Source organism: Paradesertivirga mongoliensis, from assembly GCF_024436395.1.
In the GTDB taxonomy this organism is placed as follows: domain Bacteria; phylum Bacteroidota; class Bacteroidia; order Sphingobacteriales; family Sphingobacteriaceae; genus Paradesertivirga; species Paradesertivirga mongoliensis.
This window is the reverse complement of the sequence record NZ_JAFMZO010000005.1, coordinates 57,672-173,014: the sequence shown is the minus strand read 5'-3', so window position 1 is coordinate 173,014 and position 115,343 is coordinate 57,672. Positions and strand designations below refer to the sequence as shown.

Annotated in this window: 103 protein-coding genes and 3 tRNA genes (2 of these 106 cut by a window edge); 43 read left to right on the top strand and 63 right to left on the bottom strand. The window is 41.5% G+C overall.

Going from position 1 to position 115,343, the window contains the following annotated elements; translation table 11 throughout:
- From ilvB to atpD, 4 genes are all read right to left on the bottom strand, one after another.
- Positions 1-492, bottom strand: the 5' portion of a protein-coding gene (gene ilvB / locus J3P43_RS18985; protein ID WP_255905450.1) for a biosynthetic-type acetolactate synthase large subunit. Its footprint begins 1,245 nt before the window's first position; only the first 492 of its 1,737 coding nucleotides appear in the window; the start codon lies at positions 490-492; the stop codon falls past the left edge of the window.
- 150 nt (positions 493-642) lie between these two features.
- A complete protein-coding gene (gene ilvD, locus J3P43_RS18980) occupies positions 643-2,343 on the bottom strand; it encodes a dihydroxy-acid dehydratase (RefSeq protein WP_255905448.1) in 1,701 nt (566 codons plus the stop codon).
- 710 nt (positions 2,344-3,053) lie between these two features.
- Positions 3,054-3,302 carry an ATP synthase F1 subunit epsilon gene (gene atpC, locus J3P43_RS18975; RefSeq protein WP_255905446.1) on the bottom strand — a complete coding sequence of 83 codons (249 nt, stop codon included), beginning with the start codon at positions 3,300-3,302 and terminating at the stop codon, positions 3,054-3,056.
- Between the two features lie 86 nt (positions 3,303-3,388).
- Positions 3,389-4,894, bottom strand: coding sequence for a F0F1 ATP synthase subunit beta (gene atpD / locus J3P43_RS18970; RefSeq protein ID WP_255905444.1), 1,506 nt, complete (start codon positions 4,892-4,894; stop codon positions 3,389-3,391).
- Between the two features lie 186 nt (positions 4,895-5,080).
- Between atpD and J3P43_RS18965 the strand changes: the two genes are divergently transcribed.
- From J3P43_RS18965 to obgE, 7 genes are all read left to right on the top strand, one after another.
- Complete coding sequence (locus tag J3P43_RS18965; RefSeq protein ID WP_255905442.1) at positions 5,081-5,401, top strand: hypothetical protein; 321 nt, start codon at positions 5,081-5,083, stop codon at positions 5,399-5,401.
- A gap of 115 nt (positions 5,402-5,516) precedes the next feature.
- Positions 5,517-5,789: a hypothetical protein gene (locus J3P43_RS18960; RefSeq protein WP_255905441.1), complete on the top strand. Its 273-nt coding sequence runs from the start codon at positions 5,517-5,519 to the stop codon at positions 5,787-5,789.
- Positions 5,790-5,949: 160 nt separating this feature from the next.
- On the top strand, positions 5,950-6,873 hold the full coding sequence (locus J3P43_RS18955; protein WP_255905414.1) for an SDR family oxidoreductase: 924 nt from the start codon (positions 5,950-5,952) through the stop codon (positions 6,871-6,873).
- A gap of 47 nt (positions 6,874-6,920) precedes the next feature.
- The gene (gene floA, locus J3P43_RS18950) at positions 6,921-7,904 is read left to right on the top strand and encodes a flotillin-like protein FloA (RefSeq protein WP_255905412.1); all 984 of its coding nucleotides are present in this window, start codon (positions 6,921-6,923) and stop codon (positions 7,902-7,904) included.
- Between the two features lie 123 nt (positions 7,905-8,027).
- A tRNA-Arg gene (locus J3P43_RS18945) sits at positions 8,028-8,101 on the top strand.
- 65 nt (positions 8,102-8,166) lie between these two features.
- Positions 8,167-8,739 (top strand): adenylate kinase, encoded by a 573-nt coding sequence (locus tag J3P43_RS18940; protein WP_255905410.1) that lies wholly within the window; start codon positions 8,167-8,169, stop codon positions 8,737-8,739.
- Between the two features lie 119 nt (positions 8,740-8,858).
- On the top strand, positions 8,859-9,854 hold the full coding sequence (obgE, locus tag J3P43_RS18935; protein ID WP_255905408.1) for a GTPase ObgE: 996 nt from the start codon (positions 8,859-8,861) through the stop codon (positions 9,852-9,854).
- Positions 9,855-10,232: 378 nt separating this feature from the next.
- On the opposite strand, the gene J3P43_RS18930 is transcribed toward obgE, so the two are convergent.
- The 34 genes from J3P43_RS18930 to J3P43_RS18765 form a co-directional block, all read right to left on the bottom strand.
- A complete protein-coding gene (locus tag J3P43_RS18930; RefSeq protein WP_255905406.1) occupies positions 10,233-10,784 on the bottom strand; it encodes a WcaF family extracellular polysaccharide biosynthesis acetyltransferase in 552 nt (183 codons plus the stop codon).
- Positions 10,781-11,344: an exosortase Y gene (gene xrtY, locus J3P43_RS18925; protein ID WP_255905403.1), complete on the bottom strand. Its 564-nt coding sequence runs from the start codon at positions 11,342-11,344 to the stop codon at positions 10,781-10,783. The genes J3P43_RS18930 and xrtY overlap by 4 nt, the downstream gene beginning before the upstream one ends.
- A 33-nt stretch (positions 11,345-11,377) precedes the next feature.
- Positions 11,378-12,229 carry a glycosyltransferase family 2 protein gene (locus J3P43_RS18920; protein WP_255905401.1) on the bottom strand — a complete coding sequence of 284 codons (852 nt, stop codon included), beginning with the start codon at positions 12,227-12,229 and terminating at the stop codon, positions 11,378-11,380.
- Between the two features lie 3 nt (positions 12,230-12,232).
- Positions 12,233-12,856: a class I SAM-dependent methyltransferase gene (locus J3P43_RS18915; protein ID WP_255905399.1), complete on the bottom strand. Its 624-nt coding sequence runs from the start codon at positions 12,854-12,856 to the stop codon at positions 12,233-12,235.
- A 105-nt stretch (positions 12,857-12,961) separates the two neighbouring features.
- A complete protein-coding gene (locus J3P43_RS18910) occupies positions 12,962-14,125 on the bottom strand; it encodes an XrtY-associated glycosyltransferase XYAG1 (protein WP_255905397.1) in 1,164 nt (387 codons plus the stop codon).
- Complete coding sequence (locus tag J3P43_RS18905; RefSeq protein WP_255905395.1) at positions 14,106-15,548, bottom strand: exosortase Y-associated Wzy-like protein; 1,443 nt, start codon at positions 15,546-15,548, stop codon at positions 14,106-14,108. The genes J3P43_RS18910 and J3P43_RS18905 overlap by 20 nt, the downstream gene beginning before the upstream one ends.
- Positions 15,549-15,552: 4 nt before the next feature.
- The gene (locus J3P43_RS18900; protein ID WP_255905393.1) at positions 15,553-16,944 is read right to left on the bottom strand and encodes an exosortase Y-associated Wzy-like protein; all 1,392 of its coding nucleotides are present in this window, start codon (positions 16,942-16,944) and stop codon (positions 15,553-15,555) included.
- Positions 16,945-16,947: 3 nt separating this feature from the next.
- Positions 16,948-18,099, bottom strand: a complete 1,152-nt coding sequence (locus J3P43_RS18895; RefSeq protein WP_255905391.1) for a glycosyltransferase family 4 protein — start codon at positions 18,097-18,099, stop codon at positions 16,948-16,950.
- Positions 18,096-19,178, bottom strand: a complete 1,083-nt coding sequence (locus J3P43_RS18890) for an acyltransferase family protein (RefSeq protein WP_255905389.1) — start codon at positions 19,176-19,178, stop codon at positions 18,096-18,098. The genes J3P43_RS18895 and J3P43_RS18890 overlap by 4 nt, the downstream gene beginning before the upstream one ends.
- 1 nt (position 19,179) lies before the next feature.
- Positions 19,180-20,460 (bottom strand): glycosyltransferase, encoded by a 1,281-nt coding sequence (locus J3P43_RS18885; protein ID WP_255905387.1) that lies wholly within the window; start codon positions 20,458-20,460, stop codon positions 19,180-19,182.
- A complete protein-coding gene (locus tag J3P43_RS18880) occupies positions 20,457-21,695 on the bottom strand; it encodes a glycosyltransferase family protein (protein ID WP_255905385.1) in 1,239 nt (412 codons plus the stop codon). The genes J3P43_RS18885 and J3P43_RS18880 overlap by 4 nt, the downstream gene beginning before the upstream one ends.
- A gap of 20 nt (positions 21,696-21,715) precedes the next feature.
- Entirely contained in the window at positions 21,716-22,711 is a 996-nt protein-coding gene (locus tag J3P43_RS18875; protein ID WP_255905383.1) for a glycosyltransferase, read from the bottom strand.
- Positions 22,712-22,725: 14 nt separating this feature from the next.
- Complete coding sequence (locus J3P43_RS18870; RefSeq protein WP_255905381.1) at positions 22,726-23,730, bottom strand: glycosyltransferase; 1,005 nt, start codon at positions 23,728-23,730, stop codon at positions 22,726-22,728.
- Complete coding sequence (locus J3P43_RS18865) at positions 23,721-24,659, bottom strand: glycosyltransferase family 2 protein (protein WP_255905379.1); 939 nt, start codon at positions 24,657-24,659, stop codon at positions 23,721-23,723. Before J3P43_RS18865 ends, J3P43_RS18870 begins: the two co-directional genes overlap by 10 nt.
- A complete protein-coding gene (locus J3P43_RS18860) occupies positions 24,660-25,406 on the bottom strand; it encodes a class I SAM-dependent methyltransferase (RefSeq protein ID WP_255905377.1) in 747 nt (248 codons plus the stop codon). It lies immediately after the preceding gene.
- Positions 25,407-25,417: 11 nt separating this feature from the next.
- A complete protein-coding gene (locus J3P43_RS18855) occupies positions 25,418-26,383 on the bottom strand; it encodes a hypothetical protein (RefSeq protein WP_255905375.1) in 966 nt (321 codons plus the stop codon).
- Entirely contained in the window at positions 26,383-27,264 is an 882-nt protein-coding gene (locus J3P43_RS18850; protein ID WP_255905373.1) for a putative nucleotide-diphospho-sugar transferase, read from the bottom strand. The genes J3P43_RS18855 and J3P43_RS18850 overlap by 1 nt, the downstream gene beginning before the upstream one ends.
- Entirely contained in the window at positions 27,257-28,030 is a 774-nt protein-coding gene (locus J3P43_RS18845) for an FkbM family methyltransferase (RefSeq protein ID WP_255905371.1), read from the bottom strand. The genes J3P43_RS18850 and J3P43_RS18845 overlap by 8 nt, the downstream gene beginning before the upstream one ends.
- Before the next feature lie 4 nt (positions 28,031-28,034).
- Complete coding sequence (locus J3P43_RS18840; RefSeq protein ID WP_255905369.1) at positions 28,035-28,886, bottom strand: glycosyltransferase; 852 nt, start codon at positions 28,884-28,886, stop codon at positions 28,035-28,037.
- Positions 28,887-28,911: 25 nt separating this feature from the next.
- Positions 28,912-29,679 (bottom strand): glycosyltransferase family 2 protein, encoded by a 768-nt coding sequence (locus J3P43_RS18835; RefSeq protein ID WP_255905367.1) that lies wholly within the window; start codon positions 29,677-29,679, stop codon positions 28,912-28,914.
- Positions 29,679-30,497, bottom strand: a complete 819-nt coding sequence (locus tag J3P43_RS18830; protein WP_255905364.1) for a class I SAM-dependent methyltransferase — start codon at positions 30,495-30,497, stop codon at positions 29,679-29,681. The genes J3P43_RS18835 and J3P43_RS18830 overlap by 1 nt, the downstream gene beginning before the upstream one ends.
- Positions 30,494-31,216: a TylF/MycF/NovP-related O-methyltransferase gene (locus J3P43_RS18825; RefSeq protein ID WP_255905362.1), complete on the bottom strand. Its 723-nt coding sequence runs from the start codon at positions 31,214-31,216 to the stop codon at positions 30,494-30,496. Before J3P43_RS18825 ends, J3P43_RS18830 begins: the two co-directional genes overlap by 4 nt.
- Positions 31,217-31,277: 61 nt before the next feature.
- Positions 31,278-32,273, bottom strand: coding sequence for a glycosyltransferase family 2 protein (locus tag J3P43_RS18820; RefSeq protein ID WP_255905360.1), 996 nt, complete (start codon positions 32,271-32,273; stop codon positions 31,278-31,280).
- 55 nt (positions 32,274-32,328) lie between these two features.
- Positions 32,329-33,378, bottom strand: a complete 1,050-nt coding sequence (locus J3P43_RS18815; protein ID WP_255905358.1) for a glycosyltransferase family 10 domain-containing protein — start codon at positions 33,376-33,378, stop codon at positions 32,329-32,331.
- Complete coding sequence (locus J3P43_RS18810; protein WP_255905356.1) at positions 33,356-34,414, bottom strand: glycosyltransferase family 10 domain-containing protein; 1,059 nt, start codon at positions 34,412-34,414, stop codon at positions 33,356-33,358. The genes J3P43_RS18815 and J3P43_RS18810 overlap by 23 nt, the downstream gene beginning before the upstream one ends.
- A 4-nt stretch (positions 34,415-34,418) precedes the next feature.
- Positions 34,419-35,222, bottom strand: a complete 804-nt coding sequence (locus J3P43_RS18805; RefSeq protein ID WP_255905354.1) for an FkbM family methyltransferase — start codon at positions 35,220-35,222, stop codon at positions 34,419-34,421.
- Positions 35,219-36,031: an FkbM family methyltransferase gene (locus J3P43_RS18800; RefSeq protein ID WP_255905352.1), complete on the bottom strand. Its 813-nt coding sequence runs from the start codon at positions 36,029-36,031 to the stop codon at positions 35,219-35,221. Before J3P43_RS18800 ends, J3P43_RS18805 begins: the two co-directional genes overlap by 4 nt.
- On the bottom strand, positions 36,021-37,292 hold the full coding sequence (locus J3P43_RS18795; protein ID WP_255905350.1) for an ABC transporter ATP-binding protein: 1,272 nt from the start codon (positions 37,290-37,292) through the stop codon (positions 36,021-36,023). The genes J3P43_RS18800 and J3P43_RS18795 overlap by 11 nt, the downstream gene beginning before the upstream one ends.
- 15 nt (positions 37,293-37,307) lie before the next feature.
- A complete protein-coding gene (locus J3P43_RS18790; RefSeq protein ID WP_255905348.1) occupies positions 37,308-38,162 on the bottom strand; it encodes an ABC transporter permease in 855 nt (284 codons plus the stop codon).
- Positions 38,152-39,276, bottom strand: a complete 1,125-nt coding sequence (locus J3P43_RS18785) for a glycosyltransferase family 4 protein (RefSeq protein ID WP_255905346.1) — start codon at positions 39,274-39,276, stop codon at positions 38,152-38,154. Before J3P43_RS18785 ends, J3P43_RS18790 begins: the two co-directional genes overlap by 11 nt.
- Positions 39,269-41,056, bottom strand: coding sequence for an asparagine synthase (glutamine-hydrolyzing) (asnB, locus tag J3P43_RS18780; RefSeq protein ID WP_255905344.1), 1,788 nt, complete (start codon positions 41,054-41,056; stop codon positions 39,269-39,271). The genes J3P43_RS18785 and asnB overlap by 8 nt, the downstream gene beginning before the upstream one ends.
- A 212-nt stretch (positions 41,057-41,268) precedes the next feature.
- On the bottom strand, positions 41,269-41,763 hold the full coding sequence (locus J3P43_RS18775) for a UpxY family transcription antiterminator (RefSeq protein ID WP_255905342.1): 495 nt from the start codon (positions 41,761-41,763) through the stop codon (positions 41,269-41,271).
- Positions 41,764-41,780: 17 nt separating this feature from the next.
- Positions 41,781-44,183: a GumC family protein gene (locus J3P43_RS18770; protein ID WP_255905340.1), complete on the bottom strand. Its 2,403-nt coding sequence runs from the start codon at positions 44,181-44,183 to the stop codon at positions 41,781-41,783.
- 5 nt (positions 44,184-44,188) lie between these two features.
- Positions 44,189-44,977: a polysaccharide biosynthesis/export family protein gene (locus J3P43_RS18765; RefSeq protein WP_255905338.1), complete on the bottom strand. Its 789-nt coding sequence runs from the start codon at positions 44,975-44,977 to the stop codon at positions 44,189-44,191.
- A 117-nt stretch (positions 44,978-45,094) separates the two neighbouring features.
- Between J3P43_RS18765 and J3P43_RS18760 the strand changes: the two genes are divergently transcribed.
- Entirely contained in the window at positions 45,095-45,841 is a 747-nt protein-coding gene (locus J3P43_RS18760; RefSeq protein ID WP_255905336.1) for a glycosyltransferase family 2 protein, read from the top strand.
- 607 nt (positions 45,842-46,448) lie between these two features.
- On the opposite strand, the gene J3P43_RS18755 is transcribed toward J3P43_RS18760, so the two are convergent.
- Positions 46,449-46,664 carry a hypothetical protein gene (locus J3P43_RS18755; protein WP_255905334.1) on the bottom strand — a complete coding sequence of 72 codons (216 nt, stop codon included), beginning with the start codon at positions 46,662-46,664 and terminating at the stop codon, positions 46,449-46,451.
- 1,051 nt (positions 46,665-47,715) lie between these two features.
- Here J3P43_RS18755 and J3P43_RS18750 point away from each other — a divergent pair.
- Both J3P43_RS18750 and J3P43_RS18745 read left to right on the top strand, forming a co-directional pair.
- Positions 47,716-50,091, top strand: a complete 2,376-nt coding sequence (locus J3P43_RS18750; protein ID WP_255905332.1) for a TonB-dependent receptor — start codon at positions 47,716-47,718, stop codon at positions 50,089-50,091.
- On the top strand, positions 50,088-50,939 hold the full coding sequence (locus tag J3P43_RS18745) for a DUF4249 domain-containing protein (protein ID WP_255905330.1): 852 nt from the start codon (positions 50,088-50,090) through the stop codon (positions 50,937-50,939). The genes J3P43_RS18750 and J3P43_RS18745 overlap by 4 nt, the downstream gene beginning before the upstream one ends.
- Before the next feature lie 115 nt (positions 50,940-51,054).
- On the opposite strand, the gene J3P43_RS18740 is transcribed toward J3P43_RS18745, so the two are convergent.
- The 3 genes from J3P43_RS18740 to J3P43_RS18730 form a co-directional block, all read right to left on the bottom strand.
- Positions 51,055-52,296 carry a hypothetical protein gene (locus J3P43_RS18740; protein ID WP_255905328.1) on the bottom strand — a complete coding sequence of 414 codons (1,242 nt, stop codon included), beginning with the start codon at positions 52,294-52,296 and terminating at the stop codon, positions 51,055-51,057.
- A 270-nt stretch (positions 52,297-52,566) separates the two neighbouring features.
- Positions 52,567-53,433, bottom strand: a complete 867-nt coding sequence (locus J3P43_RS18735; protein ID WP_255905326.1) for a cyanophycinase — start codon at positions 53,431-53,433, stop codon at positions 52,567-52,569.
- Between the two features lie 132 nt (positions 53,434-53,565).
- Positions 53,566-53,790: a hypothetical protein gene (locus J3P43_RS18730; protein ID WP_255905324.1), complete on the bottom strand. Its 225-nt coding sequence runs from the start codon at positions 53,788-53,790 to the stop codon at positions 53,566-53,568.
- A 143-nt stretch (positions 53,791-53,933) separates the two neighbouring features.
- On the opposite strand from J3P43_RS18730, the gene gap (J3P43_RS18725) reads away from it, so the two are divergent.
- The 17 genes from gap (J3P43_RS18725) to J3P43_RS18645 all read left to right on the top strand — a co-directional run bounded on the left by gap (J3P43_RS18725) (position 53,934) and on the right by J3P43_RS18645 (position 74,337).
- Entirely contained in the window at positions 53,934-54,929 is a 996-nt protein-coding gene (gap, locus tag J3P43_RS18725) for a type I glyceraldehyde-3-phosphate dehydrogenase (RefSeq protein ID WP_255905322.1), read from the top strand.
- Between the two features lie 357 nt (positions 54,930-55,286).
- On the top strand, positions 55,287-56,477 hold the full coding sequence (locus J3P43_RS18720) for a phosphoglycerate kinase (protein WP_255905320.1): 1,191 nt from the start codon (positions 55,287-55,289) through the stop codon (positions 56,475-56,477).
- A 175-nt stretch (positions 56,478-56,652) separates the two neighbouring features.
- On the top strand, positions 56,653-57,114 hold the full coding sequence (gene mraZ, locus J3P43_RS18715; protein ID WP_255905318.1) for a division/cell wall cluster transcriptional repressor MraZ: 462 nt from the start codon (positions 56,653-56,655) through the stop codon (positions 57,112-57,114).
- Positions 57,107-58,009 (top strand): 16S rRNA (cytosine(1402)-N(4))-methyltransferase RsmH, encoded by a 903-nt coding sequence (gene rsmH / locus J3P43_RS18710; protein ID WP_255905316.1) that lies wholly within the window; start codon positions 57,107-57,109, stop codon positions 58,007-58,009. The genes mraZ and rsmH overlap by 8 nt, the downstream gene beginning before the upstream one ends.
- Positions 58,010-58,065: 56 nt before the next feature.
- Positions 58,066-58,464, top strand: coding sequence for an FtsL-like putative cell division protein (locus J3P43_RS18705; protein WP_255905314.1), 399 nt, complete (start codon positions 58,066-58,068; stop codon positions 58,462-58,464).
- Positions 58,465-58,477: 13 nt separating this feature from the next.
- The gene (locus tag J3P43_RS18700; RefSeq protein ID WP_255905312.1) at positions 58,478-60,577 is read left to right on the top strand and encodes a PASTA domain-containing penicillin-binding protein; all 2,100 of its coding nucleotides are present in this window, start codon (positions 58,478-58,480) and stop codon (positions 60,575-60,577) included.
- Positions 60,577-62,037: a UDP-N-acetylmuramoyl-L-alanyl-D-glutamate--2,6-diaminopimelate ligase gene (locus J3P43_RS18695; protein ID WP_255905525.1), complete on the top strand. Its 1,461-nt coding sequence runs from the start codon at positions 60,577-60,579 to the stop codon at positions 62,035-62,037. The genes J3P43_RS18700 and J3P43_RS18695 overlap by 1 nt, the downstream gene beginning before the upstream one ends.
- Positions 62,037-63,278, top strand: a complete 1,242-nt coding sequence (gene mraY, locus J3P43_RS18690) for a phospho-N-acetylmuramoyl-pentapeptide-transferase (protein WP_255905310.1) — start codon at positions 62,037-62,039, stop codon at positions 63,276-63,278. The genes J3P43_RS18695 and mraY overlap by 1 nt, the downstream gene beginning before the upstream one ends.
- Positions 63,278-64,624, top strand: a complete 1,347-nt coding sequence (gene murD / locus J3P43_RS18685; RefSeq protein WP_255905308.1) for a UDP-N-acetylmuramoyl-L-alanine--D-glutamate ligase — start codon at positions 63,278-63,280, stop codon at positions 64,622-64,624. The genes mraY and murD overlap by 1 nt, the downstream gene beginning before the upstream one ends.
- Before the next feature lie 36 nt (positions 64,625-64,660).
- Complete coding sequence (locus tag J3P43_RS18680) at positions 64,661-65,842, top strand: FtsW/RodA/SpoVE family cell cycle protein (protein ID WP_255905306.1); 1,182 nt, start codon at positions 64,661-64,663, stop codon at positions 65,840-65,842.
- Positions 65,843-65,968: 126 nt separating this feature from the next.
- The gene (gene murG / locus J3P43_RS18675) at positions 65,969-67,087 is read left to right on the top strand and encodes an undecaprenyldiphospho-muramoylpentapeptide beta-N-acetylglucosaminyltransferase (RefSeq protein WP_255905304.1); all 1,119 of its coding nucleotides are present in this window, start codon (positions 65,969-65,971) and stop codon (positions 67,085-67,087) included.
- Between the two features lie 64 nt (positions 67,088-67,151).
- Entirely contained in the window at positions 67,152-68,507 is a 1,356-nt protein-coding gene (gene murC / locus J3P43_RS18670; protein WP_255905302.1) for a UDP-N-acetylmuramate--L-alanine ligase, read from the top strand.
- Positions 68,500-69,375, top strand: a complete 876-nt coding sequence (locus J3P43_RS18665; protein ID WP_255905300.1) for a cell division protein FtsQ/DivIB — start codon at positions 68,500-68,502, stop codon at positions 69,373-69,375. Before murC ends, J3P43_RS18665 begins: the two co-directional genes overlap by 8 nt.
- A gap of 2 nt (positions 69,376-69,377) precedes the next feature.
- Positions 69,378-70,727, top strand: coding sequence for a cell division protein FtsA (gene ftsA / locus J3P43_RS18660; RefSeq protein WP_255905298.1), 1,350 nt, complete (start codon positions 69,378-69,380; stop codon positions 70,725-70,727).
- A 126-nt stretch (positions 70,728-70,853) separates the two neighbouring features.
- Complete coding sequence (gene ftsZ / locus J3P43_RS18655; protein WP_255905296.1) at positions 70,854-72,494, top strand: cell division protein FtsZ; 1,641 nt, start codon at positions 70,854-70,856, stop codon at positions 72,492-72,494.
- A 199-nt stretch (positions 72,495-72,693) separates the two neighbouring features.
- Entirely contained in the window at positions 72,694-73,935 is a 1,242-nt protein-coding gene (locus tag J3P43_RS18650; protein ID WP_255905294.1) for an aminotransferase class I/II-fold pyridoxal phosphate-dependent enzyme, read from the top strand.
- A 213-nt stretch (positions 73,936-74,148) separates the two neighbouring features.
- Positions 74,149-74,337, top strand: a complete 189-nt coding sequence (locus J3P43_RS18645; RefSeq protein WP_255905292.1) for a BF3379 family histone-like protein — start codon at positions 74,149-74,151, stop codon at positions 74,335-74,337.
- A gap of 69 nt (positions 74,338-74,406) precedes the next feature.
- Here the strand turns inward: J3P43_RS18645 and dapA are convergent, their stop codons facing one another.
- From dapA to J3P43_RS18625, 4 genes are all read right to left on the bottom strand, one after another.
- Positions 74,407-75,285 (bottom strand): 4-hydroxy-tetrahydrodipicolinate synthase, encoded by an 879-nt coding sequence (dapA, locus tag J3P43_RS18640; protein ID WP_255905290.1) that lies wholly within the window; start codon positions 75,283-75,285, stop codon positions 74,407-74,409.
- Between the two features lie 121 nt (positions 75,286-75,406).
- Positions 75,407-77,422, bottom strand: a complete 2,016-nt coding sequence (ligA, locus tag J3P43_RS18635; RefSeq protein WP_255905289.1) for an NAD-dependent DNA ligase LigA — start codon at positions 77,420-77,422, stop codon at positions 75,407-75,409.
- A gap of 104 nt (positions 77,423-77,526) precedes the next feature.
- Positions 77,527-78,213: a BAR domain-containing protein gene (locus tag J3P43_RS18630; RefSeq protein ID WP_255905288.1), complete on the bottom strand. Its 687-nt coding sequence runs from the start codon at positions 78,211-78,213 to the stop codon at positions 77,527-77,529.
- A gap of 53 nt (positions 78,214-78,266) precedes the next feature.
- Positions 78,267-78,839: an NUDIX domain-containing protein gene (locus J3P43_RS18625; protein WP_255905287.1), complete on the bottom strand. Its 573-nt coding sequence runs from the start codon at positions 78,837-78,839 to the stop codon at positions 78,267-78,269.
- Between the two features lie 77 nt (positions 78,840-78,916).
- Between J3P43_RS18625 and tyrS the strand changes: the two genes are divergently transcribed.
- Positions 78,917-80,200, top strand: coding sequence for a tyrosine--tRNA ligase (gene tyrS, locus J3P43_RS18620; protein WP_255905286.1), 1,284 nt, complete (start codon positions 78,917-78,919; stop codon positions 80,198-80,200).
- A gap of 1 nt (position 80,201) precedes the next feature.
- Here the strand turns inward: tyrS and J3P43_RS18615 are convergent, their stop codons facing one another.
- From J3P43_RS18615 to J3P43_RS18605, 3 genes are read right to left on the bottom strand one after another with little or no spacing between them, the layout of a single operon-like run.
- Positions 80,202-81,188 (bottom strand): long-chain-fatty-acid--protein ligase, encoded by a 987-nt coding sequence (locus J3P43_RS18615; protein ID WP_255905284.1) that lies wholly within the window; start codon positions 81,186-81,188, stop codon positions 80,202-80,204.
- Between the two features lie 18 nt (positions 81,189-81,206).
- The gene (locus J3P43_RS18610) at positions 81,207-81,569 is read right to left on the bottom strand and encodes a hypothetical protein (protein WP_255905282.1); all 363 of its coding nucleotides are present in this window, start codon (positions 81,567-81,569) and stop codon (positions 81,207-81,209) included.
- A 22-nt stretch (positions 81,570-81,591) separates the two neighbouring features.
- The gene (locus tag J3P43_RS18605; protein WP_255905280.1) at positions 81,592-84,015 is read right to left on the bottom strand and encodes a penicillin acylase family protein; all 2,424 of its coding nucleotides are present in this window, start codon (positions 84,013-84,015) and stop codon (positions 81,592-81,594) included.
- Positions 84,016-84,287: 272 nt separating this feature from the next.
- Between J3P43_RS18605 and J3P43_RS18600 the strand changes: the two genes are divergently transcribed.
- From J3P43_RS18600 to J3P43_RS18590, 3 genes are all read left to right on the top strand, one after another.
- On the top strand, positions 84,288-86,747 hold the full coding sequence (locus J3P43_RS18600; RefSeq protein ID WP_255905278.1) for a glycoside hydrolase family 31 protein: 2,460 nt from the start codon (positions 84,288-84,290) through the stop codon (positions 86,745-86,747).
- Positions 86,747-88,765 carry a 1,4-alpha-glucan branching protein GlgB gene (gene glgB, locus J3P43_RS18595; RefSeq protein ID WP_255905276.1) on the top strand — a complete coding sequence of 673 codons (2,019 nt, stop codon included), beginning with the start codon at positions 86,747-86,749 and terminating at the stop codon, positions 88,763-88,765. The genes J3P43_RS18600 and glgB overlap by 1 nt, the downstream gene beginning before the upstream one ends.
- Positions 88,766-88,884: 119 nt before the next feature.
- The gene (locus J3P43_RS18590) at positions 88,885-89,574 is read left to right on the top strand and encodes a GDSL-type esterase/lipase family protein (protein ID WP_255905274.1); all 690 of its coding nucleotides are present in this window, start codon (positions 88,885-88,887) and stop codon (positions 89,572-89,574) included.
- 50 nt (positions 89,575-89,624) lie between these two features.
- Here the strand turns inward: J3P43_RS18590 and gap (J3P43_RS18585) are convergent, their stop codons facing one another.
- The 3 genes from gap (J3P43_RS18585) to pfkA form a co-directional block, all read right to left on the bottom strand.
- Positions 89,625-90,623, bottom strand: a complete 999-nt coding sequence (gap, locus tag J3P43_RS18585) for a type I glyceraldehyde-3-phosphate dehydrogenase (RefSeq protein ID WP_255905272.1) — start codon at positions 90,621-90,623, stop codon at positions 89,625-89,627.
- 76 nt (positions 90,624-90,699) lie between these two features.
- The gene (locus J3P43_RS18580; protein ID WP_255905270.1) at positions 90,700-91,548 is read right to left on the bottom strand and encodes a hypothetical protein; all 849 of its coding nucleotides are present in this window, start codon (positions 91,546-91,548) and stop codon (positions 90,700-90,702) included.
- A complete protein-coding gene (gene pfkA / locus J3P43_RS18575; RefSeq protein ID WP_255905268.1) occupies positions 91,548-92,531 on the bottom strand; it encodes a 6-phosphofructokinase in 984 nt (327 codons plus the stop codon). The genes J3P43_RS18580 and pfkA overlap by 1 nt, the downstream gene beginning before the upstream one ends.
- Positions 92,532-92,644: 113 nt before the next feature.
- On the opposite strand from pfkA, the gene J3P43_RS18570 reads away from it, so the two are divergent.
- Positions 92,645-93,346: an NUDIX hydrolase gene (locus tag J3P43_RS18570; RefSeq protein WP_255905266.1), complete on the top strand. Its 702-nt coding sequence runs from the start codon at positions 92,645-92,647 to the stop codon at positions 93,344-93,346.
- 104 nt (positions 93,347-93,450) lie between these two features.
- Here the strand turns inward: J3P43_RS18570 and J3P43_RS18565 are convergent, their stop codons facing one another.
- Together J3P43_RS18565 and J3P43_RS18560 are read right to left on the bottom strand one after the other, a co-directional pair.
- Positions 93,451-94,311: an N-acetylglucosamine kinase gene (locus tag J3P43_RS18565; RefSeq protein ID WP_255905264.1), complete on the bottom strand. Its 861-nt coding sequence runs from the start codon at positions 94,309-94,311 to the stop codon at positions 93,451-93,453.
- Positions 94,312-94,425: 114 nt separating this feature from the next.
- Positions 94,426-94,692 carry a hypothetical protein gene (locus J3P43_RS18560; RefSeq protein WP_255905262.1) on the bottom strand — a complete coding sequence of 89 codons (267 nt, stop codon included), beginning with the start codon at positions 94,690-94,692 and terminating at the stop codon, positions 94,426-94,428.
- Positions 94,693-94,860: 168 nt separating this feature from the next.
- Between J3P43_RS18560 and J3P43_RS18555 the strand changes: the two genes are divergently transcribed.
- Positions 94,861-95,097: a hypothetical protein gene (locus J3P43_RS18555; protein ID WP_255905260.1), complete on the top strand. Its 237-nt coding sequence runs from the start codon at positions 94,861-94,863 to the stop codon at positions 95,095-95,097.
- Between the two features lie 258 nt (positions 95,098-95,355).
- Here the strand turns inward: J3P43_RS18555 and J3P43_RS18550 are convergent, their stop codons facing one another.
- Positions 95,356-96,591, bottom strand: coding sequence for an NADP-dependent isocitrate dehydrogenase (locus J3P43_RS18550; protein ID WP_255905258.1), 1,236 nt, complete (start codon positions 96,589-96,591; stop codon positions 95,356-95,358).
- Between the two features lie 139 nt (positions 96,592-96,730).
- On the opposite strand from J3P43_RS18550, the gene J3P43_RS18545 reads away from it, so the two are divergent.
- Positions 96,731-97,189 (top strand): hypothetical protein, encoded by a 459-nt coding sequence (locus J3P43_RS18545; RefSeq protein WP_255905256.1) that lies wholly within the window; start codon positions 96,731-96,733, stop codon positions 97,187-97,189.
- 82 nt (positions 97,190-97,271) lie between these two features.
- Here J3P43_RS18545 and J3P43_RS18540 read toward each other — a convergent pair whose 3' ends face one another.
- A complete protein-coding gene (locus tag J3P43_RS18540) occupies positions 97,272-99,071 on the bottom strand; it encodes a DNA polymerase III subunit gamma/tau (protein ID WP_255905254.1) in 1,800 nt (599 codons plus the stop codon).
- Between the two features lie 379 nt (positions 99,072-99,450).
- Here J3P43_RS18540 and rpsF point away from each other — a divergent pair, with 379 nt between their 5' ends.
- The 4 genes from rpsF (at position 99,451) to mtgA (ending at position 101,343) form a co-directional block, all read left to right on the top strand.
- On the top strand, positions 99,451-99,816 hold the full coding sequence (gene rpsF / locus J3P43_RS18535; RefSeq protein WP_255905252.1) for a 30S ribosomal protein S6: 366 nt from the start codon (positions 99,451-99,453) through the stop codon (positions 99,814-99,816).
- Positions 99,816-100,079: a 30S ribosomal protein S18 gene (gene rpsR / locus J3P43_RS18530; protein WP_255905249.1), complete on the top strand. Its 264-nt coding sequence runs from the start codon at positions 99,816-99,818 to the stop codon at positions 100,077-100,079. Before rpsF ends, rpsR begins: the two co-directional genes overlap by 1 nt.
- A 13-nt stretch (positions 100,080-100,092) precedes the next feature.
- On the top strand, positions 100,093-100,536 hold the full coding sequence (gene rplI / locus J3P43_RS18525; protein WP_255905247.1) for a 50S ribosomal protein L9: 444 nt from the start codon (positions 100,093-100,095) through the stop codon (positions 100,534-100,536).
- A gap of 90 nt (positions 100,537-100,626) precedes the next feature.
- Entirely contained in the window at positions 100,627-101,343 is a 717-nt protein-coding gene (mtgA, locus tag J3P43_RS18520; protein ID WP_255905245.1) for a monofunctional biosynthetic peptidoglycan transglycosylase, read from the top strand.
- Positions 101,344-101,351: 8 nt separating this feature from the next.
- Here the strand turns inward: mtgA and J3P43_RS18515 are convergent, their stop codons facing one another.
- Positions 101,352-101,837, bottom strand: coding sequence for an ABC transporter ATPase (locus J3P43_RS18515; RefSeq protein ID WP_255905243.1), 486 nt, complete (start codon positions 101,835-101,837; stop codon positions 101,352-101,354).
- Positions 101,838-101,940: 103 nt separating this feature from the next.
- Between J3P43_RS18515 and J3P43_RS18510 the strand changes: the two genes are divergently transcribed.
- Entirely contained in the window at positions 101,941-102,351 is a 411-nt protein-coding gene (locus J3P43_RS18510; RefSeq protein WP_255905241.1) for a hypothetical protein, read from the top strand.
- A gap of 172 nt (positions 102,352-102,523) precedes the next feature.
- Here the strand turns inward: J3P43_RS18510 and J3P43_RS18505 are convergent, their stop codons facing one another.
- Both J3P43_RS18505 and J3P43_RS18500 read right to left on the bottom strand, forming a co-directional pair.
- Complete coding sequence (locus J3P43_RS18505) at positions 102,524-103,345, bottom strand: (Fe-S)-binding protein (RefSeq protein ID WP_255905239.1); 822 nt, start codon at positions 103,343-103,345, stop codon at positions 102,524-102,526.
- Between the two features lie 2 nt (positions 103,346-103,347).
- Complete coding sequence (locus tag J3P43_RS18500) at positions 103,348-104,646, bottom strand: 4Fe-4S dicluster domain-containing protein (RefSeq protein ID WP_255905237.1); 1,299 nt, start codon at positions 104,644-104,646, stop codon at positions 103,348-103,350.
- A gap of 152 nt (positions 104,647-104,798) precedes the next feature.
- Here J3P43_RS18500 and J3P43_RS18495 point away from each other — a divergent pair.
- From J3P43_RS18495 to J3P43_RS18485, 3 genes are all read left to right on the top strand, one after another.
- Positions 104,799-104,871: transfer RNA gene (locus J3P43_RS18495), tRNA-Phe, on the top strand.
- 39 nt (positions 104,872-104,910) lie between these two features.
- A tRNA-Val gene (locus tag J3P43_RS18490) sits at positions 104,911-104,985 on the top strand.
- Positions 104,986-105,238: 253 nt separating this feature from the next.
- Positions 105,239-109,516, top strand: coding sequence for a hybrid sensor histidine kinase/response regulator (locus tag J3P43_RS18485; protein ID WP_255905235.1), 4,278 nt, complete (start codon positions 105,239-105,241; stop codon positions 109,514-109,516).
- A gap of 139 nt (positions 109,517-109,655) precedes the next feature.
- Here J3P43_RS18485 and recA read toward each other — a convergent pair whose 3' ends face one another.
- From recA to J3P43_RS18465, 4 genes are all read right to left on the bottom strand, one after another.
- On the bottom strand, positions 109,656-110,675 hold the full coding sequence (gene recA, locus J3P43_RS18480; protein WP_255905233.1) for a recombinase RecA: 1,020 nt from the start codon (positions 110,673-110,675) through the stop codon (positions 109,656-109,658).
- A gap of 80 nt (positions 110,676-110,755) precedes the next feature.
- Complete coding sequence (gene nth, locus J3P43_RS18475; RefSeq protein WP_255905231.1) at positions 110,756-111,511, bottom strand: endonuclease III; 756 nt, start codon at positions 111,509-111,511, stop codon at positions 110,756-110,758.
- Between the two features lie 61 nt (positions 111,512-111,572).
- A complete protein-coding gene (locus tag J3P43_RS18470; RefSeq protein ID WP_255905229.1) occupies positions 111,573-111,767 on the bottom strand; it encodes a hypothetical protein in 195 nt (64 codons plus the stop codon).
- A 93-nt stretch (positions 111,768-111,860) separates the two neighbouring features.
- Positions 111,861-112,448 carry an RNA polymerase sigma factor gene (locus tag J3P43_RS18465; RefSeq protein WP_255905227.1) on the bottom strand — a complete coding sequence of 196 codons (588 nt, stop codon included), beginning with the start codon at positions 112,446-112,448 and terminating at the stop codon, positions 111,861-111,863.
- Between the two features lie 253 nt (positions 112,449-112,701).
- On the opposite strand from J3P43_RS18465, the gene uvrA reads away from it, so the two are divergent.
- Positions 112,702-115,343 carry the 5' portion of an excinuclease ABC subunit UvrA gene (uvrA, locus tag J3P43_RS18460; RefSeq protein WP_255905224.1) on the top strand. It continues 157 nt past the right edge of the window, so only the first 2,642 of its 2,799 coding nucleotides appear in the window; it begins with the start codon at positions 112,702-112,704; the stop codon falls past the right edge of the window.

Genomic DNA, 115,343 nt, shown 5'->3' with positions numbered 1-115,343 from the left:
GATGTAAAACGCTTTAGCCAGCACTTCAGGAATCTCTGTAGCATCGGTTATCTGGTAATTCCATTTAGTTACCGGTGTAGTGATGTTAATCACATCGGTTTCCTGGAAGGCATCTGTACCTAAAAGATGCGCAAATACCTGTCCGGTGATACATACTAAAGGAGTACTGTCAATTTGCGCATCAGCCAGGCCGGTTACCAGATTGGTTGCGCCTGGTCCGCTGGTGGCAAATACTACACCAACCTTGCCAGATGTACGGGCATATCCCTGTCCTGCATGAATTCCTCCTTGTTCGTGACGCACAAGGACGTGGTTTAATTTATCCATGTAATCGTACAATGCATCGTATATCGGCATGATTGCTCCGCCGGGATATCCGAAGATCGTATCCACTCCCTCTGCAATCAATCCTTCCAGCAAAGCAACCGAACCCGTCATTTCTACAGATGCCTTTGGCTCTTGTGCAATTTGTTCCTTTTGTGCTGTATCCATTTGTATAAGATTTGAGATATGAGACGTTAGATATGAGACGATCTCCCACCTAAGCTCATGTCATTTTAATAATTTATTACCGCTATCAGCTATCAGCCATCAGCCATCAGCTTTCACCTTTCAGCTTTCACCTTCCCTTTCACCTTTCCCCTACAAGTCAGTTACACAGCCTTGAGCCGATGTGCCTACACTTTTAGCGTATTTATATAAAATTCCTTTCGAAACTTTCAATTTGGGCTGTACCCATTTCGAGCGGCGCTCTGCAATTTCTTCGTCTGACACTTTCAGATTGATTGTATTAGTGGTTGCATCAAGTTCGATGATGTCATCGTCTTTAACCAAACCGATTAACCCTCCTACGAATGCTTCAGGGGTGATGTGTCCCACTACGAAGCCGTGAGTTCCACCACTAAAGCGACCGTCGGTGATCAACGCAACACTTTTTCCTAAACCTACCCCAATCAGAGCAGATGTAGGTTTAAGCATCTCGGGCATGCCCGGAGCACCTTTCGGACCTACATCCCGTATAACTACAACGTCTCCTTTTTTAACGCGGCCGCTGGTGATGCCTTCTATTAACGCATATTCCCCGTCAAAAACACGTGCAGGTCCAACAAAGCGTTCGCCCTCTTTACCACTGATTTTGGCTACACTTCCTCCCTCTGCGAGGTTTCCATAAAGAATTTGAAGGTGTCCGGTAGCTTTGATCGGGTTTTCCTTAGGGAATATGATTTTTTGAGTTTCGAAGTTTAGTTCAGGAACTGAGGCAAGGTTTTCTGCAAGGGTTTTCCCTGTGCAGGTTAAGCAACTTCCATCAATCCAGCCTTGCTGCAAAAGATATTTCATGACCGCTGGTACACCACCAACTTTGTGAAGGTCTTCCATCATATATCTTCCGCTTGGTTTCATATCGGCCAAAACCGGAATGCGGTCACTGATGCGTTGGATATCGTCTTGTGTTAGCTCAACGTCAACGCTCTTTGCCATTGCAATTAAGTGAAGAACCGCATTAGTAGAACCTCCAAGAACCATGATGGTAACGATAGCATTATCAAATGCCTGTTTCGTCATGATGTCGCTTGGTTTAATATCTCTTTCCAGCAGGATTTTAATAGCTTTTCCTGCAGCAAGACATTCTTTCTTTTTGTCTTCGCTAAGTGCGGGATTTGAAGAGGAGTAAGGTAAACTCATTCCTAGTGCCTCGATTGCTGCAGCCATTGTGTTAGCCGTATAAATTCCACCGCAGGCACCGGCACTCGGACAAGCGTTCTTAATGATTTCTTTAAAGTCGATATCGTTCATCTCGCCAGCCATTCTCTTGCCTAAAGCCTCAAATGCTGATACGATGTTTAAATCTTCTCCTTTATAATGTCCCGGTTCGATGGTTCCGCCGTACACCATAATAGCCGGACGGTTCAATCGTCCCATTGCCATTACAGATCCTGGCATGTTTTTATCGCAACCCGGAAGGGCAATTACCGCATCATAATATTGAGCGCCGCAAACCGCTTCAATTGAATCGGCGATAATATCGCGGCTTACTAATGAATAACGCATTCCCGGGGTTCCGTTGCTCATCCCGTCGCTTACCCCAATGGTATGAAAGATTAGTCCTACCAGATCTTCTTTCCACACACCATCTTTAACCAGTTTGGCTAAATCATTAAGGTGCATGTTACAAGTATTTCCGTCATATCCCATACTCACAATTCCAACCTGGGCCTTTTGCATATCGTCGTCGGTTAAGCCTATTCCGTATAGCATTGCTTGTGCAGCCGGTTGGGTTGGGTCTTGCGTTAGTACCTTACTGTACTTGTTTAATTCAATTTCTTCTGTGATTGATGAATCCATTGTGATATATTTTTCCTGTGTCGTTTAAATTTGGCGACGAAGAATCTTTTTGTTTTTTAGGGTTGCTTAATTCTTTTCTCAAGGTAAGCACTTCCTTTTTAGGCGTCAATAGGGGAGTAGTAAAAATCAAAATTAGAATATTATGTTGAAATATTGTATTAGTCAATATTAAATATTGTATATGTATCGCAATTTGAAACATAAATTTTGCACAAGTATACTAATTCTGTTTTTGGTATTTGGTTCTGATGGCTGGCAGGTATCTAAATTTGCCCAGAATTCTTCCTGAAATCTGAATATCGAGAGAAAAAGTTTTCTTAAAGAGGCGGCTTTAAAGTCTATTGAGAAGATAGTATAGTTGCATTGTTAGGTATTGTTAGTTCCGTCATTCCTGCGCAGGCGGGAATCTTAATGCTGTGCAAATTAAGGCGTGTTAGTATAGCGCATTAGGTCTGCCGATCGAGTCGGAAACGACGGTACATCGATCACCCTAGTGCGTTCGAATGCTATCTGATTGTATGTAGCGACGAAGATTAAACTGTCATCTTAAACCCGGGTGCAGCGGATACCGGCTGGAGTCTGAGGCCTAAGGGCGTATGAGCGGGACTAAAGCTTCCTTCGAAAACACCAGCTACTTTTTCAAAAAACTATACTACAAAAAAAGACCGGCTGAAATTCAACCGGTCTTTAAACTAAAGTATTATTTAATGCTAACCTGCAACGCCCTCTGCAAGTAAAGTAATCTTATTATTAATCACCTCTACTACGCCACCTTTAATCTCAAAGCGCTGCTCTCCTTTTCCACCGGCACGGACAGTCACCCGCCCATCTTCAAGAGTGGAGATGATAGGGGCGTGGTTACTAAGTATCTCAAAAGAACCAGCAGTGCCTGGAACAGTTACCGAGGTAACTTCGCCTTCGTATACTTTTTTATCGGGGGTAAGAATTTCTAATGTCATGGTTTTAGATTTGAGATGTGAGACTTGAGACCCGAGATATTACTCTCCCTGTCTCAAATCTCATATCTAATGTCTCATATCTCTAATTACGCGTTTGCTTCAGCAAGAATTTTCTTGCCTTTTTCAATTGCGTCTTCAATAGTTCCAACAAGGTTGAATGCTGCTTCAGGATATTCATCCACTTCACCATCCATAATCATGTTAAAGCCTTTGATGGTTTCTTTGATATCAACCAATACACCTTTTAATCCGGTGAATTGCTCAGCAACATGGAAAGGCTGTGACAAGAAACGCTGTACACGACGTGCGCGTGATACAACCAGCTTGTCTTCCTCAGAAAGCTCGTCCATACCTAAGATGGCGATAATATCCTGAAGTTCTTTATAACGTTGAAGAGTTTCTTTAACACGCTGAGCGCAATTGTAATGCTCATCGCCTAAAACTGAGGCGCTAAGGATACGTGAAGTAGAATCCAAAGGATCCACCGCTGGGTAAATACCTAGCTCGGCAATTTTACGGGAAAGTACAGTTGTAGCATCTAAGTGGGCGAAAGTTGTCGCCGGTGCAGGGTCAGTTAAATCATCCGCAGGTACGTAAACCGCCTGTACAGATGTGATCGATCCGCGTTTTGTAGATGTGATACGCTCCTGCATCAAACCCATCTCCGTTGCAAGCGTTGGCTGATAACCTACCGCTGAAGGCATACGGCCTAAAAGAGCAGATACTTCAGATCCAGCCTGAGTGAAACGGAAAATGTTATCGATGAAGAAAAGGATATCACGTCCCTGGCCTGTGCCATCACCATCACGGAAGTATTCCGCAATAGTTAATCCTGACAAGGCAACACGTGCACGTGCACCCGGAGGCTCGTTCATTTGTCCGAATACGAAGGTCGCTTTAGAATCTTTTAATTCTTCAGCATCAATTTTATCAAGGTTCCACTCGCCTTTTTCCATTCCGTGCATGAACTCTTCACCATATTTAATGATTCCTGATTCCAGCATCTCACGAAGCAAGTCGTTTCCTTCACGCGTACGCTCACCCACACCTGCAAATACAGATAAACCAGAGTAAGCTTTCGCGATATTGTTAATTAGTTCCTGAATTAATACGGTTTTACCTACACCGGCACCACCGAACAATCCGATTTTACCACCTTTTGCATATGGCTCAAGTAGATCAATTACTTTAATACCAGTGAAAAGTACTTCAGTTTCGGTAGACAGATCCTCAAATCTTGGGGGAGTATTGTGAATTGGTCGTCCGTTAGATTTGTCAAGATCCGCGATCCCGTCAATAGCATCACCAACAACATTAAATACCCGGCCCTTGATGCTATCGCCGACAGGCATTTTAATAGGAGCTGCAGTGTCGACTACTTCCATTCCGCGAACGAGTCCGTCGGTTGAATCCATGGCAATTGCACGTACACGATCCTCTCCAAGATGCTGCTGAACCTCCAGGATAATTACCTGTCCGCTTGGCTTTGTAATTGAAAGGGCATCGTAGATTCTTGGAAGCTTGGCTTCTTCAGCGAAGCTAACGTCAACTACCGGTCCGATGATTTGCGCTATTTTTCCAGTGTTTGGCATATTTTTTTGTTAAAAAAATTAATTAAGCGGGTAAAAACAGGCCGCTTTTTTGGTCTGCAAAAATACGCTTTAAACCGGTATTTCAAATGCCTTGGATAAAAGATTTTTAATATTTTTTTTTATAGTGCTTTTTATGCAAACTGTGAGAGTTTGAGCTTGTTAAAATAGTACATTAAAACATGAATCATGGAAAATTTATCAGTTTTTACAGTGAGCGCTAAGTTTAAACTCTCAACTGTAATCAGCGTAATGTTCTTGATGTTTCTTTCGCTGAATGGAATTGCTCAAAATAACCCTGGCCAGGGTACAGATCGTCCATCGCATGCCGAACAATCTTCTGAATACCTGCAAAGTATTGAAGCAGACCCTAATGGTGTACCTAACAGTTCTGAATGGTACGTCCAGCCCTGGATATGGGCCATTGTTGCAGCGATTCTCGTTTTAGTTATCGGATTGCTTTTTACAACTTACGGAAAACGCGATGTTGACTCTGAGCGCGGCTTATAAGGGGTAAAACCGTTTGATATATTAAGTGTTATATAAGTGTTCAATCAATTTTGGTTGCCCGCAGTAAATCATATACTGTATAATCAGTTTATAAACACATTTAAAAATGAATCTTATGAAAAGTTTAAGTCCATTTAAAAAACTAGCGAATGCGCATGTTTGGTTTGCTGCCTTTGTAGCTACACTTAGTATATTAGCAGGAGTGCCTGCTTTGGCACAAAATACGGTGCCAGAAAAGGTCGACGTTGATATCAACGCCGGTGGCGACGGAGCAGGCGGCGGCGGTGGCTGGTACGCTCAACCCTGGGTTTGGGTAGTAGGTGTGGCTGTATTCATCATCATCATTATCGCTATTACAAGAAGTGGAAATACCAGAAGAGACGTTTAATAAACATCTCTGTTTATAAAAAGAGGCGGAATTATTTCGCCTCTTTTTTTATGCTTTTAACTTTGCCTGATGAATCAACATGGGCATGCCATTCCAAATGATAATAAATATACTAATATACTCATGATGACTCATGGCGATTAAGTCAGGCATATTATAAATGAAGAAGATTTTAGTAACCGGAAGCAATGGCCTGCTGGGCCAAACATTAAGCTCTCTTATTCTTTCAACCGGCAGGGCCCACCTGATTGCCAGTTCCAGAGGGGCAGACCGGTTTAATACTCCCGGCGACTACGTTTATCTTGACCTGGATATCACTGATAAAGAAAAGCTATATAGTTCAATTTCACTCCACAAGCCAGATGTTATAATTAATACGGCGGCGGTAACGAATGTTGATGTTTGTCATCATGAACGAGATCTGTGCTGGCAGCTCAATGTAACGGCAGTTCAGAACCTGGTTTCTATTTGTGAAGATAAGAATATTCATCTGATCCATATATCTACGGATTTCGTTTTCGACGGAAAAGCGGGACCTTATAACGAAGACGCTTTGCCCAACCCGGTAAGCTATTATGGCCAGAGTAAATATGAGGCCGAACAAATCGTCCGGCGTTCGTCGTACGACTGGACAATATTGCGAACCATACTGGTCTATGGTGTAACGCCCAATATGAGCCGCTCAAACATAGTGCTCTGGGCAAAGTCCGCCTTAGAGAAGGGGGAAGACATAAAGGTTGTAAACGATCAATGGCGAATGCCTACCCTGGCCCTGGATCTGGCGGAAGCCTGCCTGCTGGCAGCCGAGCGGAAAGCTACAGGGATTTTTCACATATCGGGTATGGATATGATGTCTGTTTACGACATAGTTCGTGCCGTAGCTGACTTCTGGTCTCTGGATAAAAGTCATATACATCCCATTTCTTCAGAATTGTTAAACCAGGAAGCCAAACGTCCTCAGAAAACAGGCTTTATACTCGACAAAGCCATCCGGCATCTGGGGTATCAGCCACATTCGTTCCGAGAAGGTCTGGAAATAGTCGATAAAGACTTGGACAACCTTAACCGATTTGCTTTTAACTGAAATTAAAGCCTATATTCGTAGCATTAACCTTTATCTGGTCTTTCAATATGGAACCTAATTTTTCCCTGCTTTTAACGGTCATCGGATCAATAATTGCCCTCTTCATCTTCTTTTACATCTTACCCATTAACCTGTGGTTTACCGCCCAGTTATCGGGGGTGAGGGTGAGCTTACTCAACCTTTTCTTAATGCGTTTAAGGAAGGTTTCTCCTTCGCTGGTGGTTAACGCTATGATCACGTCGACTAAAGCGGGATTAAATCTGACTTCTAATGATATTGAAACGCATTATCTGGCCGGCGGGAATGTTAATAATGTGATAAAGGCACTGATTTCAGCTGATAAAGCTAATATTCCCCTTGACTTTAAGTTGGCTACCGCGATTGACCTTGCCGGACGTGATGTGTTTGATGCAGTTCAGCTGTCTGTAAATCCACGTGTGATCAATACTCCGCCGGTGGCTGCCGTCGCTAAAGATGGTATCCAATTGATAGCCAAAGCCAGGGTAACGGTGCGTGCTAATATTAACCAGCTTGTTGGTGGCGCTGGTGAAGAAACAATCCTCGCACGAGTGGGTGAAGGTATCGTAACTACAATCGGCTCGGCCTTAAACCATAAAGAAGTTCTTGAAAACCCTGACCGGATATCGAAGACGGTTTTAGATAAAGGGCTGGATAGCGGTACTGCGTTCGAAATTCTTTCTATTGATATTGCCGATATTGATATCGGTGAAAATATTGGCGCCAAACTGCAAACAGACCAGGCAGAAGCAGATTTAAAAGTAGCTAACGCACGCGCCGAAGAGCGGAGAGCAATGGCTGTGGCTTCTGAGCAGGAGATGCGTTCGAAAGCACAGGAAGCAAGGGCTAAAGTTATTGAGGCAGAGGCACAATTGCCTTTGGCTATGGCTGATGCTTTTCGTTCCGGAAACCTGGGAATCATGGATTATTACAAGATGCAGAACCTTAAATCGGATACCGACATGCGTGATTCTATTGCCAAGCCAGGTCCCGGAAAAGGTAAACAGGGGTAATAATCAGTCGATTATACGCTTTGTGCGTTAAATTTAAAATTTTATTAGAGTTTTGAAAAGAACTTCTATCTTTGCAATCCCGTTCAAAAGCAACGAAATTGAACGGAAGCTCTTTAAAATACTGGACCTGTAGCTTAATTGGATAGAGCACCTGACTACGGATCAGGAGGTTAGGGGTTCGACTCCCTTCAGGTCCACAACTGTTCAAAAGCCTTTTCACCATAATAAGCGAAAAGGCTTTTTAAATTTTAACTGAAATCGGATGTTAAATCTTGTCTTGTTTGGCCCTCCGGGCGCCGGTAAAGGAACTCAATCTCAAAAACTTATCGAAAAGTACAATCTGGTACACCTCTCAACAGGAGATATCTTGAGAAGCGAGATCTCTAACGGAACTCAGCTCGGATTAGAAGCCAAAAAGTTAATGGATCAGGGCGTTCTTGTTCCGGATGAAGTGGTGATTGGCATGATCAGTAATAAGCTCGATGCCAACAAAGATGCTAACGGGTTTATCTTTGATGGTTTCCCCAGAACCGTTGCGCAGGCAGAGGCTCTTGACGAATTATTGAAATCAAAGAATACTGCTATTTCTGGTATGGTTGCCCTCGACGTAGATGATCAGGAGCTCGAAAAAAGATTATTAAATCGTGGTAAAGACTCCGGACGCCCGGACGATGCTAATCCTGAAATAATTCGCAGAAGAATAGAAGAATATAATAACAAAACAGCACCGGTTGCTAACTACTACAAGTCGCAGGGCAAATATGTAGGTATCAATGGTATCGGTAGTATTGATGAGATATTCGAAGGTATTTGCGAAGTAGCAGATAACTACTAAAAAATATTAATGTTCTGGTAGCGGACGGTTAAACATCGATCCGCTATTTTTGTATAATATTAAGTTGCGAATTTAACTTTCGCCTTTCACCTTTTAGCTTTCACCTTTAACCTTTAACAATGTCCCAGGGTTCAAACTTCGTAGATTATGTAAAGATATGCTGCCGTTCTGGTAAAGGCGGCGCCGGCTCTGCGCATTTGCATCGTGATAAACATACCGCAACTGGCGGTCCCGATGGTGGTGATGGGGGAAGGGGTGGACACATCATCTTAAAAGGAAGTACGCACATCTGGACGCTACTTCATCTTAAATACCGCAAACATGTTATTGCCGAGAATGGCGATAATGGTGGAAGTGGTCAAAAAACAGGTAAAAATGGAAAGGATGAGATTCTGGAGGTGCCTCTCGGTACAATAGCCAAAGACGCAGAAACCGGAATAGCACTTTTTGAGATCACTAAAGATGGTGAGACTAAAATCTTAACACCGGGAGGCCGCGGCGGCCTGGGAAACTGGCACTTTAAGACTCCCACACTTCAAACCCCTCGTTTCGCCCAGCCAGGTGAAGAAGGCAGAGAGGAATGGATGGTCCTGGAGCTAAAGGTGTTGGCAGATGTCGGACTGGTTGGCTTCCCTAATGCGGGTAAATCTACGCTGCTATCCGTGGTTTCGGCCGCAAAGCCCGAAATCGCAGATTATGCTTTCACTACTTTGGTGCCTAATCTCGGAATAGTATCCTACCGGGATAACCGTTCGTTCGTCATGGCAGATATTCCGGGAATAATTGAGGGGGCTTCTAAGGGAAAGGGCCTCGGCTTACGTTTCCTGCGCCATATCGAACGTAATTCTGTATTGCTTTTCCTCATCCCGTCTGATACCAGTAGAACAATTAGGGAAGAGTACGCCATTCTGTTAAATGAGCTGGAGCAATATAACCCCGAATTGATGCACAAACCCCGGGTGCTTGCCGTCAGCAAGGCAGACTTGTTAGATGAGGAGCTCACCGAAGAGATTAAGAAAGATATGCCTGATGTGCCTTATGTGTTTATCTCTTCCGTTGCGCAGAAGAATATCCTGGAGTTGAAGGATATGCTGTGGAAGGCGATAAACGGGTAGATTATTATATCAACCCCTCATTCCTGCCAAGCCGAACCTTAATGCTTAGCAATTCAACGTTTTCCTGGTATTACGCTTTACGATTGCCGATCGGTCGGCAATGACGATCCACGTGTTTCGTCATTCCTGCGCAGGCAGGAATCCTAATGCCCTAGCAATCCAATGTTTTCCTGGTATTCAGCTTTACGATTGCCTATCGGTCGGCAATGACGATCCACGTGTTTCGTCATTCCTGCGCAGGCAGGAATCTTAATGCCTAACATTCAACGCTTTCCGGTAAGGTGGTGATTGTCGTTCATTAGCAAAGTCATCCGATGACTTTGCCGCTACATCTCACACCTCCAAATAGGCACATTTGCACATCTCTCCATCTGCACATTACTCTATCACCCTATCTCTCACTTTAACCGCAGGCACTCCCTGGTAAATAGAATAAGGCTCTAAATCTTTCGTGGCAACCGAACCTACCGAAAGCACACTATGCGACTTGCAAATAACACCCGGACAAACCGTTGCCCGCGCGCCTATCCAAACCCCATCTTCCAAAGTAATTCCATCTACCATTAAATCGAATGTGCTCTTTTTAAAGTTATGGTTACCGGTTAGCAACATAGCCTGCTGAGAAACACAAACGTTTTTCCCGATAGTAACAGGAGCAAGATTTTCGATATAGCATTCGGCGAGCCAGGAGTGATCTCCGAGCGTAAGTCGCCATGGGTACTTAATATGAATAAATGGTTTTATCCTAACATCTTTGCCAATTTTAGCTCCGAATAAGCGGAGTATGCCAACCAATATCACGCTAAAAGGAATAATGCCCGATCGGAATATCAATGCGTTTACGAAGTACCATAAAAATACTTTTAGGGAAGATGCGCCCGGAGTCCAGTCTTTGGTATCAAAAGCTTTTTTAAGCTGTGTCTCTTTCATGATACCGCTTGAACTTTTGCGACCTTTCCCGAGTTCAGCCAGAAATACAATACAATCATCAGCACAATATAAAGAACAATGTTAAAAAGATCATGGTGGTCAATAATTGTTTTAAGTTCTGATTGCCTCCAATATAGACCCAGAAAAACAAAGCGTATAACGTTCAGCGTTTGTATCAGTAAGAGTCCCGCAGGCAGAAACCATAACTTACTTTTTATCGGCTTAGGGAATGCAATTACAAAGGCTGTGAAAAAGCTCATTACGCCGTAACCCAGGCAGTCGTAAGCCATTACAAACCCACCCCGGCCCACAACCCGGAACCAGATCTCAGTGGTGAACACCTGTTCTCCCATAGCTCTGATAATCGATGCGCTGGTCTGCATCAAGCCATATCTCAACCATTCTATATAGTTTACGTGTTCGGCTAAAAAGGGAATATAAATATTGCCCGGTGCAACAATGCCGATAAAAGCAAGCTGAAAATAGTATAAGAGCGTAAAGATCCCCAGAAATAGGATGAGGAAGCGATACGTAGTGTTATGCCAGATTCTGCTAATCAAGATGGGTAAATCTACGTGAAAATGTTTTTAAGGTTACCTGCCTTTTTTCAGCAGTTCTTTAATTTTTACATCTACAATCAGCCTGAACCAAAAGCCCTGTAAGAAATGGAAGAGAATGCCGGCTTTGCCATCCAGTATCCCCAGGCGGATGAACATCCTGTAAATAAGGTAAAGGCAAGGCCTCAGCCCCAAGGGCAGTTTCCACCAAATGCTTTTCATCCACGCGATGCGTTCATCAGGGTTACCAAAGAATTTTGGTTTAACGGTTTGAGACCTCAGCTGATTGATCCGCTCCAGCTCTTCCGCTGCTACCAGATCGCTGTAACGATTGTGTTTGGTAATCCAGAAGCTTATCTCGTTTTCTTTAAGGTTTTCTTCCAGTATATGCCCGTCTTTCCAGGTGATAGTTTTGCCTGGCACTACAAAGCGGTGGTCCATGTTCTCGTTCAGGTCGGAATACCCGATCCCCGTTCTGAACATTTTAAGGAGGTATTTAGGATAGAATCCACCGAAGCGGAGCCATTTGCCTTTGAAGTAGTTTTTACGGTTGAAGTAGATGCCATCAATGCCCAGGTAATCCTCGTCCCTGAAATCCTGAAGTTTCATAAGCAGCTCCGGTGTGACAATCTGATCCGAGTCAAGGCCGATGGTCCATGGTGTGTGGATCTGGAAGCTGTTTAACGCAGCATGCCATTGTTTAGGGTGATTTTCGAAAGGATGATAGGCAACCGTGGCGCCAAATTCCTCGCATATGGCGAGGGTTCTGTCTGTACTTCCCGAGTCGAGGACATATACCGGCGCATTCAATGCCTTGATCGACTGAAGCAAGCGGGGTAGGTGTAGTTCTTCGTTATAGGAGAGTATGACAAAGGAATAGGCTGGCATCGATTATATTCTCGCTTTAATGATCATAGACATCCATAGGTACGGCAACCGTCCGCATCCCTTAAAATCGGTTACCCTAAATCCTTTTTCTTCAAGCAATGCCGTTAACGACTGCCTGGACCAGAATTTAATATGGCCACCATCCCACAACGGACCTAAATGCGCATCCATCTTGCCTGTTAATGCCAGTGCAAGATATTTCCAGTAACCGTGATAAGGGGTCGACAAGATCAAATCCCCGCCACCGTTTTTTAATAGGGTTCGCTTAGCAAACTCAATAAATTTTCTTGGGTCGTATAAATGTTCGATTACTTCGGTCGAGATGATGGTGTCAAACGGGATGTTGATAAGTGGTTCAGGAAGATCATCAGATGAAAGATCCTGGATGGCGAAGCGGCCGGGGTTAAGCTGCTTAGCCAATGCAATGCCTTTTTCGGATGCGTCCGTTCCATAGACATTAAAGCCTTTTTGCATTAGTGAATTTGCCAGGGAACCATTTCCGCAACCCAGATCAAGAATGAATTTATTTTTATCCTTGTCGAGCATGGCTACCGTTTTATCGAATATATAAGCGTGTGCATGCGTCGCCTCCGTGTTGTTATATCCGTAATCTTTATATTCAGACATCTTCCTTTATTTTATTAAATGCTTCATGTAGCGTATCTGCGAACTGATTTCCGCTCATGCGTCCCGTCATTCCTGCGCAGGCAGGAATCCTAATCCTGAGCAAAGTCAAATCCTTCCCTGCCCCAAAATTCTCTCATACATTTCAATATACTGCTCCGCCAGGTTCTCATCCGAAAAATCTCTCCTGATCTTATCGGGCGCAGTTTCCCTTATACGCTCCCGCTTTTCAGAATCTTCCCCAGCCGATAAAAGCGACCCCTTCAGATCATCCACATCAAACGTACAAACCCAGCCAAGATCGTGCTGCTCTACATAGTCGCTTAAACCCACATTTTTTGTAATTAAAACCGGCGTGCCGGATGCGAGACTTTCGATAACCACATTCGCAAAATTTTCATCGTACGATGGAAGAACGAGCAAGTCGTGGGCGGCCATAATATCGAATTTTTTTTCTGGAGGTTGATTTCCAATCCAGGAAATCTTCGACCCGATCTTGTAGTCATCAGCGAGTCGCTTCAATTGTTCGATATACGACGATTCCCCTGGTCCGGCTACGGTCAGACTGAAATGGATGTTTATTCCCGACAATGCCTGGAACAAGAGTTCAAGGCCTTTTTTGTGTTCCACTCTGGAAAAGAAAAGGAGTTTTATGAGGTTGTCTTCTGTTTTAGATTGGGATCGGGTAGGAGTTTCGCTGGGTAAGCTGACGAGGTTCGGTATAACTGAAATGCTTTCGGGCTGTAACAGCTGTAGCAGAGCTGTTTTTTCATTCTCGCTGGTAGCATGTAAATGACAGCCTTTAAGCATAGGTTTGCTTAATGCGAAGATTACGCTTTTAAAGGCGTTGTTTCGGTTACCAAACGAGTAACTGCTTAAAGTGCCGCGTGGAGATAAAACAACCGTCGCTTTTTTAATAAGTGCGACCAAACAACTCAACACGGAAACGAGGTTCCACCAGGTATGGATATGGACGATTGTCTGCCGCGATTTACTTTCGGTTAATTTGTTCCAAAGGGCGAGGTATAATGCCGGGCTAAAATGGGTATGATCTTTAGTAAGTCTTTTGTAGTAGGTTATTGGAACATTATCTACCACTACAGATTCTCCAGGTTGAATGTTTAACTCTTCCATTCCGTTGGCAGAGGTGGTTAACACTTCGATAGCTAGATTCCTCGCTGCCAAGACCTCTGAAAGCTTGGATACGGACATGGTTGGGCCGCCGTAGATGAAAGCGGGTTTGTACGACGCATTAATCTGAATAAGTTTCATCTATATTGGAATGAAGCTCATCAACTTTCTTTAACACATTTAAGAGCCTTAAGATGAGGAAGATAATATACATTGTTATATAGCTCCACACTACCGAGTTTATTAGGAATTCGAAGCTAAGCCCTCGCCATAGAATTTGAAATAGGCCCGAATAAACAAGTGCAGTTCCAATTATATAATCCCCAAAAAGCTCTTCAGCTTTAATTGAAATTATCTGGGTAAAGGCCCCAAATATTAAGCATGTTAGGAATATTCCCGCCACGCCTCCTGATAAGTACCCATCCACAATCAGTGCCGGTTTTGCCGATACACTAGAGCCTCTATTGATAACCCCCGCTTGGTAAACCCTTTCCATTACCAATTCTTCAGTGCTTGGCTTGCTTGGCCAAATAGCCCTCGGTATGATTACTTCAAGCGATTGCCATAAAATAGTAAATCCATAAAACTCATTCTTTGATGGTGTATTCTCAATATATCCGGTGAACATTTGTACCTCGCTCAATCGACCGGTTAAAAAACCCCAAGCGGTCGTGGTTGTTTGTTGGCCGTCATCCTCAGCTTGGAGGGCTGCCATTGCGGCCTCTGACGCTTGTTCAACATCTTCTTCTTTTGTCCAGGCCTTCTCTCTGAAAACCTGATTATAAGTAGGAAGCAGGAAAAACAGGACAAGCATGAGAGGAATAAATACTGCCAAGACCAGCTTTTTATAAAAAGGGTATAAGAATATTCCCAGCACAAGCATATTAATAATTACGGGTTCTTTAAATCCTGAACGTAAAGATTGAATGAGGTTGATGATAAACAAAACTCCGCAGATAGCAACGTATTCAATTCTATCAGCCTTGAAAGAGAATACTAACGCTAGGGTCGCACCAATGAAACTCAAGGCAGTAAGCTGAAAATAGAATTGCTTTAAACCTGGAATAAATAAAAACGCATTGGAAGCTATTAGTGCTACCACGGTGAACCGCACCAGAAATGATGGGAGATCAGTAATCACCACCTTGAATTGCTCATTTCTTGTTTTCAAGTATACTAACAATCCGGTTGCATAGGCCGCATGCCCTAGGCAGTAATAGCGTTGGCTTTGTGATATTAGCTCTAATTGTTCGAGGCTTGAAGGGAAATCATTATCATCGAAACTTATCCAGCCCAACGCATCAAGAAGGTTAAATATGGGAGAAACACTCATATATCCTGCAAAGATTACATGAACGAGGAATATGGGACGCATTAGTTGTTCAGCAATAGGCAAGTCCGTTGGTAATTCTTTTATTCTGCCTGAGTAAGTAAGATAGAATATATAAAATGAACCCAACCAGGCAACGAAAAACGATAAGACGGGTAAATAAGCGAAAGCAAGGCTTAAAAGCCACGGTATGTATAATAGTAGATAGCGCTCAATCAACCTAGGGTCTTGCATCTAATCAAACAGATTTTATGATATTTAACATTTTCAATATCCAGAAAATGATAAGCATTGAGAAATAACTCCAAAATACGGAATTGATGATAAATTCAAAGCTAAGCCCTCTCCATAGAATTTGGAATAAGCCGGAGTAAATTAAAGCGGTGCCCAAGGTATACCCGCCAAACAAATCTTCCGCTTTCATTGAAATTAATTGGGCTATCAAGCCATATACCAAAAGAGTGATAAAGACTCCAAGTGTACCACCTGATAGGTATCCATCTACCACTAATGGGGGCTTAGCTGATACATGTGAACCCCTAGAAACGACGCCTGCGTTGTAAACACGTTCCATAACCATTTCCTCTGTAATGGGCTTTGCTGGCCAAAATGCCCTTGGTATTATCACCACCAGAGATTGTTCAATTAAGTCGAACCCATAATAATCTATTGGAAAGGGCGTGGTGTCCACATATTTGATAAACATGTGTATTTCACTTAGCCGGCCTGTTAAGAAACCCCAAACTGCGCTATCTTCCGATTCTGAATTTAAAACTGCATCAATGGCAGCGTCCGATGCTTCCTGAGCACTTTCCTCGCCTCCCCAGGCCTTACTTCGAAAGACTTGATTGTAGGCGGGTAAAATAATGAATAGGGCAATAAGAATTGGGATAAAGGTTAAAAAAATCGTTTTCTTATAAAAAGGGTATAAAAATACACCTAGAACTATGACGCTTATAATAATGGGTTCTTTGTATCCTGATAGAAGTGATTGAGTGAAATTACTTATATATAAAAAAGAACAAAGAACCGTATTTCCTATTTTTTTTAAAGGAATTGCATACGCAAGCGCCAGCGTGCCCGCAATGAAACTTAATGAATTAAACTGAAAATAAAACTGCCTTAATCCGGGAATTACAAGAAATGCAGTAGAAAGAGGTAATGTAATTAGGGCAAACACTAAAAAGAAAGTTGCTTCATCTTTAATTGCAAGTATATTTTTTTTCGGTCGCGGATAATTCATTACTAGTAGAATTCCGCACACAAATGAAGCATGGGCTAAACAATATAGTCGCTGACACTTTGCAACACTTTCCAGTTCCTGTTGATCAACAGCAAAGAAAGGTGGCGGAGACTCGAAATTCACATAACCCAGCACGCCTATAAAATAGAAGATAGAAGTGCAGGACATGTAGCCAGCAAAAATAATGTGAGTGAGAAATATCGGCCTCATTAGTTGCTGGCTAACTTTTAGGTCCTTGGGTAATTCAAGAATCCTTCCGCTTAGGGTTAGATAAAAAATGAGAAATGAACCCGCCCAAGCTATTAAATACGAGAGGGTAGGCCATAAAGCAAGAAAGCTGCTTAATAACCAAGGAACAAGTAGAATGACAAGTTTATTGACCCTCATGAATTATTTCATCATCTCCATCCAAATGGTGTTAGCTACGTCCTGTAAATTCCACTTTTTAATTACCTCCTTGGATTTATTTCCCATTTCTTCCAATTTCTTTTTGTTAGTTAATCTTTTTAGCGTAAATAACAAATTAGATTTATTCCCAGCTTCAAATATACAGCCATTTACGTCGTTTATGATCAGATCTGATGCACTACCTACTTTGTCAGACGCTACTATTGCTTTGCCGCCAGCCATAGCTTCGTTTATTGCCAGACCCCAAGTTTCTGAATCGGAAGGAAGGCAATAAATGTCGCAGCATTGGTAAATTATAGGCATGCTGCGTTGATTTTGAAAATCTAAAAAGTGAATACGGTTTTTTGCTTTGTGTTTAGCACTCGAAATTTTCAACTCCCTTTCTAAATTTCCATTTCCAACGAATAGCAAATGAACATCATCACTCTCTAATTCCACAAAAGCCTCTAGTAAAAGAAATGGATTTTTAACAGCTTCGAACTTGCCGGCAAATAATATCACGATATCACTTTTTTTAATTCCCAACTGCTCTCTCTTTATTTCAGCCTCCTTTGAATAGTCGACTCGAAAGCGGTCATTGTCCACAGCATGTGGTGCAAATATTAGTTGCTCTTCTCTTAGTCCATATTTCTTGAAGTATTCTTTGTTGTTAGTGCCTACATAAAATGCCCTATCAACATGTGAATAGACCCATCTTAAAAAGATATATTTTAATAAACGTTTTAAACCAAAACTTTCGCATAGCAAAGTTGAATCTCCTCTAAACCATATAGGCACTTTGCCTCTAAAATGGCGAATGATCTGTAGATGACTGTGATATGCCCAGCCAAATACCAGTATTGCGTGCGGACTAAATTGAGTGATTCTTTTTATGGCACCTGGATTGCTAATCCCTGAAAAATGATGGGAGCCAGGTTGTGTAGCTGTATTATCTAAAAATTCATAATCATATCCGTCTAGTAGCGGGATATCCCACTGTATCGTTTTATTGAATCCCGGATCATGTTTGGTTATTGCCTTATTACCCCAAGTATAAAATACTTTCAAGTTCAGGTTTGGCTTACATCCCAATAATTTCAATAATGGAGAATAATATTGAATTGGATGTGTAATAACTATTGCTAAGTTTTTCAAGATTTGCTTTTATGATAGAGAAATGGCGCTTCAAGGACATTATAACTTAGCATTGATATTGGAGTTAATATAAGAGCGCTCAATATGAAAGTAAATAAAGGCGCTCTTATATCGTTTACATCAATATAAAACGTTATATGTCTGCTTATGAGATGATGAATCAGGCCGTGCCATAAATAAAAGCTATAGGATACTCGACCGAGCAAACTTATGGGTCTATTCCCAAGGATCAAATACAACCATTTATTTGATAGTACCGATAAGTAGATAATTCCCGCAAAACCAAGCCCCATTAGTGAAAATCCAACCAGTTTGAAAAAGTTGTAGTAATCGACTGACAAAGACAATACAGGTCTGGATAAAAATACTCTTCCAGAGTAAGCGATTATTGTAAACCCCATGAACCACAAGCCTTTAAATCTAGTGATATAGGTCTTGTTTTTTACGATATATGCGGCTACGATACCCCAAAGGAATTCAAAGTATCTTAAAATAATCTGGTCGGCTAAAAGATCGGATTGGCGTTTTAGTATAAAAATGCAAGCTATGGCAACTATCAACATAAAAAGAGACAAGATTGTTAACGTCTTCTCGAATCCGATTTTATTTTGATAAATGAAAAGGAATGGTACTAGGAGATAAAACTGCCATTCGGGGCCTAATGACCATAAAAAGCCTTCAATATTAAACTTGGAAATTGAATTCAAATAAAACACACTAGTTAAGAACTGAGGAACTATTTTGTCAACTGAATTTTCATTCCATCTGAAAAGGATGTAAACTAAAGTTGCAATATAGAAGACCGGAGATAAGCGCTTCCATCTCTTCTTTATGAAATTCCAGTAATCGGGGTGTGAAAAGCTCCTTTTACTGCCATAAAAGTAATACATACAAAAGCCACTGATTACAAAGAACAGGTCTACCCCATTGCCAGCCAGCACTAAGAGGTTGGTGACATTCACTCCCCAGACGACCAGACTAGGATTACCATGAATATTCCAACAATGAATCCATAGCACGCCTAAGGCAGCTATGGCTCGCAGTCCATCTAAAGTTCTGATGCGATTAGTAAGTGCCATGTTAAACTATTTGCTCGAACAATTCGCATTGTTCTCTCGTCATATTTCTCGCGCTATATTTCTCCAGGGCGCCTAAATCTATTTTTTTATAAGTAGGATCATTCTGTACTACATAAATTAAATAGTCTCGGATCTTTCCTAAAGACTCATCTTCCGAGCTTATATCCGCAACATATCCGTTCCTATTATCTTGTATAATTTGATATGCACTACTTGTTGGATTGAAAATACCCAACACTGGCTTGCCAGTTAAAAGGTAAGGATAGATTTTTGACGCGGTGTAACTGGGATCATTAGAACCTGGGATTATTAATGCATCAGCATTTTGAAGAGCTTTTATCATTTCATAGAAAGTAATCCTGTTCGGATCTTCACTTATATATTCTGAAATTCCCAGGTTCTGAGCCACAGGTAAAAATGTAGGATTACCTTGCCCGTGTGGAGCATAACTTGTACCGATAAAATGGAACTTTAATTTCTTAAATAAAAGTGGGTCGCCTTCAAGACATAATTTAAATGCAAGAAATAATAGGCGTACTGCCGGTTGCATATCGTATCCCCCCCGGCCAACATATACCAAATTTATTTTATCATATCCCTTCTCATAGGTATCCTTCAGCTTATGTGAATTCTCAAGTGCGATATCAAAGTCTTTTTCAGAATAGCCAAAAGTAATTGTCTTTACAGGGATTGCTTTTAAATGAGGATACCGGCTCTGTAGGGTACTAATGTAGGTGTTTGAAACACTTATTAGTCCGTCGACTTCTTTCATAGCAATCGGTTCCAAATATTTATTGAGCCTATAGGAAAACCAAAATTTCTTTGGTCTTTGATCTTTAGGTTTAGTTTTATAATAATCAGAGTGCCATGGATCCTGCATATCAATGACATAGGGGACACCAAATTTTTTCTTCCAATATGCTCCAAGAATGCAAATAGGGAATTGGGTGGTTGAAAAATAAATCAAGTCGACTTTCTTTTGACGTAACAACTGGTTTACTTTCCGCAAATAGAACCACATGGAGCGTAAGGCAAGACTACCCAACCCAAATTTCGACGTCCATTTCTTTGAGAAAGCTGAAACGGTGTAAACTTTGATGTCTTTGGGAATACTTTCTAAAAGCATAGGGTCTTTAACCATTTCAGAATATGACTCGTGAACGGCTACAACTTCGGCATCCCAGCCATATTCTTTGAAAAATGGAAGGCTCATTCGAATCCGCTGCATTTCAGCAGCGTTACTCGGAATGAAGTATGGCGAAATAATTAATACTCGCTTCAAGCGGATAAAGTATTTTGAACAACTGCTAGAAATTTTTGACTTTCAGTTTCCCAATTAAGAATATGCTGACCGGCCTTGAAACTTGCGCGTTTCGCTTCATTTAAATCTTCGCGATTGTTTAGGTAATGAGCCAGCGCATTTGCAAGACTTCTTGGAGTGGTTTTTTCATATACTAAGCCACAATCAGGGTAGTCTTTCATAAAGTCTGCTTGAGCCTGTGTGTCACTATATAACACCGCCAAGCCAGACGAAATGTACGTAAAAAGCTTATTGCTCAGAGCGATATTGTTGTTTGTGTTGAAGCCGGTTTCTGACGCCAGGCCAATATCGAATTTGGAAGCATATTGAAACAATTGATCACTTGGAATAGGGCTATGATAACTTATTTGATGAGGTAATATATTGTTGCTCGCAGCCAGGCCGTTAAAGAAGGCTATGTTTTTTTCCCTGGGATTTGCCAATAAATGCAGTTCTATTAAGGGACTGTTTACTAATCCAATTGCTTCGATAATTTCGGCTATTCCTCGATTATGACCTAAAGTTTGCGAAAACCAAAATAACTTTAATGGTTCATTCGCTTTTGAGTCTTTTATAACGATGTTTTCTGGTTTAGGAAAAACATTTAAGACTGTGGAGAAAGATAGATTTGGAAATATTTTTTTGTACTCTTTGGATATAAGCGGGCTTGCAGTAGTCAAATAATCTGCATGGGGAAAATATTTCTCTTCGAGAAAGGTCTTGCATAATACATCGGGGTGTTTGATATCATCGCTATACTCTTTTCTATGGAAGTCTTCCGCATCAAAGCCACATTTAACTTTCAACTTTTTGGCGGCTTTGATAGCGGGAGCTAATCCACCCGGATTATGTCCAATATAAAGTTGGGCTTTTTGTCTGAGCGCCTCTTTATATAAGAGGATAGAACATCTTCCCATGGATAATTCGGCAATTCCAAAGTTGGTCCCGACTTTGTTTAATAATTTTCGTGCAGCCTTGTGGATGAATCTTGTTATAATATAAGCTGTTTTATTGTCCTTCGGTGAACCGCCTACCTGAATGTATTTCCATTTTTTTTGCTGCAACAAATTTTGGTCTGTTTTACTAGCCCATTCATTCCAGTATTGACCAATCACCACTACGTCATAACCATGTTCTGCCAAAGCATCGGCCTCCTTTACCATCCTTGGATTCAAAGATGGTTGGCTGGATGTGATTATAGTAATTTTAGCTTTCATATCTTCTTTCTCGCCGGCAATTATTTATTTATCAGTGAAAGATACCGTCGAGCAATCACTTTGACATCAAAACGCTTTGATGCTTGTTCTCTGCATTTTGCACGGTCGATACCAGAAATGTTTGCAATAGCGGGAATAATATCATTGATGGTAGTTGCTTTAAAACCTGTGAGTCCCTGATCAATAACTTCGTCTACCGAACCTCTTTTGATCGCAATAACAGGAGTGCCACAGGCCATGGCTTCAACCATTACCATTCCAAAGGGTTCATCCCATTCAATAGGGAATAATAGTGCTTTAGCCTTTCCGAGAAATTCATCTTTTTGAAAATCATTCAACGGTCCTAGGTATGTGATTTGCTCATTATCTATGTGTGGCTTAATTTCCCTTTCAAAATAGGGGATATGTTGTTTAGCGATGTTTCCCGCTATCCATAATTTATTGCCAGTTGCTTTAGCCACTTTGATAGCTGTGTGAGGGCCTTTGATCTCTTCAATTCTTCCAAGAAACATAAGTGGGGCATCTGGCTCTACCTGTGATTTGAATGAGTACTTAGAAAAGTCAATAGCATTATAAACTGTCTCCCATTTACCCCATTTGTTGCCGGTTGAAACGCAATAGTTGCTACATCCTGTAAAAGTCAGGTTCTTATGAGGGAGGGCTGTAATATTTTTAATGCCAGAATTTGTGACGTCCCTTCCATAAGTCATAAATTTATGTACGGGTTTATTTAATATTGGAAGTAGGTATAATAAACGTCCAAAGTTATGTATAAGGTCAAAGTGCTTGTGATTTTGAATTAAGTATGACCAAGCTTGAGTAAGTTCGATGAACTTTTGCAATCCGGAACGTTCAAGATTATTGATTCCAAAGTGTTTCACACGAGGAGCCAATGAGTCAGGCCCTGCTAACAGCGTAACGTCGTGACCTAGCCTTGTGTATTCGTCAATAAACATTGCCACTAAGCGCTCATGTCCACCATATAGAGGAGGAGGAACAGGTATGCCTGGATCCATAACCAATAAAATCCTCATAATGCGTTTTCCACCTCCTTATATATCTTTATATACTTTTCAGCACACTTCTCTAACGTTAAATTATCCATTATATACGCTCTGGGAGAAAAGGAGTTTGAATGATACATTTCCAAGAATTTATCAAGTGCTTCAGGGAACATCTCATTGTTGGGAAAAGTGACACCGCATTTTTCATCCCAATAAGGGACTGACGTTACAGGCCCATATTTAGCCCGATGAGGGAAGTAAGCAGGATCTTGCCAGAAGCCTCCCCGATCCCAAGCTAGAATTGGGGTGTCAGTTGCAAGAATTTGCTGATAGGCTAGACCTTGAGTTTCATGCTCGCATAAAAATATTACGGCTTTACATCTGGATAGTTTTTCTTCCAAATCCTGGTGTTTATATTGGCCATACCTAATTGTTTCATGAGTCAGGCCTCTCTTCTCCAGCATTTGTTCAACTGGTGCGATTAGATCGGCAACGAATTTGCTGTGTTCCCAACGTATTTTATCGTATATTAAGAAATCAACGGGCAACTCTGGCTTTTTCAACGCCGGATGCCATTTTTCAGAATCAATACCCACGGGCCAGTAACTCACATTTTCCGGACCATAATATGAATCAAACAGCGATTTCATCCAGGGCCCTGGAACAAGTATCTTTTTAATAGTTGTATATTTTTCTAACAGGTCTAGTTGATCCACAGGATGGGAAAAAATTCCGGCACCAAAAATTATCGGATTTTTCCACTCAAACTTGTCCAGCAATTGTGGTTTTCCAATAATGCAAGCGATTGAATCAGTATGGTTTTTAATATAATCAAAATCATTGAAGCGGTAAGGTATACCTAACTTCCTTAAGCCGTGCATTAGTTCTAATGCGACCATCATAACCCCGCCGGGACGTGGGTTACCTCTTAATAATCGTCGTATTATTTTGCGGGGATACCGATCATATTTAACCCAACGGTCAGGATCCGGTTCTTCATAAAATAAATTTATAGGCTCTATTAATTCCATCCGTATTTTAGGAATCTTCTAACTCTTAAAATTAATTCAGTGGTATTGAATCCCAAAGTTTTATATAGAAATCCCAGTAAGCCTTGTTCGGGAATTCTGAAGGTTGGATTTAGTTTAAAAATCCAGTTTGCGACTTCAGTGGCTTCTTTGATATGATCTTTGGCAATCCAATGAGCTAACATCCATAAGACTGTACATGCGGCGTTTTTGCGTGATTCATTTAATCGACCGGTAAGTTCCAAGTTTGATAGAATCTTTTTAAAAATGTTCAAATGCTGCCAATTGGTTACCTGAGATTTCAAACCTTGATAATTTCTTTGCATTTGGTCATGATGTTGTACCCAATAACCTGCACAACCTTCTACATAGGCTGTTTTAGGCTCAAGTAATCCAACTTCTAGTAAAAACATCCGGTCTTCTCTGTAGGCAAAATCTGGCCTTCTGGGAACTTTTGTGACTAGGTCTCTATGAAATAACATGCCAAGAAAATGACTCCCATACCTATTGCTTAATTGTACTTCTAAGAAGTCATCCCAAAAGCCTGTGTCTGGGCATTTTTCAATGGTTTTTGTACTCTCAGAATAGTTATCAACCCTTGAGTAGATTAATTGTGCGCCATTTTCTTTTGCTTTTAAAAATTGCCTGTCAATAATCCCGGATTCCAGAAAGTCGTCACTATCCAGGAATCGTATGTATTCGCCTTTAGCAATCGCAGTTGCGGCATTAATTGCATACGTTTGGCCTTGGTTATCTTGCCGTAGACTTATTAAGTTCTCTTGAGTTTGAAGCCATTGCCAGGTTTCGTCTGTGCTTCCATCATCAACAACAATTATTTCGATACTGCAACTGTTTTTTCTGCAACTTTCAATAGCTCTGGGGAGCGACCATAATCTATTGTAAGTAGGAATAATTACACTTACATCAATCATCTATCGAAGCAGTTTTTTGAAAAATTTCCTAAGCGACATATATTCCCGAACGAGTGGGTAGTTAAGATACGCTTGAAATATCTGGGCTTCATTCGTTCTCTTGTAGTACATACTTGAACTATAACTTTCATCCGAGAGCAAGTTTCGAGTTATTGTTGCCCAAACATCCTTAGTTAATGATTGATTTTGCTCGCTCACATAGTCAAGTACGTTTAATCTATACCAGATAGCAAGATCACTATTATCTCTGAGCCTTGTTCTCAGGCTGTTCATTAAAAGGTAATGGTCTTTCACGAAAAGGTCGTGCCAAAAAACTCGACTTTGACAATTAATATGTCCATGCCCACCTTGTTCTGGTACCGCGGCAGAAAATATCACCACAGGTGCCGACTTGGTTAACATTTTTATTAATGAAGCAGAACTTTCTGGATTCAAGTGTTCGGCAACTTCAGTACACACTGCCAGATCATAGGGATTGTCAAAAAGAGGATGATGAAGGTCCGGATCATTTAAATCCATCCTGATGAATTCTATATTTTCCAAATCGGCAAAATCTGGATCGGCATATCCATCTATGGCTGTTACTGATATTCCTTGATCTGCAAAAGCTTTGGCGAGATGACCCGGTCCGCATCCGAATTCAATTATTCTCCTTGGTTTATAAACCTCACTTATCACCGACGCCAAAAAGGAATAGTCTGTCGAAAATATTTCATCATTAAAATATTCTTTTTTATAAATGCTCATATAATGGAAGTTTAAATTCTTTCTGATGGTTTCACTTTGCGAACTCCGAATATTCTATGGTAGGAAGATCTAAATGTTTTTTTGGATAAGAGCTTGAAGCGTTCAGGATATTCTAATTTGAGCTTGCATATAAAATCACTCAAAGGGTTTAATCGTCCTGTAAGTTTTAGCTTAAGCCGATACACCTCCCTTTTGTATGGATAGTGTTGGGTATAATACCCCAAAAAATGTACGATTACAGGCGAAACCTTGATAAACGGATACCATTGCTGATGTAAGGGGTGGGGAGGAGGGGGATTTACGAGCCACCTGTTGCCAGTAATAACATCAATATCATATCCTCCAGGACACGACTGAGGATCGCTCATTATTGTTCCATCATCTTTAACCGGTATCATTTTTTTTAGTTGCATGGACAGCGCCATGATAACTTCGTCATTGGGTCTATTTCTTAAGCGAATAAAACCTATTTCATCATATTCTCGCTCCAATTCTCGTGCTTTGATATAAACATCAGTAGCTATCGGCCCCTTTTCTATGTAATAAATGCCTCCGTTAAATTTGGGAATCTGTGAAACATTAAATCTCTTGCAAATTGCTTCAATATTTCCAAACCACTCGCCTTCTTGACAATATGTTCCTACAACAGTTACCGGGTTTCCTTTAAAACGGTCAAAAAGAGCATCAATACGTCCGAATATTAGGCAGTCACTGTCAATAAATAGAGTTTGGCCAGGCGGCGCCAGTTCGTCCAACCATAATTTTGTGGAAAATCCCTCGCCAAACTGATTAGGCTCAATGGTGACGATGTTCAATTTTTTACTGGAAGACGCATTTATTAAATCAGGTCTATCTGTAACTAAAAAGAACTGAATGTCATTCGACTCATTCCAATAAATAAATGAGTGATATAAGTTAACAGCTAACTTTATATATAGGCCTTTTCCAGTAGCTATGGTTAGAACGTTTCTGCTCATTAAATCACACCTAATTTTAAAAAGAATGCGTCACGCCAAAAGTTGTGGCGAACTGGCCCAATGTAATGTCTTGCAATAAGGGTGTTTTTTTTTCTGGGTATTAAGCTAAATTGATCATCTAATAGAATTGCAAATCCGTCTTTATCAAGGGAATGATCTCCGTTAATTTTGTTTAGATAAGCGAAGATCGTTTGCTCAGTAAAGTGGGTCGACTGTACGACCGCGATCTCCAGGAGCTTCTGAAGTTTATCCCGATTTCCCGAATCAAGCGCTTTAAGAAACAGGATGCCGGCGCAATAGAACGGTTCTGTCAAAAGCTCACTCATGTTAGCGGCGTGCACCATGTCCTGATCATAGGCGGCTTGGAAATCAGAAGATAAGGCTAGCTTAACTCCAGGGTTCGAAATTAATTCAGAAATAGTCTGCCACGGATCTTTATGCCATAATACGTCCGTATCACAATACAATATCGGCGTATTAAGGTCGGCAATTTGCAATATTGCTGCTAATTTGAGGCCCATTGGATTTTGATGCGCAAAGCTTGCCAATAACTCATTTCCCTTATTCCGATGGTATTCTGTGCAGCTTTCTGCTATAATTATAGTTAAATGTGAATCCGGGAACCATTTAAGTTTTCTTTTTAGGGTTTCCAGGTCCACACCTTTATCTGTGAAGAGATATACTTTAGGTAGATGCCTGAATTTTTTTGAAATGCTCCATAGCGATTGATTTAACATTGACATTTGCTGAACTCCAGTCAGCATCACCAAATTTAATTCAGGGGTGCTGGTAGTAATTACTTTAGGCTTGTGCAGGGCAATAATGTGCTCGTATAAGACAGGCATCCGAAATGCTAGACTATTTTTAAGACTATTAAACATTTTTCAACCTATTACTTAAAAGCGAGTGCATCCCTTTGAGGTATTGCAAAATGGGGTGAAATACAGTGAGTCTGACGTTTTGGATTAAACTCAATTTAATTATTTTCTTATTAATGCATAGAACTTCCCGCCAATCATTAGTTGATAACTTTAGAATTAAAAAGTTATGTCCTCTAAGCCTTTCAATCACTTGATTTATCCTGGCTTTATCGTTCTCATCTTTATATATAAAGTCGTGGAATTCGACAGGTATTTGTCCGATATGCTTTAATATATCAGCAGGCATATTACCTAGCAGGTCGATTTCAGCCCCTTCGATATCTATTTTTAGAATATCAATTCTATCCTGAATTTTATGGTGATTTTTGAAGGTCGCAAAGGTGATTCCTTCGACTTGAATGTTGTTAGATAGCCCCCATCCTTCAGCTATAGAGGATTGCAAACTGCTAGCTTCAGGGTTTTCCGAGAGATAAAAGTTTACAGGGCCATTTGTGCTACAAATAGCATAATTATATATCCTAACTTGTGGAAGCAGAGGCAACTTTTCAAACAAAATAGGGGAGGCTTCAATCGCGATGCTTTTACATTTGAACTCATTTGTTAAAGTAAAATAAAAGCTTCCTATGTTTGCCCCTAGATCTATGAGTAGGCTTTCTTCATTCAATACCCGGGGATAAATATAATGGGAGGAGGCCTCTACAATCCCTGCTGCATGCAAATTTGCTCTAATGAGGTCGTTTAGAATACTAAATATGCTTTTACCCATCAAATCAATTTTTAAATTTTTTTAGGTAGGCCAAATATATTCTAAAAGCAAAGTCATAGGCGTGCCTGCTTTTGAACAATTCTATACTTAATGATACGCCTGACCACCAAAGTTTCAGAAGTAAGCCAATTTTATTTAGCAGGGTTATATCTTTATCGTAGCCAAAGCCTGAAATATATTCCTTCCCAATAAGATTTGTATCAACTTCTAGCGAATTAATCATATGATATTCTCTAGCTGTGCTTTCCAAAAAGCCTTGATGATAAACACATGCTTCCTGATTATTGAACCTTATTAGTGATCTCAATGCCGATCGATGCATGAACTCCCTTAGATAGTTTTCAAACCCAACAACTTTAGTGGCATCTGATTTGGGAGCAGCTTGTATTTCTGAAAATGCGTTCTTAATAGGTGAAGTTTTACAGAGGCATGGATTAGCAGAAAAGTCCGAACCAATATAATAATCTTTAAAATGATGTTCAACGTTGGAATTTATATCATTTTTAGAGAGAACCACTTGTACTATGGTTGTATCCTCTTCCATTATTTGAAGCATTTCAGCCAAAGGGAATGGGTTCGGAAATGACCAGTCATCTTCAAGCCAAAAAAAGTGATCATTGTTAGTACACTGGAGAGCATTTATAATATTTAAGACATACCCTTTGCGTACCGGGTTCTGTATAACAACATCAGGTTGAACAAACAATATTGTTTCCTCATCAAAATGCCCGTCGATAGCTAATATTATTTTGTTGAACCTGTAAGTACATGATTTACGGAATGATTCCAAGGTTTGCCTCAGCAGGCTCTCACGCCCTTCACATGTAAATATTATTAAATCAACGTCTGAATTCATAACTAATCATATTGCCAGAAAGGGGTTAAGCCTTATAACGTAAGACGAAGCGTGACGTCATAATTCTCAGCCAACTTCTCAGACGTCTGTAAGAGTACAAAAAATAATTTCTGTGCTCCCATTTAAATTGATAATACCAAAATTGCTCAGTGGTCATCTCCTGTTTCATGGCACTATCCAATTCTATCGTTGATCTCCCGTCGAGGTGTTCGACCATGGCTGATGTAACCAAGCCGTGTTTTATGCCGTATTTTTTCAATGTATTAGCGTAATCTGCATCCGCGAACCAAAAAGAAAAGTTCTCATCAAATAGACCTATCTGTTGGAAAATTTCGCGACGAACAAGAAAGCACCATCCGGAAATTTCTTTTCGGATTTCATGCCCGTATCGTATACCCGTGTTAGGATAGATTTCGCTATCTGGATGAAATTTGGGACAAATCGGCGAGGCGCTAAGTAGTTTTTTATCGGCATCCATAGCTTTCAATAATTCAGATGCCCAGTCTTTAAAAAAAACAATATCGTTGTTACAAAAGCAGATGAAATCACTTTTAGAAGCCTTTAAGCCAATGTTTAGGTATCGGTTAAAATTAAATGCTTCCTTAGGATATATTGTAGTCGTGTTATCATATTGGTATGGACTAAGCTTCCTTTCAGATTCCAATATTATGGTCTGAAATTTAACTTTTTCAGCATCTTCTGATGCGTACAAGGTGTCGATTGCTTGCTGTGTTAATGCTCTGAGATTTGAATCTCTAGCATAGCTTAATATAATAATGTCAACACTCAACATCACCGTTTAAATAGCCTTCTAAGTGGTTTTAATATTGCGTTGCCTAATTTATAGGGAGTGAAACCCATAACCGTATTGTAATAAAATTCACGCATAGTGTCAGTGCCCTCAAAGTAGCTGTTTTCCTGAGGGGTAAATGATGCATCAGAGGCTATAGCTATGTTAAACATCGGAAAGCTAAGGTTATCACTTGATTGAATCTGATTGTAATTTCCGTTGTATTCTTTGATTTGCGTCCCTGAATAATCTTCTTTGAAAATAAACGAACCAGTCAGAAAAGTTTGATAATAAAATATGCAGTGTTTAAAATGTTGGGCTAACAAAGTTTTAAATTCCTCCATATAAAGTTCTTTAACATGAAACTCATTTACTCGGTTAAAGCGGTCTGAATAGTTGGCCTTATCCGGCGATGAGATGATAAGAATACCACCTGGCTTTAAAATTCTTTTAATCTCCAACATCATCTCTTGATGCGTGTCAATGTGTTCGAGCGTTTCAAAACTTACAACTACATCGGCTATTCCATCTTCTAAAGGGATTTTATCGGCTGATCCCTCGATAAACCGCAGATTGGACCTGTGCCCATATTTTTGGTTAGCAAAGGTTACTGCTTCTTTAGAAATGTCTATTCCGATAACTTTATAAGCGGTTGTTGCCATGATATTTGAACCATAACCCTCGCCCGAGGCAACGTCAACCACAGTCTTATCTTTAATGTATTCCTGAGGAATGGAATATCTGTGCAAATGATATATGGTATCTTCATTTGAAATTTGGGTTACCAATCTTTCACCGGTCCATTTTAATTTGTCATTCATTGTGTTTTAATTAGTAGCCCCTGACATGTCGGTAGAGATAAAATTTTGGTGTTCACTTCTGCCGCAAATTTGTCTAGAATCTGTTTTTGATCTTCACAGCCTCTATATGCATAGTCGTCCATCACTACTATGCCTCCCGGTACAATCTTATCCCATAAAAATTTTAGCGCCTCATACTCTGGCAAGGCGCAATTCATGTCAAGAGATAAGAAACTTATGGAATCGGTGTCAACCTGACTTAACGTGTCTGGGACTGGTCCTTTTATTACCTTTACGTTAAAATCTTTAAAAGTATGAATTACTTTCTGGTGAAGGTCTTTGTGGTCTTTGTAATGTAACCATTCGTTCCTTTCGATATCCTTTGGACCACAATATCTTTCGTCCATTCCTTGAAATGTGTCAAGCAAGTAGTACTTTTTATTCAACGTATTGAAATCTGTGAAGTTCACGATTGCCCTGGCAAAAAAGCCTGTATCGACGCCGCAATCAATAAAGTCTCCAGGAAGACTTTTTGCATAATCTGCTGCCCAGCACAAAACATGGATTCTCCAGTAAATTTCAGTGGAGTACGGATAAGACTCATGGGTCGCTTTACCTAAATTATAAGATTCAATAAATAATGGGTCGTTTAAAAAGTCGGTATTATGAAATGTATACAACAGGTCCTGCGCATATGTCAATTCACTTTTTTTCAGAACAATATAGTCGTTTAAATTCAAAGCAATATTTAATCTATTTAAGATTGCTTTGAATATTTTAAATCCCTTATTTAATATCACCTTAAAAATCTTTAATTCTGGTTTTAATCTGACTCAAGGTATAAAGATACTTTTTAACAAATTTCCAACCCATTAGATTCGACAATAATTGATTATGATAACTTTTGTAAGGATTAAACTCGATGTTATAGAGTGCTTTGGCGGTTGATAAAGCTTCTGAATAGATCTCTTTATACATGGGGTAAGAATTATATGCTAAGTCATAGAAACATCGACTAATAGCTTTGCGTGAAATATCATCATTGCTTTTTGACAAAAGATATTGAGACTTTAAAACTGTCGCATTCAAAAGACTTTTAAAATGAGTGTTTGATTTTTGCGCACTTAAATTGCTTTGGTGATTGAATTTCCTATAATAATTTATTGATTTATCACAATAAATTAGACCGCTGGAACTTAGAACAACCCGACAAAAATACTCTCCATCATCATCCAGGCTTAAATCTTCATTCCAAAAGCCAGCCTGGTCTATAACTTTTCTGGGTGTGAGCCAGGCATTAGGCTGTATTGAACCTCCATATTCAGGGCCTATAAAGCCCCCACCATATAATTTTATTAAAAAATCAATCGGGTCAGTTGCATTCTTATACCACTCATGCCTCGTAACCTTTGAATCAGGGTCGTTGCCGTCAATAAAGCTTATGGTAGGACAAAGCGCTACTTTATCGTCATCAACTTCTAATAACTCGATTTGTGATTTTATTTTATCAGGATGTAAAAAATCATCTGCATCCAAGAATTGAATAAAATCCCCCTTAGCTTCTCTTAAACCTTTGTTTCTTGCGGCACTAGCTCCTCCTTTATTCTGTCGGAACACTCTTATTCGCTCATTTTGATAATGGGTTGCGATGCTCAATGAGTTGTCGGTGGAGCCATCATCAACAAGAATAACTTCCGTATTCGGCCAGCTTTGGTTGATGGCAGATTCAATACAAGACGCTAAATGCCTTTCGGTGTTATAAAACGGAATGATTATAGAAACAATAGGCCTTTCCATTATTTAACAGAAGCAATTGAGAATCCAGCTACGGATATTAATGCGCCAATATCGGTTATTTATCATTTATACTAAAGATTTCCAACCATCTATCTTTGGTTGATAACTTTCTTGGAGTGTTGTTATCTTTAAACCAGGCCTTTTTCAACATTTGTATATAAAGATCGGGGTTCGTGTCAATTTCAATGATTTTATCAATTAAAGGGCTGAAGTTTAATTTGTTGAATTGCCAAAACATTTTTAACTCCCTGAGTAAAGATTTAAACTTTCTTTGAAGCCTATGCTGTGGCTGATAAAAGAACATAGGCCGTATATCTGTAAAGTTGAACTGTGCATTTCTCTCAATTAGGTTGAGAAGTTTGCCTTGATCTATTTTAATATAATCTGAGGTATTTATAAAACTTTCGGTATTGAATATTTCATGTATATAGGGATCCCCGCAGTATATAGGGATGCTTGAGCATTGCATTGCATCATATAGTTTCTCAGTTTGGTAACCAGGATAACAATAGTTTTCAAAAGCTATGGTGAATTTGTAGTCAGATAAAAATTGTTTCTTTCTTTCCCAGATATTTCCCTGATACATGGAGTCTATAGAGGACATATTGTTCATGGATTTACCTGGCGAATCTATCTTTTTATACCTCGACAATTGCCTGAAGAACTCTTCGCGATATGGAACTTTATGCGAATATAGAAAATTGCAAAACTTAGTTTTCGAACAGACAATTCTATCTAAATCATTATCGTCTATTTGTTTGATTAGGGCCTTAGGGTTTAACCCATGCCATTGTATTCTTTTATATTTTGGATGATTAATTTCCTCTTCTCTGGGAACACCGAATGCCCATTCGCAAACTGACAAATCTGGTATAATATTTTCGCAGAAATATCCTATTCGCGTATAGTTCCCTTTTGGAGGTAAATCATTTCCATATGGGCCAAAAATGATATAGTCGGGGTCAGTTAAACTTTCTTCAAAATCGAAAACATCACTTACCTCAAAAAGTATGTCGCTGATAGCGTCAGAATAATTGATCCCATTAATACATTTCAGTTTAATTTTTACTTTAGGGCTCACGTTATTTATTTGCATAATCGCCATCAACATATAAGTTTATGTTAAACTTATATTTTTCAGAGATTTTTCGATTGTTTATAACCTGAATAAACCTTTTCATCCAGTACAATCTCTTAAAGTACTCCTCTGTATAAATGGTTTTCCATTTAGCAACTGTGTTTGAGTTGCCATGCAGCTGAATTAAATTAATAATACCTGGGAACAAGTGATATTGATTAAGGTATTTATATTTCTGTTCTTGAATTGTTGCTGCTTTTTCTTCGTAGAGGTCTTCTTCGATGACTTCTTCTATCTGACGAATACACGTTTTATAATCATTAACATCAATGGTTGTGAAGGCTCTGGTGTCAAAATAGTCCGCAATATTAGGGCAACCATAATATAGGGGGTAAGTGTGTGTTAAAAAACATTCTGCTATTTTTTCAGTGAAATACCCGTACTGCACCGTGTTTTCAATGGCTACAGAGTATTTATAGTTTTTTAAAATATCCCATTTATCAGTAAATGTTTGATGTCCCCGGCCAAACACATCTATTTTATCCTTGAAATGACCAATCAATTTATGGGTTAGTTCATACCTCGTTCGTTGCAGCGGTGTTTCAACCAAATTACTGTTAATGATACATAGCTTTTTTGTTTTCTCGATGGTTGTTGTATTCGCAATTTCATCATAAGATTTATGAAGATACCAGATCAATAGCTCATGGTAGTTGATAACATTTCTATGGTGAATATCTGTTCTGCAGGTAACTACATTTGGGAATTGATCAAGAAATTTTTTAACATAAAATCTGTTGCAATGTACCTCATCTGTTATGTAAAAGATGTTTTCAATAGGGCATTTAACTTTTTGTTTTAGTTCACCTAATGTTAACCCTCCATAGATGAACCAATAATCACATTCTGATATGTCATTATTAACCTCAAATTTGTAGTCTCCGTAAATGCCATTTCCACCCGGAGTTTGAGATAAATAGAGGTTAGGATTATCAATAGTATTGTAAAGGAATTTTGATTTCCAGGGGGTGGTTAATTTGATGATTTTATAGTTGGAATTCATTAAATTAGTTGGTCACCATGCTCGGCAGTAGCAAAAAGTTTTCAGTTCTGATACTAAATAAGTTTAATTCATCACTGGATGATATTTTAGTGATTTCCGGCAGTGCATAAAGGTAGTAGTTGTTACTTCTAACAAATTCAATCAAATCATTATTGTTGAGGCCGAAAGGTTGAATATTTGTTTGATTCCACTCCATTAAGATGGCTGGTCTACATTTTTCTATACAATTGGTCGCACCTTTTAACGCTAGGAGATCTGCGCCTTCGATGTCAATTTTAATAAGAGAAATGTGGGTTCTTTGCACACTATCCCATATTTCGTCGATTGTAGTACACTCTACCTTTACAACCTCAGAATATGATTTTCTTTGTGTATCCCGAATACTGTCGTAAGCTCCATCCGACGGCTTTGCCAAATGGAAATCCACTATGCCACTCCTGTCTGAAACAGCGTTACCTATAATTTGCCAACGGTCATGATAATTTGAGTCATTCCATGTTTTATTCAAATAGGGAAGCGTATTGGGAGAAGCTTCTATCGAAATTATTTTAAGGGAATCGTCCATATTTAACAAGGGAATAGCCATTAATCCAATGTTTGCACCAACATCAAGAACCGTTGTTTCGCGTTTTGCAAGAGCACGAATTATTTTTAAGTTATCATATTCGTAAATCCCTTCCTTCATTGCTCGTTTAAAAAGGGCGCTATCCTTGGGGAAATATACTGTTGTACTAAAGTATTTGAACTTTTTTTTCAAGTTCCAGAAATGAGAAATCAGACGTTGTTTAATGAGTGATCTTAAAGTCATGACAGCTTTTTGCTAATTTCTATATTTTCCACACCTGCATACTTCGCCAATTTTGCAACAATTAGCCCATCGTAAGAAAAAGTGCGATTGAGGTCAGCTTCACATAAAATATTGTAGTTGAATTGATTTATGAAATTGATACAGGCGTTGTGTATCTCATTATCATGTGTTGATATAAATAAATATCCAATTCTTTCTTCACGCAGTAAATCTTTAGCTCCTTTTAACAGACTAAGCTCATTTCCCTGTATATCGGAATGTAGTATATCTACGAAATCTAGATTTTTGTCTTCAAAAATGTAGGGTAAATTTAGTGTATTTGGGATTGACGCAATATCGACCATGTCTGAAATATACGCACGATTGAAATCGCCGGTTAGATGATTAAGTTTAAAATTTTCTATACCATAATTCAAATTATGTTCATCCGGTTCAAATAAGTAAACTCTTGCGGCAGGTCTTTGCTGAAGTAGCCACATGGAATAGAACGCCCAATACGAGCCAAGTTCAATCATAACCGGACTGTCCGTAAGTGAATTTATTACCTTCGAAAAAACGAATTCTTCTTGTGGCTCGTGAACGCCCTTGTTTCTCTTAAGCATGTCAGTAATCCCACTACCGTAATAACTGCCAAGAATGATTTTTTGGCCATTGTGCATGATTTGATGATTGTCAATGATTTTTCCAGCCTGTGCAACCCTCTGGATATTATCGTTGTCAGGACAAGACATCACATCTCTTATTCTTGAATCCCAGTGTCTATATTGAGTCCATCTGAACTTGATTTTGCGCAATAAATTAATTATCATAAACTAGTTTATTTTTGAAGTCTTCTACAAAATATCCTGTTATCTGCTGGGGGCTCTCAAGTGAAGCAGTATCTGATGGCATGGAAATAGTCACCTCAGTATAATTATAGATCAGTTCCAGAACCTGCCCTTTGGATTCTATATAGATAATTACCTCGTAGCAGCCTGGAATTAATCTGATTTTAGGGATATCAAACTCAAGTTTTTGTAATCCTGGTGTAAGTGTAAAAAGCTCGCCATTAAACTTTGACCATAGACTCGTTACCCTTTGGTTTGATAGATTATTAAAACAGAGAGCTATGCTTACGTCTTTACACTGTTCTTTCACTTCTAAGTATAGATCGATGATGTGATGGTTATTAAATAGGAGGTCATTGCCCGATATCGTACTTTTTGCAGAGTTATAGAATTTTATACAACTTGTTCTTACATTATCGGTTCCAGTCCTTTTTCTAGGATTTATAGAAAAAGGTAATTCCGAATATTCATTTACAACGGTATCTATATCGCCATATGATGTAATAGTCCCTTGGGATAATAAAATCCCCCGATTGCACAACGCTTTGATACTTGCCATGTTGTGGCTCACAAATAACACCGTTCTTCCTTCTCCCTTGCTGACATCCTCCATTTTTCCGAGACATTTTCGCTGGAACTCGGCATCTCCCACCGCTAAAACTTCATCAACAATTAAAATCTCTGATTCGAGGTGCGCAGCTACTGCGAATGCAAGCCTAACATACATCCCTGAGGAATAGCGTTTTACAGGGGTGTCTATATATCGCTCTACGCCAGCAAAATCAACAATCTCATCGAATTTTCTGGTTATTTCTCTTTTTCGCATACCCAGTATCGCACCATTCAGAAAAATGTTTTCCCGACCGGTTAATTCTGGATGAAACCCCGTTCCGACTTCCAATAAGCTTGCAATTCTTCCTTTTCCACTAATAGTCCCGGTAGTTGGTGAGGTTACTTTACTTAAAATTTTTAATAAGGTACTTTTTCCAGCTCCGTTTCGTCCTATTATACCTACTGCATCGCCTTGATTAATTTCAAAAGTAATGTCTTTTAAGCTCCAAACGATATCACTGCTGCCCTTTTGAGCGCGGTCGTTTGTCTCTCCTATACGGAGATAGGGATCTTCTTTCCCCCTTATTTTAGCCCACCAGCGTTCCAGGTCACGGCTTATCGTACCCGTGCCAATTTCTCCAAGCTGATAAGCTTTGGATACATTTTCTGCCTTTATAGCGATTTCACTCATAGCCTTGTTTTAGTGTTATACAGTGTCTACGAAATTTTTCTCCACTTTATTGAAAACAACTATGCCCAATAGCATTATAATAAAGGATGCTAGGGTTGTATATCCTAAAGACTCCCAACTGAAGCTGCCGGCTCCTAAAAATCCGTAACGGAACGTTTCGATGATCATCGTCATAGGATTATACTCAATGATCCAGCTAAATTGTTGGTACTTCTCTGTTGCTATAGAAAGTGGATAAATCACAGTTGTCGCATACATAAGTAATTGAACACCGAAGCTTACTAAAAACGCCAGATCACGATATTTTGTGGTCATTGCTGAAATAAGCATACCCAATCCCAGTCCCTGTGCTGCCATTAAAAAAATAAGAACCGGGAATAAAAGTACATACCGATTCGGTTCAAAATCTGCTTCCTTTCCTCCGTAGTAAACCATAATGACCAAAAATAAAGCGAACTGTATTCCAAACTTAACCAGATTTGATACGACGATACTCAAAGGCATAATCAGACGCGGGAAATAAACTTTTCCAAAAATATTAGCATTGTCTTTAAACACGGTAGAAGTTTTTGTTAGACATTCAGCAAAATATCCCCAGGCGGTAATGCCTGCCATATAAAATAATGGCTGCGGTAATCCATCGGTAGAAATGCCAGCAAGGTTGCCGAAAACAAAAGTGAAAATAATTGTAGTAAAAACAGGCTGAATTAGAAACCAGAGCGGCCCAAATATTGTCTGTTTGTAAAAGGATACAAAGTCTCGTTTCACCAGTAATCCAAGCAAATCCCTGTATTCCCAAGTTTCTTTCAGCTTAAGATCAAATCCGGAGTTGGCAGGACTTATTTCCCATTTAGTTGCGTTATTTATCACAAATGCGTTCTTTTATTTTTTGATAGTATGCTTCGTAGTTAAAGCTTTGTACACACATCGCCTGTATCTTTAAAGCCGAATCGGTTGTATAGTCAGATTCTAGATTATTTACTATTGCTTGAAAGATCGCCTCAGTGTCTGTTGGAGAAATAAGTGTTCCCAGTCGTCCATTCATTAACGCGTCAACACTTCCGTCCTGATTGCCGGCGATGGTTTTGCACCCGCAGGCCGCAGCTTCAATAAACACTATACCAAAACCTTCTTTTCTGCTCGGCATTACAAATACATCCGACAAAAGGAAATGCTCACTAAGCTCTTCTTCAGGAACAAATCCCAATAAAACAACATGACGTTCTAACCCTCTGTCTTTGATTAACTTACTAAGGCGTGACCGTTCTTCTGTATCAGCTTTCCCAGCGATCAGATATTTTAGTGTCGGGTAAAGAGTCAGCAATCTTGGTATTATTGCAATTACTTGATCGTATCCCTTGTATAATTCACTTGACGTTAGGCGGGTAAGTGTAAACAATACTTTATCTTTTATATTAAGATTGTAACGTCGAATTAAATCTGCGGGTTTATTAAAATCAACCGGAATTTCAAGGAAAGGGTCAAGGCAGTTATGAATGACCTTAATGCGTTGAGATGGAATGCTGTGTCGTTTCTGGATTTCTTTCGAGGTGTAGTCGCTAACGGCCCAGATTTCGTCGCAGTCTTTACGAAGGAAATCCGCCTTCCAACTTTTTAAATCTCTCCATACTTCTATTCCATGAACAAATAAAATAACTCTGGTTTTTGCAGATAAGCGTTTAATTACCAGAGCTAAAAAAAGCAAGTTTATATGACTTAAGATTACAGTGTCAGAGCGAATTCCTTCCCTAATCGCCGCTAATGAATAGAGGATACGACTCCCATTAAAGCCTTTGAATTGCGTGCGTAATATATATTTTGCATCACGGTCAGATGATTTATCATACATGGAGAAAGCTTTAGGCTCAATTAAGCTTTTTTCGCTTAAGTCATACAACGCACGAGTTAATACCCTGCACACCTTCTCGATACCCCCGGTAATGCTAAACGTTCTTAATGTCAGAAATAGGATTTTTTTAGGCATTATTGATGTGATAGAGAGCAAAAGCAGATGACCAATGCAAATTTCCTTTATGAAAATCTTTAATCAGTTTTTTTGTGGTCTTATTTCTGTACCTATCGGGATTAGAAATTTGTTCGAAACGGGACATCCATTCTTGAAAAGGGAAGCTAAAGCCCATCTTTTTTCTGTTCCAAACCGGTTCAGGCAATACATCTTTAAAAGCTTTTATCAACAGTACTTTGTGAAGCTGGCGGCTGAATTTTACTTTAGGGTCAATTCTTAGCGCTGTCGAAATTAAATCCTGATCTAAAAATGGAACCCGTACTTCAATACCATGACTCATACTCATGTAATCAGTATCCTTAAGCAACTGATTTTGCATATACATATTTGTTTCAAACCAGCTTGCCCGATTACCACCGCTTAAAGAGCTTACCTCTTTTGATAAAGGAAAGCTATTAACGATGCTGTCAATTTCTTTTAAATCTGCATCAAGTATCGAAGCGATAAGCGGGGGGGTAAAAAAGCCTCTCAGAAAGAGGTATTCTCCCACCGGATTGTCATAACTGAGATAGTACAGCCGTTTATATTTGTGGTTTGGATGGTATTCAGTGCCTTTTATCAATGCCGATGGAAGCTTTTTAATGGCTGATAACATGTCCATACGCTGAAAGGAAGGATAACCACCAAATAATTCATCTCCGCCCAGCCCTGAAAGCACCGCTTTTAATCCATTTTCCTTTGCGTATTTACTTACAAACCATGAGTTTATACCGTCGGTGCTGGGCTGATCCATACTGCTCACAATGGTTTCAAAGTTTTTAATAAATTCTTTATAGTTGATGAAAAATTCATTATGTGAACCTTGTATGGTTTTGGTCACCATTTCCTGATATCTTTTTTCAGAGTAATCGGTTTCCTGCAGATTGATAGAGAGAGAGTTTAGTTTAGTGCCCTGGTACTGATCTGCTATCAAGGTAAGTATGCTTGAATCGATCCCTCCACTTAAGAAAACACCGATAGGTGCATCGGAAATCAGGTGACTAATTACGGAGCTCGTCAGGCTTTTCTTGACCTCAAATATTGCCTCTTCGATGTCTGTTATCTCTTTTGTATATGAAAATGATTTAAAAGATTTAATGATATAGGACAGGTCAGCTATATTCCACGTCAAATAGTGGCCCTTAGCAAGGCTATGTACACCTTTTAATGTGGTAAAAGGTTCAGGAATGTGTCCAAAAGCTAATAGATAAATTTTCCAATTTTCATCCTTCTCAAATTTAAAATCCGAGATGGAAAACGCTTTTATTTCAGACGCAAATACCAAATCTCCATTATTAACTGAAAAATACAGAGGTTTGATTCCCGCGGCATCCCGAACCAGATAAACCTGCCGGTCCCTTTCATCATAAAGGGCGAAAGCAAACATTCCCTTGAGTTTCGAGAAGGATTGCGTTCCCCATTCCTGATACGCCTTTAATATTACCTCTGTATCAGTATTGGTATTAAAGCTATATCCGAGTGAAATGAGTTCTCTTCGAAGAACTTTAAAATTATAGATTTCGCCATTAAAAGAAATCCAAATTTGCTTATCGTCAGAACACATCGGCTGATGGCCCGCAGCACTTAGGTCTAAGATTGATAACCTTCTATGCCCCAAACAAACAGTGCCATCTGTGTTTTGATAAATTCCCTCATTGTCAGGCCCACCATGTTGTAAAATTTTACACATCTGGCTAACCTGCTGATATGTCTCAGTTAAAGTAGTCTTTGAGGATACAATTCCTAGTATACGGCACACAGTTATCGCTCTTTAGGTATGTTTGTAAAGGACTAAAAAATATATAGGATGGAATAAGCACAGCTTCGCCTCCTCAGTCCCATTTCGTTTTTGGAACTGCACTTTTACCAACCTTTGACGACTCATCTTAACGAGGGTCTTGTGTAATAATATGATACCATCCAAGCAACTCTGCAAAGAAAATATTTCTTTGGAAAATTGTGGGGTATTGTTTAAAGTACCTCTAAAAAAGCGGGTGAGACTTGCACCAAAATTGATTGAGCAATATAATCTATCCGAACCAGTAATTTTTGAGAGGAGTGCCAGGAGATCAATTCTCCCCGCAAGCCTTGTAAAGGACCAGCTTTAACTATCACTGTTTTCCCAGGTTCAAATATTTTTTCCACCACTTCTAACTCGTAATCGTTCGCCAGTAATAGCTTTAGTTGATTAATCTGTCGGTCAGGTATGGTGGCTACTTTACCCGAGAAGTAAAGAAAACGGCTCACCCCCTTACACATTAATACATCAACCATTTGGGTAATACTAATCTGAACAAAGAGATAGGAGGGAATCAAAGGAAGGTCAACCCATTTTTTTCGGTCACTCCATTGACGAAGTTGTTTGTGCAGGGGGAGATAAGTGGAGATGCGTTTTTGTTCCAATGCTTCAAAGGCTTTTTTTTCAGCCCTTGGATTAGTGTAAACCGGATACCAATGCACATCCATTCCCACGACTAATTCGTTTATCCTTTCAACCGTTTATAAATATTCCACCACTTGGGTTTCGGGTCGTCAGAATAATATCCATCACCCGAATACCCTGAATAGTCAGAATAATAGTATTGATATGTTCCACCCGTATAGTTACTGCTATAATACCTTGTATGAAATGCATCATCAGTCACTGCATTTAGGACGATAACAACGTTGTTTAATTTGTACTCACCCGATAGACGGTCAGGGATGGTTGCTGCATTGAGTCGTGAAACACCCGACCTTATAACGAAAAGATTTATATCCGCATGTCTAATTAATGGAATTGAATCCGAAACCAAACCTACGGGAGCTGTATCAAGTAGTACAAAATCATATATTTCCGATAACCTAGCAATTAAATCTCTCAGTTGTTGAGTATGAAGTAATTCGGAAGGGTTAGGAGGGACTGGCCCTGAAGGAATAAAATCTAAATTTTCGTTGCTTGTTTTCACAACTACTGAATCTAAATCGTGTTGCTTTGATAAATAAGTACTTAGTCCTTTTTGATTGTCAGTATTAAATGATTTATGCAGTTTTGATTTACGTAAATCTGCTGCAACAAGAACAACCTTTTTATCAATTAAGGCTAGCGTGCTCGCTAAGTTTATTGAAACGAATGATTTTCCCTCTCCCGATATCTCTGAAGTAATACAGATTACTTTACTCTTCTTTTCCCCGGCTAAAAAGCTCAAATTAGTTCTAACCGAACGCACAGATTCAGCAAAAATTGACTTGGGCTTTTGGACAGATAAAGCTTGAGTATTATCGTTATCAATAAATCCAGGAAACTCACGTATTACGCCAATAATAGGAATAGAAGTGAGGCTTTCCACCGTTTCTTTATCGTAGATATATGGGTTGATGATTCTTATAAGCAAAATAAGACCTGCCCCCACCCCTATTCCCCATAAAAAAGCATAGGTGTATATTTTTCCTGGAAGCGGGGAAATTAGCCTTCTGCCCGGTGTAGCTTCCTCAACTATGGTGGCACCGGGTACAACTGCTGCCTTGCTTATTTGAGCCTCAAGTTTCTTTTCAAATAAATAGGAGAATACCTTCTGATTAATATCAAAGTCGGCTTGAAGGTTAATATAATTGCGTTCCGTTGCTGGTAACGAGGTTACATCCCGTTCAGCTTCGGATATTTCTTTCGCAACATATCTCTGGAGCCTGCTGTTTCGGTCTTTGTAATTTTGAATGTTTGTGATTATTGCTTTTTTTATGTCATCTATCTGCTTGTCGATTGCCTTTATTTGATCTGAATTGGGAGTGAAAATAGCTAGTTTTCGTTCTTTTTCAAGGAAAAAGGAATTTAGCCTTTCGACTAGACCAGCTAGCATAGCATCTACCTTGCCTTCTACATTGAAATTATACTCGGAAGAATTTAGGTTATTTTTAATACGGTCTTCTAATTGTTTGATGGTTAATTCTTCGAGTTCTAACTGTTTTTTCTGATCATTCTTCGACAACACCTCACCGGTACTTGTCGCAGCCGCAGAAGAAAGGTTTAATATTCTTGTACTGCTCTTGAAATTTGCCAATGCTGTACCTGCAGTTTTCACTTGTCCAGATAAAAATTGTAATTGTTGATTGATAAAAGCGATGGTCTGAGAAGCAGACATGCTTCTTCGGTATCCATCAAAGTAAACGTATTCTTTTAATATTGCGTTTAATATGTCTGCTGCAAATACTGGATTGCGATCTGTTACGGTCAGCATAAGTACATTTGAGCTTTTAGCGGCTTCCCTCATGGTTAAGCTTCCAATTACCCGGCCCAAAAAATCTTCTTTCGAATTAAACTTTATAGAATAAACGCTTCCAGTGTTGGCTGGACCGCTTAGCACCTTGAATTTAGTTCCTAGCAGGTCTATGGTCTCACCGTAGTTGTAATCTTTGTTAATTTCCTTTTCGCCAATGCTATAACTTAGCTCAAATTGTTTATGTGAAACTGTTTTGATGTCAAACAGTCCCCGATAGAAATTTATAGAATCCTGCGAAATAATTTCAATTGGAAAGGGGATTTCAGGGTATAATTCTGAAGTTCTCACCCTCCCCTTTACAAAATAAGATACTCTGTAATTTAAACGAGAAATGGCATTAAGAAGCACATCTCTAGATTGGATAACATAAGTTTCAGTTTGGACCTTATTAGTACGATCATAGATGTTTTTAACCGCCAAAAGCTCAGTGATTTCGGATTTTTCCTCGACAAATTTTAGAGATGCACTCGTGGAGTAAACTTTTGGCGTATACCAAAGAAATACATATGCGATGCTTAGAGATATAAAAATGCACGCAGCAATCCAATACCATCGGCTCCACAGAATTTTGAGGACTTTTAGATAATCTATGCTTTGAACGGGCAGTTTGTTTGCGTTCTGAACTTCCATATTATTCATTTTCCGATCGTACTGTACAGTATAACGGCATTGAGAATTAAAAATAACGGCTGGATGATGGCTGAATAATTCTTGAGGCCCTCTGAAATATTACTTAATTTCTGCGGTGCAATATAAATAATGTCGTTGTTTTGAAGCACCAGTTTATCGTTACCGAGCGTGTTTAAGTTTTTTAGATTTACATAAATGATTTCTGGGTGTTTACGATCTCCACGAATAATTTTAACTTTCCGTGGATCCGCAGAAGGCAGCAGACCGCCGCTTTTACCCAACAACTCAATCAGATCAACATTGTCTCTTTCGAGTACATAATTGCCGGGCGTCGACGTTTCTCCAAGTAGAGTAACTTTATAATTAAAAACAGTGAGTTCGATAAGAGGATTTTTCAACAACGTTTTGCTATAGATGTCTTGGATTTTTTGGGCTGCTTCGGCTTGGCTGAGCCCGTTGATATTAACCTCTCCAATAACGGGTAACATTACAAAGCCCTCTTTATTCACACGAAAAATTATTCCTGACTGCACGTTTTCAGCATTAGTAGACATGACCAAGCCATCTGGATTTTGGATGTTCCTAAGAGCAATTTGATCAAATGGCTTGATCTTGTACGTGAAGTCTTTAGGGGCAAAATTCTCGTTCGCCACATACACCGACTTAGCCGTATCAGCGAACTTATCATACTCACTCAGAAATAAAGTATTGGTGTTTTTTAAAGATCGACAAGAAGAGAGCAAAAAAACAGATAATAAAATTGCCCCCAGGAACTTCCCCTTTTTTAATTTCATCAATGAGAGTGTTATAAGATGGTGTTAAAAATGCTTATTAAATTTCAGATATTCCAAAAAATATCAATTTTTTAAAACATATTTAAATCTTATCAGTTAAAGGCCTTCTTGATTAAGATGATGATTTCCATCGTAACGGTTACGTATAATGCAGGTGAGTTTTTGGATACGTGTATTAAATCCGTACAGCAGCAAACCCACCCCGACATTGAATACCTCATTATTGATGGCCTATCAACTGATAATACCTTAAATATTGCCCATTCTTACGGCATTGTCAGTCAGATTGTTTCAGAAAAAGACGAGGGGATGTATGATGCGCTGAATAAGGGGATCGCGCTGGCAACGGGAGATGTGATAGGAGTGTTGCATGCGGATGATTTCTTTGCTTCAAACGAGGTGCTTAGCAATGTTGCGAATGCTTTCTTACTTTCAAAAGCTGATGTTTTATACGGCGACCTGTGGTATGTAGACAAGGAGAATACTTCTAAAGTTACCCGTAAGTGGGAATCGAAGCCTTACCGTCAGGGCCTGTTTCAGTGGGGCTGGATGCCTCCTCATCCAACTTTTTTTGTGAAGCGCGAGATGTTTGAACTATATGGCAAGTATCGCCTGGATATGGGTACTGCCGGCGACTATGAACTAATGATGCGTTTTTTACACAAGCATCAGTTGAAGTCGTTATACCTGCCCGAAGTGCTTGTTAAAATGCGAACAGGGGGGATGAGTAACAGCTCCCTGGATAATCGCCTCAAAGCGAATAAAGCAGATCTGGAAGCCATGCGACTGAATGGTATCCGTTTCCCGCGGATAGTCGCGCTCTTAAAGCCGCTAAGAAAACTTCACCAGTTCCTCGGATTGTAGCTTAATTGCTTCTACATACACACCACGGGCCTGGCCTCACGTTAATAGATCAGGATAATATAGCTCCTGTAAAATCAAAATCCTGCGGTGTATTCCGATTTATAATTAAATCAATATCCACTTATAGCTATATTAGGCTAAGCATAAGCCTGCCCCCACACCGGGTAAAACCTACGAGAAACGGAGGATGAACGGAGGATGGGCCTTGCTAGAGCGGTTCTTGACTATCCCCAGGGGCCACCTTAATTTAAACCGATAGAGCGGTTCGCGCCTTGAGGTGGTCGTTCTGCAGTGATTCACTAACTTATCTAGTTTTTCGATGTCCATAGCGAGACCAATGTGTTTCTACATAGGGTAAGACCAACCACAATTAAAATGACCATGTGGTTGTATAGCTCAGTCACAATTACCACTTTGCAGTGTATAGCCAATCTACAATTAATTAACAAACCTGTATTGTCATTTCAGGACGAGACATATAGCCATTTCAGGACGAGACAACTGTATAGATACTGTATACTTACAGTATAGTTGAAGTATGGATAGAGTATCAAAACGCCGATGGAGCAGGACAGTTTCGGGGAGTATTGCTTGTATGATGCATATCTTAAACATCCTTCGGCGGATCCTTTATCGGCAACACCGGCTGCTCGCGTTGCTCTTTATACTTAGCTACATTTCCAAAGTCTTCTTCCTGTTTATTGTATTCCAGATCTTCAGGCTTTACAACCGCTTCGTCATCATCCTGAGGGTGTTTGATGTTCTTGCGTTTAGAGTCTTTGGGTTCGAATTTTTCGGGTTTATCACTCTGATTATTGATCATACTAGCTGTGTTTTAAGATATAACTGTAGATGTGTGGTAATGGTTTCGGAATTTCCAAACCTCCCCTTAATCCCCTCCTTAAAGGAAGGAGGGGAGGTTAGCGCCTTAGCTGGTGCGATAAAAGGCTCTTGAATGAGGTGCGGATAACTTTAGCTGCAATAGATATGGTATTGTCGCGGCCTAGGCGCTTTACCTGCTCCCCTTCCTTCAAGGGGAGCTGTCCGCGGCGGTAAATCTATTTCAGGACAATCGTTTGCGGACTGAGGGGTTAAAAATCGTTGTCATGGAATTCTTCTTTCAGAAACGCGTCGCAAACCTCCCCATCCTCCCCTCCTTGAAAAAAGGAGGGGAGGATGGCGCTTTAGCAGGTGCGATAAATAAGTGTATCGTGGTTTAAGCGTTTTACCTGCTCCCCTTCCTTCAAGGGGAGCTGTCCGCGGCAGTAAATCTATTTCAGGACAAATCGTCTTGCGGATTGAGGGGTTGAAACCATTGTCATTGTATGTACCGTTACCCAAAATTCTTCGACCAAAAATTGCCTCTAAACCTCCCCTTAATCCCCTCCTTAAAGGAAGGAGGGGAGGTTAGCGCCTTAGCTGGTGCGATAAAAGGCTCTTGAATGAGGTGCGGATAACATTAGCTGCAATAGTTATGGTATGTCGCGGTTTAGGCGTTTTACCTGCTCCCCCTTCCTTCAAGGGGAGCTGTCCGCTGCGGCAAGCATATTTCATGACAATCTTCGTGCGGACTGAGGGGTTAAAACCATTGTCATTGTATGTACCATCACCCAGAATTCTTCGACCAAAAATTGCCTCCAAACCTCCCCTTAATCCCGTCCTTATAAAAAGAAGGGGAGGATATCATCTTCCATCACCCACCCATATACCCACTTTCTGGTATTGCTTATCGACACCTCAACCAGTAACTTGAGCCCTCGAAGAATATAATCTGTTTTGGCCAATAATCATTAACTCGATATAATTGCCTCGATTGATTATATTTACTGCTTACACCTGGGGGGATTATTTTGCATTTCTACAATCGCATAGCTTTGTACAGCTACATTTCAATATTTCGTTTCCCGGTATTTAAATCCATCTTTATTTTTTTACTGGTTTGCAGCGCTCATGCCGTCTTTTCACAGGATCAATATCTACTCGAAGGGTATCTTTATGATGGAAGAAGTCAGGCCCCGGTATCAAATGCAAGTCTCAGCATAAATGGAAGTACAAAATTATTAAGCAACGACCAGGGATATTTTAGTGTTAAGTTGTCCGCCGGAAAGCATACACTGCAATTCAGCCACCTTGCCTACGATACCTTATATCAGGAGCTCAGCGTAAATGCGAACCAGCAGGTACGCTTTGCGCTTTTCAAAAAGTCTTCCCTGATGGCAGAAGTGACTATATCTGCGAAGGGTAAAAGTGTAAAGACGATCGCACCCGACGGACAGACCCTCACCCGCACAGACATCGAAAAGATACCTGCTTTTTTAGGGCAGCGGGATCCCCTGAAAGCAATCCAGGCAATGCCCGGCTCGGCAAAGGGGGGCGACGGAAATTCGGGCTTTTATGTGAGAGGAGGTACGTCCGGACAAAATCTCACTATGTTTAACGATGCCACTATTTATAACCCATCGCACCTTCTGGGCTTCTTTTCAGTGTTTAACAACACCGCTGTGCAGGAAATTAAATTACATAAATCTGCCATCCCCGCCGAATTTGGCGGCAGGCTCTCTTCCATTATTGAAATTAATAGCAGTAAAAGAATAGTCGATTCGGTATCAGCCGAAGGCGATATCAGCTTACTTGCAGCATCCGCTAATGTGCAAACGCCGATCACATCTAACTGGTCGGTTTCAACATCAGCCCGGAAAACCTTTATGAACTACACCGTTTGGCCGCAGCTGAGCAGCCTTGGATTAGACGCCCGGACTTTCAATAATATCAGATATGATTTCTTTGACCTCAACCTGAATTCGAACCTGCGGATTACGCCCAAAAACTTTCTGTACTTTTCGGCTTACACCGGCGGGGATGATTTTGCCTTTAATGCCAGGATTAATGTGAGCAATGGTATGGATTGGAGAAATACGGCCTCCTCTTTAACATGGAGGTCGATACTGAGAGACAATGTGATCCTCAATACTACAGCAAGTTATTCTGGTTATCATTTCAATTTCGGACTTCAACAGGATAATTTTCTGGCAGGAATTTCCTCGGATATTAAGGATTACAATTTAAAAAGCAATGTATCGGTTTACCTGGAAAAGCATCATCTGAAAGCAGGAATACAGTATATCGATCATAAGTTGAAACCCAATACTCCATCAATCACCTCGTTCGGACTGGATTATGAATTTGGTACTCCGAATACCTATTTTACGGATGAGACTTCGGTATTTGCAAGTGATGAATTTGAACTTTCGGATGTGACGGGCATTTATGCGGGTGTGCGCTTAACGCATTACAGACAAAAAGGGCCTTATACGATGGAACATGAGGACAAAACAGAAACCAGCTATTCAAAAAACTCGGTGGTCTCTGCCTTCACGTTTCTGGAGCCATCTCTCGCGGTGCGGCATTTGCTGACGGATAATTCTTCTCTGAAGTTGTCGGTATCACGAAATGTGCAGCCCCTGCACTTGATATCTGTTACCGCAGTAAACTTTCCCGCCGATTTCTGGATGCCTTCTTTAAGCTCCTTGCCTGCGGAGAAGGGCCAGCAGATTTCTCTTGGTTACTTCAGAAACTTCGGCTCTGAATACGAAACCTATGTCGATGTCTATTTTAAAAAAATGAATGGCCTGGTTGAGTTTTCGGGTGGGATCATGAATTTAATCGACAATTTGAAAATAGAAAACAATCTTTTGTTCGGTTCGGGGACTGCCTATGGAGCCGAGTTTTTTGCGAAAAAGCGAACCGGAAAGCTTACCGGCTGGATAGGATATACGCTGGCAAAAAGCAGCCGGAGCTTTGATGAAATAAATAAGGGCGAAAGCTTTCCGGCAAAATACGACAGGCGCCATGATCTTTCTCTGATATCGGCCTACGATCTTAACCAACGATGGAGCTTCTCAGGGTCGTTTACGTATGCTACTGGAAGTGCCTATACAAGTCCGGTTAGTCGCTACCTGATATCGGGAAATGTGGTGAACGAATATGGGCCTTTTAACGGAAGCCGGATGCCCGCCTACCACCGGATGGATTTTTCGGCTACCTATAAGTCAAAACCGAGAAAATATTTCCGTTCCGAGCTCAGCCTTTCGGTTTATAATGTGTACAACAAGCAGAATCCGATTTATGTCTACTTTCAGGCTGAAGGAGATTTGAAAGAAAAGCGGGTTTCTGTCTCCTCTAAGTCAGTTACCATACTGCCGGTTTTGCCTTCTATAAATTATCGTATATTCTTTAAAGGAAACAAATGAGAAGGATTTTATTTTTATTTATAGGTTTTTTCGTGCTGTCGGGTTGTGAAAAGAATGATCCTTCCGGGGCAGACGATTATAGGTCGAAGATCGTTGTGGAGGGATGGATTGAGCAGGGTGATTATCCTTATGTGATCTTATCACGCAATATTCCTTTTTTTGCTACGCTTGATTCGGCCCAGCTAACTGATTTTGTGATCAGGCACGCCAAAGTGAGCGTCAGCGACGGCACTCGTACAGAGATCTTGTCGTCGAGACGGGATACCAATTATTTTCCGCCTTACATCTACAGGGGCTCCGAGTTGAGAGGAGAAGCCGGAAAGACGTATACGCTTAAAATTGAATATGAGGGAAAAATTCTTACCGCCAGTACAAGTATCCCTCCCCGGATAGCGCTTGATTCTATTTGGTTCGTGCGAAAAGGTGAGAACAATGATAAAGCTCAGCTTTTCTTAAAATTTACAGATAATCCTGACGAAAAGAATTATTACAAGCTTTACACGAAAACCGGATCAGTAAAGCGCTATACACCAACTCTTCTATCCAATCAGGACGATAAATATTTTAACGGCAAACAGTTAATCATACAAGCAAACCGTGCGCCTGTAAATAATCTGACGGTGAAAAATGATCCTTATTTTGAAATCGGTGAAACCGTAATGCTAAAATTCTCCAGTATTCCTAAAGAGGGTTATGAGTTCTGGAGCTCTTTTCAGGACGAAGTTATCAACTCTTCAAATCCGCTTATAGGCTCTACAGGTAAGATTACATCAAATATAAAGGGGCAAGGTATTGGTATATGGTGCGGTTATGGTTCGTCTCAATACCAGGTTAAAGCATCGCCTTAGTACGAATTTTGGATGTTCGGCAGGGAATGCCACGCAATTAGAGAAGAAGAGTATTCTGTAAAAAAAAAGGCCGCCATTGGCAGCCTTTTCATGTAATAGAGCGTTAGGTTAATTATTAGAATTTTTCACCGAAAGCGTCCATCTCATCGATTAACTGAGTGAAGCCTTGTTCTGTAAAGAATTCGAAAGTTTGTTTAGAGCCATCTTTGAATACTAACTGTGGATCGAGTGTGTAGTCATTATAGCATTCGTTAACCCAATTAGTTCCGTTATAATAAGAATAGCAGTATGGGTCAGAAATAGGAACAAACACCACTTTGGCGATCACAGTATTGTCATTCTTATTCATTGCAACGAATTTAGCATGAGTATTTAATGCCTGAGCTTCGTTTACATTTTCCAATGAATCTGAAAGATTTACATTAATAGCGTCATCAATTGCTTTCACATCTACCACGCCTACCAGTTTGATGTTCATGATTTCAAAAGTAGCGTTAGCATTTTTCAAAAAGTCGCCAAAGTTTTCCACGGTATTTCCGTTTGTTACGGTCATGTTACCCACAGCAGCTGTGGTTAAGCTTAGCAATACCTCAGTGCCTTTTTTCAAACTGAACTGAGAATCAAGGTTTTTAGTAGTGTTGTTAACTGAGGTATGTAATGCAAACGAACCTAACGTGATGTCGACAGTCGCTTTTGTAGGAGTTCCGTCTGCTTTGTACTCGTATGCAGAAGTCATCTTCAGCAAATCTGAAGTGGTACCTGCAATCTTTAAAGAGGCAGTGGCTGAAGCCGGAAGCTCGCCTGTTTCGCCGTCGAGAGTAGCTTTAACTGAAGAGGCTACATAAGAGAAGGTAAGTGTCGCGTCGTTGGTCGCAGATAGCGAACTGGAAGGAAAACGTAATTCCAGTTTTGAAGTGGACGGAGCTTCATCCCACTCTTCTGTATCCTTGTTCCAGGTGTATATTCCATAAACTTCGCTGATTTTATTTTCGGTCGTTGCTGCCGAAGTAGTAGCTTTAAAAATGCCTTTGATATCCTTTTTGCTTGCAGCCTTGCCAATCGACAATACCGATGAAACTGAAGAAGTAGAAGATACACTTGGGCTCAAGTCGGCCAGAAAAGTTAATACATCAACAAATTTTTCGTCTGGCAGGGTGTTGATCTTTTCTACGAAATCAATACCAGCCGCTTCCAGATTTTGCTTGTGTTGTTCCGGTGCCAGAGTAGAGTAAGGCAGGTCTGTCGGAGGATTGACAATCGGCACCTCTACTACTTCATCTGGGTCGCCTGAAGATTTCTTTTTACACGCAGTAAAAGTGATAGCGAAGGCCATCGCAACAAGTAAAATTTTTTTCATGAGTCTTATTGTTTTTAATTCTGCTAAAGTACATTAAAGGTATGGCCCCGGCGATACCCACTTCCGGGTATTTTGTTTTGAGTTTTGTAAATATTTGATTGTTGTTTAGAAGTCCATATCAGTTCTGATAACTTACAGGTATATGACTTAGGCGTTTTACCTGCTCCCCTTCCTTCAAGGGGAGCTGTCCGCAGCGGTAAACCTGTTTCGAAACGAGACAGTTTTGGCGGACTGAGGGGTTAAAAATCGTCATTATTAGCTCCAAGCCCCCTATATATGCGGAGGATTACTCTGAGGAATCACAAACTCATCCCCCTTAGACATTAAATGCACTTTCAGATTTCGAATAGAAATGGCGTCTTTCTTTCCGAAATTCAGGATATTGCTTTGTGTGATTTCATGCCCCTCAATCATGATAACAATGCCACTTCCGGCTACCTCAGCTTCAACGCCGTTTTTGACGATCAATGCCGTATCCTCTTCAATTCCAATCCCGATACAGGTGGGGTTTGTGGCAATCACCTGCGCCATCCGAACGAAGCGGCCACGGTCTACAAAATGGGTGTCGATACAAACATCTTTAAGAAATTCAAGCCCTGTAGTGACTTGGATAGCACCGGTGATCTGCTGTACGTCCTGGTTTCCAGCATAAATCATAGGTGTCGACATCGCCATAGCGCCCGCACTGGTGCCGCCAATAACGATGCCGCCGTTAATATATCTTTCTTTCAATGTTATTAGCAAATCGGTTCCGCCATAGATTGTCGTCAGTTTAAGCTGGTCGCCACCGGTTAGAAACACCGCATCCACTGCTTTTATGCGCTCGGCAGTGTCGTCGTTAAGAGCATCCTCACGGCTCTGATGGTGGATATGTTCAAGATTGTCATACCCTAATTCTATAAATGCCTTTCTATATTCTTCAAATATCTCAGCAGGCTCGCCGCTGGCTGTTGTAATTATTGCTATCGATGGTTTCTTTCCAGAGATTAAGGAGACAAACGAATTGAGGATCTCCAGGGGTTGAGAGTTCTCTTTTTGAATTTCCTTCTCGGGGTCTTCGCCTTTGTTTTCTTTGCCGCCAATGATAACCAGGATTCCTCTGGGCACCGGACATTCGTTTATGGGTTTTGCTCGCATCGTGATTTATCACAGGAACTTAGCTTGCAGTTTTTTGTTTGAATCGTCCACAATCTGCGTATTTATTCCGTTAAGAGGTGTTTTTTACATAAATGGAAGTATTTACCACTTCCGGTCAGGAAGTGGTAAATTTTAAAAATAGTGATCTTCGATTTTTCTTGTCAACTCTTTAAGTTCTACAGGCTCCAGCTCGTTTTCCCCAAGAACCTTCCAGGATTTATCGGTATACAAAAGCTTGCAATATTCAGCGCCATCTTTTACCAGGTGAAAAATGCTTTCGTATGTACAGTCGTCGGGTATTACCAGAACCTCTTCGCCTTTATCGTTCACAACGGTGTTTATTCTGAAGCTTTCCATAACATTTGCTTTTGCGCAAGCAACCCGCAAATTTTATACCTTTTAGCGTCCCGAATTTATTTTTCTTAGTCTTTACACTGCAATAACCATTTTTCTGGCCCCAGCTTTTTTAAATAGTTAACTTCGCCCATAAAAAATGCCCGATGAGGATAGCCATTAACGGCTTCGGACGAATAGGAAGAACCTTACTCAGGATTCTCCAGAGCCGGAACATAGATGTAATTGCAATAAACGATCTGTCGGATGCTCATACATTGGCGCATCTGGTAAAATACGATTCTGTACACGGTTTGGCCGGATTTTCGGTCAGGCCTGGCGACAAGAGTCTTATCGTCAACAACAAGGTTATTCCTGTATTCTCCGAGTCTGATCCGGCTAAACTGCCATGGAAGGAGTTGGAAATTGATTTGGTAATAGAGTCGACCGGCAAATTTACCAGTCGCGAGAAGGCCGAACTTCATCTCAAGGCAGGTGCGAAGCAGGTTCTTATTTCGGCGCCATCTACGAACCGCGACGTTCCCACGGTTGTGCTCGGTGTGAACGAAACTGAAATCGATTTTGCTGCAAGTCTGCTATCAAATGCATCCTGTACCACCAATAATATCGCACCGATGATCAAGATACTGGAGGATAATTGGGGGATTGTGAACGGATATATCACAACGGTACATTCCATGACCGGCGACCAGAACCTGCACGACGGACCTCATAAGGACCTGCGGCGTGCCAGGGCCGCCTCTTCTTCCATTATACCCACCACCACGGGTGCTGCAAAGGCCATCACAAGTATTTTTCCCGCTTTAGAGGGGAAACTTGGCGGGGCTGGTATCCGCGTTCCTGTTTTAAACGGATCGCTCACAGATTTTACCTGTACGTTGAAACGTCAACCCACAGTAGAGGAAATCAACTCAGCTTTTAAATCCGCTTCAGAAACTTTCTTAAAGAAAATTCTTTATTATACCGAGGATCCTATCGTTTCGGTAGACATCCTCGGAAACTCGCATTCTTGTGTATTCGACTCCCTGCTCACCTCGGTTGTCGGAGGAATTACCAAAGTGGTGGGGTGGTACGACAACGAATTTGGGTATTCGAGCAGGCTGGCGGATTTGGTAGAGAAAATAGTAGAACGTCGGTCTTAGAAGGGAGAGGTTTCGTCATCGGATGACTTAATCACAATCGTTATCTTGTCCGAATCTTGTAAGTCATCCGCTGACTAAGGGGGGCTGAAGCGACGTATCCCCGGTTAGTCGTCAGATGACTTACTAATTATCGATATACAAAAGTCTGTCACAGTCATCCGCTGACAACGAATGCTCGCTATCGATATTATTGCAAACGGTCTGGATGATAGAACCTTATCAGGCTAAAAACGCGGCATCAGTATTCTTGGTCGATACCAACGCTTAGTGTGATTTATACACTTTTATTATAATGCAAAACTGTGTAGTTTTGCCAGCGCTGCAAACAAGAACTGTTGACATACCAAAATAGAACACATGAAAACTATTGACAATCTAAATTTCTCAGGAAAAAAGGCACTCATCCGTGTCGATTTTAACGTGCCTCTTGATGAGAACTTCAACATAACCGACGATAACCGGATACAGGGCGCGCTGCCTACCATTACTAAAATTTTGAGAGATGGTGGCTCGGTTATCTTAATGTCTCATCTCGGAAGACCTAAAGACGGTCCTGTAAATAAATATTCCCTTCAGCATCTGGTTGGGCACCTGTCTGGGGTTTTAGACACAGAAGTTCAGTTTGCCGACGATTGTATCGGTAAGCAGGCCATCGAGAAGGCTGCTGCTTTGCAAAACGGAGACGTTTTATTGCTTGAAAATCTTCGCTTTTATAAAGAAGAGGAGAAGGGCGACGAAGCTTTCGCTGAAAAATTAAGTAAACTGGGCGATGTATATGTAAATGACGCTTTCGGTACGGCGCATCGTGCACACGCTTCAACAGCTGTGATCGCTAAGTTCTTTCCGGACGCGAAATACTTCGGATACCTGATGGCTGGCGAACTGGCTAATGCCGAAAAAGTGTTAAACAACCCTGAAAGGCCATTTACCGCAATAATGGGAGGAGCAAAGGTTTCAGACAAAATCCTTCTGATCGAAAAACTTTTGGATAAAGTGGATAATTTACTGATCGGCGGAGGTATGGCTTACACCTTCGCAAAAGCACAGGGCGGAAATATTGGAAACTCTTTAGTTGAGGCCGATAAATTAGATCTGGCTCTTGAGTTGATTGAAAAAGCGAAAAGTAAAGGCGTAAACCTTGTACTGCCAACCGATTCGGTTATCGCGGATGCATTCTCTCCGGACGCAAACACAGATGCGGCTAATAATGACAACATTAAAGAGGGCTGGATGGGCTTAGATATTGGTCCTGCTGCAGTAAAACAATACAAAGAGGTGGTGGCATCATCTAAAACCATTCTATGGAACGGTCCGATGGGCGTCTTTGAAATGGCGAAATTTGAATCAGGTACTAAAGCTGTTGCTGAAGCCGTAGTGGAAGCGACCGAAAAAGGTGCATTCTCTCTAATTGGTGGTGGCGATTCTGCTGCTGCAGTAGCCAAGTTCGGCTTCGAAGAGAAGGTGAGTTATGTATCTACCGGAGGTGGAGCCTTGCTTGAATATATGGAGGGTAAAGAGCTGCCCGGAGTTAAGGCAATTAACGACTGAGCTTTAGAGGATGCTCGTTAAGGAAGGCCCGTTTCAATAGAAACGGGCCTTCTTTTTTTGAGTATTTAAAGCCTGTAGTGGGAAGTTTTCACCTGTTGAAAACTTTTTGTGGTAAGATGTGGTAAAAGGTGGGAAAAGTATTTACTTTTACTCTACATAAAAACCGTAAAACTGGATGTCTCACTTTTTGGGCGAATTTGAATGTAAACTTGATGCCAAGGGAAGGCTTATGCTTCCGGCTGGTTTGCGTAAGCAAATGCCTGATGTTGAGCGTGAAGGTTTGGTAATTAATCGCGGTTTTGAGAAGCATTTAGTGATTTACACAAGAAAAGAGTGGGATACGATTGTGGCGGACTTGAGTAAGTTGAATCAGTATGAGAAAAAGACAAGAGAGTTTATTCGTTACTTCACCCGTGGGGCTACCGAGCTTTCTGTAGATGCGGCGGGTAGGGTGTTGCTTCCGAAGTCTTTGATGGAATATGGTGAAATTAGCGCTGATGTTGTTCTTGCTTCGCAGTTTAATAAAATTGAAGTCTGGGCTAAGGATGCTTATGATTCGCAATTAGACAACGAGCCTGATAATTTTGCCAACCTTGCCGAAGAGGTGATGGGAGCAGGAAGGAGGGCTGATGTCTGAGTATCACAATCCTGTAATGCTGGCTGAGTGTATCGACGCTTTGGCTATTAAGCCGGGTGGTGTGTATGTAGATGTTACTTTTGGTGGTGGCGGGCATTCGCGCGAGATTTTAAGGCATTTGAATGGAAAAGGGCGCCTTCTTGCATTCGATCAGGATGCAGATGCGCAGCAAAATATTCCCAATGATGATCGGTTAACCTTTATTGATCAGAACTTCCGTTTCTTAAAAAATAATTGCCGTTTACATGGAGCGATCCCTGTGGATGGTGTTCTGGCCGATCTGGGTGTTTCATCGCACCAGTTTGATCGGCCGGAGCGGGGGTTTTCTACGCGTTTCGATGCGGATCTGGATATGAGGATGGATCAGTCGTCGTCTTTGACCGCCAAAGAAGTCGTAAATAGCTATGCTGAGGTAGATCTGCACAGGATCTTCGGGATTTACGGTGAAATACAAAATGCCAGAACACTGGCAAAGACAATTGTTACTGCCCGTCTCAATTCGTCTATCGACACGGTTTCTGATCTCAAAGACGCTATCAGGAGTTTAATTCCTAAAGGGAAAGAAAATAAATACCTGGCCCAGGTTTTTCAGGCCTTGAGGATAGAAGTAAATCAGGAGCTTGAAGCTTTGCAGGATTTCTTAAATCAGACGGCTGATGTTTTGGCTGTAGGTGGTCGTTTGGTGGTAATGTCTTATCATTCGCTTGAAGACAGGCTGGTAAAGAATTTTATTGCAAAAGGAAAGTTCCGCGGCGAGGTGGAGAAGGATTTTTTCGGCAATGAGATTAAGCCATTTGAATCGGTATCGCGTAAAGCGATAACGGCCTCAGAGGAAGAAATCAAGGAAAATAACCGTGCCCGAAGTGCAAAGCTCAGGGTGGCGGTTAAGTTATAGAGTGTGTTTTTAAGCGACTTGTTTTGAATTTTGATTTTTAAATTTTGAATTAAACAGTGAGCAATCGTTTTAGGGATGAGATAGAAGAGGAAGAGGAGAAGGGGCCTGAACCGGAATTGAAGCCGAAGGCGGAGCTGCCGAAAAACTTTCTTACAACCTTTCTTACAGAAGGGGTTGTATCGAAAGAGGTTGCAACGCGGATGATGCCTTTTGTGATTTTCCTGGCAATGCTTGGGATGGTTTATATCGCCAGTAAGCATTTTGCAGAAAAGACAATCAGGGAGATTGACAAACTGAGTAAAGAGGTGAAGGAGCTGGGTTACGATTATAAAACCCTGAAGGCTGATTTAATGCTAAAGAGTACACAGACGGAGGTTGCTAAGCAGGTAGATACCCTGGGATTGAAAGAGCTGGTTCAGCCGCCAAAAAAGATTGTTATTAAGGTTGAAGAGTAAAGATTAAAGATAGATGAATATCAGAACCGACATATTATTACGCGTCTACGTTGCCTTCGGGTTAATCGTAGTTTTTGCGTTTGCGGTTCTGTTCAAACTCTTTCACGTACAGTTTGCTGAGGGAGAAAGGTGGTCGGCTATGGCCGACAGCCTTTCTACTAAATACCAGGATGTAGAAGCGGTGAGGGGTAACATCTATTCGATAGACGGTAGCTTGCTTGCAACGTCTGTTCCTGAGTATGAAATCCGAATGGATATGCTTGCCGCCGGGATTGAGGACGATGAAGTTTTTCGTGAAAAGGTTGATTCGCTTGCAGCAAAGCTCTCGGATTATTTTGGCGATAAAAGTCATCGTGAATACTCTAAAATGCTCCGCGCTGCCCGTCGCGACAAGAATAAATATTTTCTTATAAAGCGTAAGGTGTCTCACAGTCAGCTGGTTGATGTAAAGAAGTTTCCGATCTTCAAATTAGGGAAATATAAAGGCGGGCTGATTGTGGAGGCGAAGAACAAACGGATTTTTCCTTTTAAATCCCTGGCAGCACGAACCATTGGCTATAAAAATGAAAACGTAAAGCCTGTAGGACTTGAGGGGGCTTATAGCCATTATATTGACGGTGAAAGCGGTCGCCGGTTGGTTCAGCGGATCGCGGGTGGTGTGTGGAAGCCCATGAATAAGGATAATGAGATTGCTCCGAAAGAAGGTGCCGACATTATTTCTACCATTGATATCAATATGCAGGATGTAGCGCAGAATGCCTTGCGCAAGCAATTGATAAAGAGCGACGCTGATCATGGTTGTGTGATTTTAATGGAAGTAGCCACGGGCGAAGTGAGAGCGATTGCAAACTTTTCGAAAGTGGCTCCATCGGTTTATAAAGAGACATTCAACTATGCAATTGCCGGAAATCAGGATCCAGGCTCCACTTTTAAAGTGGCATCGTACATGGCTCTTTTAGAAGACAAGAAAATAGATACCAATACGCTGGTAGCTACCGGCAATTATAAGATTCCGGGTCATATGATCAGGGATTCTCATGGAAGCATCGGTGTAGTTACCGTTAAGAAAGCATTCGAAGAGTCGTCGAACGCTGCTATAGCACAGCTGGTTAATACCGCCTATCGGGAAAACCAATCGAAGTTTACAGATCACCTGTACGATTGGCATTTGCACGAGAAGATGGATCTTCAAATTCCGGGAGAGGCAACGCCGGTTGTAAAGAACCCGAACAACCGTAGCTGGAATAAAAACATGACTTTGCCGCAAATGGCCTATGGTTATGAAATGCAGCTTACGCCGCTAAAAATGCTTTCATTCTACAATGCAATAGCGAATAACGGAAAATATGTAACGCCGATTTTTGTAAACGAGATTCGGAGGCTGGGTAATACTATCGAGCAATTTAAAACACGCGTTATTAATGATAAGATCTGTTCGGACGAAACTTTGAGCAAGATTAAGGCCATGCTCGAGGGTGTGATTACCGAGGGTACGGGGCGAAATGTGATCCATAATCCGTTTTATCGGGTGGCCGGTAAAACAGGTACTGCACAAGTGGCTGATGGGAACAAGGGCTATAGGGCGAAAAAGCAATATCAGGCGTCATTCTGCGGCTATTTTCCCGCCGACAATCCAAAATACTCTTTAATTGTAGTGATCAACGATCCTAAGAATGGTTATTATGGTGCAGAAGTTGCTGGTCCACCATTCCGTGAGATCGCTGATAAGGTTTTTGCTAATGATGTACAGATGTATAATCAGGTGGAAACATCAAAAATGGTAGGTAACACCAAAATGCCGCCATCAAAAGCAGGTTATAGATCGGCTACCCAAAAGGTATATAAAGCTTTAGGTGTGAAAGCATTATTTGCAGCAAACAGCGAATTGGTTAATGTTGTTGATACTAACAATGGCGTTGCGGTAAAAGAAGTTAGATTTAATTCCAAACAAGTGCCTGATGTTTCAGGGATGGGATTAAAAGATGCCGTGTATTTATTAAGCAGTACCGGGCTAAAGCCGGTAGTGCGGGGAAGCGGCAGAGTGAAAAATCAGTCTTTGCTGCCAGGTAGCAGGATTGTAAGGGGTTATCCAATAACAATTGAACTGGAATGATGAAGAGCTTAGCAGAATTGTTAATTGGTGTAAATATCTTAAATCGGAAGGGATCTGCCGACCCTTCGATCGAGTCGGTTTGTTTTGATTCCCGGCAGGTTAAACCTGGATGTTTGTTTGTTGCTGTAAGCGGCACCACCACCGATGGTCACATTTTTATAGATAAAACCATAGAGCTCGGTGCTGTTGCAATAGTTTGTGAGGAGTTTCCTTCACAAGTCAACGAGGGCGTGGTTTATATCCAAACCTCTAACTCGGCCCGCGCATTGGGGGTGATAGCGTCAAACTTTTATGACAGGCCATCTGATAATCTCAAACTGGTAGGAATTACCGGAACCAACGGAAAAACCACGGTTGCAACCTTGTTGTATCAGCTGTTCCAGGAACTGGGCTACAAAACGGGGCTTATTTCTACAGTTCAAAATCACGTTCATAATACCGTAGTTCCCTCCACTCACACCACGCCAGATCCTATTGCACTGAACAAGCTATTAGCTGATATGGTTGATGTAGGCTGTGACTATTGTTTTATGGAGGTGAGCTCGCATGCCGTGGCACAACATCGGATCGAAGGGCTCGAATTTACAGGTGGGGTTTTTACCAACCTCACACACGATCATTTAGACTTTCACAAAACTTTCGATGCGTACTTAAAAGCCAAGAAGGCATTCTTTGACGGGCTACACAAATCAGCTTTTGCGCTGGTAAACGTCGACGATAAGAACGGTAGGGTAATGCTTCAAAATACAGCAGCTCATAAAAAAACATATGCTTTAAAAACGGCTGCCGATTTCAAAGCGCGGATTGTTGAGAATCAATTCAGCGGCTTGTTATTAAACTTCGACTCGGCAGAGGTGTGGTTCAAAATGGTGGGGAGCTTTAACGCCTATAATCTGCTTGCGGTTTATGGTACTGCGGTTCTTCTGGAGCAGGATACCACTAAGGTGCTTACTATTTTAAGTCGCCTTAACGGAGCTGAAGGTCGTTTTGATTACGTAGGAACGCCAGAAGGAGTTATCGGTGTTGTAGACTACGCTCACACTCCCGATGCGGTACAAAATGTATTGAGTACTATTCAGAACATCCGTAAAGGAACAGAGCAGGTAATAACGGTTCTTGGCTGCGGCGGCGATCGTGATAAAGCAAAGCGTCCGGTAATGGCACAGGTAGCCTGCGACTGGAGTGACAAGGTGATTCTAACTTCTGATAATCCGCGTAGTGAAGAACCGGAAGAAATTATCCGCGACATGGACGCTGGCGTAATGCCCAATAACAGAAAGAAAGTTCTAACGATTGTCGACAGGCGTGAGGCGATAAGGACGGCCTGTCATCTGGCAAAGCCGGGTGATATAATACTGGTAGCAGGTAAAGGGCACGAAAAGTATCAGGAAATAAAGGGAGTGAAGTATCCTTTTGATGATAAAGCAATATTAAGCGAACTACTAAACCAACTTAGCTAATGCTGTATTATTTATTTACGTGGTTAGACAGAGAGTACGATATCCCGGGAGCGGGACTGTTTCAGTATATCTCCTTTCGTACGGCCATGTCAATTATTATCTCCCTGCTTGTAACCACCATTTATGGTAACCGGCTGATTAAGATTCTGCGGGCAAAACAAGTTGGCGAAACAGTAAGAAATCTTGGATTAGAAGGCCAAATGCAGAAGCAGGGTACTCCTACCATGGGGGGGCTCATTATCTTGCTGGGGATATTGGTGCCAACTCTGCTGTTAGCAAAGCTCGATAATATCTACATCATTCTGATGCTGATTACCACCGTATGGATGGGTGTTATCGGATTTGTAGATGATTATATAAAGGTCTTTAAAAAGGATAAAGAGGGACTGGCGGGTAAGTTTAAGATCCTTGGACAAGTAATTCTGGCGTTGATTATAGGCTGGACGATGTATTTTCACCCGAGTATTGTGGTAAGGCAACAGGTCACTTTACCAACAACCAATGTAGCGCCCCTGGAAGTTCATCAAAAGGGCGATAACTATTACTTTACGCAGAATCTGAAGTCTACAAAGACAAACGTTCCATTTTATAAGAACAATGAATTTGATTATGCGAAGGTTCTGAAATTTCTCGGTGACGGTTATGAAGATTATGCCCTGGTGGTATTCCTCCTGTTCGTAATTGTAATTATAACAGCTGTTTCGAACGGAGCAAATATTACCGATGGTATTGACGGTTTGGCTACCGGGACGTCGGCCATTATTGCCGCTACCCTGGCCATTTTAGCCTATGTGTCGAGTAATACCATCATGGCCGAGTACCTCAATATTATTTATATCCCCAACTCCGCCGAACTCGTAATTTTCGCTGGGGCTTTTCTGGGTGCCTGTGTAGGGTTTTTATGGTATAACTCTTATCCCGCGCAGGTTTTTATGGGAGATACGGGTAGTTTGGCAATAGGCGGTATTATCGCGGTGTTTTCGATCATGATTCGCAAGGAACTGCTGATCCCCATTCTTTGCGGAGTATTTCTTGTCGAGAATCTGTCAGTTATTATGCAGGTTTCGTACTTCAAGTACACGAAACGAAAGTTCGGCGAGGGAAGAAGGGTTTTTCTCATGTCTCCGCTACATCACCATTACCAAAAGAAAGGCTATCACGAATCAAAGATCGTGACCCGTTTCTGGATTATCGGAGTGTTTCTGGCAATATTAACCATTGTAACTCTTAAACTTCGTTAATGGCAGAGCGAGATTACATAGTGATATTGGGAGCCGGAGAGAGCGGTACAGGCGCTGCAATACTTGCACAGAAGCAAGGTTTCGATGTTTTTGTGTCTGATTTTGGGCCGATTGATTCGGTGTTTAAAAAGCAGCTGACAGAGAATGGAATTCCATTTGAGGAAAAGCAGCATACCGAAAGTGCCATTCTTAGCGCAAAAGAAGTAATCAAGAGCCCGGGCATCCCGGAAACGGTTCCAATTATAAAGAATATTAAAGCAAAAGGTATTCCGGTAATTTCTGAGATTGAGTTTGCAGGTCGGTATACAGATGCAAAAACAATATGTATTACTGGTTCAAACGGTAAGTCGACTACTACTATGCTTACCTATCATATCCTGAAAAATGCAGGATTGAATGTGGGCCTGGCTGGAAACATCGGTAAGAGTTTCGCTCTCCAGGTAGCAACAGAGCAATTCGATTGGTATGTGCTGGAGATCAGCAGCTTTATGCTCGACGACATGTATCAGTTTAAAGCGGATATAGGCGTCTTGCTAAATATTACACCCGATCATCTCGACAGATATGATTACAAAATGGAGAAGTATGTGGATTCGAAGCTCCGTATTCTCCAGAATCAAACACCCGGCGATGTTTTCATCTACTGTGCAGATGATTCCGAAACTCTAAAGGGCTTAGAGAGATATACCATACAAGCCAAAGTTTATCCTTTTTCTATTGAGAAGGAGCTTAATCTTGGAGCATATTTAAAAAACAACGAAATCAATATAAACCTGGAAAACCAATCCTCATTCATCATGTCAATTACAGAACTCGCATTACAGGGCAAACACAACATCTACAATTCAATGGCATCAGGAATAGTCGCCAAAGTGCTTGAGCTCCGTAATGAGTCCATTCGCGAAAGCATGGGCAATTTTAAAAACATCGAGCATCGTTTAGAGCATGCGGGGCGAATCTCAGGAATCGATTTTATCAACGATTCCAAAGCGACCAACATCAACTCTACATGGTATGCGCTCGAAAGTATGACAACGGACGTGGTTTTGATTTTAGGAGGGGTAGATAAAGGCAATGATTATGATATGCTGAAGGATCTGGTGAGAAGCAAGGTTAAAGCAATCGTGTGTCTGGGTAAAGATAATAAACGTATTCACGACGCTTTTGAAGACGAGGTTGAAGTGATTGTTAATACGTTCTCGGCCGCAGAAGCTGTTCAGATAGCATACCACCTGGCTCAAAAAGGGGATACAGTATTGCTTTCACCTGCTTGTGCAAGTTTCGATTTATTCAGGAATTACGAAGACAGAGGCAACCAGTTTAAAGCGGCAATAAAGGAGCTTTAATGATGTGAATTTTAACTTTTGAATTTTTAAATAAGGATGCTCAATTCAATACTAAACAAAACCAAGGGGGACCGCTGGATCTGGCTGATTGTAATTTTACTCTCAGTATGGTCATTGCTTGCGGTATACAGTGCGACAGGGACGCTTGCATATAAGCGGGGGGTTGGTGCAGAAAGTATATTGATGAAACATCTGATTTTTATTGTGGGAGGTATCGCCTTAATGTATTTCTCTCACCTTTTGGATTACCGCTATTACGCCGGTATCTCGAAGTTGCTGATGGTAATTACTATTCCATTATTGTTATATACGCTGATTTTTGGTAATACGATCAACGATGCAAGTCGTTGGGTAACCATCCCCTTTACAACACAAACGTTCCAGACCTCTGATATGGCAAAACTGGCGTTGATCACTTTCTTAGCCAGGACACTTACCCGGAAGCAGGAAAATATTAAGGACGTAAAGAAAGCCTTCATCCCCATTATGGGGTCAGTATGTATTGTTTTTATTTTGATTGCGCTCGCAAATCTATCAACTGCTCTAATGCTTTTTGGAGTTAGTATTTTGCTGCTGATTATGGGAAGGATAAGCATCAAGCAAATTTCGATAGTGTGTTTAGCAGGATTGATTTTGCTTGGCGGAGTTGTTTTTCTTGGACCCAGACGCGAAACATACAAGTCGCGTATCAAGGTTTTTTTACATCCAGAACAGGCAGATCCTGATAAGTCATTTCAGGCAAATCAATCTAAAATTGCAATCGCCACTGGTGGGATAATTGGCAAAGGACCGGGTAACAGTACTCAGCGGAACTACCTGCCTCACCCTTATTCAGATTTTGTGTACGCACTCATCATAGAGGAATATGGTTTGATGGGCGGAGTTGCTCTCGCAATCATCTATCTCGTTTTTCTGTATCGATGTATTTTGATTGTAACCGCCAGCCCCAAAGCTTTTGGAGCATTGCTGGCTGCCGGGTTGAGTTTCAGTCTTACCATCCAGGCATTTGCGAATATGGCGGTAGCGGTAGGTCTTGGCCCGGTTACGGGTGTTCCCCTGCCATTGGTTAGTATGGGCGGGACGTCGATGCTCTTTACCAGTGTAGCATTTGGAATAATACTGAGTGTAAGCCGGGATATTGAAGAGAAAAAGAATAATCCGGAAGGAACGAATAATAAAGAAAAAATAGTGGTAGGAGAAATTCCTGCAATGGGATAGCGGTAGATGTGCAGATGAAGAGATGTGCAAATTAGTGGATTTGCGAATTAATAGATATGAAATGAGGAAGATCCAGGCTCGCTGCGGTCTTTTGATTTTTGAATTTTAACTTTTGAATTTTTCAAGGTGTCAAAAAGAATAATCATAAGCGGAGGTGGAACAGGAGGGCATATTTTCCCTGCGGTTTCAATAGCGAATGCGCTAAAGCGTATCGATCCGGCTATTGAAATACTTTTTGTAGGTGCTGAGGGCAGGATGGAGATGGAAAAGGTTCCGGCGGCGGGTTACGAGATCGTTGGTCTGGATATTCAGGGTTTTCAGCGCAAGGAGCTGTGGAAAAACGTACTTCTGCCGGTTAAAATTCTGAAAAGTTTGTGGAAGGCAAGATCGGTAATAAAATCGTTCGGGCCGGATGTGGCTGTGGGAGTTGGAGGTTATGCTTCCGGACCTTTGTTATATGCCGCCGGACTTATGAATGTGCCGTATTTAATTCAGGAGCAGAATTCATACGCAGGTATTACTAATAAGAAATTGGGCAGCAACGCCGAAAAGATATGTGTGGCTTTTGAAGGGATGGACCAATTCTTCCCCGCTGATAAAGTTATGGTCACAGGTAACCCGATCAGGAAAGAGTCTGTAGCTATTTCGGGCAAAAGGGAAGAAGGTTTAAGCTCTTTTGGATTATCGCCAAGTAAGAAAACGATACTGGTAACCGGCGGAAGCCTGGGTGCCGGAACACTGAATAAAAGCATGCTCACAGGGCTTGAAAAGCTCATCAGCGCCGATGTTCAGCTAATCTGGCAGACAGGGAAGCATTATTATAAAGCGGTGATGGACAAGATCCGGAGTAATCCGCATCCGAATATCCATGTAACCGAGTTCTTGAACCGGATGGATTTTGCTTATGCCTCGGCTGATGTGATCATTTCGAGGGCAGGTGCCGGAACTATTGCCGAATTGTGTGTAATCGGCAAGCCTGTGTTGCTTGTGCCTTCTCCAAATGTGGCTGAAGATCATCAGACGAAGAACGCAGCGGCGTTGGTGAAGAACAACGCAGCTATCCTGGTAGCAGATATGGAAGCTGAGCAAAAATTGGTCGACACTGCATTAGAATTATTAAACAACGGACAGAAAATACAAGAACTGGGAGCTAACATTAGCAAACTGGCCCTGCCGGATGCTGACGACGTAATAGCCAGAGAGGTTTTAAAAATAGGAGAGGAAAGGAGAAAGGCAAAAGGTTAAAGCTAAAAGGTCCAGGGTTTTGCCTTCACCTTTCAGCTTTCAGCTTTCGCCTCAAAAAAACAATATGGATTTGAGTACGATTAAACAGGTTTATCTTATAGGCATCGGCGGCATCGGAATGAGCGGACTGGCCAGGTATTTCCATAAGCGGGGATGCCAGGTGCTGGGCTACGATCGCACTCATACCGAGTTAACGAATACTCTTGCCAGCGAAGGAGTAAACATCACGTACACAGATTCTGTTGACGAAATTCCTTCCGGCTTCCGCGAGAAATCAGATTCTCTTCTTGTTATTTATACCCCTGCAATCCCAAAAGATTCTGAGATTCTTAATTATTTCAGGAATTCAGGTTTTGATTTAAAGAAACGTTCGCAGGTTCTTGGAATCATCAGCAAGGAGATGTTTACCATTGCTGTAGCCGGTACACACGGGAAAACCACCACATCAACAATGGTGGCGCATATTCTCAAGCATTCGGGCTTTGATTGTACGGCTTTCCTTGGGGGTCTCGCGTCTAATTACAATACGAATATTCTGTTTGGAGAAAATAACGTGATGGTAGTAGAAGCAGATGAGTATGATCGCTCATTCCTGACACTTCATCCCGATCTGGCTATTATTACCTCCATGGATGCAGATCATTTGGATATCTACGGAAACGATGCTTCTGTAAAAGAATCATTTAAGCTCTTTGCTTCTCAGCTAAAAGCCGGCGGGAAACTGATCCATAAAAAAGGATTACCGCTTGAAGATGGAATTACGTACTCTGCTAAAGAAAATGCCGATGTATTTGCAGAAAACGTATTCATACAAAACGGCACTTTCTTTTTCGATTTCAATTCGACCGATGTAAAGATTAAGCAGATAGAGCTTGGCCTACCCGGATTGCATAACATAGAAAACTCAGTTGGGGCGATACAAGTTGCACTCTTACTTGGAATTGAGCCCGATAAAATTAAAGCTGCTCTCAGGGATTTTAGAGGAGTAAAACGTCGCTTTGAATATGTCGTGAAGAACGGCCGGAATATCTTTATTGATGATTATGCACATCACCCCGAAGAGCTCAGGGCTTGTATTACCGCTGTGAAGTCGTTGTATCCTGAAAAGAAGCTGACAGTGCTTTTTCAGCCGCATTTGTATACACGTACACGCGATTTCGCTGAAGGTTTCGCGGAGGTGTTAAGCATGGCCGACGAGCTGCTGTTGCTGGATATTTATCCGGCCCGCGAATTACCTATCGAAGGGGTGAATTCTCAAATGATTTTAAAAAGCGTGACAGCGCCTTCCAGCCGCATTTGCAGCATGGAGGAAGCGCTGAATATAGTGGCTGAAAACGAGCCTGAACTATTGCTGACAGTGGGTGCAGGGGATATTGATACCCTTGTTCAGCCATTAAAAAAGATACTAACAAATGCTTAAACGGATAAACTGGAAAGCGATTTTATACGGATTTCTCTGGGTGTTGAGCCTGGGAGGATTGGTAACGCTTATGAGTTTTATCGAAGTAAAGAAGGATGAAATTACCTGCCAGGATATCAAGGTTATTATACCTGAGGTCGATAGCTTTATTCATCGTGATGATATTGATGAGATGATTCAAAGCAACTCCGGAACATTAATTGGGCGAAAACTCCATAACATTGATATCCACGGAATAGAGGAAGCGTTGAAGGCTAACCCGTATATAGAAGATGCAAGAGTTTATTCTGATATGCATGGTGTGATTAATGTGCAGATCCGTCAGCGCGAGCCGGTGTTGCGGATTATGAATTTAACCAATCAGGATTTCTATGTGGATAGAAATGGCTTTAAGATGCCAATATCGAGCAATTTTACGGCGCACGTTTTGGTGGCGAACGGTTTTATCATGGAGCCGTTTGCAAACAGGGTAGACACCCTCAGAACCAAGCTTGCAAGAGATCTATATAGAACAGCGGTATTTGTAGAGAATGATTCCTTATGGCGCGAGCAAATTGAACAGCTCTATGTTAACCAGCAAAATGAGATCGAAATGGTGCCAAGGGTCGGAAATCACAAGATCATTCTTGGCGCGGCAGATTCTCTCGAAACTAAGTTTACGAACTTGCTGGTGTTTTATAAAAAGGCAATTCCTGCAGTAGGCTGGGATGCCTATAAAACCATCAATATAAAATACATTAATCAGGTTGTAGGTGTGAAAAATGTGATCGACAGCACTTTGCTGATATCGAAACCAAAACCCGCCATTGCAACGTTAACAGATACTCTTAACACAATTCAGGATACAGTAAAAACAGTAACACGTTAATTATGGAAAAAGGTACTTCTACATTATCAAAAGGGTCACCAATTGTTGTAGGCCTAGACATAGGTACTACAAAAATATGTGTGATAGTTGGCCGGAGGAATGGCCAGCGTAAAATAGAAATATTAGGGATAGGGAAAGCCGAATCGGCTGGTGTAACGCGTGGTGTAGTGTCTAATATTCAAAAAACCGTACAGGGAATCCTGCTTGCGGTTGATGAGGCCAGCGCACAATCAAACGTGGACGTGAAAATTGTGAATGTCGGTATCGCGGGGCAGCATATCAAAAGTCTTCAGCACAGGGGAATTTTGACGAGAAAAGACCTGAATAACGAAATCCAGCGTAAAGATATCGACAAGCTGATTGAAGATATGTACAAGCTGGTTATGCCTCCTGGCGAAGAAATTATCCATGTTCTTCCTCAAGAGTTTACTGTAGACAATGAGCCGGGAATTAAAGACCCTATCGGGATGGCTGGAGTGCGTCTTGAAGCCAACTTCCATATCATTTCCGGCCATGTTAGCGCTGTTAAGAATATCCTGAAATGTGTTACTAATGCCAATCTGGAAACTCAGGAATTGATTCTTGAGCCATTGGCATCCTCAGAGTCGGTATTAAGTGATGAAGAAAAAGAAGCCGGAGTGGTATTGGTAGATATCGGAGGTGGTACTACCGATGTGGCAATCTTTCACGAGGGTATCATTCGCCACACAGCCGTTATTCCTTTTGGTGGAAATAGTGTTACAGAAGATATACGTGAAGGCTGTTCTGTAATGCGCAATCAGGCAGAGCTTTTGAAAACCCGTTTCGGGTCAGCTTTGGCAGATGAAAATAAGGAAAACGAAATTATTTGTGTTCCTGGTTTAAGAGGCAGAGAACCCAAAGAAATTTCTGTTAAAAACCTTGCCTACGTTATTCAGGCCAGAATGGAGGAGATTATTGAGCATATCTATTACGAGATAAAATCATCCGGTTACGAGAAAAGACTGATAGCCGGTATCGTGATCACCGGAGGCGGTGCCCAGTTAAAGCACTTGTCGCAATTGGTAGAATATGTTACCGGACTTGATTGCCGTATCGGCTATCCGAACGAACATTTAGCCAAAAACGAAGTGCTTCCAAAGAACGTTTACGACGATCTGAAGAGCCCGATGTATGCAACCGGTATCGGATTATTAATTAAAGGAATTCATAAAGCAGAGGAGATGATGGAGATGGTAAAACAGCCGGGAGTTTATACAGAAAAACCCCAGCAAGAAAAGAGTAAAAAGAGCTTTGGATTATTTGATAAACTGCTTCAAACAGGTGCCAAGTTTATCAAGGATGATATCAAGGATGAGGATTATATTAAGTAGTTTTCAACAATGGGCGACTTTTCCACATAATTAACACTTGTGGAAAACGTCTGTGCAAAATTAATTAATATTACATCTAGGAATAGGATTAATAAATCAAAATCTACTAAACTGATTAATAGCGATATGCAGTTTGAAATGTTAAAAGAAAAGTCATCAATTATCAAAGTAATTGGTGTTGGTGGTGGCGGTGGAAATGCTGTAAACCACATGTACAGGCAGGGAATTACAGGTGTGGATTTCATAATCTGTAATACTGATGCACAGGCATTAGAATTGAGCCCTATTCCGAATAAGGTTCAGCTAGGAGCAAGTCTTACGGAAGGCATGGGAGCGGGTTCAATACCCGAGGTAGGAAAGAATTCTGCTATCGAAAATATAGAGGATATCAAGCGAATGCTGGGTAGCAACACTAAAATGTTGTTTATAACAGCTGGAATGGGTGGTGGTACAGGTACCGGAGCAAGTCCGATTATTGCTAAAGCAGCCAAAGAACTTGATATATTAACGGTAGGGATAATCACAACACCTTTTTCGTTCGAAGGCAAGCGTCGGAAGATGCAGGCAGAGGACGGATTGGAAGAGTTCAAAAAATATGTGGATTCTTACCTGGTAATCTCTAACGACCGGTTGCGTGAGATCTTCGGTAACCTTACGTTAAGCGCAGCTTTTGCTCAAGCGGATAATATATTGACGACTGCAGCTAAAGGTATCGCCGAAATAATCACATTGCCGGGATATATAAACGTCGACTTTAAAGATGTGCGTACCGTAATGCAAAGCAGCGGAGTTGCAATAATGGGAAGCTATTCTGCTGAAGGCGAAAACAGGGCATTCAGGGCCGTGGAGGGTGCATTGGCATCGCCGCTGCTAAAAGATAATGAAATTGAAGGTGCAAGATACATTCTCCTCAACATTAGCTCGGGCTCTAAAGAGGTTTCGATGGACGAAGTTAGTATCATTACCGATTACATTCAGCAGGAAGCTGGCCTTGCAGCTGATTTGATCTGGGGTAATTGTATCGACGAAGCTCTTGGCGAAAAAATTTCGGTAACCATAATCGCAACAGGATTCCAAACTCAGGAAGAGCGTGCTGTGGAGAAAAATCAGGTGAAGAAAGTTTCTTTGCTAACTCCGGAAAATGCACCGATGGTTACTCCGGTGAACACTGTGAATTCTTTTATCACTCCATCGGCTCCGGAACCTGAGGTTCCGGCTGAGCAGGAAATGGTGATGAAAAGTACGGAGGTTCAGCCCGACCTGTTCGCTGGTTTTTTCAACCAAAGAGATAAGGTTGAAGAGGTTAGCCATGCAGATAATCAATATGTTCGCCATAGCTTACAGGAAGAAGAGCCTGTTGTTTCTGACGAACCCAAATTTGAGTTTGGATTAAAAGTAGAAGAATCAGAATATCAATTTAATGAGCCTGTTGTCGAAGCTGTACAGCCTGTGGAGCAAGTTATGCTTCCCGAGCCAGAGCCTCAGGCCTTAAATCCCGACGAAAATAAGACGGATGAATCGATAGAAGAACAGTTGAAGAAGTCTAAAGAGCGTATTTTACGTTTGAAGGATTTGAGTATGAAGCTGCGTACTGCAAACGGCTTACAGGAACTTGAGAACGAGCCAGCTTACAAACGCAAGCAGATGGCCCTGCAGCAGGTGCCTCATTCGTCAGAATCTCAGGTTTCCAGGTTTACACTGTCAAATGATGAGGGAATAACAGAAATCAGACCAAATAACTCGTTCCTGCACGACAACGTAGATTAACGTCTCTCAAAGCATGCAAAGCCTTTATCAAATTCTGATAGAGGCTTTTTTTATAATATAGATTCTCGGCGGAGGAGTCATAAACCGATCCGGCCGGACCCGCAATTCGATCTGGCTGATTTATTGCTTTCCAATTGTTAATCAGCTTTTAAAAGGCTAAATTCGCAACTTTATTTATTATCACTAAAACACTATAAAATTGGATTTATTTGATAAAATATCTAAAAATATGGGGCCGCTTGGTCAGCATCAAAAGATGGCTCATGGCTACTTCGCGTTTCCTAAGTTAGAAGGCGAAATTGCTCCCCATATGAAATTTCGTGGAAAAGAACATTTGGTGTGGAGCTTAAACAATTACCTCGGACTTGCTAACCACCCTGAAGTGCGTGAAGCAGATGCCCAGGCGGCCGCGGAGTATGGCCTTGCCTACCCAATGGGTGCCAGAATGATGTCGGGAAACTCAAACCACCACGAAGCTCTTGAGCAGGATCTTGCTGCCTTTACAGGATTTCAGGACGCTTTTTTGCTGAACTTTGGTTATCAGGGGATGGTTTCCATCATCGATACCTTAGTGGATAGAAACGATGTTATTGTTTATGACGGCGAATCTCATGCTTGTATTATAGACGGCGTGCGTTTACATATGGGCAAACGTTTTGTGTATCAGCATAATGATATCGACAGCTGCAAAAAGCAATTGGAACGGGCTACCAAACTGGTGGAACAAACCGGTGGCGGCATCCTCGTTATCACTGAAGGTGTATTCGGTATGTCGGGCGCGCAAGGTAAGCTAAAAGAAATTGTAGCGCTTAAGGAGCAATTTAAGTTCCGTCTGCTGATCGACGATGCGCATGGCTTTGGTACCATGGGAAAAACGGGTGCCGGAACTCACGAAGCGCAAGATTGTATAGAAGGCATAGATGTGTATTTCGGTACTTTCGCCAAGTCGATGGCAGGTATCGGGGCCTTCGTTGCATCAACCGAAGAAATTACAAATTACCTTCGCTACAACATGCGGTCTCAAACTTTTGCAAAGGCGCTGCCTATGCCTATGGTTGTGGGGCTGAGGAAGCGTCTGGAACTGCTTAAAACCAAGCCAGAGCTTCGCGAAAGGTTATGGGAGATTGCAACTGCACTGCAGACCGGTTTGCGCGAACGCGGCTTTAATCTGGGCGTAACAGATACGATGGTAACACCGGTGTTCCTGAAAGGCGAACTGCCTGAAGCAACTGCCATCACTATGGATCTTCGTGAAAACTACGGGATTTTCTGCTCAATTGTAGTATATCCGGTAATTCCGAAGGGACTTATGGAACTCCGTATCATTCCGACTGCAATGCATACCTTAGAAGATGTGCAACGCACATTAGAGGCGTTCACAGAAGTAGGCGAGAAGTTGAAAAACGGCTTCTATAAAGACAAGAACGGACTTTCGGCCTAAGTGGCCTACAAGGGCGGTAAAGTAATAGGATGGTTTTTTTCCTTTAGGTTAATTATTGTCCCTTTTCTGTGAACAATCTCAGAAATGTGGATAAAAAGGCTTAAAAAGCGTCTTTTTATTATTCAAATAATTTTTTTTTATTGAAAAAGGAATTTACATTCGCTTATAGCTTATAAAAAATATTAACTCATTTAAAACTAAACTTATTTAACAATGGCAAAATTCGAAAGATTCACTGAGCTGAAAGATCTAATTACTGGCTTAGAAGGCGATGCAGACAAATTCTATAACAAAGGTAACAGCGCTGCTGGAACTCGCGTTAGAAAAGGATTACAGGATGTTAAAAATCTTGCTCAGGCTATTCGTTTAGAAATTCAAGAGTCAAAAAACTCTGGTAAGTAATTTTCTTAATCTTGAAATAAAAAAGCCCGGCTAAATTAGTCGGGCTTTTTTATTTTTTACAACTGCCCCTTATCTCAATTGATCGAACTCCCGTTTGATTTTTGCAGACGTTGCCTCGCTTACATTTACCAAAGGCAAACGTAATGTATTATTGCAGATACCTGCATGTTTTAGCGCTTCTTTAACTCCGCCCGGATTGCCTTCCATAAATAACGAGTTTGTAAATCCCAGCATTTTGTAATGCAATGGTTGAGCTTCGGTAAATTTACCTTCCAGGCACAGTCTGATCATTTGTGAAAACAGCCCTGGAATGGCATTTCCGACCACAGATATAATACCGACCGCTCCCATCGCAATAAGCGGAAGTGACACGCCGTCATCGCCGGAGATAAAAAGGAAATCTTCCGGTTTATCTTTGAGGATTTTGTTAAACTGATCAAAATCACCAGCCGCTTCTTTTACTGCTATAATGTTTTTAAAGTCGTGCGCGAGTCGTAGAGTCGTTTCCGCGGCCATGTTGCCACCCGTGCGTGTCGGTACATTATAAAGGATTATTGGAAGCGGAGAAGCTTCGGAGATGGCTTTATAATGCTGATAGATTCCTTCTTGCGTAGGGCGGTTATAATAAGGGCTTACAGAAAGGATAGCATCATAGCCTGAGATGTCGAAGTCTTTGATCGCATCCATGACGTCTGCTGTACAATTTCCTCCGATACCGGCCACCAATGGGACCCTGCCCGCAACCGTGTCCTTAGTGAATTTCCACACAGATTTTTTTTCTTCCTTGCTTAGGGTAGAAGATTCTCCGGTTGTACCTAATGACACCAGATACTCTACGCCACCGTCAAGTTGAAAATTGATTAACTTTCTTAACCCTTCGTAATCTACTGAACCGTCTGTGTTGAACGGTGTAACCATGGCTACGCCTGTTCCGTGGAATTTATTCATTTTAAATGTAATTGGGTATTTAAAAATTAGCTTCAAGGTATTTAAATCAACCTTTTCTATAAACCCAAATAGCCTGCTAATTTATGATTGATTATTGAATTTGAACGAGTGAATTTTCAGATTACTGATTTATCAGCGCCATTAGTTCTGAATCGGATATAATGGGGATATTTAACTTTTGTGCTTTCTCCAGTTTAGAAGGTCCCATGTTGTCTCCTGCAACAAGATAATTCAGCTTTGCTGAAATGCTGCTCAGTATTTTTCCTCCATTTGCCTGGATAATTTCAGTAAGCTCATCCCTGCTGTAGTCTTCAAATACACCCGAGATAATGAACGTTTTGCCAGCCAACTTTTCGCTTGCAAGCTCCACTTCTTTTTCTTCCGTCTGAAATTGCAGGCCTGCCGATCTAAGCTTCTCTAACTGGTCAATATGACGGGAGTCTTTAAAGTACTCGATGAGGCTTTCTGCTATCCTGCTACCTATTTCATCTACCGTAATAAGTTCATCATATGATGCGCTTATAAGGCTGTCTATATTCCTGAAGTGTTTCGCAATTTTTCGCGCCACCGTTTCTCCAACATACCTGATCCCTAATCCAAAAAGTACTTTCTCAAAGGGCATTTGTTTTGAGCGGTCAATACCATCCAGCATGTTGCTAACAGACTTTTCGCCAAAGCGCTCCATATTACGAAGTTCATCAGTTCTTTCGTGGAGGATATATAAGTCGCTGATATGTTCAACCAGGCCTTTCCGGTAAAGTGCCTCGATAGTTTCATCGCCCAGGCCATCAATGTTCATGGCCTTCCGGCTGATAAAGTGCTGGATTTTGCCAACTATTTGCGGGGGGCAGCTTTCGTCATTCGGGCAATAGTGAACCGCCTCGCCTTCCTTGCGGACTAAATTGCTTCCGCATTCCGGGCAGATTTCCAGATATTGAATTTTTTCTGCTTCGGGCGCTCGTTTTACAGTGTTTACGGCGATTATCTTGGGTATGATCTCACCTCCTTTTTCTACAAATACGGTGTCGCCTTTGTGGAGATCCAAACGTGCAATTTCATTGGCATTATGAAGAGTGGCTCGTTTTACGGTTGTTCCGGCAAGCAAAACAGGTTTTAAGTTTGCAACGGGAGTAACGGCGCCTGTACGGCCAACCTGATAAGTAACGTTTTCGAGGATCGTTTCTACTTCTTCAGCCTTGTATTTGTATGAAATTGCCCAGCGCGGAGATTTAGCTGTAAAACCCAATTCCTGTTGCTGACTATAGTTGTTTACCTTTATTACAATTCCATCTATATCATAACTCAGGTTGAAGCGGTTTTCCTGCCAGTGGTGAATGAAATCGAGGACCTCATCAATGTTCTTAGCAAGCTTATTATGCTCGCATACATGAAAGCCCCATTCACTAACAGCTTGCAGGCTTTCCCAATGAGTATTGAATAACCTTTTGTCTGTATATAGAAAGTATAAGAAACAGTCTAAAGGACGCTTAGCTACTTCGCCCGAGTCTTGTAATTTTACGGTACCTGAGGCGAAGTTTCTTGGATTGGCATACGGGACTTCACCTTTCTCCAGTCGTTCATTATTTAATCTTTCGAATGCGGCGCGGTGCATAAAAACTTCTCCCCGGATGTCAAAACTATCGGGATAACCCGAACCTTTTAATGTTTTTGGAATACGCTGGATCGTTTTGATATTAGTGGTTACGTTGTCTCCTTTCGTGCCATCGCCGCGTGTTACAGCCCGGACAAGTTTTCCGTTCTCATAACTGAGATTCATCGAAAGCCCATCGAACTTCAGTTCGCAAACGTATTCGAAATTGCTGCCAATAGCCTTTCTGATCCGTTCGTCAAAATCTCTTAAATCCTGCTCATTGTAGGTGTTCCCCAAAGAAAGCATTGGCCATTTATGCCGTACAGTTTCAAATTTTCTGGTGATGTCGCCGCCTACTTTTTGCGTGGGTGAATTTTCATCCTGGTATTCGGGGTGTTGCTTTTCGAGTTCCTCAAGCTCTTTAAGCCTGAGATCAAATTCATAATCTGAAATGGTTGGCTGGGCCAATACATAATAGTTATAATTGTGCTGATTTAACTCTTTAACCAGCGCATCCATTCGTTCTTTAATTTCGAAAAGCGACATGCAACGAAGATAAGATTTTGGGGTTTAAAAGGTAGGTGTAACTTTCCAAAAGTTCCAAGACTTTTGGAAAGTTGTGCGGACGGGAAATGATCTTTACCAGCTCCCTAAAAATCCCCTTCCCGCGCCAGCCGCTCTTCAATCTCGTTAAAAATCTGCATAAAGTCTTCTTTAAGTCTTTCCTGATAATCTATCAGCATTGAGGTAAGCTGCAGTTTCTGCGTTTCGTTAAATGGGTTATCCCAAACTCGCATACAGATCCGATGGAGGGCATATACAATTTCTTTGGGATTGCTATAAGTATTTAAATACCTGGCGTCGATAAATTCCTCCAAAAAGCTGAAAAATATAACAGTATCGCTAAGATTGTTTATCAAAAGAAAATTCGCCAAAACGTCTTTATCCGCCTTGATAAGATGAGTGTAAAAGGGAGATGTACTAAGTGATTTTTCTGTAAGCAGTAGACTATCGAGCATGAGCTCTAGTGCAATGTGGGCTACAAAAGAAGGGCGGGCGGGCGACGTTTCCAGAAACGGCGCCATCGCCGTTCGCATGGTTTGGGTGTGAAAAATAAAAAATTCAGAGCAATGGAAATGTTTATCCACGGAAATATGCCGTTGCCAGCCCCTGTACAGGTTTTTAAGAGCCTGATCCTGATACTCGGTTGCATGTTTCTCGGGGCGGATACTCCATTTCTTGTTGGCGTTTTTTAATAGATCAGGCAGCACCATTCCTATAACCTGATGAGAGTCTTCGGTATCCCGGTCGAAATAGAAATGTGATAAGAAATTCATGTGCCTCCTGAATTAATCCCTATCAAGAGAAAGTGTTTATACAAGATACGGAATTAAATAAGGTTTTGGATGATGGCGTGTTGCAGCAGCAGGATAGTTTTTACATCCCGGAGTTTGCCCGACAGAAGTAGTTCTCTCGCTTCACGGCCAGATAGCTCTACCAGGCTGATGTCTTCCCCTTCGCTTTCTTCGCCTCCGCCTTCACTTACTTTCATTTCAGGGGAATATTTTCCGGTAAAAAAATATACGTATTCAGTTACCGATGCAGGCGTCATAAAACCCTGGGCAACCGGACTTATTTCCGAAATCCGATAGCCGGTTTCTTCTTCCACCTCTCTTATAATGGCGTGTTCGGGCAATTCGCCCTCGTCAATAATTCCCGCGCATGATTCCAGAAGCTGGTCTTTTTCTCCGTGTAGAAATACAGGTAAGCGAAATTGTTTCGTCAATAAAACGGTTTTCCGATCAAAATCTATTAGTAAAATCGTTGCGCCATTAGGCCTGAAATATACCTCACGATCATGCCTCTCTGTCTTGCCTTTTTTAATCTGGTTTATTGTAATCAATTCAAGACGATATGCATTTTCTGCGAGCGTTTTCCTCTCTAGTATTTCAATATCCTGCATAAGTATTTAACATAGCATGGTACAGGCAGTTTTTAATTTCTCAATTCTACTATCTTTGCACACTTTAATCCATACACATGAACTTTGTTGAAGAATTACGCTGGAGAGGTATGTTGCATGATATCATGCCCGGAACTGAGGATGAATTAAATAAAGGTATGGCCGCTGGTTATATCGGATTTGATCCTACCGCAGATTCACTCCACGTAGGGCATCTTACTCAAATTATGACACTAATCCATTTTCAGAAAGCCGGACATAAACCTTATGCTTTGGTTGGTGGGGCAACCGGAATGGTGGGTGATCCTTCTGGCAAATCTGCCGAACGTAATTTGCTTTCGGAAGATGTGCTTAGACATAACGTAACGTGTATTGAGAATCAGCTTAAAAAGTTTCTGGATTTCAATAGCGGAGCCAATAGCGCCGAGATGGTTAACAATTACGATTGGTTTCAAAATTTCAGTTTCCTTGATTTTATCCGTGATGTAGGAAAACACCTTACCGTGAATTACATGATGGCCAAAGATTCGGTAAAGAAACGACTGGAAGGTGAAACCGGCATGTCATTCACTGAGTTTAGTTATCAACTGGTCCAGGGCTACGATTTCTACTGGCTCTGGAAAAATAAAAAATGTCTGGTTCAGATGGGCGGGTCTGATCAATGGGGTAATATTGTTACCGGAACTGAGCTTATCCGCCGCATGGCTTCGGGTACTGCTTTCGCGATAACAACACAGTTAATTAAAAAAGCGGATGGCACCAAGTTCGGTAAAACCGAAAGCGGAGCGATTTGGCTGGATAGCAGTAAGACTTCCCCTTATAAGTTTTATCAGTTTTGGTTAAATACAACAGATGTGGATGCGAAAAGCTGGATCCGTATCTTCTCTCTGAAATGTAAAGAAGAGATAGAGGCCATAGAAACCGAACACGATGCGGCTCCACATCTTCGCGTGTTGCAGAAGGCCCTGGCTGAGGAGATCACCATCAGAACTCATTCGGAAGAAGCATTGCAAACTGCTTTAAAAACTTCTGAATTTTTGTTTGGAACTGGTTCTGTAGATTTTCTTAATCAGCTAAAAGATGATGAGATCTTAGAGGTTTTTGAAGGGGTGCCACAGTTTAAAATATCTAACGACGAGTTGGCTCAGGGTATATCCGTTACTGATTTACTTGCAGAAAAGTCGCAGGTTTTTGTATCGAAAGGGGAAGCTAAAAAAATGATTCAGGGTGGGGGCGTTTCTCTCAATCGCGAAAAGGTGGCCGATCCTTCTGATGTGATAACAGCAGAGAAACTGGTGAAAGGGAAATATTTAATTGCTCAAAAAGGGAAGAAAAATTATTTTTTATTGATCGCTCAATAGTTTATTGGATTAGCAGGTTGCACCCTCTGATGTCACTATTGTCAAACCGCCCGAGAACCTCGAAACTTCCGTCGGGATGCATTTTTCCTAAGTCCTGCGTAGATAAAAAGGAGCAAGAATGAATATTGGCTAAATCCACGACGTTAATTCCGCCGGTTTTGCCTGTATCTAAAGTCGAGAAAGGGTCGTTGGGGTCTCTGATGGCGATTTTCATCCATGGAGGACATTCAAATCGCCCAGATCCCTTTGAATACCCTTGTGACAGCAGTTCTGTCATTCCATATTCTGAGTGAATATACGGAACTCCGAAGCCAGCACATAACAAGTCATGCAGTTCCTGGCGAATCATCTCCTTGCGCTTTCCCTTCATTCCCCCTGTTTCCATTACAATTAAATCGGGATAGCCGATAGAGTGATGATCCAGAAAGTCGAGAAGCGCATAGGTTACTCCAATTAATATAACTTTTTTATTGTCAGCCTTAAGCTCTAGCAAAGTGGCGTGTAATTCCTGGTGATTGTAAAGGAAGTAGCCGCTTTTCGGATCATTACTTTCTTTAATTAAGTCATCAACCATATAAATCAGAGACGAACCTTCCCGCTCGAGGTAAGAAGGGAGCAGAGCCAGAATAGTATAGTTCTGCACATCTCCGTAAAAATGTGTGAATCCTTTTCTGAAGCTTTTAATATAAAGCGACAAGTCTTTTACAGGATGCCTGCTTTGAACAGATCCGGTGGTGCCTGAACTGGTGAAAACGATCTCGGGTTTGGCGCTTCCGCACTGAATATTTTGCGACTTGAAAAATTCGATCGGTAGAAAGGGTATCTGCTTTGTAGTATCAACCTGATGTGCATTAATTCCCAATGCCTCGACAAATGCTTTATATATGGCATTTTCACGAGCCTGATAGCGAAAGATCTCTAAGGCTATTTGCTCGAAGTCATTGTCAGATTGGATGGAAAATAGCCGTTCAGGAGAGAATGCTGCCACACTGCAAAGATATCAGGATTATTTTTTTCTTTCAGGTTTTATAAATGCCAAGCTAACAAAGTATCCTGATAGTGCCGCGAAGCCTGCCGTCAGTCCGCCAATTAGCGCTGTTATAAATACAACGAAAATCCATGTAAAGGGCCAGTCGGGTAACATCAGCATTTGTCCTACCCGGTTTGCCAGGATATGTTCATTTGGAAGACTTTTCCACAGGCTCAGTGTTAACCACAATAGAAAAATGGCGGTAAAACCTCCCGCAAAAGCTTGTTTGCCGCTCTTAGCCTGCCATGCTGAAACGGCAAATGCCACAATTCCAATGATCCACCAGGGTAAAAAAAGCTGCAAGATGAATGCAATAAAAAAGATCAGTATGACGAGCATGTTTTGTGTTCGAATGGAGTAGTTAATGTTTGTTTTTGAGAGTTAGCCGCGCTCTAATCCTCTTATCCCTGTCTGTTGGCGAATTTAAAAACAGCAACTCATTTAATTGGCCTCTTTCCCAGGTGTTAATCATATCATCATAATAAAAACTGCCCGGATTGCCTGACTGCCCTCCGGGAAACACACCATATCCACTTGGAATTTTTCCTAGGGCTACAATCATTCTCCATGACGGCCCGTTGCTTTCATTTAAAGCGTTTATCGACGTTTTAGAACCACCGTTAAATATCATCCTCGACCCAAAGCCAGCTATTTTGGCAAGATGCGGTACGTGGCTGTGTTTTACCATACCCCACTGCCAATTCTTTCCAATTAGCCCGAATTTTCGCTGTAAGCTGTCAACACTAAACCTAAATGCATCATGGATAATATCGTTCCGGTTTTCTTTTTTAGAAGTTGAAATGTTGTCGAACCACACTGATTCAGGCTCTTTCAAAAGAAGCTGTACGGTACGATCCCGGTTCGGAAGACGCATGGGTAGTTTGGGATCGCTAAACTCGTCCCAAACCTTGTTATATGCCTCTTTCTGCCAGATTTCAAATATACTCGCCCCGATTTCGGTTGCATCAAAGTGATAGTTCCATTTTTCAATGATATTGAAAGCTTCCCGTTCGGTGGCGTTAAGCTTTTCTTTGTTTACCAGGTTAAGCATAGTGGGTACAACGTTCTTTGCCAATACGCTGTAATTGTCATTCTGAAGGGTCCTAAGGCTGTCAGCAGTAGCTGTTTTCATAGCAGCCAGACGAGTATTAATGCGGTTTCCACGTTCGTAACCGGCAAATTCCCAATTCAGATAATAAGGATAGGAGCTGTCTGTTGGGTTTTGATTAGCGGAACTCAGAAATCCTCCGGATGGGTTCTTTGCCGTTGGATTATGTTCGAAAGGGATCCTATCTTTCCAATCCGTCGATGAGGTAGTGCCATCAAGTAGAAACTTGCCGTGTCCAGGGCTCTTTAGCGGAAAGTACCCATTCGGAGTAATCGAGATATCGTTTTCATTGCTTGCAAATACGAAGTTTTGAGCCGGAGCGATGTAATAGCTTAGTGCTTTACGATAATCAGTGTAGTTTGATGCACGGTTTAGGTAATAGAAGGTGGCAATATCCACCGAAGGATCGTGGGCAACCCAGCGTAAGGCATAGCCTTCCGGGATGTTATTCGCCTTGGCAAAATTCGGTCTGGTAAGATAGACCACGGGGCCGTGATGGGTATAAAAAACTGTATCTACAACAGTTTTACCGCCTCTTATACGGATCTTCTCCAGCCGCAATTTTACAGGTTTCCACTGCCGGTCATGCAGGTACGCTTTATGCTCCTTGCTCCTGAATTTGATTTGATACCAATCCAAAACATCTGCACCAACGTTAGTTACACCCCAGGCCACCTTTTGGTTGAAGCCTATAACAATTCCAGGCGCACCAGGGATACTGACTCCATATGCGTTTATACCCGGCGCATTCAGCTGAATTTGATGCCAGATGGCTGGAAGAGTAAGGTCAAGATGTGGGTCGTTGGCCAATAAGGGAAAACCACTGGCAGTTTTACTACCCGATATCGCCCAGTTATTACTTCCTGTACCCTCCTCTTTTTGCCGGGTATGGATCCTTGTTTTGTCATCCGGAACAATAGACAAGGGAACAGTTTGAAGGGGTTTAAAGTTCCAGTCTGTTCCGGCGGGAATTATTGGTTCATTTCTAAATGGATAATCAGGGAACAGATCGTTTACAGCTTCAGCACCAAACCGGTTCAAAACATTGCTCATGTAAAACTCATCCGACCCCCCTGCTAGGGTAGCCGACATCAATTTAAGCAAAAGCCCGGTGTTTAATATCGTCCATTTCTCGGGCGAATAATCCAAAATTTTAAACTCTATTGGATAGTCCTCTGGTCTGAGTGCGGATATGTATGCATTTATCCCTGCGGCATATGCTGTTGCCATTGCCTTGATTCTGGGGTGCCGTTCCAATTCTTTTACCATGTTTTCGGCTCCATACGACATTCCCAGTCGCCGCTGATATTTGTCCAGTTCGAGCGCCTTTTCTCCTACAACTTCCGAGAGCCGTCCAGCTGCGAATCGCGTTTGAAAGTCGAGCTGCCAGAGGCGGTCTCTAGCGGTAATATATCCCTGGGCAAAATAAAGGTCGTGATCATTAGTCGCGAAAATGTGAGCTACCTGATGTTCATCGAATACTATCTGCACTTCGTCCCTTAACCCGGCAAGCTTAAGTGCTCCGCCCCGTATCTCGCGGTTTTCGGCATTTTTCCAAAAACCTGCAAACGGGTCGAGAAATTTTCCTACAGGCGGAACGGAGCCAATTTTCGTGTTCAGCACGAAAAATAAGCCGAGGCTGAACAGCAAACTAATTATTGCCTTTGTTTTATTCATTTGGAGGCATAATGATACTTAAATCCGTCGTTTAATTCAAATAATAGATGTAGCTTCATAATGATGGATATTTTATAACATCCAAAGATGTTTCGACAGTTTTTTTTATATTTAGAGGCTGTATTTAACATGCTTTTGCAAAGCAGGGTTTTTATTTACTTCCCTTAAAAACTAAGAGCGTCTATAGCCGTTCAGAAGAGGTAGTATTATTTTAAAGAGCTGGTAAGGTCAACCGATGCTATAGATTATCAGCAGGTTTTTATTGGAATTGCATGACAGAGAAAGAGTCTTTTCCGGAGTTGCCGGAGTTTAGTATAGAGCAATTAGAAGAGGGAGTACAACACGTAAATAACCCCATAATCGGCCTTAAGCCAATAGAAAAAGTTTATCTTCAGAGCGTTGTAGGTTACACACAACAGGATAATAGTTTTTATTTTTCGGATGGCAGTGCCAGCGTTGAAATAAGAGTGGTTAGCGACGAAATTATCAGAGTCAGGCTTGCCCCTCACGGTACTTTTTTAGAAGAGTTTTCTTACGCAGTTCCTAAACTTGAGCAGCGCGCAACAGTGTTTTCTTTCAAAGAGAGTGAAGAGAGTTACCGGGTAGAAACTAATACCGTAGCCTGTCTGATCGATAAGAAAGACTTTTTAATTTCTTTTGAAGATAACAACAAGCGGGTAATTAACAGCGACTTTTCTACCATGCATTGGGAAGAAAATGTTGATTTTGGCGGCTATTATGTGTATTGTACCAAGCGTTGCAGTCCTGATGAATCTTTTTACGGATTGGGCGATAAGCCAACTTCTTTTAATATCAGAGGCCGGCGTTTTCAAAATTGGGCTACAGATACGTATTCTTTTGCCAGAGATCAGGATCCTTTGTACCGGGCGATACCTTTTTACATAGGAATCAAAGATGATGTGAGCTACGGGATCTTTTTTGATAACTCGTATAAAACTCATTTCGATTTTGCTCATCAGGACGCGGATAAAACTTCATTTTGGGCAGATGGGGGCGAGTTGCAGTATTATTATATTCATGGCCCTCATATGATGGACGTGGTTAAGCGTTATCATAGCCTGACCGGCACGCATCCCATGCCGCCACAATGGGCACTTGGCTATCATCAGTGTCGCTGGAGCTATTATCCCGAAAGCAAACTAAAGTCGCTGGCTAAAAACTTCCGCGATAGGAAAATTCCTTGTGATGCATTATATCTTGACATCGATTATATGGATGGATATCGCTGCTTTACGTGGAATAAAAAATACTTCCCTGATCCTAAAAAGATGATTAAAGAGCTTCTGGATGACGGATTCAGAACGGTGGTGATTATCGATCCGGGAATAAAAGTGGATGATAATTATTGGGTATTCAAAGAAGGTAAGGAGAAAAAGTATTTCTGTCGAAGAAGTGACGATTACTTTATGGAAGGCCATGTTTGGCCCGGCCGCTGCCAGTTTCCAGATTATACCAATCCGGAAGTTCGTGAATGGTGGGGTACCTTATTCAAGGGACTTGTTGACGATGGAGTAGCCGGTGTTTGGAACGACATGAACGAACCTGCAGTGTTTGGTTCAGGTTCATTTCCAAATGACGTAAGACATCAATACGACGGTCATCGCGGCTCGCACCGCAAGGCACATAATGTGTACGGAATGCAAATGGTTCGGGCGACCTATGATGGGTTAAAGAAACTTTTTAAAAATAAGCGTCCGTTTACGATTACCCGATCCGGATACTCGGGCGTTCAGCGCTATTCGTCGGTCTGGACTGGTGATAATCTGGCTTCCTGGGATCACCTGAAGCTCGCCTCCATACAGTGTCAGCGGTTATCTGTTTCGGGGATTTCAATGTGCGGAACGGACATTGGCGGCTTTACCGGTGAGCCGGACGGAGAATTATTTACCCGCTGGATCCAGTTGGGTGTGTTTTCGCCCTTTATGCGTGCGCATTCGGCAGGTGATACCCGTGAGCGCGAGCCCTGGAGCTTTGGAAAAGAGTACGAGGATATCAACCGTAAGTTTATCGAACTTCGGTACCGCCTCATGCCTTATATCTATTCGGCCTATTGGGAACATCATAAATATGGCTTCCCTATTCTTCGGCCGATGGTGATGTTGGAGCAAGACGTTCCGTTAAACCGAAACCGCGAAGATGAATTTACTTTCGGAGATAAAATTCTTATCTCGCCTGTATTCGAGCCGGGGCAAACATCCAAGATGGTTTATTTGCCGAAAGGAAGGTGGTTTGATTACTGGTCGCATGAGCCGATGGAAGGTGGACGTGAACACGATGTGCTTACCCCTTTGGACAGTATGCCGATTTTCGTAAAGGCAGGTTCTGTAATTCCGGAATGGCCCCTGATGCAGTATGTTGGGGAAATAGACCTGGAAGAAATCAAGTTTCAAATATATTATTCAGATTACGAAGTCAATTCCTTTTACTATGAAGATCATGGGGATACCTTCGCGTATGAACAGGATATTTATACAGAAAAGAAGTTTGTAGTTAAAGGCGATGCGGGCTCATGTATCATCAGGCAAAGTTCTGAAGGCTTGTATACTCCGCGATATGAAACTTATGAATTAAAATTAATAGGTTTACCTTTCCAGCCGTCAAAACTGATAATTGATGGTAAAGAACAACAGCAAAGTTTAAACTTTGATGAGCTTAAACGTGTTGTAGTAAAAGCCAATAAAAACTTTAAAGAGATTCAGGTTCTGAGATAATGGAGAAAAAGAAGGTAACAAGGTCGGTTAAAAAAACATCGCCTGTAAATGCCGGCCCGGAAAGCCAGGCGATTAATAATAAGCCTATAGAAAACGCAGTAGTTGCATTTTCGAGGCTAACCGATTTTGATATCCACTTATTCAGATCTGGAAAGCACTACAAGCTATATGAAAAACTGGGTTCGCATGTAATAGAGAATGAGGGCCGGACGGGTACTTATTTTGCTGTCTGGGCGCCAAATGCATCCTTTGTTTCCGTAATCGGTAATTTCAATGGCTGGAACCGCCAGGCACATGCTTTGTTTGTCCGCTGGGATAGCTCAGGAATCTGGGAGGGTTTTATTCCTGATATCGGTAACGGAGAAGTTTACAAGTTTTTTATCCGCTCTCATCAGGGAGAGGAGCTGGAAAAATCCGATCCTTATGCATTGCGTTGGGAAGAACCTCCCCGTACCGCTTCTATAGTCTGGGATACCTGGTACGAATGGACAGATACCGATTGGATGGAGAACCGGCACGAAAACAATGCCCTTACCAGCCCGTATTCTGTATACGAAATGCATCTGGGATCCTGGATGCGCAGCCCCGAGAATCCTGAAACGTTTTTAGGATATCGATTGATAGCAGAACGACTGATTCCATATATCAAAGAAATGGGCTTTACGCATGTAGAGTTTATGCCGATAATGGAACACCCGTTCTATCCCTCGTGGGGATATCAGGTGTCGGGCTATTTTGCCGCTTCATCGAGATACGGTACACCTCAGGACTTGATGTTCCTGATCGAAGAACTGCATAAAAACGATATTGGTGTTATTTTGGACTGGGTACCTTCGCATTTTCCGGGAGACATACATAGCTTGTATAAATTTGATGGTACCCATCTTTATGAGCATGCTGATGAACGGGAAGGGTTCCATCCGGATTGGAAGTCATATATCTTTAATTACGGGCGCAACGAAGTTCGCTCTTTCCTCATAAGCAATGCCATCTTTTGGCTCGATCGTTTCCATGTAGACGGCTTACGTGTTGATGCTGTAGCATCCATGCTGTATCGCGATTATTCGCGTAAAGCAGGCGAATGGATTCCAAATAAGTTCGGAGGCCGTGAAAATCTAGAAGCAATAAGTTTCTTAAAAGAGTTTAATGTGGCAGTTTATGCTGCTTTTCCCGACGTTCAAACTATAGCCGAAGAATCAACCGCATTTCCGGGTGTAAGCAGACCAGTTTTCACCGGAGGCTTGGGTTTTGGGATGAAATGGATGATGGGCTGGATGAACGATACGATAAAATATTTCGAACAAAATCCGGTTCACCGCAAATATCATCACAGCCAGATAACCTTTAGTACGGTTTACGCTTTTACTGAGAATTTCATGCTTCCGCTTTCTCATGATGAAGTGGTTCACGGCAAGAAATCCATGATCTATAAGATGCCAGGCGACGAATGGCAGCGTTTTGCGAACCTCCGTTTGATGTATACTTATATGTTTACTCATCCCGGCGCTAAATTGCTCTTTATGGGCGACGAGTTCGGCCAGACTTCTGAATGGAATATGAACAACTCTCTCGACTGGCATTTGCTTGACTTCGCTCCTCATAAAGGGATGAAAGAAGCAGTTAAGGGCTTAAATCATCTTTATCGAAGCGAGTCTGCACTTTTTGAGAAAAGCTTTGAATGGGATGGTTTTGAATGGATTGAGGTAAATGATTCTGAACAGTCGGTGTTGGTTTATTGTCGTAAGGGTAATCAGGCAGATAATAAACTGGTGATCGTATTAAATATGACCCCGGTGCCCCGGCCGAATTATCGTATTGGCTTACCTCATCATGGCGACTGGCAGGTGATTTTTAATTCCGATGAAAAGCAGTATTACGGAAGCGGATTCGACCTGCAAAAAGATTTTTCTTCGGAGCCCGTGCATTGGCAGGGCAAGCCCCAATCTGCGATTCTTAATTTGCCTCCGCTCACTGGTTTAATATTGAAGAGATTTAATCGCACGGCCAAATTTTGGTAGAATGCGATTTGTGATGAGTATTGAGCCGGTTCGAATTCTAATAGCCGGAATGTTAAGTGTTTGTAATAGCCATTACTCCTTATCCTCTATATTTCATATCCTGTTAAGCCATCAATGCAATGAAGTTTCTTAGCTCGTTGGTATTTCCTTTTCTCTTGCTGGTGACTATAGCCGACTGCCACGAGAGTGCGTCAAGGCATCCGCCGTTTTGGGAGGAAATTCAAAACTTTAAGGAAGCGGACAGCAAAAGTTTCCCGGCCCGAAACGGAGTCTTATTCGCCGGCAGCTCCTCCTTCAGGTTGTGGACCGATCTCGAGGCAGTCTTTCAAGAGTATCATGCTATTAACCGGGGATTTGGCGGAGCTACGCTGGTTGATTTGAACCGTTATGCTGATGATGTTATTTTTCCGTATAGTCCCAGGCAGGTAGTTATCTATTGCGGCGAAAATGATCTGCCGGCAGATACGGTAACGGCACAAATGCTTCTTGGCAGATTTAAAACCCTGCTTGCAACTATTCGAAGCAGGTTGCCCAATGAGCCTATTGTGTACCTCTCAATTAAGCCCAGTATCGCGCGGAGGCGGTATATTCCATTAATACGCCAATGCAATCACCTGATTAGAGAGTATCTTAAGACACAGCCCAATACTACATTCGTTGATGTTTTTTCTTTGCTTTTAACAAAGGAGGGCAGGTTGCGGCCAGAATTATATAGAGCAGACCAGTTGCACCTCAATATGAGGGGATATGAGATATGGAGGATGGCAATAGCTCCCCATTTAATCAGAGACTCAGCCAATGTTAATTAAAAAGGCCCTGAAAGTAAATATCAGGGCCTTTTCGCTTGATTATATATAGCTTATTTTAATGTTCCGATAAGTTGAACAAGGTCGATTATCTTGTTAGAATATCCCCACTCGTTATCATACCATGAAACCACTTTAACGAAGTTGTCGTTCAATGCGATCCCTGCTTTAGCATCAAATACTGAGGTTTGGGTTTCACCGATAAAATCTGAAGAAACAACCTCATCTTCGGTATAACCTAAAATGCCTTTTAATTCACCTTCAGAGGCTTCTCTCATAGCAGCTTTAATGGCGTCGTATGTTGCAGATTTTTCCAGTTTTACTGTTAAATCAACCACGGATACGTCGGCAACCGGTACACGGAATGCCATACCAGTTAGTTTTCCTTTTAATGCAGGAATAACCAATGCAACGGCTTTAGCAGCTCCGGTAGAAGAAGGGATAATATTTTGGTAAGCACCACGTCCACCTCTCCAGTCTTTTGCCGAAGGTCCGTCAACTGTTTTCTGAGTGGCTGTAACCGCATGAATGGTGCTCATTAAGCCTTCAACAATACCAAATTTATCATTTAAAACCTTAGCAATTGGCGCTAAGCAGTTGGTAGTACATGATGCATTAGATACGATATGCTGATCTGCTTTTAATTCTTTGTGATTAACACCCATTACAAATGTTGGAGTGTCATCTTTCGCTGGAGCAGACATAACTACCTTTTTTGCTCCTGCCTGAATGTGTTTTCCTGCAGTATCCTGAGTTAAAAACAAACCAGTCGACTCGATTACTACTTCAGCACCAACTTCATCCCATTTAAGGTTAGCCGGATCTTTTTCAGCAGTTACACGAATGGTTTTTCCGTTTACAACCAGGTTGCCGTCTTTTACTTCGATAGTTCCCTCAAATTTTCCATGAGTAGAATCGTATCTTAACATATAAGCCATATAATCCGGCTCAACAAGGTCATTGATTCCAACAACCTCTATATCGTTACGTAGTGAAGCTGCTCTAAAAGCTAAGCGGCCAATGCGGCCGAAACCGTTGATTCCAATTTTCATCTTTTATTTATTTATGTTTCTAATAATCTCCAAACCGGCTGCAAATTTACGGCAGAGCTTTGGTTTTTTCTATGATTTAATTTTTATTCGAGTAATAATCCAATATATTATATATAGGCTCTTTTACTACCGAGTTTACCTGTAATCCGTATTTCCCTGCAACTTCTTCGAGCCAGTCCTGAAAACCAGAGGCAACTGTGCCTGCCATATGCAGCGGTACGTTTGGATATTGCTTGGAAAGAGGGATAATATATGTCTCGAAATATTTTTCAAACCCGCAGGTAACCAGCTTTTTTACGTACTCTTCTTTTTTATGATCTAATAAATAATCCGCAAAAGAGCTCAGGAAGAGTACAGGATAAGGTTGTTTATAAACTTTATCAAGGATTTGTTTTCTGTCGAGAGAGTATTTGCCGGTAAAGCTTTGCTGGAATTTTTTCGGAAGATCACCGATTAAATAATCTCGCAATAATATTTTGCCCATCCAGTTTGCCGAGCCTTCATCTCCTAAAACGAAACCAAGTCCGAAATTATTCTCCTTTATTTTTTTTCCATTAAAGTAAGCAGCGTTTGATCCGCTGCCCAAAATGCCCACTATTGCCGGCTTATCACGGCAGGTGGCAATAGCTGCAGCGGTTAAGTCGTGCTCTACAACAACTTTGCTGAACCTGAAGAAATTGGTGAATGCGTTTTCTATGATTTTCTGCCGGCTTTTTGAGAACGCCCCTGCTCCATAGAAATATATGCGTTTTATTTCTTCAGCATGATAAATCAACTCATTGGTTTTATTTAGCAGATGAGTGATAGATTTTTCATCATTGAAGAATGGGTTTATCCCGGATGTTTTAAAGTTAGAAACAATTTCTCCTTTATCAGAAAGTTTCCAATCTGCAAATCTGGATCCACTGTAAACAACTGCTATCATTAAAGGGATAAGATATACGACATTTCCATTAAATCATCTTCCAGTTTGAAGGAATGATTGTTAATTGCCTCAGTGAGTTCAGTTAGATGCATGGCATTTCCTTGTAATCCCACCATCTTTCTGGTTTCGCCCGCTATCAGAGCATTTACAGCTGCATAGCCCATACGGCTGGCTAAAATCCTGTCGAAGCTGCTTGGCGTTCCGCCTCGCTGAAGGTGGCCCAAAATGGTAACCTTAATATCGTAAAAGTTGAACTTTTCTTTAACGTGCTTTGCAACATTATAGGCTCCGCCATTCTTCTCGCCTTCTGCAATGATAACGATACTAGATGTCTTATGCTGGTCGGCGCCTGCTTCCAGTTTTTCAATCAGGTCATCAATGCCTGTCTCTTTTTCGGGAAGCAAGATAGCTTCAGCTCCGGCGGCAACTCCTGCACGAAGAGCAATGCAGCCCGAGTCGCGCCCCATTACTTCAACAAAGAACAAGCGGTCGTGCGAGGCAGCAGTATCTCTTATTTTGTCGATTGCTTCAATTACTGTATTGGTTGCAGTATCATAGCCCAAAGTAAAGTCTGTTCCATACAAATCATTATCAATGGTGCCCGGAACACACATTACCGGCATATCATATTCCCGGGATAAAAGCTCGGCGCCCGTAAATGTACCGTCGCCTCCTATAGCTACCAGGGCGTCAATTCCTTCTTCTTTTAAGTTTTTATAGGCGAGCGCCCTGCCTTCCGGAGTCCTGAACTCCATGCAGCGCGCTGTTTTTAAGATTGTACCGCCTTGCTGGATGATGTGAGCGACCGACTTCGAGTCCATATTACTGAACTTTTTATCGATCATCCCCTGGTAACCCTGGTGGATACCTACCATTTGTTTACCTAAATACAATCCTGTTCTTACTACTGCGCGTATACAGGCATTCATACCGGGAGCATCGCCCCCCGATGTAAAAACTCCTATTTTATTAATAACACTCAAGTGATAAAATTTTTTACGAATATAGGGTGTATTTTCTACACTAAGTATGATTATTGCAATTATTTTTTCCACCTTTGCGTAAAGGATTATATTTAAATCATAAACCAAGTATTTTGCAGCCCGGATTACCTTTATTCGAATCGGTATTTACAATAGATTGTGTCATCTTCGGTTTTCAGGAAGGTGAACTTAAAATTCTTTTAATCGAAAGGAATGAGGAGCCGTATAAAGATTGGTGGGCTCTTCCCGGGTTATTTGTCGAACACAATGAAGGCATTGATGTAGCGGCCGAGCGCATTTTGTATGAGCTTACCGGACTGCGGGATATCTATATGGAACAGCTTTATACTTTTGGGGAAGTGAACCGGCATCCCGATGGACGGGTTATTACCGTTGGGTATTATGCAATGATCAGGCTTACGGGACATAAGGAACTAAAGCCTGTTACAAACTATGCAAAAAAAGCCTTTTGGCACCCTGTATCCGATCTCCCAACCCTTGCTTTCGACCACACAGCTATCTTTGAAAAAAGCCTTCAAAAAATCAGGCGTAAGATAAGTTATCAGCCGATCGCTTTTGAGTTATTGCCAGAGAAATTTACACTTACCCAGCTGCAGCATGTATACGAGTCGATCCTGAATAAAAAGCTGGACAAGCGAAACTTTAGAAAGAAAATGCTGAATTACGGCATTTTAAAGGAGCTGGGGGAAAAACAAAGGGGAGTATCCTACAGAGCAGCCACCTTATATAAATTTGACCGTCGAAAATATGCTAAACTATTTCAGAAGGAGCTCTCTTTCATGAAAGAAGATTAGAAAAAGATTTCATCGCTCTAAGCATGAGAACTGTCTTATAAAAAAGGCTTGCCATCCGACGGGATAGCAAGCCTTTTTTAAGAATACCTGATTGTAATGGTTTTTTACTCTGCCTTAGCCGGATTTTCCATGTGAAACTTTACCAGGTCGTCTATAGGTGAGCGAATAAGCTTCCCAAGTTTCATTCCATATTCAGTTGCAACTTCTTCCAGTACATTTCTGAAATTGTATGCCACAGACCCAATGCAGTTAAGCTCATATTTTTGATAGTCTGGATAATGGCTTACAAGATTTTTGAAAAAATCGTTAAACGAGCTCTTCACCAGGTTGCGCGTGTACTCGATGTTTACTGTTGTATCATAAACAAATTTGCTGAATTGAGCACAAAAGCGGTTGGCCAGAGGCTTAGAATAAACATTTTCTAGTATATCATCCGGTGTGAGTTTATAGGTTTCCCAGAAACTCTCGCGCACGGCCTCTGGCATATACCCTCTCAGATAGTCGATAATCACTTTTTTGCCGATATAACAGCCACTGCCTTCATCTCCCAAAATATAGGCGCCCGAATCAATCTGATGACTAATGTCCTCGCCATCGTAAATGCAGGTGTTGGTGCCTGTGCCAAGAATGGCCGCGAAGCCAACTGATTTGCCCAGCAGTGCACGGGCCGCAGCCAGCAGATCGTGACCTACAAATATTTTGCTGCTATGGAACACTACCTTGAAAGCGTCTTTTAGCTCCTGAGCCTTCTCTTCATTGTGCACACCGGCGCCATAAAAGTTTACTTCAGTAATTTTATCGAACTCCAGATCTTCGGGAAGATTCTTTTTTAGTGATTCAATAACGTAGTCGCCATCCACAAAATAGGGGTTATATCCTTCGGTATTAAAGTATATCTTTTTACCCTCGTCATTTAAAAGGCACCAGTTAGTTTTAGTAGAACCTCCGTCAGCTATTATGATCATAGTTTTTTACAAAGTCCAAAAATAAATATTTATATGAGATTGTGTTAAAACAATCAAATACAATTTGTTTAACCGGGTTTTTGTTCCTGGTGTGCTGAACAAAACACTAAAGTTCTATGCCCGATCAGCCAGCTGATCTTTTAAAATAGCTTTCAGGCCTTCTAAAGTAACCGGTGGATAATCATGGTCCGCGACATCAGCGAGCGGCTCGAAGTCTTTTTCTGTTGCTTCAAGGATTCTCTCCAGGTCTTCTTTGGTTGCCGACAAGGTCACGGTTTCGCCGCTGGCATTAAACGAGTTTATTAAATGCGCCTCGAGCCCTAAGCGGCTGATTATAGTATTTAATCCTGGGCCATATTTTGGCGCTAGTTCGATATGCATACTGATGTTTCTTTGTTAAACAATTGTCAAGCCAGATCGTTGGCAATTATGAGTGAATAAAAACAACAAGTATAAACCACAGATTAAGAGACAAATACCTGTTTGTGAAAATACTTCATCCATTATGGTTTTTTGATGTTAATGAAGTATCTATCTAAAACGTCTGCTATGTATATATTATTTAAACGTCACGGAAACAAGCGTTTTTTTAAGCGCTATAAATCGATCGAAGAACTGAATGATGAGATTAGGAGAGGACATAACGAAAGTTTCCCCGGCAATAATCAGTTTTATTACAGTACAGAGGCCAGGCAAATAGAAATTCTTAATTCGCGTTTATCCATATTCAACTGCGAGGAATATCTGGAATCTTCAAATATCATTCAGTCGGAAGTAAGTGCGTAAGCGCTCTTTAAAAAAGCCCTGCATAAATGCAGAGCCTTACCAAACCAACTAAACCATCCTATAGTTTTGATAGCACCCATTTAAGGCGCTTCAAAGGTATGTGATGATGCGAAAATTGCTGTCGAGAGATGACAGTGTTTTCTTAAGATGAAATTGTTAAGGAAATGTTGCAGGACGCCCCCGATTTTTTGAAAACGGAAGGCCAGGGAACAAAAAAGCCCCATGAACCGGGGCCTTTTAGAATTATTGCAGGGTGTGTTACGCTCCCAGCTTAACTTTTAAGTTCTGATCAATAGCTTCAAGAAACTCTTCTGTATATAAGTAATCCGTGCCATGTTCCACTTTCGGTTTGATTGTAATAGCAAGGTCTTTGGTCATTTTGCCACTTTCAACTGTTTCAATACAAACCTGCTCGAGCTTGTTGCAGAAATCAATCAATTCCTGGTTGTTGTCTAACTTACCACGGAATTCTAAACCTCTGGTCCACGCAAAAATTGAAGCGATCGGGTTTGTAGAAGTTGGACGGCCTTTCTGATGCTCTCTATAGTGACGAGTTACCGTACCGTGTGCTGCCTCAGCTTCCATGGTTTTACCGTCTGGAGTAACCAGCGTAGAAGTCATCAATCCTAAGGAACCAAATCCCTGAGCAACGGTGTCAGACTGAACGTCGCCATCGTAGTTTTTACAAGCCCAAACAAAGTTTCCATTCCATTTTAATGCAGATGCCACCATGTCGTCAATCAGACGGTGCTCGTATATAAGTCCGAGCTTGTCAAATTGTGCTTTGAATTCTTTTTGATAGATATCTTCGAAGATATCTTTAAAACGTCCGTCGTATTTTTTAAGGATTGTATTTTTGGTAGACAGGTATAAAGGCCATTGTTTCATTAAAGCCTGGTTAAAGCAAGCGCGTGCAAATCCGATGATAGATTCATCAGTATTGTACATCGCTAACGCCACACCATCTCCTTTAAAGTTGAAAACTTCAAAAGATTGCTCTTCACCACCATCTTCAGGAGTGAATTTTATAGTCAGTTTACCTTTCCCTTTGGTTACGAAGTCGGTAGCCCGATACTGATCACCAAAAGCATGACGGCCAATACAGATAGGAGCAGTCCAGTTTGGCACCAAACGGGGTACATTATTCATTACAATTGGCTCACGAAACACAGTACCATCCAAAATATTACGGATAGTTCCGTTCGGCGATTTCCACATCTGTTTCAATCCAAACTCCTCTACACGGGCTTCATCAGGTGTGATAGTGGCGCATTTGATACCAACACCGTATTGTTTTATGGCATTTGCAGCATCAATAGTAACTTGGTCGTTTGTTTCGTCGCGGTACTCAATCCCTAAATCATAGTATTTAATATCAAGTTCAAGGTACGGTAGAATCAGCTTGTCTTTAATGAATTTCCAAATGATACGGGTCATTTCATCACCATCCAGCTCGACCACAGGATTAGCTACTTTGATTTTTTGTATAGACATCTTATAATATTTTATTGAGTAATTAATTTGTGAAGGCGCAAAGATATAAATTTTGAATAAAGAACGGTTTGCACATTGAAATGCTAAGATTAACAAACATTTGCCTTCTATGTTCCTTTTATATTAAAAACACAGACCAATGACAGACCCTAAAGATAAATTTTACCCAGGTTTTAATGACGAGAATCTGGATAGAGACGAAGATATAAAGAGAGAGCTTGGCGCCGAGGTAAGTAAAGACGACCTTTCTTATGATCCGGATAAGGATAGCTTTGAAATTGACGTAAAAAGTGAGGATGAAGATTACGATCATCCAGATCCCTACATCACTTCAGTGAAGAGCGGTAGTGACTTTGATTCGGACTTTGATGAGGCAAATATTACGGCGAACGATGAGTACCACCGCGCAAACGATGCCGCGGCTGAAATCCCGGAAACGGGTGAATATGGAATGCATATAGATAGCGGTAAAATAGTGCAGCTTGATCCGCTGGATGAGGAGTTGGCTATGACCCCTGAAGATGAACGCGATGATCTGGATGAGGAAGGCTATCCAAAAAACGATCTGGATAAGCGAGATAACGAATACTTGAAGTAAAAAAATGGCGGAGTTAGTTCACTAGCTCCGCCATTCCTCTTGCCCTGATACGGATAATACCGACGTAGCTGGCCCGCATCCCTTAATTAACATCCAGGTTGAATTTTCTCCTGAACTCTTCCAACTTAGGATTTTTGGCTACCATATGCTGATATTTTTCGTGCGAGGTGTAGAGCTTTTTCTTCTCGTTCTGCTCTGCCTGGCGGGTTATTATATCTATTCCGAAATTCTCAAGGGTTAACCGCAAGTGATTTAGCAGGTCGATCTTCTCCAGCATTAGTAGTTCTTCCTGAATCCGGTTATCAATAACCAGTTCGATCTTGAAATCGTCTAAAAGGGTAGGCGGATTGGCAGTCATGATAGTAAAGAGATTTATCTTACCGGCTTTTTTTATTTGAGCAGCATAATTGTTCCATACCCCCAGAAATGTTTCGGAACTAAAAGGAACCCGGCTTTCACCTGAAACATATTTTGGAGTATCTTCTTCTGCTTTATCTGAGTTTCCACTTAAGTCGTTAAGGTTCGGAATGATTGAAGGCACCGATTTTAAAGACTGTACAGATATTTTGGGTTTCTCCGCAGGCGCAACAGCCGGCTTTGGTGTTTCTGGCTTTGGTGCCTCTGCTTTCGGCTCCGACATCACACGCGGAGGGATATTAGCTGTTGGATAATCTTTTATGGGCTGATTTACAGCTGTTTCGGTCTCCTGTTGGGGTGCTTTTGCTAGGCCTTCTACTGCGGAATCAGGTTTTTTTTTTAATGTCTCTGCGGAAGCAGAGAGGTTTAAGGCTGAGGGGATATGGCATATCTTGATAAGCGAGAGCTCGACCTGCAAGCGTTGATTCTTGCTGTTTTTATAGTTGAGATCGCACTGATTCGCAATATTTAGAGCTGAAAGCAGAAAGGAGGGCGACGCGGCCTTTGATTGCTCGAGGTATTTTTGTCTGATTCCTTCGCTTACTTCTAATAATTTTAATGTCGAAGCGTCTTTACCCACCAGTAGATTTCTGAAATGCGAAGCAAGCCCGATTATAAAATTGTTACCATCGAAGCCGTTGGAAAGGATTTCGTCAAAAAGCAAAAGGGTATTGGCTATGTCTTCTTTCAGCAGATTGTCGGTTACATTGAAGTAGTAATCGTAATCAAGAATGTTTAGGTTGTCGATTACGGCTTTGTAACTTACATTCCGATTAGAGAAACTTACAATCTGATCAAACATCGATAATGCGTCCCTAAGACCGCCGTCAGCCTTCTGGGCAATCAGGTGCAAGCCATCATTGTCGTATTCAACACTTTCTTTTTTCGCTATCGCCGCAAGATGGCTGGCCATATCCTCAACGCGTATGCGGTTGAAGTCGAAAATTTGGCATCGCGAAAGAATTGTAGGTAGTATTTTATGCTTTTCCGTTGTTGCCAGGATGAAAATGGCGTAGGACGGAGGTTCTTCCAGTGTTTTCAAAAAGGCGTTAAATGCCGCCTGTGAAAGCATATGAACCTCATCTATAATATAGATCTTGTATTTTCCGGTTTGGGGAGGTATTCTAACCTGTTCAATTAAACTGCGGATATCATCTACAGAGTTATTAGAAGCCGCATCAAGCTCGTGAATACTAAACGAGTTGCCATTGAGGAAAGACCGGCACGATTCGCATTCGCCGCATGCTTCAACCTGAGGTGATAAATTTTGACAGTTGATTGTTTTAGCAAGGATTCTGGCGCAGGTTGTTTTTCCTACACCCCGCGGTCCGCAGAATAAAAAAGCCTGAGCCAGCTGATTGTTTTTGATGGCGTTTTTCAGGGTATTAGTGATATGTTGCTGACCTACAACGCTTTCGAACGTTGCTGGCCTGTACTTTCTCGCCGACACAATAAAATTATCCATCGCCTCTAAAATAATAAGAAGAAATCAGAATCGGGACAGGAGATTTGAGATTTTCATTAGCATCGTCTTAAACTATTAACACGAAATTTTAATTTTCTCCTGTAACCTTTTGATTAAGAACCCGGTAAAAGTATATATCTGGTTATTAGAGGTTTTATATTATAGTTTGTTTAAGGTTAGGTTTACAAAGCGTCGCACGACGCTTTTGTATTTTTAGTCTGTTTGAATTAAAAAGAAGGCGCGGTTTAATATAGCACCCGCCCGTACCAAGTGCCTCATTTACATGTATCTGCTTTTCCAAAAAACGCTTTGTTGTAAAGAATTTTATTGCTACATTTGCCTCCCCTTAAAAAGGGTAAATAATTAACAAAAACTACAAATGCAACAGTACGAAACACTAATCGTTCTTACCCCGTTGTTGTCTGAAGAAGCTACGAAAGAGGCAATTGCCAAATTTCGTGGTATTTTAACTGATAACGGAGCCGAAATTATCAATGAAGATAATTGGGGTTTGAAGAAACTAGCGTATCCGATCCAAAAGAAAACGACCGGATACTATCACCTAACTGAATTTAAGGCTCCGGGTGAACTAATTAACAAACTGGAGATTGAATACAGACGTGATGAGCGTATCATGCGTTTCTTAACCGTTGCTCTTGATAAGCATGCTATTGCTTACAGTGAGAAAAAACGTAGCGGAGCTTTCAACCAGAAGAAACAACAAACTGAGGAGGTAGCAGGATAATGGCAAGAGATCAAATTAAGTACGTTACTGCCCCTAAAGTAGAGGATAACCGTAAAAAGTATTGCCGTTTCAAAAAGAACGGAATCAAATACATCGACTACAAAGACGCTAACTTCCTTCTGAAGTTTATTAACGATCAGGGTAAAGTTTTACCTCGTCGTCTTACAGGAACTTCTCTTAAGTTTCAGCGTAAAGTAGCTCAGGCTGTTAAGCGCGCCCGTCATATTGGTATATTACCTTATGTAACAGATTCATTAAAATAGGGAGGTAAGCGAAATGGAAATTATTTTAAAACAAGATATTAAAAACCTTGGTGAGAAAGACGATGTAGTAACGGTAAAACCGGGATACGGTCGTAACTTCCTTATTCCAAAAGGTTATGGTGTTTTAGCTACTTCATCTGCTAAGAAAGTTTTAGCAGAAAATCTTAAGCAGGCACAATTCAAACAAGATAAAATTAAGAATGATGCTCTTGCTATTGCTGCAAGACTGGAAGGCGTTAAGTTAACTGTAGGTGCAAAAGCTGGCGAAAGCGGCAAGATCTTCGGTGCTGTAAACACTATCCAGGTAGCTGACGCCTTGAAGAAAGAAGGCTTTGAGGTTGACCGCAGAAGAATTACTTTCGAAACAGAACCTAAATTTGTTGGCGAGTATATCGCAAACCTTAACTTACATAAAGAAGTTAAAGTTCAGGTTCCTTTTGAAGTAGTAGCCGAATAACATATCTTTAGTTTGTTGAAAGACTTGTTCTTTTGACAACACTAAATCAAAAAAGGCGCTCTAATCGGGCGCCTTTTTTATTTTTAACTTATGCCACGAAAGAGAAGTACCAAGTCTGCATTTTCATTTAGAAGGATTTTAGGTATCGCCAAAAAGGTGATGCTCTGGTTCTTTGTAATATCTGTTTTATGGGTTATCATATATCGTTTCGTAGATCCGCCGGTAACCTGGTTAATGATACAGCGGGGTTTTGAACGCAAAGCAGATGGAAAAGACTGGAAGATTGACAAAGAATGGCTTAACTTCGACGAACTTTCTACCAACCTCAAATATGCCGCTATGGCCGGAGAAGACGCTAATTTTCTTCATCATTGGGGCTTCGATACAAAATCCATACAAAAAGCCTACGAAAAAAATCAGTCTGGGAAGCCCATGCAAGGTGGTAGTACTATCAGTCAGCAAACAGCCAAGAATGTGTTTTTATGGCCCGGCCGTTCGTGGGTCAGGAAGGGGTTTGAAGCCTACTTTACCGTCTTGATTGAAATATTCTGGAGTAAAAAGCGAATATTGGAAGTATACCTCAACGTGATAGAAATGGGCGACGGGATTTATGGAGCAGAAGCAGCAACCCGGTTTTATTACCGAAAACCTGCCACCCAATTAAGTAAGAGGCAAGCTGCCTTGTTAATTGCCGTATTACCCAACCCCCGTCGCTGGACACCGGCAAAACCAACCCCCTATATTTACAAGAAACAATATTTAATTTTGAGGAATATGCGGAGAATCAGAAATTTGAAATTCGAATAGTGCTTTGCTTAGGCAGGGATCAAACTTCCGAACAGTTTTTCATGCCAGCTAAGCTTAAAAGGAACTTCCCAATGCTGTTCGAACTCGTCTACCGTCTGAACCAGGTTATTAAACACAATAGTGCCCTTCGTTACTTTTCCTTCGGTAATCAATTTTTCAAACTCTCCGCGATCGCAGGAAGCGACGCCGGAAGCATCCCGGTAGGCGATGTTGAAGCGGTCAAAAAGACTGATGTTCAATTCCTGTTCAAGTTGTTTCATCAGATTCACTGATTTATCTATCGAACATCCCGTTGCTCCGGCCAATTCTTCGTCCACCATCAGTACAATAAAGCGGTTATAATATATGGTGGCTTTAGCTGTAAGTTTGTTTCCGTGGGCTTCCCATTGGGATAAGAAAGCGCCGAGCTTTTCGTTGATATGCTGTTCTTCCTGGGAAGAAAAAGGACGGTTTGACTGATAAATCCAAACTCTGGATCTTTTAGAAATTTCCATAATTCAAATTTACAAATTATTAAATTCGCAAGTGCTTACGCGCCCGCATATTATGTTTGTCAGATGTAAAAACGTATGGTATCTTACTATTCTTTGCGTAAGTATGGCTTTGACTCTGAGCAGTTGGCGCTTTTCTAAATATGAAGAATCCTGGGAATGGATTCAGCGATGCCTGTTACAATCTTATAATCAGTTTTCGGAAACCAGTTTGAAAAAATGGGATCTGTCTGTAAGTCCTGAAGGGTTTTTTCGTTTGAAAAAAATATTCCCTTCCGGGAAACAAGAATATTTTTCTTTTAATATTTCCCGTCTGAAAGATATTAGCTTTAAGGGGAGTTCCGATTCTGGCGAAATTATCTTTACAACCCGGGAAGATGACATTATTGTACAGACCTATAACGACCCTCATGGAAATATCGATTCGATGTCTACCGTATTTAAGCTTCCGGTTTTAGGCATGGAGACACAAAAGCTAGATAGCCTGCGCAATGCTTTATTAATGTTTAAACACTGATTTTTTTGCAAACGCTCTAACAAATATGTTGCAATATTGAAATATTGAACATATATTTGCTCGACACACGAACACCTATAATGACAAATTTCAAACTATTTGCACGCGAATTTATCAGATTAATGCCCGGTTTCATTAAGTTCGTATATAACCGCAGCATCAAAAGTTAGGCTTACAGGTTATTCGCTTTCAGTGTAATTTCGGCAATATCTAACACTTCAATTTCAGTCTCTTTATTAAAATGCTTTACGCCATCGCGTAGCATTATCATGCAGAAAGGGCACGCAGACGCTACCACGCTGGCCTGATGACTTATTACCTCTTCAATTCTTTCTACGTTAATGTCTTTTGTGCCTGGTTCTGGTTCTTTAAACAATTGGGCTCCGCCCGCTCCGCAGCACAATCCGTTAGCTTTACAGCGTTTCATTTCTATCAGATCAGCATCCAGTGCCTCAAGCGCTTTGCGCGGAGCTTCGTAGATTTTGTTCCCTCTTCCTAAATAACACGGATCGTGAAACGTTATTTTCTTGCCTTTGAAGCCTTCTCCATCTGCGGAAACGAGTTTTCCTTCATCAATCAATTGTTGTATGAGCTGAGAGTGGTGGATCACGTCGTAGCTTCCTCCCAAATCCGGGTATTCATTCTTGATGATATTGAAGCAATGGGGGCATCCTGTTACAATCTTTTTAATATCATAGGCATTTAAAATTTCAATATTGGTTAAAGCCTGCATCTGAAAAAGAAACTCGTTGCCTGCCCGTTTAGCCGGATCTCCGGTACATGACTCCTCAGTGCCCAGCACAGCATATTTAATCCCGACGTGCTGCAATATCTTACAAATTGCACGTGTAATTCTCTGGGCTCTTTCATCAAAGCTTCCGGCGCATCCCACCCAAAAAAGTATTTCGGGTTGCTCGCCCTTTGCGGCCATCTCCGACATGGTAGGCACTTGTAAGGTTTGGTGGGTAGTGGTGTTGTCTGATTCGTTGTTCATTACTAAATATTTTTTGCCCAGTTAAACCGGTCGGCCGGCGAGTATTTCCAGGGTGCAGCGTTGTTCTCAATGTTACTAAGCATGTTGTTGATACTCGGCGATGCTTTAGACTCTTCCATGATAGCGTAGCGTCTTAAATCGAGTATGATCGCAAGGGGGTCGATGTTTACCGGACATGCTTTTATACAAGCCTGGCAGGTAGTACAGGCCCAGATCTCTTCGCGGCTTATGTAATCGTCCAGCAAGGATTTTCCGTCGGTGTAATCGTTTCCGTGTTTGTCGATATTGAGTCCTACCTCTGTGAGCCGGTCGCGGGTGTCCATCATGATTTTTCGGGGCGACAATAGTTTCCCGGTAATATTGGCAGGGCACTCCGAAGTGCATCTTCCGCATTCGGTGCAGGTATATGCGTCCATCAAACTCTTCCACGACAGATCTTTGACATCTCTGGCTCCAAAGCTGCCGGTATGAGCAGTTTCCGGAGTATACGATGGATCGATCATGGCTTTCACTTCATTAGTAACCGAGGGCATATTGTTTAACCATGCCTTGGGCCGAAGATTGGAGTAATAGGTGTTGGGAAATGCCATGATGATATGGAAATGCTTGGAGTAGGGCAAATAATTAAGAAAGATGAATATGCCTACAATATGTAGCCACCAAAAAGAGCGTTCTATTATGTGCAGGCTGGCTTGGTCGGAAGGCAGCACGCTGCCTAGTAGCTGGCTTACCGGGAATGCAGATAGACTTAGGGAGCTATCGGAGAACAGTCTCAGCATTTTATAATCGGCAGCGTTCATAAGCAGGAAAGCCGACATTAATATTATCTCGAAGTAGAGGATGTAATTCGCGTCTGATCTGGGCCATTCGGTCATCTCCGTTCCGAAAAAACGTTTTACTTTGAGGATATTCCTTCTGATTAAGAATACAATACATGCTATCAATACGCTGGCCGCCAGCCATTCAAATGAGGCGATAAGGAAGATATAGAATCCTCCAAGCGGTTGGGAAAAAATACGATGGGTGCCAAGCAATCCGTCAATTACAATCTCGAGTACCTCAATATTGATAATAATGAACCCTGCATATACGAAGAAGTGTAAAACGGCGGGAATCGGTCTCGCTGCCATCTTGGTTTGACCAAAGGCTACTTTAGTCATTACCAGCCAACGTTTTGAAGGATTATCAGAGCGATCTTCAGGCCGGCCGATTCGGATATTGCGTGTGATTTTCCTTACGTTTTTAGTGAAAAGAATGACGGCGACTATTAAAAAAAGTAAAAAAAGGATTTGTTGAATCATATTGTGCAGGCCTGAACCCGATGGTGTTTTACTCTATGTGTTCTGAGGGGTAAAAGTTAGGAAAAAATCTCGTTTAACGGTAAAATAGGAATATTTTAAAAAATGTTTTTATAAACCAAAAAAGACGCTACATTTGCAGTCCCAAAGGGGCTGGTACCATAGCTCAGTTGGTAGAGCAAAGGACTGAAAATCCTTGTGTCGCTGGTTCGATTCCAGCTGGTACCACAGAAAAAACCTCAGAGAAATCTGGGGTTTTTTTACTTAGGGAGTTTAGCTCAGTTGGTTTAGAGCATCACGTCGACAACGTGAGGGTCACTGGTTCGAATCCAGTAATTCCCACAGAAAAAATCATTGGATTGGCTCAAGCGTTTTGCGTCTGGCCTGAGCGTCCTGTCTAGCCGTTTAATATGCACCAAAACGGTACCTTCTCGTACAGACGCGCCTCTAAAATTGTCACCATCAAGCTCGTTGATTCATTCGCATTACCTCTTGTATCTTTATTATGATACTAACAACCTTTTTTACGACAGACCGTAATAGGCATTGTGGGGTAGGGTTTGAGGAAAGAACTCCACATATAATATCATTAAATATGATAAAAACTTATCAAAGTCTGATCAGTCCCGTTTGCATTCAAAGAGGGCTAAAAATCTTTTTTTTCCTGGTTCTATGTACACTGATTCTCTCGCCAGCCTTGGCGCAATCAGGCAAAATGAGGTTTAAAAACATCTCTGTGAATGACGGATTATCGCAAAATCATGTGCAGGCTATTTTGAGGGATAGCCGGGGGTTTATGTGGTTTGGCACGCGTGATGGATTGAATCGTTACGATGGATATACTTATAAAATCTATAAAGAAGATCGGAACAAAAAAGGTGCGATAAGCAGTGGTTTCATAAACGATATTATCGAAGACAAGGATGGTAATATATGGGTAGGAACCAGTCACGGCCTCAATAAATACGATAGAAATTCAGATACTTTTACGCTGTACAGTCCGGCAGGCATTTCCCTAAAGATCAGCGACCTCATGATCGACAGCCAGCAAAGGTTGTGGATCACTGCTGCAAATTACGGCCTTCTTCATTTCGATCCTGTGAAAAAGAAATTTACAGGCTACATCAGCGATCCTAAAAATCCGAATACTTTGGAGTCAAAAGAGGCCATTAAGGTATTCGAATACGATAAAAATACATTATGGATTGTAGTCAGACAGGGTCTTGAAGAATTAGACCTGAGAACCAATTCGATTCGCCATATCAGGCATGATCCTAATGATCCTAAAAGTATTGGACAGGATAAAGTGCGCGATGTTTTCAGAGATTCAAAAGGGCAGATCTGGCTTTCTCTATATCGGAGAGGCCTTTCCAGGTTTAATAAATCAGACAAGTCGTTTACAGATTACCCTTACAATCCAGACAAGCCAAACGGTCTTACCGAATCATTTATTTTAACCATCAATGAAGGTCCGGATGGAAAGCTTTGGCTGGGAATGGAAAATAAAGGTATTTGTGTTTTCGATTACAATACACTCAGCTCCGTGAGCTACGAGCCTGAGCCTTTTAATCCGGCGAGTTTGAGTCACCAGTATGTGCGGGTGATTTATGATGACAATAATGGAAGTATTTGGGCCGGAACTCAGGCCGGTGGCGTCAATCAATTGTCTGTCAGTGGAAACAAATTTTCACACTTCACTCAAGTGGTCGGTTCCGGCGGCTTGAGTAATAAAAATGTATTCGCGTTGCACGAAGATAGAAACGGACTGTTGTGGATTGGGACAGACGGGGGCGGACTGAATATTTACGATCCTAAAAAGAATAGTTTCTCAGTGCTTAGGGCCGATTCAACTAAAATCGGCCGGGCCATCAGCTCAGATTTTATTTCGTCTATAGAACAAATTGAACAGGATAAACTGGCAATAGGATATGGTAGAGACGGCGGTCTGGACTTTTTCAATTTTGAGACTAAGAAATTTACTCATTTTAAAACTGAAGTTAAGGGCGATCCGAAAACAGTTGCGGGTAAGACACTTAACGATATAGTAAAAGATTATAACGGAGATATCTGGATTGGCGGCGGCGGAAGTGGATTAAACCGGTTCAACGTTGATAGTAACACCTTTACAAAATTTAAAAACTTAGATTCGGATGTTAGCCGGATAAGCAGTAATGTAGTCAATACCTTGTTTCAGGACCGGGATGGAAATCTCTGGGTCGGGACAAATGTCGGCCTTGACCTGTTCAACAGGGACGACAACTCATTTACACATTTTGTTTCATCGCCTGGAAGAAATGGGTTGGGAGCAGACGGAGTAAATTATATACTGGGCGATAAGAATGGTGATTTGTGGATAGCTACAAACGGAGGACTGACTTTTATGGATATAAAAACCAGAAAGTTCTTAACCTATACCACTCATGATGGCCTGCCGAACAATTTGGTCAGAGGTGTTTTGCAAGACCGGCAAGGAAATTTGTGGATAAGTACCAGCAATGGGTTATCTAAGTTCGATGCTAATAGTAAAAGATTTTCAAACTTTGATCTGAGTGACGGACTCCAGTCCCGGGAGTTCAATATCGGAGCATGTTTTATGGGTCAAGACGGCACCATGTACTTCGGCGGGGTAAACGGGTTTAACGCATTTCATCCAGATAGTATTAAGTACAACAAGGCGGTACCTCCGGTAGTACTAACAGATTTTTTATTGGTTAATAAAGATATTGCTATTGGCGAAGGCTCTCCTTTAAAGAAGAGTATAAGTGAAACGAAGGAAATTGTTCTGGCATACGACGAGGCAGCGTTTTTCTCTTTTGAGTTCGCCGCCTTGAACTTTATTTCCCCTGAAAAAAATCGCTACGCTTATAAACTCGAGGGTTTTGATCACGAATGGATATCTTCGGGGTCAAAACGCTTTGCAACTTATACTAACCTCGCCCCGGGAACCTACACTTTTCATGTGAAAGCATCTAATAACGACGGGGTATGGAATGAAAAGGGTACTTCGGTGAGGATAATAATCATGCCGCCCTTCTATCTTACCTGGTGGTTTAAGGTACTATTGATTCTCGCTATCGGAGGAGCCATTTATGCCTTTTTCTTGTATCGTACCAGAGCTCTAAACGTTCAGAAAGAGGAGTTAGAAAAGCAGGTTGAGGCACGCACCCTTGAACTTGCGGCGCAGGCGGATGACCTTCAGAGCATAAATGAGGAGCTTCAGGCGCAATCTGAAGAACTGCAGACTCAATCTGAAGAGCTCCAAATGCAAACCAAGGAAGCTCAGCTGGCGCGAGAAGAAGCTGAAAAAGCGAATTTGGCAAAAAGCACATTCCTGGCGGTAATGAGCCACGAAATCAGGACGCCAATGAATGGGGTGCTCGGTATGTCGTCTTTACTGTGTGAGACGTCTTTGGATCCTGAACAGCGCGAGTACGCCGAAACTATAAAAACTAGCGGAGATGCTTTACTAAATGTAATTAATGATATTCTGGATTTTTCCAAAGCCGAATCTGGAAGTTTGGAGCTTGATCCGCACGATTTTGATCTCCGGAAATGTGTGGAAGAAGTACTGGATGTGTTTTCAGGCCGTTCAAGCCAGCTGGGGATTGATTTAATCAGCTATGTAGACCCTAAAATTACCTCACATCTTATTGGCGATAGCCTCAGGCTGCGTCAGGTATTAATCAATCTGGTTGGTAATGCACTTAAGTTTACGCACCAGGGCGAAGTTTATCTTGGCGTTACCTTGGCTAAGGAAGATAGTAATGGTGAATTCGTATTGCATTTCGAAGTAAAGGATTCTGGAATTGGAATTCCGGAAGATAAAATAGGCCGGCTGTTTAAAGCTTTTTCACAGGTAGACTCCTCTATTACACGAAAATATGGAGGCACCGGTTTAGGACTGGTGATATGCGACAGACTGGTAACGCTGATGGACGGCCAGATCGATGTTGAGAGCCAGTTTGGTCAAGGTTCTACCTTTAGTTTTACAATATCCCTTCCAAAAGGAAAAGACATTCTTGACGATGCCGGAATATTGTTAACCGCTCAACGAGGAAAGCGTGTTCTAATAGTGGACGATAATCGAACTAATCTTCGTATTCTTCGTCTTCAACTGGAACAGTGGCATCTGGTAGTGGAAGATGCTTCTTCGGGCAAAGAAGCACTGGAACTGCTCAAAGAACGGCCTGCTTTCGATTTGGTTGTAACTGATATGCAAATGCCCGAGATTGACGGTGTGGGCTTAAGTGAGGAGATTAAGAAAGTGTCGTCCGAACTTCCCATAATTTTGCTGAGCTCAATTGGTGACGAAACCAGGAAAAAATATTCCCATCTATTCAGCGCGATAATTACCAAGCCTGTAAAGCAACAGCAGCTTCTTAGGGTAGTTCAACAGGCGTTTAACAGTTCTAAACCTGTTGCAAAAGAGGTTAAGCCGACCAATGTTCTGCAAGAGGAGTTCGCCCTTCAGAATCCTTTAAGTATTTTGATTGCCGAAGACAACCTGATCAATCAAAAGCTGATCATTAAAGTATTGTCTAAACTTGGATATGCCGCTTTGGTAACAGCTACAGGCCTTGAAGTTATTGATGCGTTTGACAAGAAATTTCATGAGGTGATCTTAATGGATATTCAGATGCCGGAAATGGACGGTTTGGAAGCTACCCGGCAGATTCGCCAGAGGTTTGAAAAACAGCCTGTTATCGTGGCGATGACAGCTAATGCGATGGTTGAGGATAAAGAGGAATGCTTCGCTGCTGGGATGGATTACTATATTTCGAAACCTATCAATATGGAAGAGCTCTTAAAAGTTCTTGAAGAAGCTTCGAGAAAATTTTCAGGACTAAGTTCGGTGACCCAGATCGAAAGTTGATGATTGAAACGCTTTTCTATACTCGTAGCCCAAAAGCCATCCAATGTCTTTAGGGAAAAAACAAGGCCTTGTCAGTTTGTGACAAGGCCTCGCTTTTTATAGGGCTTCTTTGAATTTTCAGCGGCCCGTGTTGCTGTTATTAATCTTTTCCCAGAACCTCTTCCAGTTTTTCACCGGTAACCGTCTCTTTGATGCGCGCCTCCAGTTCTTCCATTAATTCCGGATTATCCAAAATCAGTTGCTTAACAGCATCGCGACCCTGGCCAAGTTTAGTGTCATTGTAGCTAAACCATGAGCCTGATTTGCGAATAATATCAAATTCTACGCCCAGGTCAATTATTTCGCCTACTTTGGAGATGCCCTGGCCAAACATAACATCAAATTCTGCTATCCGGAACGGCGGAGCAACCTTGTTTTTTACAACTTTAACTTTAACTCTATTGCCCGAGACCTCTTCACTGTCTTTTATTTGCGAAGTTCTGCGAATATCCAAACGTACCGAAGCATAAAACTTTAGTGCATTTCCTCCAGTAGTGGTCTCTGGATTTCCGAACATCACACCAATTTTTTCGCGTAATTGATTGATGAAAATACAGCAGCAACCAGTTTTAGATATAGTTCCGGTAAGTTTTCGCAAAGCCTGCGACATTAAGCGAGCTTGTAAACCCATTTTTGAGTCGCCCATTTCGCCTTCAATTTCTGCTTTTGGCACCAATGCGGCTACCGAGTCAATCACAATGATATCTATTGCTCCGGATCGGATAAGATTGTCAGCAATTTCAAGCGCCTGTTCACCATTGTCGGGTTGCGAAATAAGAAGGTTCTCGATATCAACCCCTAATTTTTTAGCATAATATTTATCAAAAGCATGTTCCGCATCAATGAATGCAGCTATTCCTCCTTTTTTTTGAGCTTCTGCGATAGCATGTATAGCTAAGGTGGTTTTACCTGATGATTCTGGGCCGTAGATCTCGATTACGCGTCCCTTAGGTAGCCCTCCGATGCCTAAGGCAATGTCAAGTGTTAGCGAGCCGGTTGAAATAGCATCGGTAGTTTCTACGGCAGTATCACCTAATTTCATGATGGTGCCCTTGCCATAAGATTTTTCCAGTTTATCCAGAGTAAGCTGAAGCGCTTTTAATTTGTCTGCGTTGCTCATTATTTTAGTTTATTCGGTGCAAATATAATTAATTTAAATAAAATGCTAAAATTTTTATCAATAGCTTTTACTGATCTAAATTATTCTTTTACCTCGAACTTCTGAAGCATTGTTGAAAGTTTGTTCGTTTTTTTTCGATCTTTTATTGCCTTCTCCTTTTTTCGTTCGGCTACAGCCATTTTAGTTAAGGCCGTTGCAGTTTGTTGATACTCATAATACTTGCAAAACCAAGTAATGGGACAAATTTCGCACTTCGGTCTCCTTGCCTGACAAATATATCTGCCATGTAAAATGAGCCAGTGGTGTGAGTGTCTGATGGTTTCTGTAGGAAGGTATTTTACAAGCTGTTTTTCAACAGCCAGTGGAGTGGTAGCATTTCTGGTTAGGCCGAGGCGGTTTGCTACTCTAAATACATGTGTGTCTACCGCCAACGCAGGCGCTTCGAAAACTATAGAAGTAATTACATTGGCTGTTTTTCTTCCCACCCCCGGCAGGGTTTGCAGGTCTTCCATCGAGGAAGGAACCTCACCATTGAATTTTTCGACCAGCAACCTGGCCATTCCTACCAAATGCTTCGACTTGTTATTCGGATAACTTACCGATCTAATGCATTCAAATACATCCTCTGAGCCGGCCTTCGCCAATGAGAATGCATCGGGGTACTTTTCAAATAAAGCCGGGGTGATCTGATTTATTCGCTTATCTGTACATTGAGCAGACAATATAACAGCTACCAGTAACTGATACGGGTTATTATAATGAAGTTCGGTTTGGGCATCTGGTTGATGAGTGGAAAAATACTCCACAAATGCTTTGAAGCGCTCTTTTTTAAGCATGAGCAAAAATACAGAAATAGCTGCTCTTTAGCAGATGCAGCTATTCAAAATTCGAGATTACCTATAAGGATTTTGAATGCTTCAGGATATTTTCAACGGTTTGCTGAGGGGGATCCTGAGATAATTTATCCAGCTCGTCTTTTATCGAGTTGTAAAATGCCTGATCGTCTGCGCTTAACGCAGACAGGGGAGCTGTACCAAGTTCCTCATGCCGGAACAGGTTAATCTCAGAGTCTGTAGTAGAAGTTTGTAACATAAGCAATGCCGTTTAAATGTTTTCTTGACGTTTAATATAACAAATAAACGGCATTGCAAATTTTATATTTTACGATTAATTACTTTTTTTTAACTAGTTGATCTTCAGGCTCATTTCTTTAGTTTGCATCATCTTTCTCAGGTTGTTTAGTGCATAGCGCATCCGCCCAAGCGCTGTATTGATACTAACATTTGTAATATCAGCAATTTCTTTAAAGCTTAAATCTGCGTAATGCCGCATAATTAATACCTCTTTTTGTTCTTCCGGAAGCAGCTGAATCAGCGTTTTCAGATCTTTATGGGTCTGATTTCTAATCATCTTGTCTTCGATACTTTCATCGTAAAAACCCAGAACATCAAAAATGTCGAATCCATCGCCACTTGTGATAACCGGTGTGCGCTTTTCTTTCCTGAAGTGGTCGATTACAAGGTTATGGGCAATACGAAGCACCCAGGGTACGAATTTACCCTCTTCGTTGTACTTACCCGCCTTTAAAGTATTAACTACTTTGATGAAAGTATCCTGAAAGATATCTTCAGCCAGATACTGGTCTTTAACCAGCATGTATATAGATGTGTAAATTTTGGTTTTGTGTCTGCGTACCAGCTCTTCCAAACCCGTCTCTTGACCCGTTATGTACAAATGTACCAACTCTTGGTCGTTCATCACTTGAAGCTTCATAGGACTCCTATTTAAATTACCCTTAATTGTTTTTGAATAAAGTTATTTAAGTAGAGTTGTATCTATAATCTTCTCCTTTAGTTAAAAATTGTGTTATTGGTTACTTTGTGTGTATATCAAATATAAATAAAAATATTATATGTACAAACATTTATTATAAAATAATTACACTATTTGGTCGTATTTTTGACCTAAACAATCCGTATAATTTCTCCTTGTATTCTATATACGAGAATAAACATCTTCAGGTTTCATGAGTACAGAATCAGATAAAGATCCCAAGCAACATATAATCATAAAAGGTGCCAGAGTTCATAATCTTAAGAATATCGATGTAGCAATTCCCAAAAATAAACTGGTGGTTATTACGGGCATGTCCGGTTCGGGCAAGTCATCTCTTGCTTTTGATACCCTGTACGCAGAAGGTCAGCGGCGGTATGTCGAAAGTTTGTCTTCGTACGCCCGCCAGTTTATGGGACGAATGAATAAGCCGGATGTTGATTATATAAAAGGCATTGCACCGGCTATTGCGATAGAACAAAAGGTGATCACCAGCAATCCCAGGTCTACAGTGGGTACATCTACTGAGATCTATGATTATTTAAAGTTGCTTTTCTCGCGGGTTGGAAAAACCTATTCGCCTGTCTCTGGGCTCGAGGTAAAAAGAGATTCGGTGACCACAGTAGTGAATTTCGTTTCGGCTTTGCCAGAAGAAACTTCGGTAACAATATATTGCCCCCTGCACCCTCACAGTAATCGCACTGTTAAGGAGGAATTAGCAGTTCTTCTTCAAAAAGGGTTTTTACGCGTTTATTTTGATGGCAAACTATCAAAAATCGAAGATCTGCTCGAAGACAAGGCAGTTATCAACGATAAACTGGATGCCGCTGCCCTGAATATTGTGATTGACCGGGTTTCGGTTGCTAACGATGAAGAGACTCTAAGCCGGGTTGCAGATTCTGTGCAGACTGCCTTCTTTGAGGGTAAAGGGGATTGCTATGTAGAGGAGAATGGAAACAGCCATTTCTTTTGCGACCGCTTCGAGCTTGATGGCATGCGGTTCGAGGAACCTACTCCCAACTTTTTTAGCTTTAACAATCCATACGGGGCCTGCAAGAGATGTGAAGGCTACGGCAAAGTAATCGGTATTGACGAGGATCTTGTAATTCCAGATAAAAATAAGTCGGTATACGATGGTGCTGTTGCGCCCTGGCGTGGCGAAAAGATGCGCGAATGGCTGGATGAATTGCTGAAACATGCGCTAAAGTTTGATTTTCCGGTTCACCGTTCTTTCAACCACCTTACCGATGAACAGAAACAGCTGCTCTGGACAGGAAATCAGTACTTCAGAGGCTTGGATCAATTTTTCAAACATCTGGAAGAGCAAACGTATAAAATCCAGTACCGGGTTATGCTTTCACGATACCGGGGAAAAACGAATTGTCCTGAGTGTAAAGGGAGCCGTCTGAGAAAGGATGCTACCTATGTCAAGATCGAGGGCAAGTCGATTACCGACATCGTGCTGATGCCTCTTGACAAGGCTCTTCAATTTTTCCAAAATCTGGGTCTGGGTGAGAATGACACTAAGATCGCTAAACGCCTTCTGGCAGAAATAACCAACCGTATCAAATTTTTAAATGATGTTGGCTTAAGTTATTTAACACTTAACCGTCTTTCAAACACCTTATCGGGAGGCGAATCACAGCGGATAAACCTGGCAACCTCACTCGGGAGTTCTTTAGTCGGTTCTGTTTATGTACTCGATGAGCCCAGTATCGGACTTCATCCCCGGGATACCCAAAAGCTTATCGGTGTTTTAAAGTCCTTACGCGATGTTGGAAATACCGTTTTAGTGGTAGAGCATGAAGAGGAGATCATGAATGCAGCCGATCATTTAATCGACATTGGTCCCGAGGCGGGAACGCATGGCGGTAATTTGATGTTTACAGGAACCTACGAGCAGATAATTAAAGATGAAAATAGTTTAACGGGTAAATATCTGAGCGGGAAAGAAAAGATCGAGGTTCCCGCGAGCCGCCGCAAATGGAATGACGCCATTGAGATTAAAGGTGCCCGGGAAAATAATCTGCAGAACATAGATGTCAAATTTCCTTTAAATGTCTTTACCTGCGTTACCGGTGTGTCCGGCTCTGGTAAAACCTCCCTTGTTAAACGGATTCTTCAGCCGGCCTTGCAAAAAGCTATCGGACATTATTCCGGAGAGCAAACCGGGGCATACGACGAGTTGACAGGCGATTTTAACAAGATCGAACAGGTTGAATTGGTTGATCAGAATCCAATCGGAAGATCGTCTCGTTCTAATCCTGTTACCTATGTGAAAGCCTGGGATGAAATCCGGAATTTGTATGCTTCACAGCCATCTGCGAAAGCAGCAGGTTTAAAGCCCGCGGCTTTTTCTTTTAATGTGGAAGGCGGCCGTTGCGATGTTTGTCAGGGTGAAGGTGAAGTGAAGATAGAGATGCAGTTTATGGCTGATATTTATCTAACATGTGAGGCCTGCGACGGGAAGCGTTTTAAGCAACACGTATTAGATATCACTTACCAGGATAAAACTGTATCGGAAGTCCTGGATCTGACTATTGAAGAGGCACTCGAGTTTTTTAAAAAGGAGCCGAAAATTCTTACTAAGATGCAGCCTCTGGCTGATGTAGGTTTAGGCTATGTACATTTGGGGCAATCTTCAAATACTCTTTCCGGAGGTGAGGCACAGCGGATCAAACTTGCTTCTTTCCTCATCAAAGGTAACAACAGTCACAAAACGCTTTTTATTTTCGACGAACCTACCACCGGTTTGCATTTTCATGATATCAAAAAATTACTTAAATCTTTTAATGCTTTGCTGGATCAGGGGAATACCATTCTTGTTATCGAACA

Coding starts and splice junctions, on each gene's coding strand:
- ilvD (WP_255905448.1), bottom strand. CDS start 2,343: ATGGATTCATCAATCACAGAAGAAATTGAATTAAACAAGTACAGTAAG.
- atpC (WP_255905446.1), bottom strand. CDS start 3,302: ATGACATTAGAAATTCTTACCCCCGATAAAAAAGTATACGAAGGCGAA.
- atpD (WP_255905444.1), bottom strand. CDS start 4,894: ATGCCAAACACTGGAAAAATAGCGCAAATCATCGGACCGGTAGTTGAC.
- J3P43_RS18965 (WP_255905442.1), top strand. CDS start 5,081: ATGGAAAATTTATCAGTTTTTACAGTGAGCGCTAAGTTTAAACTCTCA.
- J3P43_RS18960 (WP_255905441.1), top strand. CDS start 5,517: ATGAAAAGTTTAAGTCCATTTAAAAAACTAGCGAATGCGCATGTTTGG.
- J3P43_RS18955 (WP_255905414.1), top strand. CDS start 5,950: ATGAAGAAGATTTTAGTAACCGGAAGCAATGGCCTGCTGGGCCAAACA.
- floA (WP_255905412.1), top strand. CDS start 6,921: ATGGAACCTAATTTTTCCCTGCTTTTAACGGTCATCGGATCAATAATT.
- J3P43_RS18940 (WP_255905410.1), top strand. CDS start 8,167: ATGTTAAATCTTGTCTTGTTTGGCCCTCCGGGCGCCGGTAAAGGAACT.
- obgE (WP_255905408.1), top strand. CDS start 8,859: ATGTCCCAGGGTTCAAACTTCGTAGATTATGTAAAGATATGCTGCCGT.
- J3P43_RS18930 (WP_255905406.1), bottom strand. CDS start 10,784: ATGAAAGAGACACAGCTTAAAAAAGCTTTTGATACCAAAGACTGGACT.
- J3P43_RS18920 (WP_255905401.1), bottom strand. CDS start 12,229: ATGCCAGCCTATTCCTTTGTCATACTCTCCTATAACGAAGAACTACAC.
- J3P43_RS18915 (WP_255905399.1), bottom strand. CDS start 12,856: ATGTCTGAATATAAAGATTACGGATATAACAACACGGAGGCGACGCAT.
- J3P43_RS18910 (WP_255905397.1), bottom strand. CDS start 14,125: ATGAAACTTATTCAGATTAATGCGTCGTACAAACCCGCTTTCATCTAC.
- J3P43_RS18905 (WP_255905395.1), bottom strand. CDS start 15,548: ATGCAAGACCCTAGGTTGATTGAGCGCTATCTACTATTATACATACCG.
- J3P43_RS18900 (WP_255905393.1), bottom strand. CDS start 16,944: ATGAGGGTCAATAAACTTGTCATTCTACTTGTTCCTTGGTTATTAAGC.
- J3P43_RS18890 (WP_255905389.1), bottom strand. CDS start 19,178: ATGGCACTTACTAATCGCATCAGAACTTTAGATGGACTGCGAGCCATA.
- J3P43_RS18880 (WP_255905385.1), bottom strand. CDS start 21,695: ATGAAAGCTAAAATTACTATAATCACATCCAGCCAACCATCTTTGAAT.
- J3P43_RS18875 (WP_255905383.1), bottom strand. CDS start 22,711: ATGGATCCAGGCATACCTGTTCCTCCTCCTCTATATGGTGGACATGAG.
- J3P43_RS18870 (WP_255905381.1), bottom strand. CDS start 23,730: ATGGAATTAATAGAGCCTATAAATTTATTTTATGAAGAACCGGATCCT.
- J3P43_RS18865 (WP_255905379.1), bottom strand. CDS start 24,659: ATGATTGATGTAAGTGTAATTATTCCTACTTACAATAGATTATGGTCG.
- J3P43_RS18860 (WP_255905377.1), bottom strand. CDS start 25,406: ATGAGCATTTATAAAAAAGAATATTTTAATGATGAAATATTTTCGACA.
- J3P43_RS18855 (WP_255905375.1), bottom strand. CDS start 26,383: ATGAGCAGAAACGTTCTAACCATAGCTACTGGAAAAGGCCTATATATA.
- J3P43_RS18850 (WP_255905373.1), bottom strand. CDS start 27,264: ATGTTTAATAGTCTTAAAAATAGTCTAGCATTTCGGATGCCTGTCTTA.
- J3P43_RS18845 (WP_255905371.1), bottom strand. CDS start 28,030: ATGGGTAAAAGCATATTTAGTATTCTAAACGACCTCATTAGAGCAAAT.
- J3P43_RS18840 (WP_255905369.1), bottom strand. CDS start 28,886: ATGAATTCAGACGTTGATTTAATAATATTTACATGTGAAGGGCGTGAG.
- J3P43_RS18835 (WP_255905367.1), bottom strand. CDS start 29,679: ATGTTGAGTGTTGACATTATTATATTAAGCTATGCTAGAGATTCAAAT.
- J3P43_RS18830 (WP_255905364.1), bottom strand. CDS start 30,497: ATGAATGACAAATTAAAATGGACCGGTGAAAGATTGGTAACCCAAATT.
- J3P43_RS18820 (WP_255905360.1), bottom strand. CDS start 32,273: ATGGAAAGGCCTATTGTTTCTATAATCATTCCGTTTTATAACACCGAA.
- J3P43_RS18815 (WP_255905358.1), bottom strand. CDS start 33,378: ATGGCGATTATGCAAATAAATAACGTGAGCCCTAAAGTAAAAATTAAA.
- J3P43_RS18810 (WP_255905356.1), bottom strand. CDS start 34,414: ATGAATTCCAACTATAAAATCATCAAATTAACCACCCCCTGGAAATCA.
- J3P43_RS18805 (WP_255905354.1), bottom strand. CDS start 35,222: ATGACTTTAAGATCACTCATTAAACAACGTCTGATTTCTCATTTCTGG.
- J3P43_RS18800 (WP_255905352.1), bottom strand. CDS start 36,031: ATGATAATTAATTTATTGCGCAAAATCAAGTTCAGATGGACTCAATAT.
- J3P43_RS18795 (WP_255905350.1), bottom strand. CDS start 37,292: ATGAGTGAAATCGCTATAAAGGCAGAAAATGTATCCAAAGCTTATCAG.
- J3P43_RS18785 (WP_255905346.1), bottom strand. CDS start 39,276: ATGCCTAAAAAAATCCTATTTCTGACATTAAGAACGTTTAGCATTACC.
- J3P43_RS18775 (WP_255905342.1), bottom strand. CDS start 41,763: ATGGATGTGCATTGGTATCCGGTTTACACTAATCCAAGGGCTGAAAAA.
- J3P43_RS18770 (WP_255905340.1), bottom strand. CDS start 44,183: ATGGAAGTTCAGAACGCAAACAAACTGCCCGTTCAAAGCATAGATTAT.
- J3P43_RS18765 (WP_255905338.1), bottom strand. CDS start 44,977: ATGAAATTAAAAAAGGGGAAGTTCCTGGGGGCAATTTTATTATCTGTT.
- J3P43_RS18760 (WP_255905336.1), top strand. CDS start 45,095: ATGATGATTTCCATCGTAACGGTTACGTATAATGCAGGTGAGTTTTTG.
- J3P43_RS18755 (WP_255905334.1), bottom strand. CDS start 46,664: ATGATCAATAATCAGAGTGATAAACCCGAAAAATTCGAACCCAAAGAC.
- J3P43_RS18745 (WP_255905330.1), top strand. CDS start 50,088: ATGAGAAGGATTTTATTTTTATTTATAGGTTTTTTCGTGCTGTCGGGT.
- J3P43_RS18740 (WP_255905328.1), bottom strand. CDS start 52,296: ATGAAAAAAATTTTACTTGTTGCGATGGCCTTCGCTATCACTTTTACT.
- J3P43_RS18735 (WP_255905326.1), bottom strand. CDS start 53,433: ATGCGAGCAAAACCCATAAACGAATGTCCGGTGCCCAGAGGAATCCTG.
- J3P43_RS18730 (WP_255905324.1), bottom strand. CDS start 53,790: ATGGAAAGCTTCAGAATAAACACCGTTGTGAACGATAAAGGCGAAGAG.
- gap (WP_255905322.1), top strand. CDS start 53,934: ATGAGGATAGCCATTAACGGCTTCGGACGAATAGGAAGAACCTTACTC.
- J3P43_RS18720 (WP_255905320.1), top strand. CDS start 55,287: ATGAAAACTATTGACAATCTAAATTTCTCAGGAAAAAAGGCACTCATC.
- mraZ (WP_255905318.1), top strand. CDS start 56,653: ATGTCTCACTTTTTGGGCGAATTTGAATGTAAACTTGATGCCAAGGGA.
- rsmH (WP_255905316.1), top strand. CDS start 57,107: ATGTCTGAGTATCACAATCCTGTAATGCTGGCTGAGTGTATCGACGCT.
- J3P43_RS18700 (WP_255905312.1), top strand. CDS start 58,478: ATGAATATCAGAACCGACATATTATTACGCGTCTACGTTGCCTTCGGG.
- J3P43_RS18695 (WP_255905525.1), top strand. CDS start 60,577: ATGAAGAGCTTAGCAGAATTGTTAATTGGTGTAAATATCTTAAATCGG.
- mraY (WP_255905310.1), top strand. CDS start 62,037: ATGCTGTATTATTTATTTACGTGGTTAGACAGAGAGTACGATATCCCG.
- murD (WP_255905308.1), top strand. CDS start 63,278: ATGGCAGAGCGAGATTACATAGTGATATTGGGAGCCGGAGAGAGCGGT.
- J3P43_RS18680 (WP_255905306.1), top strand. CDS start 64,661: ATGCTCAATTCAATACTAAACAAAACCAAGGGGGACCGCTGGATCTGG.
- murC (WP_255905302.1), top strand. CDS start 67,152: ATGGATTTGAGTACGATTAAACAGGTTTATCTTATAGGCATCGGCGGC.
- J3P43_RS18665 (WP_255905300.1), top strand. CDS start 68,500: ATGCTTAAACGGATAAACTGGAAAGCGATTTTATACGGATTTCTCTGG.
- ftsA (WP_255905298.1), top strand. CDS start 69,378: ATGGAAAAAGGTACTTCTACATTATCAAAAGGGTCACCAATTGTTGTA.
- ftsZ (WP_255905296.1), top strand. CDS start 70,854: ATGCAGTTTGAAATGTTAAAAGAAAAGTCATCAATTATCAAAGTAATT.
- J3P43_RS18645 (WP_255905292.1), top strand. CDS start 74,149: ATGGCAAAATTCGAAAGATTCACTGAGCTGAAAGATCTAATTACTGGC.
- dapA (WP_255905290.1), bottom strand. CDS start 75,285: ATGAATAAATTCCACGGAACAGGCGTAGCCATGGTTACACCGTTCAAC.
- ligA (WP_255905289.1), bottom strand. CDS start 77,422: ATGTCGCTTTTCGAAATTAAAGAACGAATGGATGCGCTGGTTAAAGAG.
- J3P43_RS18630 (WP_255905288.1), bottom strand. CDS start 78,213: ATGAATTTCTTATCACATTTCTATTTCGACCGGGATACCGAAGACTCT.
- J3P43_RS18625 (WP_255905287.1), bottom strand. CDS start 78,839: ATGCAGGATATTGAAATACTAGAGAGGAAAACGCTCGCAGAAAATGCA.
- tyrS (WP_255905286.1), top strand. CDS start 78,917: ATGAACTTTGTTGAAGAATTACGCTGGAGAGGTATGTTGCATGATATC.
- J3P43_RS18610 (WP_255905282.1), bottom strand. CDS start 81,569: ATGCTCGTCATACTGATCTTTTTTATTGCATTCATCTTGCAGCTTTTT.
- J3P43_RS18605 (WP_255905280.1), bottom strand. CDS start 84,015: ATGAATAAAACAAAGGCAATAATTAGTTTGCTGTTCAGCCTCGGCTTA.
- J3P43_RS18600 (WP_255905278.1), top strand. CDS start 84,288: ATGACAGAGAAAGAGTCTTTTCCGGAGTTGCCGGAGTTTAGTATAGAG.
- glgB (WP_255905276.1), top strand. CDS start 86,747: ATGGAGAAAAAGAAGGTAACAAGGTCGGTTAAAAAAACATCGCCTGTA.
- J3P43_RS18590 (WP_255905274.1), top strand. CDS start 88,885: ATGAAGTTTCTTAGCTCGTTGGTATTTCCTTTTCTCTTGCTGGTGACT.
- gap (WP_255905272.1), bottom strand. CDS start 90,623: ATGAAAATTGGAATCAACGGTTTCGGCCGCATTGGCCGCTTAGCTTTT.
- J3P43_RS18580 (WP_255905270.1), bottom strand. CDS start 91,548: ATGATAGCAGTTGTTTACAGTGGATCCAGATTTGCAGATTGGAAACTT.
- J3P43_RS18565 (WP_255905264.1), bottom strand. CDS start 94,311: ATGATCATAATAGCTGACGGAGGTTCTACTAAAACTAACTGGTGCCTT.
- J3P43_RS18560 (WP_255905262.1), bottom strand. CDS start 94,692: ATGCATATCGAACTAGCGCCAAAATATGGCCCAGGATTAAATACTATA.
- J3P43_RS18555 (WP_255905260.1), top strand. CDS start 94,861: ATGTATATATTATTTAAACGTCACGGAAACAAGCGTTTTTTTAAGCGC.
- J3P43_RS18550 (WP_255905258.1), bottom strand. CDS start 96,591: ATGTCTATACAAAAAATCAAAGTAGCTAATCCTGTGGTCGAGCTGGAT.
- J3P43_RS18545 (WP_255905256.1), top strand. CDS start 96,731: ATGACAGACCCTAAAGATAAATTTTACCCAGGTTTTAATGACGAGAAT.
- J3P43_RS18540 (WP_255905254.1), bottom strand. CDS start 99,071: ATGGATAATTTTATTGTGTCGGCGAGAAAGTACAGGCCAGCAACGTTC.
- rpsF (WP_255905252.1), top strand. CDS start 99,451: ATGCAACAGTACGAAACACTAATCGTTCTTACCCCGTTGTTGTCTGAA.
- rpsR (WP_255905249.1), top strand. CDS start 99,816: ATGGCAAGAGATCAAATTAAGTACGTTACTGCCCCTAAAGTAGAGGAT.
- rplI (WP_255905247.1), top strand. CDS start 100,093: ATGGAAATTATTTTAAAACAAGATATTAAAAACCTTGGTGAGAAAGAC.
- mtgA (WP_255905245.1), top strand. CDS start 100,627: ATGCCACGAAAGAGAAGTACCAAGTCTGCATTTTCATTTAGAAGGATT.
- J3P43_RS18515 (WP_255905243.1), bottom strand. CDS start 101,837: ATGGAAATTTCTAAAAGATCCAGAGTTTGGATTTATCAGTCAAACCGT.
- J3P43_RS18510 (WP_255905241.1), top strand. CDS start 101,941: ATGGCTTTGACTCTGAGCAGTTGGCGCTTTTCTAAATATGAAGAATCC.
- J3P43_RS18505 (WP_255905239.1), bottom strand. CDS start 103,345: ATGAACAACGAATCAGACAACACCACTACCCACCAAACCTTACAAGTG.
- J3P43_RS18500 (WP_255905237.1), bottom strand. CDS start 104,646: ATGATTCAACAAATCCTTTTTTTACTTTTTTTAATAGTCGCCGTCATT.
- J3P43_RS18485 (WP_255905235.1), top strand. CDS start 105,239: ATGATAAAAACTTATCAAAGTCTGATCAGTCCCGTTTGCATTCAAAGA.
- recA (WP_255905233.1), bottom strand. CDS start 110,675: ATGAGCAACGCAGACAAATTAAAAGCGCTTCAGCTTACTCTGGATAAA.
- nth (WP_255905231.1), bottom strand. CDS start 111,511: ATGCTTAAAAAAGAGCGCTTCAAAGCATTTGTGGAGTATTTTTCCACT.
- J3P43_RS18470 (WP_255905229.1), bottom strand. CDS start 111,767: ATGTTACAAACTTCTACTACAGACTCTGAGATTAACCTGTTCCGGCAT.
- J3P43_RS18465 (WP_255905227.1), bottom strand. CDS start 112,448: ATGAAGCTTCAAGTGATGAACGACCAAGAGTTGGTACATTTGTACATA.